The organism is Mesorhizobium loti CJ3sym (assembly GCF_000472785.1).
In the GTDB taxonomy this organism is placed as follows: domain Bacteria; phylum Pseudomonadota; class Alphaproteobacteria; order Rhizobiales; family Rhizobiaceae; genus Mesorhizobium; species Mesorhizobium loti_E.
In genome coordinates, this window is sequence record NZ_AXAL01000011.1 from 109,803 (window position 1) to 217,808 (window position 108,006).

At 63.6% G+C, this 108,006-nt stretch carries 122 protein-coding genes and 2 pseudogenes (2 of these 124 running past the window's edge); 67 read left to right on the plus strand and 57 right to left on the minus strand.

All coding sequences use genetic code 11. The features are described 5' to 3' along the window. The 4 genes from A3A9_RS0116720 to A3A9_RS0116735 form a co-directional block, all read right to left on the minus strand. Positions 1–465 carry the 5' portion of an amino acid ABC transporter permease gene (locus tag A3A9_RS0116720; protein WP_027059802.1) on the minus strand. It extends 207 nt beyond the left edge of the window, so only the first 465 of its 672 coding nucleotides appear in the window; its start codon is at positions 463–465; the stop codon falls past the left edge of the window. Positions 466–558: 93 nt separating this feature from the next. Then, complete coding sequence (locus tag A3A9_RS0116725) at positions 559–1,347, minus strand: ABC transporter substrate-binding protein (protein WP_027059803.1); 789 nt, start codon at positions 1,345–1,347, stop codon at positions 559–561. Positions 1,348–1,452: 105 nt separating this feature from the next. After that, the gene (locus A3A9_RS0116730) at positions 1,453–2,613 is read right to left on the minus strand and encodes a saccharopine dehydrogenase family protein (RefSeq protein ID WP_027059804.1); all 1,161 of its coding nucleotides are present in this window, start codon (positions 2,611–2,613) and stop codon (positions 1,453–1,455) included. Continuing rightward, on the minus strand, positions 2,610–3,110 hold the full coding sequence (locus A3A9_RS0116735) for an Lrp/AsnC family transcriptional regulator (protein WP_027059805.1): 501 nt from the start codon (positions 3,108–3,110) through the stop codon (positions 2,610–2,612). The genes A3A9_RS0116730 and A3A9_RS0116735 overlap by 4 nt, the downstream gene beginning before the upstream one ends. Positions 3,111–3,463: 353 nt before the next feature. Between A3A9_RS0116735 and A3A9_RS0116740 the strand changes: the two genes are divergently transcribed. Then, entirely contained in the window at positions 3,464–3,682 is a 219-nt protein-coding gene (locus A3A9_RS0116740; RefSeq protein WP_027059806.1) for a hypothetical protein, read from the plus strand. Between the two features lie 15 nt (positions 3,683–3,697). Next, the gene (locus A3A9_RS0116745; protein WP_027059807.1) at positions 3,698–4,447 is read left to right on the plus strand and encodes a sulfite exporter TauE/SafE family protein; all 750 of its coding nucleotides are present in this window, start codon (positions 3,698–3,700) and stop codon (positions 4,445–4,447) included. A 6-nt stretch (positions 4,448–4,453) separates the two neighbouring features. Here the strand turns inward: A3A9_RS0116745 and A3A9_RS0116750 are convergent, their stop codons facing one another. The 3 genes from A3A9_RS0116750 to A3A9_RS0116765 all read right to left on the minus strand — a co-directional run bounded on the left by A3A9_RS0116750 (position 4,454) and on the right by A3A9_RS0116765 (position 7,367). Beyond that, positions 4,454–5,014 (minus strand): sugar O-acetyltransferase, encoded by a 561-nt coding sequence (locus A3A9_RS0116750; protein ID WP_027059808.1) that lies wholly within the window; start codon positions 5,012–5,014, stop codon positions 4,454–4,456. 106 nt (positions 5,015–5,120) lie between these two features. Then, a complete protein-coding gene (locus A3A9_RS0116755) occupies positions 5,121–5,570 on the minus strand; it encodes a universal stress protein (RefSeq protein WP_027059809.1) in 450 nt (149 codons plus the stop codon). Between the two features lie 264 nt (positions 5,571–5,834). After that, positions 5,835–7,367 carry an alkaline phosphatase family protein gene (locus A3A9_RS0116765; protein ID WP_027059810.1) on the minus strand — a complete coding sequence of 511 codons (1,533 nt, stop codon included), beginning with the start codon at positions 7,365–7,367 and terminating at the stop codon, positions 5,835–5,837. Positions 7,368–7,565: 198 nt separating this feature from the next. Between A3A9_RS0116765 and A3A9_RS0116770 the strand changes: the two genes are divergently transcribed. The 3 genes from A3A9_RS0116770 to A3A9_RS0116780 are packed head-to-tail and all read left to right on the plus strand — an operon-like array spanning position 7,566 to position 9,002. Further along, the gene (locus A3A9_RS0116770) at positions 7,566–8,147 is read left to right on the plus strand and encodes a histidine phosphatase family protein (protein ID WP_027059811.1); all 582 of its coding nucleotides are present in this window, start codon (positions 7,566–7,568) and stop codon (positions 8,145–8,147) included. A gap of 10 nt (positions 8,148–8,157) precedes the next feature. Further along, positions 8,158–8,514 (plus strand): hypothetical protein, encoded by a 357-nt coding sequence (locus A3A9_RS41800; RefSeq protein ID WP_051370980.1) that lies wholly within the window; start codon positions 8,158–8,160, stop codon positions 8,512–8,514. Between the two features lie 56 nt (positions 8,515–8,570). Next, positions 8,571–9,002 (plus strand): nuclear transport factor 2 family protein, encoded by a 432-nt coding sequence (locus A3A9_RS0116780; RefSeq protein WP_027059812.1) that lies wholly within the window; start codon positions 8,571–8,573, stop codon positions 9,000–9,002. Positions 9,003–9,022: 20 nt separating this feature from the next. Here the strand turns inward: A3A9_RS0116780 and A3A9_RS0116785 are convergent, their stop codons facing one another. From A3A9_RS0116785 to A3A9_RS0116795, 3 genes are all read right to left on the minus strand, one after another. Beyond that, positions 9,023–9,424 (minus strand): VOC family protein, encoded by a 402-nt coding sequence (locus tag A3A9_RS0116785; protein ID WP_027059813.1) that lies wholly within the window; start codon positions 9,422–9,424, stop codon positions 9,023–9,025. Between the two features lie 98 nt (positions 9,425–9,522). Beyond that, positions 9,523–10,578, minus strand: a complete 1,056-nt coding sequence (locus A3A9_RS0116790; protein WP_027059814.1) for an RNA polymerase subunit sigma-70 — start codon at positions 10,576–10,578, stop codon at positions 9,523–9,525. Between the two features lie 72 nt (positions 10,579–10,650). Then, on the minus strand, positions 10,651–11,397 hold the full coding sequence (locus A3A9_RS0116795; RefSeq protein WP_027059815.1) for an SDR family oxidoreductase: 747 nt from the start codon (positions 11,395–11,397) through the stop codon (positions 10,651–10,653). A 226-nt stretch (positions 11,398–11,623) separates the two neighbouring features. Here A3A9_RS0116795 and A3A9_RS0116800 point away from each other — a divergent pair, with 226 nt between their 5' ends. Then, entirely contained in the window at positions 11,624–11,893 is a 270-nt protein-coding gene (locus A3A9_RS0116800) for a hypothetical protein (protein WP_027059816.1), read from the plus strand. Positions 11,894–12,034: 141 nt separating this feature from the next. Here the strand turns inward: A3A9_RS0116800 and A3A9_RS0116805 are convergent, their stop codons facing one another. Next, positions 12,035–12,796, minus strand: coding sequence for a pseudouridine synthase (locus tag A3A9_RS0116805; protein WP_027059817.1), 762 nt, complete (start codon positions 12,794–12,796; stop codon positions 12,035–12,037). 134 nt (positions 12,797–12,930) lie between these two features. Further along, positions 12,931–13,797 carry a class I SAM-dependent methyltransferase gene (locus A3A9_RS0116810; protein WP_027059818.1) on the minus strand — a complete coding sequence of 289 codons (867 nt, stop codon included), beginning with the start codon at positions 13,795–13,797 and terminating at the stop codon, positions 12,931–12,933. Between the two features lie 117 nt (positions 13,798–13,914). Between A3A9_RS0116810 and A3A9_RS0116815 the strand changes: the two genes are divergently transcribed. Next, complete coding sequence (locus tag A3A9_RS0116815) at positions 13,915–14,805, plus strand: LysR family transcriptional regulator (protein ID WP_027059819.1); 891 nt, start codon at positions 13,915–13,917, stop codon at positions 14,803–14,805. Positions 14,806–14,817: 12 nt separating this feature from the next. On the opposite strand, the gene A3A9_RS0116820 is transcribed toward A3A9_RS0116815, so the two are convergent. The 6 genes from A3A9_RS0116820 to A3A9_RS0116845 all read right to left on the minus strand — a co-directional run bounded on the left by A3A9_RS0116820 (position 14,818) and on the right by A3A9_RS0116845 (position 18,770). Next, entirely contained in the window at positions 14,818–15,513 is a 696-nt protein-coding gene (locus tag A3A9_RS0116820; RefSeq protein ID WP_027059820.1) for a VIT1/CCC1 transporter family protein, read from the minus strand. 160 nt (positions 15,514–15,673) lie between these two features. Further along, on the minus strand, positions 15,674–16,063 hold the full coding sequence (locus A3A9_RS0116825; protein ID WP_027059821.1) for a VOC family protein: 390 nt from the start codon (positions 16,061–16,063) through the stop codon (positions 15,674–15,676). Between the two features lie 41 nt (positions 16,064–16,104). Further along, complete coding sequence (locus A3A9_RS0116830; protein ID WP_051370982.1) at positions 16,105–16,929, minus strand: alpha/beta fold hydrolase; 825 nt, start codon at positions 16,927–16,929, stop codon at positions 16,105–16,107. Continuing rightward, complete coding sequence (locus A3A9_RS0116835) at positions 16,919–17,419, minus strand: SRPBCC family protein (RefSeq protein WP_027059823.1); 501 nt, start codon at positions 17,417–17,419, stop codon at positions 16,919–16,921. The genes A3A9_RS0116830 and A3A9_RS0116835 overlap by 11 nt, the downstream gene beginning before the upstream one ends. Continuing rightward, on the minus strand, positions 17,416–17,751 hold the full coding sequence (locus A3A9_RS0116840; RefSeq protein ID WP_027059824.1) for an ArsR/SmtB family transcription factor: 336 nt from the start codon (positions 17,749–17,751) through the stop codon (positions 17,416–17,418). Before A3A9_RS0116840 ends, A3A9_RS0116835 begins: the two co-directional genes overlap by 4 nt. Positions 17,752–17,888: 137 nt before the next feature. Continuing rightward, on the minus strand, positions 17,889–18,770 hold the full coding sequence (locus tag A3A9_RS0116845; protein WP_027059825.1) for an aldo/keto reductase family oxidoreductase: 882 nt from the start codon (positions 18,768–18,770) through the stop codon (positions 17,889–17,891). Positions 18,771–18,863: 93 nt separating this feature from the next. Here A3A9_RS0116845 and A3A9_RS0116850 point away from each other — a divergent pair, with 93 nt between their 5' ends. The 11 genes and pseudogenes from A3A9_RS0116850 to A3A9_RS39000 all read left to right on the plus strand — a co-directional run bounded on the left by A3A9_RS0116850 (position 18,864) and on the right by A3A9_RS39000 (position 27,600). After that, positions 18,864–19,769, plus strand: a complete 906-nt coding sequence (locus tag A3A9_RS0116850; protein ID WP_027059826.1) for a LysR family transcriptional regulator — start codon at positions 18,864–18,866, stop codon at positions 19,767–19,769. A 162-nt stretch (positions 19,770–19,931) separates the two neighbouring features. Beyond that, complete coding sequence (locus A3A9_RS0116855; RefSeq protein ID WP_027059827.1) at positions 19,932–21,845, plus strand: diguanylate cyclase; 1,914 nt, start codon at positions 19,932–19,934, stop codon at positions 21,843–21,845. Between the two features lie 66 nt (positions 21,846–21,911). Further along, a complete protein-coding gene (locus tag A3A9_RS0116860; protein ID WP_027059828.1) occupies positions 21,912–22,244 on the plus strand; it encodes an ArsR/SmtB family transcription factor in 333 nt (110 codons plus the stop codon). 7 nt (positions 22,245–22,251) lie between these two features. After that, positions 22,252–22,937: pseudogene (locus tag A3A9_RS41220) on the plus strand (aquaporin). Beyond that, positions 22,934–23,356: an arsenate reductase (glutaredoxin) gene (arsC, locus tag A3A9_RS0116870; protein WP_027059829.1), complete on the plus strand. Its 423-nt coding sequence runs from the start codon at positions 22,934–22,936 to the stop codon at positions 23,354–23,356. The pseudogene A3A9_RS41220 and the gene arsC overlap by 4 nt, the downstream one beginning before the upstream one ends. A 65-nt stretch (positions 23,357–23,421) precedes the next feature. Then, the gene (locus A3A9_RS0116875; protein ID WP_027059830.1) at positions 23,422–23,742 is read left to right on the plus strand and encodes an ArsR/SmtB family transcription factor; all 321 of its coding nucleotides are present in this window, start codon (positions 23,422–23,424) and stop codon (positions 23,740–23,742) included. Between the two features lie 42 nt (positions 23,743–23,784). Further along, positions 23,785–25,176: an NAD(P)-binding protein gene (locus tag A3A9_RS0116880; RefSeq protein ID WP_027059831.1), complete on the plus strand. Its 1,392-nt coding sequence runs from the start codon at positions 23,785–23,787 to the stop codon at positions 25,174–25,176. Continuing rightward, positions 25,173–26,453: an arsenite efflux MFS transporter ArsK gene (arsK, locus tag A3A9_RS38995; RefSeq protein ID WP_051370984.1), complete on the plus strand. Its 1,281-nt coding sequence runs from the start codon at positions 25,173–25,175 to the stop codon at positions 26,451–26,453. Before A3A9_RS0116880 ends, arsK begins: the two co-directional genes overlap by 4 nt. A gap of 8 nt (positions 26,454–26,461) precedes the next feature. Further along, positions 26,462–26,926 (plus strand): SRPBCC family protein, encoded by a 465-nt coding sequence (locus tag A3A9_RS0116890; protein WP_027059832.1) that lies wholly within the window; start codon positions 26,462–26,464, stop codon positions 26,924–26,926. 148 nt (positions 26,927–27,074) lie between these two features. Continuing rightward, a complete protein-coding gene (locus tag A3A9_RS44835; protein WP_161634509.1) occupies positions 27,075–27,215 on the plus strand; it encodes a hypothetical protein in 141 nt (46 codons plus the stop codon). After that, positions 27,205–27,600 carry a type II toxin-antitoxin system death-on-curing family toxin gene (locus tag A3A9_RS39000; protein ID WP_051370986.1) on the plus strand — a complete coding sequence of 132 codons (396 nt, stop codon included), beginning with the start codon at positions 27,205–27,207 and terminating at the stop codon, positions 27,598–27,600. The genes A3A9_RS44835 and A3A9_RS39000 overlap by 11 nt, the downstream gene beginning before the upstream one ends. Before the next feature lie 104 nt (positions 27,601–27,704). Here A3A9_RS39000 and A3A9_RS0116900 read toward each other — a convergent pair whose 3' ends face one another. After that, positions 27,705–28,535 (minus strand): helix-turn-helix transcriptional regulator, encoded by an 831-nt coding sequence (locus tag A3A9_RS0116900; RefSeq protein WP_027059833.1) that lies wholly within the window; start codon positions 28,533–28,535, stop codon positions 27,705–27,707. A 100-nt stretch (positions 28,536–28,635) separates the two neighbouring features. On the opposite strand from A3A9_RS0116900, the gene A3A9_RS0116905 reads away from it, so the two are divergent. Continuing rightward, on the plus strand, positions 28,636–29,526 hold the full coding sequence (locus A3A9_RS0116905; RefSeq protein ID WP_027059834.1) for an SDR family oxidoreductase: 891 nt from the start codon (positions 28,636–28,638) through the stop codon (positions 29,524–29,526). 15 nt (positions 29,527–29,541) lie between these two features. Here A3A9_RS0116905 and A3A9_RS0116910 read toward each other — a convergent pair whose 3' ends face one another. Then, positions 29,542–30,237, minus strand: a complete 696-nt coding sequence (locus tag A3A9_RS0116910) for a RibD family protein (RefSeq protein WP_027059835.1) — start codon at positions 30,235–30,237, stop codon at positions 29,542–29,544. A gap of 348 nt (positions 30,238–30,585) precedes the next feature. Here A3A9_RS0116910 and A3A9_RS0116915 point away from each other — a divergent pair, with 348 nt between their 5' ends. The 4 genes from A3A9_RS0116915 (at position 30,586) to A3A9_RS0116935 (ending at position 34,737) form a co-directional block, all read left to right on the plus strand. Next, positions 30,586–31,533, plus strand: coding sequence for a substrate-binding domain-containing protein (locus A3A9_RS0116915; protein WP_027059836.1), 948 nt, complete (start codon positions 30,586–30,588; stop codon positions 31,531–31,533). 235 nt (positions 31,534–31,768) lie between these two features. Next, a complete protein-coding gene (locus A3A9_RS39005) occupies positions 31,769–33,355 on the plus strand; it encodes a sugar ABC transporter ATP-binding protein (protein WP_033838612.1) in 1,587 nt (528 codons plus the stop codon). Further along, positions 33,352–34,365, plus strand: coding sequence for an ABC transporter permease (locus tag A3A9_RS0116930; protein WP_027059837.1), 1,014 nt, complete (start codon positions 33,352–33,354; stop codon positions 34,363–34,365). Before A3A9_RS39005 ends, A3A9_RS0116930 begins: the two co-directional genes overlap by 4 nt. Before the next feature lie 66 nt (positions 34,366–34,431). Then, complete coding sequence (locus A3A9_RS0116935; protein ID WP_027059838.1) at positions 34,432–34,737, plus strand: hypothetical protein; 306 nt, start codon at positions 34,432–34,434, stop codon at positions 34,735–34,737. Positions 34,738–34,770: 33 nt separating this feature from the next. On the opposite strand, the gene A3A9_RS0116940 is transcribed toward A3A9_RS0116935, so the two are convergent. Together A3A9_RS0116940 and A3A9_RS0116945 are read right to left on the minus strand one after the other, a co-directional pair. Beyond that, positions 34,771–35,349: a flagellar basal body-associated protein FliL gene (locus tag A3A9_RS0116940; protein WP_027059839.1), complete on the minus strand. Its 579-nt coding sequence runs from the start codon at positions 35,347–35,349 to the stop codon at positions 34,771–34,773. 105 nt (positions 35,350–35,454) lie between these two features. Beyond that, a complete protein-coding gene (locus A3A9_RS0116945) occupies positions 35,455–35,817 on the minus strand; it encodes a hypothetical protein (RefSeq protein ID WP_027059840.1) in 363 nt (120 codons plus the stop codon). A 173-nt stretch (positions 35,818–35,990) separates the two neighbouring features. On the opposite strand from A3A9_RS0116945, the gene A3A9_RS0116950 reads away from it, so the two are divergent. Then, positions 35,991–36,293, plus strand: a complete 303-nt coding sequence (locus A3A9_RS0116950; protein ID WP_027059841.1) for a hypothetical protein — start codon at positions 35,991–35,993, stop codon at positions 36,291–36,293. 276 nt (positions 36,294–36,569) lie between these two features. On the opposite strand, the gene A3A9_RS0116955 is transcribed toward A3A9_RS0116950, so the two are convergent. Further along, positions 36,570–37,274, minus strand: coding sequence for an XRE family transcriptional regulator (locus tag A3A9_RS0116955; protein WP_032925488.1), 705 nt, complete (start codon positions 37,272–37,274; stop codon positions 36,570–36,572). A 567-nt stretch (positions 37,275–37,841) separates the two neighbouring features. Here A3A9_RS0116955 and A3A9_RS0116965 point away from each other — a divergent pair. Next, positions 37,842–38,513, plus strand: coding sequence for a GcrA cell cycle regulator (locus A3A9_RS0116965; RefSeq protein ID WP_027059844.1), 672 nt, complete (start codon positions 37,842–37,844; stop codon positions 38,511–38,513). 197 nt (positions 38,514–38,710) lie between these two features. Here the strand turns inward: A3A9_RS0116965 and A3A9_RS0116970 are convergent, their stop codons facing one another. After that, positions 38,711–39,028 (minus strand): DUF982 domain-containing protein, encoded by a 318-nt coding sequence (locus tag A3A9_RS0116970; RefSeq protein WP_033838613.1) that lies wholly within the window; start codon positions 39,026–39,028, stop codon positions 38,711–38,713. Between the two features lie 90 nt (positions 39,029–39,118). Further along, a complete protein-coding gene (locus A3A9_RS0116975) occupies positions 39,119–39,400 on the minus strand; it encodes a DUF982 domain-containing protein (protein WP_027059846.1) in 282 nt (93 codons plus the stop codon). Positions 39,401–39,492: 92 nt separating this feature from the next. On the opposite strand from A3A9_RS0116975, the gene A3A9_RS0116980 reads away from it, so the two are divergent. The 4 genes from A3A9_RS0116980 (at position 39,493) to A3A9_RS0116995 (ending at position 41,870) form a co-directional block, all read left to right on the plus strand. Further along, positions 39,493–40,110 carry a YdaU family protein gene (locus A3A9_RS0116980; protein WP_027059847.1) on the plus strand — a complete coding sequence of 206 codons (618 nt, stop codon included), beginning with the start codon at positions 39,493–39,495 and terminating at the stop codon, positions 40,108–40,110. Continuing rightward, positions 40,031–40,336, plus strand: a complete 306-nt coding sequence (locus A3A9_RS0116985) for a hypothetical protein (RefSeq protein ID WP_152536118.1) — start codon at positions 40,031–40,033, stop codon at positions 40,334–40,336. Before A3A9_RS0116980 ends, A3A9_RS0116985 begins: the two co-directional genes overlap by 80 nt. 231 nt (positions 40,337–40,567) lie before the next feature. Next, positions 40,568–41,161 carry a DUF6456 domain-containing protein gene (locus A3A9_RS0116990; protein ID WP_027059849.1) on the plus strand — a complete coding sequence of 198 codons (594 nt, stop codon included), beginning with the start codon at positions 40,568–40,570 and terminating at the stop codon, positions 41,159–41,161. Between the two features lie 94 nt (positions 41,162–41,255). After that, positions 41,256–41,870, plus strand: coding sequence for a hypothetical protein (locus tag A3A9_RS0116995; protein ID WP_027059850.1), 615 nt, complete (start codon positions 41,256–41,258; stop codon positions 41,868–41,870). Between the two features lie 139 nt (positions 41,871–42,009). Here the strand turns inward: A3A9_RS0116995 and A3A9_RS0117000 are convergent, their stop codons facing one another. From A3A9_RS0117000 to A3A9_RS0117015, 3 genes are all read right to left on the minus strand, one after another. Further along, positions 42,010–43,983: an acyltransferase family protein gene (locus A3A9_RS0117000; RefSeq protein ID WP_027059851.1), complete on the minus strand. Its 1,974-nt coding sequence runs from the start codon at positions 43,981–43,983 to the stop codon at positions 42,010–42,012. A gap of 746 nt (positions 43,984–44,729) precedes the next feature. After that, positions 44,730–45,005 (minus strand): hypothetical protein, encoded by a 276-nt coding sequence (locus tag A3A9_RS0117010; RefSeq protein ID WP_027059852.1) that lies wholly within the window; start codon positions 45,003–45,005, stop codon positions 44,730–44,732. 339 nt (positions 45,006–45,344) lie between these two features. Next, complete coding sequence (locus A3A9_RS0117015) at positions 45,345–46,037, minus strand: GntR family transcriptional regulator (RefSeq protein ID WP_027059853.1); 693 nt, start codon at positions 46,035–46,037, stop codon at positions 45,345–45,347. Positions 46,038–46,320: 283 nt separating this feature from the next. On the opposite strand from A3A9_RS0117015, the gene A3A9_RS39015 reads away from it, so the two are divergent. Continuing rightward, entirely contained in the window at positions 46,321–46,758 is a 438-nt protein-coding gene (locus tag A3A9_RS39015) for a DUF2867 domain-containing protein (protein WP_245279054.1), read from the plus strand. A 147-nt stretch (positions 46,759–46,905) separates the two neighbouring features. Beyond that, positions 46,906–47,331 (plus strand): lipocalin-like domain-containing protein, encoded by a 426-nt coding sequence (locus tag A3A9_RS0117025; protein ID WP_027059854.1) that lies wholly within the window; start codon positions 46,906–46,908, stop codon positions 47,329–47,331. 6 nt (positions 47,332–47,337) lie between these two features. On the opposite strand, the gene A3A9_RS0117030 is transcribed toward A3A9_RS0117025, so the two are convergent. Continuing rightward, positions 47,338–48,093 carry a helix-turn-helix domain-containing protein gene (locus tag A3A9_RS0117030; protein ID WP_027059855.1) on the minus strand — a complete coding sequence of 252 codons (756 nt, stop codon included), beginning with the start codon at positions 48,091–48,093 and terminating at the stop codon, positions 47,338–47,340. A 400-nt stretch (positions 48,094–48,493) separates the two neighbouring features. Here A3A9_RS0117030 and A3A9_RS0117035 point away from each other — a divergent pair, with 400 nt between their 5' ends. After that, the gene (locus tag A3A9_RS0117035; RefSeq protein ID WP_152536119.1) at positions 48,494–48,847 is read left to right on the plus strand and encodes a hypothetical protein; all 354 of its coding nucleotides are present in this window, start codon (positions 48,494–48,496) and stop codon (positions 48,845–48,847) included. 21 nt (positions 48,848–48,868) lie between these two features. Here A3A9_RS0117035 and A3A9_RS0117040 read toward each other — a convergent pair whose 3' ends face one another. The 3 genes from A3A9_RS0117040 to A3A9_RS0117055 form a co-directional block, all read right to left on the minus strand. Continuing rightward, positions 48,869–49,618 carry a Crp/Fnr family transcriptional regulator gene (locus A3A9_RS0117040; protein ID WP_027059857.1) on the minus strand — a complete coding sequence of 250 codons (750 nt, stop codon included), beginning with the start codon at positions 49,616–49,618 and terminating at the stop codon, positions 48,869–48,871. Positions 49,619–49,988: 370 nt separating this feature from the next. Beyond that, entirely contained in the window at positions 49,989–50,180 is a 192-nt protein-coding gene (locus A3A9_RS0117045; protein WP_027059858.1) for a hypothetical protein, read from the minus strand. 366 nt (positions 50,181–50,546) lie between these two features. Beyond that, positions 50,547–50,891 carry a low affinity iron permease family protein gene (locus tag A3A9_RS0117055; RefSeq protein WP_027059859.1) on the minus strand — a complete coding sequence of 115 codons (345 nt, stop codon included), beginning with the start codon at positions 50,889–50,891 and terminating at the stop codon, positions 50,547–50,549. A 118-nt stretch (positions 50,892–51,009) separates the two neighbouring features. On the opposite strand from A3A9_RS0117055, the gene A3A9_RS0117060 reads away from it, so the two are divergent. Next, positions 51,010–51,222, plus strand: coding sequence for a hypothetical protein (locus A3A9_RS0117060; protein WP_027059860.1), 213 nt, complete (start codon positions 51,010–51,012; stop codon positions 51,220–51,222). Here A3A9_RS0117060 and A3A9_RS45215 read toward each other — a convergent pair. The 3 genes from A3A9_RS45215 to A3A9_RS0117075 form a co-directional block, all read right to left on the minus strand. Next, positions 51,206–51,541 (minus strand): hypothetical protein, encoded by a 336-nt coding sequence (locus A3A9_RS45215; RefSeq protein ID WP_152536120.1) that lies wholly within the window; start codon positions 51,539–51,541, stop codon positions 51,206–51,208. The genes A3A9_RS0117060 and A3A9_RS45215 overlap by 17 nt on opposite strands. Next, positions 51,538–51,822, minus strand: coding sequence for a hypothetical protein (locus tag A3A9_RS0117070; protein ID WP_152536121.1), 285 nt, complete (start codon positions 51,820–51,822; stop codon positions 51,538–51,540). The genes A3A9_RS45215 and A3A9_RS0117070 overlap by 4 nt, the downstream gene beginning before the upstream one ends. A gap of 133 nt (positions 51,823–51,955) precedes the next feature. Then, positions 51,956–52,555, minus strand: coding sequence for an SOS response-associated peptidase (locus tag A3A9_RS0117075; protein WP_027059863.1), 600 nt, complete (start codon positions 52,553–52,555; stop codon positions 51,956–51,958). Between the two features lie 264 nt (positions 52,556–52,819). Between A3A9_RS0117075 and A3A9_RS39020 the strand changes: the two genes are divergently transcribed. Next, positions 52,820–53,203 (plus strand): hypothetical protein, encoded by a 384-nt coding sequence (locus A3A9_RS39020; RefSeq protein ID WP_033838616.1) that lies wholly within the window; start codon positions 52,820–52,822, stop codon positions 53,201–53,203. 5 nt (positions 53,204–53,208) lie between these two features. Here A3A9_RS39020 and A3A9_RS0117085 read toward each other — a convergent pair whose 3' ends face one another. Beyond that, positions 53,209–53,454 carry a hypothetical protein gene (locus A3A9_RS0117085; protein WP_027059864.1) on the minus strand — a complete coding sequence of 82 codons (246 nt, stop codon included), beginning with the start codon at positions 53,452–53,454 and terminating at the stop codon, positions 53,209–53,211. 268 nt (positions 53,455–53,722) lie between these two features. On the opposite strand from A3A9_RS0117085, the gene A3A9_RS0117090 reads away from it, so the two are divergent. Continuing rightward, complete coding sequence (locus tag A3A9_RS0117090) at positions 53,723–54,016, plus strand: hypothetical protein (RefSeq protein ID WP_027059865.1); 294 nt, start codon at positions 53,723–53,725, stop codon at positions 54,014–54,016. Between the two features lie 89 nt (positions 54,017–54,105). Here A3A9_RS0117090 and A3A9_RS0117095 read toward each other — a convergent pair whose 3' ends face one another. Next, positions 54,106–54,294, minus strand: a complete 189-nt coding sequence (locus tag A3A9_RS0117095; protein WP_027059866.1) for a hypothetical protein — start codon at positions 54,292–54,294, stop codon at positions 54,106–54,108. A gap of 100 nt (positions 54,295–54,394) precedes the next feature. Next, positions 54,395–55,084 carry a Crp/Fnr family transcriptional regulator gene (locus A3A9_RS0117100; protein WP_051370998.1) on the minus strand — a complete coding sequence of 230 codons (690 nt, stop codon included), beginning with the start codon at positions 55,082–55,084 and terminating at the stop codon, positions 54,395–54,397. A gap of 962 nt (positions 55,085–56,046) precedes the next feature. Here A3A9_RS0117100 and A3A9_RS44840 point away from each other — a divergent pair. Together A3A9_RS44840 and A3A9_RS41225 are read left to right on the plus strand one after the other, a co-directional pair. Next, positions 56,047–56,220 carry a hypothetical protein gene (locus tag A3A9_RS44840; RefSeq protein WP_161634510.1) on the plus strand — a complete coding sequence of 58 codons (174 nt, stop codon included), beginning with the start codon at positions 56,047–56,049 and terminating at the stop codon, positions 56,218–56,220. A gap of 69 nt (positions 56,221–56,289) precedes the next feature. Beyond that, positions 56,290–56,613: pseudogene (locus A3A9_RS41225) on the plus strand (GNAT family N-acetyltransferase); the annotation flags it as partial. Positions 56,614–56,795: 182 nt separating this feature from the next. Here the strand turns inward: A3A9_RS41225 and A3A9_RS0117120 are convergent. From A3A9_RS0117120 to A3A9_RS44030, 4 genes are all read right to left on the minus strand, one after another. After that, complete coding sequence (locus A3A9_RS0117120) at positions 56,796–58,904, minus strand: catalase (RefSeq protein ID WP_027059868.1); 2,109 nt, start codon at positions 58,902–58,904, stop codon at positions 56,796–56,798. 150 nt (positions 58,905–59,054) lie between these two features. Further along, on the minus strand, positions 59,055–59,270 hold the full coding sequence (locus A3A9_RS0117130) for a CsbD family protein (protein WP_027030177.1): 216 nt from the start codon (positions 59,268–59,270) through the stop codon (positions 59,055–59,057). Positions 59,271–59,584: 314 nt separating this feature from the next. After that, the gene (locus tag A3A9_RS44025) at positions 59,585–59,674 is read right to left on the minus strand and encodes a putative RiPP precursor (protein ID WP_152536122.1); all 90 of its coding nucleotides are present in this window, start codon (positions 59,672–59,674) and stop codon (positions 59,585–59,587) included. Positions 59,675–59,814: 140 nt separating this feature from the next. Continuing rightward, entirely contained in the window at positions 59,815–59,907 is a 93-nt protein-coding gene (locus A3A9_RS44030) for a putative RiPP precursor (RefSeq protein WP_152536123.1), read from the minus strand. A gap of 400 nt (positions 59,908–60,307) precedes the next feature. Between A3A9_RS44030 and A3A9_RS41230 the strand changes: the two genes are divergently transcribed. Then, positions 60,308–61,228: a YoaK family protein gene (locus tag A3A9_RS41230; RefSeq protein WP_245279055.1), complete on the plus strand. Its 921-nt coding sequence runs from the start codon at positions 60,308–60,310 to the stop codon at positions 61,226–61,228. Between the two features lie 345 nt (positions 61,229–61,573). After that, positions 61,574–61,840, plus strand: coding sequence for a hypothetical protein (locus A3A9_RS0117150; RefSeq protein WP_027059870.1), 267 nt, complete (start codon positions 61,574–61,576; stop codon positions 61,838–61,840). A gap of 520 nt (positions 61,841–62,360) precedes the next feature. Here A3A9_RS0117150 and A3A9_RS0117155 read toward each other — a convergent pair. Beyond that, positions 62,361–63,392, minus strand: a complete 1,032-nt coding sequence (locus A3A9_RS0117155; RefSeq protein WP_027059871.1) for a hydroxyacid dehydrogenase — start codon at positions 63,390–63,392, stop codon at positions 62,361–62,363. 203 nt (positions 63,393–63,595) lie between these two features. Between A3A9_RS0117155 and A3A9_RS0117160 the strand changes: the two genes are divergently transcribed. Both A3A9_RS0117160 and A3A9_RS44035 read left to right on the plus strand, forming a co-directional pair. Next, positions 63,596–64,669, plus strand: a complete 1,074-nt coding sequence (locus A3A9_RS0117160) for a LacI family DNA-binding transcriptional regulator (protein ID WP_027059872.1) — start codon at positions 63,596–63,598, stop codon at positions 64,667–64,669. A 49-nt stretch (positions 64,670–64,718) separates the two neighbouring features. After that, complete coding sequence (locus tag A3A9_RS44035) at positions 64,719–64,895, plus strand: hypothetical protein (protein WP_245279056.1); 177 nt, start codon at positions 64,719–64,721, stop codon at positions 64,893–64,895. A 343-nt stretch (positions 64,896–65,238) separates the two neighbouring features. Here the strand turns inward: A3A9_RS44035 and A3A9_RS0117170 are convergent, their stop codons facing one another. Both A3A9_RS0117170 and A3A9_RS0117175 read right to left on the minus strand, forming a co-directional pair. Continuing rightward, complete coding sequence (locus tag A3A9_RS0117170) at positions 65,239–66,447, minus strand: FAD-dependent oxidoreductase (protein WP_027059874.1); 1,209 nt, start codon at positions 66,445–66,447, stop codon at positions 65,239–65,241. A 94-nt stretch (positions 66,448–66,541) separates the two neighbouring features. Beyond that, positions 66,542–68,065, minus strand: coding sequence for a glucosamine inositolphosphorylceramide transferase family protein (locus A3A9_RS0117175; RefSeq protein ID WP_027059875.1), 1,524 nt, complete (start codon positions 68,063–68,065; stop codon positions 66,542–66,544). Positions 68,066–68,433: 368 nt separating this feature from the next. On the opposite strand from A3A9_RS0117175, the gene A3A9_RS0117180 reads away from it, so the two are divergent. Together A3A9_RS0117180 and A3A9_RS39040 are read left to right on the plus strand one after the other, a co-directional pair. After that, positions 68,434–70,515, plus strand: coding sequence for a GumC family protein (locus A3A9_RS0117180; protein ID WP_051370988.1), 2,082 nt, complete (start codon positions 68,434–68,436; stop codon positions 70,513–70,515). Position 70,516: 1 nt separating this feature from the next. Next, a complete protein-coding gene (locus A3A9_RS39040) occupies positions 70,517–71,899 on the plus strand; it encodes a VpsF family polysaccharide biosynthesis protein (protein ID WP_051370990.1) in 1,383 nt (460 codons plus the stop codon). 199 nt (positions 71,900–72,098) lie between these two features. On the opposite strand, the gene A3A9_RS0117190 is transcribed toward A3A9_RS39040, so the two are convergent. Both A3A9_RS0117190 and A3A9_RS0117195 read right to left on the minus strand, forming a co-directional pair. Then, entirely contained in the window at positions 72,099–73,370 is a 1,272-nt protein-coding gene (locus A3A9_RS0117190; RefSeq protein ID WP_027059877.1) for a glycoside hydrolase family 5 protein, read from the minus strand. Continuing rightward, on the minus strand, positions 73,367–74,536 hold the full coding sequence (locus tag A3A9_RS0117195) for a DUF1972 domain-containing protein (protein WP_027059878.1): 1,170 nt from the start codon (positions 74,534–74,536) through the stop codon (positions 73,367–73,369). The genes A3A9_RS0117190 and A3A9_RS0117195 overlap by 4 nt, the downstream gene beginning before the upstream one ends. A 425-nt stretch (positions 74,537–74,961) precedes the next feature. Here A3A9_RS0117195 and A3A9_RS0117200 point away from each other — a divergent pair, with 425 nt between their 5' ends. The 6 genes from A3A9_RS0117200 (at position 74,962) to A3A9_RS0117230 (ending at position 80,978) form a co-directional block, all read left to right on the plus strand. Next, complete coding sequence (locus tag A3A9_RS0117200) at positions 74,962–76,131, plus strand: glycosyltransferase (protein ID WP_082222131.1); 1,170 nt, start codon at positions 74,962–74,964, stop codon at positions 76,129–76,131. Continuing rightward, complete coding sequence (locus tag A3A9_RS0117205) at positions 76,128–77,429, plus strand: hypothetical protein (RefSeq protein ID WP_027059880.1); 1,302 nt, start codon at positions 76,128–76,130, stop codon at positions 77,427–77,429. Before A3A9_RS0117200 ends, A3A9_RS0117205 begins: the two co-directional genes overlap by 4 nt. Positions 77,430–77,438: 9 nt before the next feature. Next, positions 77,439–78,683, plus strand: coding sequence for a GNAT family N-acetyltransferase (locus tag A3A9_RS0117210; RefSeq protein WP_027059881.1), 1,245 nt, complete (start codon positions 77,439–77,441; stop codon positions 78,681–78,683). A gap of 8 nt (positions 78,684–78,691) precedes the next feature. Further along, on the plus strand, positions 78,692–79,915 hold the full coding sequence (locus tag A3A9_RS0117215) for a GNAT family N-acetyltransferase (RefSeq protein ID WP_245279058.1): 1,224 nt from the start codon (positions 78,692–78,694) through the stop codon (positions 79,913–79,915). Positions 79,916–80,019: 104 nt separating this feature from the next. Then, positions 80,020–80,328, plus strand: coding sequence for an EthD family reductase (locus A3A9_RS0117220; RefSeq protein WP_027059883.1), 309 nt, complete (start codon positions 80,020–80,022; stop codon positions 80,326–80,328). Positions 80,329–80,630: 302 nt separating this feature from the next. Continuing rightward, the gene (locus A3A9_RS0117230) at positions 80,631–80,978 is read left to right on the plus strand and encodes a hypothetical protein (protein ID WP_027059884.1); all 348 of its coding nucleotides are present in this window, start codon (positions 80,631–80,633) and stop codon (positions 80,976–80,978) included. Between the two features lie 2 nt (positions 80,979–80,980). Here A3A9_RS0117230 and A3A9_RS0117235 read toward each other — a convergent pair whose 3' ends face one another. Beyond that, positions 80,981–81,292 carry an EthD family reductase gene (locus A3A9_RS0117235; RefSeq protein WP_027059885.1) on the minus strand — a complete coding sequence of 104 codons (312 nt, stop codon included), beginning with the start codon at positions 81,290–81,292 and terminating at the stop codon, positions 80,981–80,983. A gap of 447 nt (positions 81,293–81,739) precedes the next feature. Here A3A9_RS0117235 and A3A9_RS0117240 point away from each other — a divergent pair, with 447 nt between their 5' ends. From A3A9_RS0117240 to A3A9_RS0117285, 9 genes are all read left to right on the plus strand, one after another. After that, positions 81,740–81,916 carry a Flp family type IVb pilin gene (locus A3A9_RS0117240; RefSeq protein ID WP_027059886.1) on the plus strand — a complete coding sequence of 59 codons (177 nt, stop codon included), beginning with the start codon at positions 81,740–81,742 and terminating at the stop codon, positions 81,914–81,916. A 103-nt stretch (positions 81,917–82,019) separates the two neighbouring features. Next, a complete protein-coding gene (locus A3A9_RS0117245) occupies positions 82,020–82,244 on the plus strand; it encodes a hypothetical protein (RefSeq protein ID WP_027030151.1) in 225 nt (74 codons plus the stop codon). 54 nt (positions 82,245–82,298) lie between these two features. Then, positions 82,299–84,791 carry a DNA ligase D gene (gene ligD / locus A3A9_RS0117250; RefSeq protein WP_027059887.1) on the plus strand — a complete coding sequence of 831 codons (2,493 nt, stop codon included), beginning with the start codon at positions 82,299–82,301 and terminating at the stop codon, positions 84,789–84,791. 453 nt (positions 84,792–85,244) lie between these two features. Continuing rightward, a complete protein-coding gene (locus A3A9_RS0117255; RefSeq protein WP_027059888.1) occupies positions 85,245–86,153 on the plus strand; it encodes a Ku protein in 909 nt (302 codons plus the stop codon). Then, positions 86,150–87,274, plus strand: a complete 1,125-nt coding sequence (locus tag A3A9_RS0117260) for a tetratricopeptide repeat protein (protein ID WP_027059889.1) — start codon at positions 86,150–86,152, stop codon at positions 87,272–87,274. Before A3A9_RS0117255 ends, A3A9_RS0117260 begins: the two co-directional genes overlap by 4 nt. 9 nt (positions 87,275–87,283) lie before the next feature. Next, the gene (locus tag A3A9_RS0117265) at positions 87,284–87,967 is read left to right on the plus strand and encodes a hypothetical protein (RefSeq protein ID WP_027059890.1); all 684 of its coding nucleotides are present in this window, start codon (positions 87,284–87,286) and stop codon (positions 87,965–87,967) included. A 230-nt stretch (positions 87,968–88,197) separates the two neighbouring features. Further along, positions 88,198–88,842 (plus strand): alpha/beta hydrolase family protein, encoded by a 645-nt coding sequence (locus A3A9_RS0117270; protein ID WP_027059891.1) that lies wholly within the window; start codon positions 88,198–88,200, stop codon positions 88,840–88,842. A 488-nt stretch (positions 88,843–89,330) separates the two neighbouring features. Next, positions 89,331–90,101, plus strand: coding sequence for an exodeoxyribonuclease III (locus A3A9_RS0117280; RefSeq protein ID WP_027059893.1), 771 nt, complete (start codon positions 89,331–89,333; stop codon positions 90,099–90,101). Positions 90,102–90,170: 69 nt separating this feature from the next. Continuing rightward, complete coding sequence (locus tag A3A9_RS0117285) at positions 90,171–91,361, plus strand: hypothetical protein (RefSeq protein ID WP_027059894.1); 1,191 nt, start codon at positions 90,171–90,173, stop codon at positions 91,359–91,361. 2 nt (positions 91,362–91,363) lie between these two features. On the opposite strand, the gene A3A9_RS42675 is transcribed toward A3A9_RS0117285, so the two are convergent. Beyond that, positions 91,364–91,474: a hypothetical protein gene (locus tag A3A9_RS42675; protein ID WP_082222124.1), complete on the minus strand. Its 111-nt coding sequence runs from the start codon at positions 91,472–91,474 to the stop codon at positions 91,364–91,366. 619 nt (positions 91,475–92,093) lie between these two features. On the opposite strand from A3A9_RS42675, the gene A3A9_RS44845 reads away from it, so the two are divergent. The 4 genes from A3A9_RS44845 (at position 92,094) to A3A9_RS0117320 (ending at position 96,849) form a co-directional block, all read left to right on the plus strand. After that, a complete protein-coding gene (locus A3A9_RS44845; RefSeq protein ID WP_027059895.1) occupies positions 92,094–93,701 on the plus strand; it encodes a WD40 repeat domain-containing protein in 1,608 nt (535 codons plus the stop codon). Between the two features lie 308 nt (positions 93,702–94,009). Further along, positions 94,010–94,723, plus strand: a complete 714-nt coding sequence (locus A3A9_RS0117310) for a hypothetical protein (protein ID WP_027059896.1) — start codon at positions 94,010–94,012, stop codon at positions 94,721–94,723. Positions 94,724–94,857: 134 nt separating this feature from the next. Beyond that, positions 94,858–95,409 (plus strand): isochorismatase family protein, encoded by a 552-nt coding sequence (locus A3A9_RS0117315; RefSeq protein WP_027059897.1) that lies wholly within the window; start codon positions 94,858–94,860, stop codon positions 95,407–95,409. Positions 95,410–95,640: 231 nt separating this feature from the next. Beyond that, positions 95,641–96,849: an amidohydrolase family protein gene (locus tag A3A9_RS0117320; RefSeq protein ID WP_027059898.1), complete on the plus strand. Its 1,209-nt coding sequence runs from the start codon at positions 95,641–95,643 to the stop codon at positions 96,847–96,849. A gap of 331 nt (positions 96,850–97,180) precedes the next feature. Here A3A9_RS0117320 and A3A9_RS0117325 read toward each other — a convergent pair whose 3' ends face one another. From A3A9_RS0117325 to A3A9_RS0117335, 3 genes are all read right to left on the minus strand, one after another. Continuing rightward, positions 97,181–98,236, minus strand: a complete 1,056-nt coding sequence (locus A3A9_RS0117325) for a DUF535 family protein (protein WP_161634511.1) — start codon at positions 98,234–98,236, stop codon at positions 97,181–97,183. A gap of 73 nt (positions 98,237–98,309) precedes the next feature. Next, positions 98,310–98,594, minus strand: a complete 285-nt coding sequence (locus A3A9_RS0117330) for a hypothetical protein (RefSeq protein ID WP_027059900.1) — start codon at positions 98,592–98,594, stop codon at positions 98,310–98,312. A 108-nt stretch (positions 98,595–98,702) separates the two neighbouring features. Then, positions 98,703–99,443, minus strand: a complete 741-nt coding sequence (locus A3A9_RS0117335) for a sulfotransferase family protein (protein WP_027059901.1) — start codon at positions 99,441–99,443, stop codon at positions 98,703–98,705. 862 nt (positions 99,444–100,305) lie between these two features. Here A3A9_RS0117335 and A3A9_RS0117350 point away from each other — a divergent pair. Continuing rightward, positions 100,306–100,635: a DUF1236 domain-containing protein gene (locus A3A9_RS0117350; RefSeq protein ID WP_027059902.1), complete on the plus strand. Its 330-nt coding sequence runs from the start codon at positions 100,306–100,308 to the stop codon at positions 100,633–100,635. An 84-nt stretch (positions 100,636–100,719) separates the two neighbouring features. Here A3A9_RS0117350 and yghU read toward each other — a convergent pair whose 3' ends face one another. Then, positions 100,720–101,592 carry a glutathione-dependent disulfide-bond oxidoreductase gene (gene yghU, locus A3A9_RS0117355; RefSeq protein ID WP_027059903.1) on the minus strand — a complete coding sequence of 291 codons (873 nt, stop codon included), beginning with the start codon at positions 101,590–101,592 and terminating at the stop codon, positions 100,720–100,722. A gap of 271 nt (positions 101,593–101,863) precedes the next feature. On the opposite strand from yghU, the gene A3A9_RS0117360 reads away from it, so the two are divergent. Both A3A9_RS0117360 and A3A9_RS0117365 read left to right on the plus strand, forming a co-directional pair. Beyond that, on the plus strand, positions 101,864–102,769 hold the full coding sequence (locus A3A9_RS0117360; protein WP_027059904.1) for a S1C family serine protease: 906 nt from the start codon (positions 101,864–101,866) through the stop codon (positions 102,767–102,769). Between the two features lie 19 nt (positions 102,770–102,788). Next, entirely contained in the window at positions 102,789–103,763 is a 975-nt protein-coding gene (locus A3A9_RS0117365) for a LysR family transcriptional regulator (RefSeq protein WP_027059905.1), read from the plus strand. On the opposite strand, the gene A3A9_RS0117370 is transcribed toward A3A9_RS0117365, so the two are convergent. Further along, on the minus strand, positions 103,760–104,488 hold the full coding sequence (locus A3A9_RS0117370) for an SDR family oxidoreductase (RefSeq protein ID WP_027059906.1): 729 nt from the start codon (positions 104,486–104,488) through the stop codon (positions 103,760–103,762). The two genes, A3A9_RS0117365 and A3A9_RS0117370, sit on opposite strands and share 4 nt — an antisense overlap. A gap of 314 nt (positions 104,489–104,802) precedes the next feature. Beyond that, positions 104,803–105,147 carry a VOC family protein gene (locus A3A9_RS0117375; RefSeq protein WP_027059907.1) on the minus strand — a complete coding sequence of 115 codons (345 nt, stop codon included), beginning with the start codon at positions 105,145–105,147 and terminating at the stop codon, positions 104,803–104,805. Positions 105,148–105,353: 206 nt separating this feature from the next. Here A3A9_RS0117375 and A3A9_RS0117380 point away from each other — a divergent pair, with 206 nt between their 5' ends. Continuing rightward, positions 105,354–105,953: a YdeI/OmpD-associated family protein gene (locus A3A9_RS0117380; protein WP_027059908.1), complete on the plus strand. Its 600-nt coding sequence runs from the start codon at positions 105,354–105,356 to the stop codon at positions 105,951–105,953. A gap of 3 nt (positions 105,954–105,956) precedes the next feature. Here A3A9_RS0117380 and A3A9_RS0117385 read toward each other — a convergent pair whose 3' ends face one another. Then, complete coding sequence (locus A3A9_RS0117385; protein ID WP_027059909.1) at positions 105,957–106,586, minus strand: glutathione S-transferase family protein; 630 nt, start codon at positions 106,584–106,586, stop codon at positions 105,957–105,959. 425 nt (positions 106,587–107,011) lie between these two features. On the opposite strand from A3A9_RS0117385, the gene A3A9_RS0117390 reads away from it, so the two are divergent. After that, positions 107,012–107,710, plus strand: a complete 699-nt coding sequence (locus tag A3A9_RS0117390; protein ID WP_027059910.1) for an SDR family NAD(P)-dependent oxidoreductase — start codon at positions 107,012–107,014, stop codon at positions 107,708–107,710. 177 nt (positions 107,711–107,887) lie between these two features. Here A3A9_RS0117390 and A3A9_RS0117395 read toward each other — a convergent pair whose 3' ends face one another. Further along, positions 107,888–108,006, minus strand: the end of a protein-coding gene (locus A3A9_RS0117395) for a hypothetical protein (RefSeq protein WP_033838619.1). The gene runs 238 nt beyond the window's last position; only the last 119 of its 357 coding nucleotides appear in the window; the start codon falls outside the window, past its right edge — the gene reads right to left on this strand; its stop codon occupies positions 107,888–107,890.

A 108,006-nucleotide genomic window follows, 5' to 3' on the forward strand; every position in this document is an offset into this window, starting at 1 on the left:
CGCCTGGCCGAGCAGCGGCGGGATCGTCACCTTGAAGGCTTGCGGCAGGACGACCAGGCGCATGCGCTGGACATAGGTCATGCCTGAGGCGACGCTGGCTTCGACCTGGCCGCGCGGGATCGACAGGATGCCGGCGCGGATGATCTCGGCGATGTAGGCGCCGCTGTTCAGCGACAGCGCGATGATGCCGACGACGAGCTCGGGCAGGACGAAGCCGAGCCGGGGCAAGCCGAAATAGAGGAAATAGAGCTGCGCCAGCAGGGGCGTGGCGCGCACGGCATCGATATAGGCCTTGGCCGGGGCGCGAAACAGCCAGCCGCGCTGCAGGTTCATGGCGCAGAGCACGATGCCGACGATGAGCGCGCCGACAAAGGAGAGCGCCGACAGCCAGACGGTCGTGACCAGGCCCTGCCCAAACAGCGGCAGGTATTCGACGATGGTGCGGAAACTGAAATTCTCGAGCATCGTTGGGTGAAGTCCCCAGAGCGCGGGAAGCGAGGGTCCAAGCGGCTTCGCGGCGCTGAAGACGCGCGCGAAACCGCTTGGGTTCTCTGCTGCTTAGTGATCCTTCTTCCAGGCGTCGGAATTCACCCAGTAGTCGAGGTTCTTCTGCAGGCGGCCGTCGATGGTGACCTGGTTGAGGAACAGGTTCATCCAGACCAGCAGGTCCGGCTCGTCATAGCGCGTGGCGAAGGCAAGCGGCTCCTTCGACAGGAGGTCCGGCATGATGGTGAAGCTGCCGGCCGGATAGGCTGTCGACTGGCCCTTGACCGCCGAGACGTCGTTGACGCCGCAATCGGCCTGGCCGTTGTTGACGGCGTCGAGCAGCAGCGGACCGCCGCCCTTGTAGCTCTTGATGTCGGCATCGGGGAAGGCAGCCTTGGCTTCCTTCTCGCCTGTGGCGCCGAGCAGAACAGCGATCTTGGTGCCCTTGGCCTTGCAGTCCTCGGTGGTCTTGAACTTGCTGTCGGCCTTGGTGAAGACGGAGCTGCCCGTGTACATATAGGGCGTGGTGAAGGCGACCTTCATACCGCGCGCCAGCGTCGGCGTCATGTCGGCGACCAGCAGATCGGCCTTGCCCGACAACAGCGCCGGGATGAGGCCGTCCCAGTCGAAGTCGAGGAAGGTGATTTTAACGCCCATTTCCTTGGCCATCAGTTCGGCCAGTTCAACCGAGCTGCCGGTGCGTTCGCCATTGGCGCCGACCAGTGAGAAGGGCGGTCCCTGGGTCTGCACCGCGACACGCAGTTCGCCGCGCTTGGTGATCTCGTCCAGCGTTCCGGCGCTGGCTGCAGTGGTCAAGCCCGCGAGCGCAAGTCCGGCGATGAACAGTCTGGCAATCTTCATTTTGGTATTCCTCCCTGTTGTCGTTATTGTTTTGCCCGTGGATTTCCTTGGGCTCGTTTTTGAGCGGCGACGCCGTTGCCGGCGGCGGCCACCGTTCGAAAATCCTCAGTCCCAGGCCACCGTCTCGGTGACCTTGATGCCGCGTTTGGCCAGCGCCTCGAAGAAGGGTTCGTCCGGCACGTCGAGCAGCGGATTGAGTAGGCCGGGCTTCCCGATGTCGCCGCGCGCGAGCATCTGCGCCACGATGCTGGCAGGGTAGCCGACGCCGAGGCTCATTCCGAACAGGCCCGACGCCAGGTCGCGCTCGATGATCAAATCGGAAGTCACTGTCTTGACGCGGCCGCCTTCGAGGCCGGAAAAGACATTGCGCATCACGCAAAGATCCTTCTCGCCGGGGCCATATTGCAGTTGCGGGCCGAGCAGCCGGCCGAGGAATTCGCGCGGGCTGGCACCGGTGCCGGGCACCTTGTTCTCGGAGAGAAAGCCGAGCTCCTTCAGCGGCGCCCAGAAGGCCGACCATCCGGGCCAGCGCAGGGTGTAGCGGCCGGAGCGGCGCAGCCCTTTTGCCGCGGGAAGCATCTCGACATAGTGCAGTGCGTCGCCATTGGGGAAGGCTTCAAGCTGGCCCAGGCCAGCGACCTCGATCTCATGGATGAAATGACTGTCGTGCTGGCGGGCGGCCGGCACAGCGACGCGTTCGCCGTCCTCGATCATGACGCTGTCGCGGTTCTGGCTGACCAGCACCATGTCGAAATTCCAGCTCACCTTGTAGCAGAGGGGCTTGGCCATCGCCTTCGGCTCGGGGATACCGCCGCAATAGGAATCGATCGCGGTGATGGAGTCGAACTGGCGAGCGGCGCGGGCGTAGAGGACCAGATCGATGCCGGGGTCGAGCCCGCATTCGGTCATAACAGAGACACCGGCCTGTTCGGCAGCCTGTGCCAGATCGGCGATGGCCTTGCCGTAATTGGTGGTGACCAGCGGCGTGCGCGTTGCGATCGCGGCATGCGCCGCCTCGCGCATCAATGGCTGCGGCAACAAATCGATGACGGCGTCGACATCGCTCAGCACATTGACGAGTGCCGGACCGATCGCGCCTTCAGGCACGACGAACCGCACGCGAGCCAGGTCGGTCAGGCCGCCAAGCCGGGCCGCGCCGTCTGGTGTCGTGTCGACGCACACCACCTCCTCGACACCACTGGTGACGAGATCTGCGATAGCAGCCCGACCTTGCAGGCCGAGCCCGCCGAGAACCGCGATCTTCATGCCGGCTCCTTGCGGTCGTCAGACCAGCAGCCCTCGGGAAGGCTGACCCATTTGTTGCAGGACGCCATGACGACGAAGGTCTCGCTGCGCATGACTTCGCCCGGTTCGCCGGCGCCCGGGATCAGCTCGCTGGTGACGCGATAGAGATCGGCGACGTCACCGGCCACCGTCACGTCGACGATGATGTCGAAACGCCCGGTGACTACCGATGCCGAGTTGACGAAGGGCAGTTCCGAAATGCGCTGCGCCAGTTCGCGCGCCTTGCCGCGCCCCTGGGCGTTGATGCCGACAATGGCCGAGATCAGCTCGGGCCGCTCGGTCAGGTTCAACAGCCCGACGATCTTGAGCAGATTTCGGTCAAGCAGATTGCGCAGGCGCGAGCGCACCGTCGGCACCGAAATCGCCAATGTCTCGGCGAGGCGGTTGATGCCCGGCTGCGCATCCTGCGACAGCTGCTTGACCAGCCGCCGATCGGTCAGATCGAGATGTTCTCGCAAAATGGCAGTCTTTCACAAAGAGAAAAATTATAGGCGATTTATTTGCCTATATGCAAACAGGCTATGTTACTTATTTCTAGAAAGCAAGGTATTGTTTTGTGCGTCGACGGAGAGCGACCCACCGCGTGGGGCGCGGTTGTGTCTGTTTGCTGATCGGTTGTCGGGCTTAGATAAGTGCCGCCGCCAGCAGCTTTGCCTGCGGCGTCAGCTCGTCGAAGCTGCGAGCGCAAAGGTTGAGCTGGCGGGTCGTGTGGCGTCGGCTTCAGCCTTCGTGTGAGCCGAAGGCTGGCAGCGCAACTTCCACATTGTGCGCGGCCCTTATGTCAGTCAATCATCTGCAATGGAGATGTGCGATGGCCGAAAAGACATCAGGACGGAAGACACCAGGCCGGCAGGGGCTCGGCATTCTTGAGAGCATGGCGATCGTGCTGGCGGTGGCCGTTGCCTCGCTTGCCCTGGCGCAGGCGCAGCCTGGCCTGCCGGGATGTGCGATGACGGCGGCTTCGGTCAGCCGCGATGCCGCGTCGGCAAAACCCAGCCCGGACGCGACGGACATGCTGTTGCATGATTGATCCCGTGGTGCGGTCATGCTGAGCGTGGGTATCATTGCCTGGATCGGTGTCGTCTTCCTCGCAGCCGGCTTGGTCAAAGGCGTCGTCGGCATGGGGCTGCCGACGGTCGCGATGGGGCTGCTTGCGGTGACGATGCCGCCGGCTGAAGCCGCCGCCCTGCTGCTGATCCCGTCGCTGGTCACCAATCTCTGGCAATTGTTCACCGGCCCTTCCTTCGGCGGCCTCGTCAAGCGGCTATGGACGATGATGGCCGGCATCATGCTGGGCACTGTCGCCGGGGCAGGGGTGCTGACCGGCGCGCATGCCGGCGCGGCCTCGGCAGGGCTCGGTGCAGCGCTGGTGCTTTATGCCGTTCTCGGCCTGCTAAAACTCGGCTTCACCACGCCGGCGCGCCACGAAGCGTGGGCCTCACCACTGGTCGGCGTGGCGACCGGGCTGGTCACCGGCGCCACCGGCGTCTTCGTCATCCCGGCGGTGCCCTATCTGCAATCGCTGCGGCTGGAGAAGGAGGATTTGATCCAGGCGCTCGGCCTGTCCTTCACCGTCTCGACGGCAGCCCTTACCATCGGCCTGTTCAGGACGGGCGCGCTGGCGTCGCCGACGACGCAACTGGCGGGGTCAGCAGCAGTCCTCGTGCCGGCGCTGGCTGGCATGTTCATCGGCCAGGCGCTGCGCCAGAAGATGAGCGTCGAGACTTTTCGCAAAGTGTTCTTTGTCGGGTTGCTGGCGCTGGGGGTGTATCTGGTGGTTGAGGCGCTGTGGTGAGTCTGCTCACTCGGCAATCGACCTGATAACTCGCGCCGGGTTGCCGCCGACAAGCGTGTTCGGGGCAACGTCCCTCGTCACCACCGAGCCCGCCGCGACGACCGCGTTTTCGCCTATCGTCACGCCGCCGATGACCGTTGCGCCGGCGGCGATCCAGACGTTGCGCTCAATGACGATCGGCCTTGCGGTGATGAAGGAGCGGCGCCGCGACGGTTCGAGAGGATGGCCTGAGGTGATCAGGCTCACATTCGGCCCGATCAGCACATCGTCGGCAATGTCGAGCCCGCCAAGATCGTAAAAAGTGCAGTTCTGATTGATGAAAACATTGCGCCCGACGCGGATGTGGGGGCCGCCGGTCGTGTAGAAGGGTGGGATCAGCAAGAAGCTGTCATCGACTTGTCCGCCGATGAGTTCGCTGAACACGGCCCTGACTTGGTCGGCGTCGTTGAACGTCAAGCGGTTGAGACGGGCGGTGATCGCCATCGCCCGTTTGACGCTTGCCAGCATGGCCGCCGATTCCGGCGTTCTCCCGGGGATTATAATCCTGGTACGATCCGCATCCGCCATTCGTCGTTTTCCTCCAGGGCGAACAAATGTCCGGCGCATGACAGCCTGGCCGGAGCCCTAGCGGTTGTTTGAGCATGATTCCGAAAACGTGTTCCAGCTCTCGGCGTCAGCGAACCACCAGCACCGGAATTGCGGTATAGGACAGCACTTCCGCCGTCTGGCTGCCCAGCAGCAGCTTGCCCAGTCCGCGGCGGCCGTGCGAGGCCATGACGATCAGGTCGCAGCCGAGCGCCTGCGACAGCTCCAGAATCGCTTCGGCGGGCCGCTTGTCCTCGACATGGACCACTTCGGCGGAGACGCCGGCGGCGTCGGCTGAAGCCTTGCCCTTGTCGAGAACCTCCTTGCCGTATTTGCGGGATTCTTCCAGGTAAACGGCCAGTTCGTCGCCCGCCGCATAGCCGGCCATCGCGCCGCCCCAGGCGAAGATGGGATACGGTTCCGAGACCGTGACGAAGGTCACGGTGGCGCCGATGCCTTTTGCCAAGGTGAGGCCGTGGGCAACGCCCTTGTCGGCCAGTTCCGATCCGTCGGTGGCGATGAGCAGATGTTTGTACATGATGATCTGACCTGTTGTGCAAGGGCCGGTGCCCTTCGGGTGGCGGGAGCCCTTGAGGGCTGCCCCTGATATAAGTTCGCTACGGGCTTCATCACAGGGCCACCTTGATGCGGATCAAGGCCAGGGGTTGGAACTCAACCAATGTCAGGCCAGTCGCTGCCTGCCTTCAGCGATCCGGCCAACTGTCTGTAAACATTGCTGATCGCAAACGAATGGCCGCCGAGCATGCCCGGCGGCCAATTGTGAAACGGTGTGATGCTGGGCTTAGAACGGTGTCGCAGGCAGCTCCTGGGTGCCTTCGAGCTTCACAGCCTGGAGTTCGTTCGCGTTGTAGCCAAGAGCCCGCAGGATGGTGGGAGCGACCTGCGTCGTCTGCACCAGGGCTGGCACCGATCTGGGCTTGATCGAAGGACTGCTGATGAGAAGCGCCACGTTGCGATCGTTCGCATTGGCGCCGCCGTGCTCGGCAATCTTCGAACCGGATGTGTAGACCACACCCGGATTGACCGTGGCTATGAAGTCCGGCGTACGGCTGTCGGTGGCCGGATCCTGATAGGCGAGCGCGAGGGCATTCGGCGGCTGGATCTGGGCGATGCCTTCAGCCTTGCTCGATTTCTCGAGATAATCCTGCGCCGCCGCAAGGTTCTTGACCCGGTCTTGCGGTTTGAGCCAGATCAGCGCGGCGTCGTCGGCGATGTGGAAGGCGTAGCCCGGCGCCTTCGTGTATGGATCATCGTCCAGTGCCTGGAACGTCGCCGGGTCGATGGGCGACTGGCCATGCTTCGAGGCAAGGATGATCAGGGTCGAATTGGCGAGGTGGTTGTCCTTGAGTGCGACCATCAGTTCGCCGAGAGCGCCGTCCACATAGGCGAGCTGGCCGGCAAGACCATTGCTGGGCGCGCCGCTGGCATCCAGATAGCCGCCCACCAGACCGGCCTCGTCGCCGGGCCCGGACTTGGGGAGTTTCTGGCCCACGCTCACCGCCTGGAAATTCATGCCGAAAAGTGCGGGAACGGCCGCGGGATGCGAACCGGTGCTGTCGAGCCCCTTGATTTCGTTGATCACCGCCTTGACCCGCGCTTCATCGAAGTCACGCTCGGCCTTGAAGCTGCCGGTCGTCTTGACCTTCGTGCCCGGGATCAAGCTGTCCTGTTCCAGGGCGTAGAGGTCGTCGACGCCTTTGCCCGAAGGTCCGTTCAGCCATTCGTAGGCCGGATGCTTGTCGGACCAGGCCGTGCGGCCGCCATGCGCTTTCACGATCTCGAAAACGTTGTTGACCCGCACGAAATCATGCGGATAGACCACCGAGCACTTGCCGTTGATCAGCGTCATCGGCAGCTTAGCCGGGTCGATCTGGCTGCGGAAATCGCCCGGCTTGCCGCCACCATCAAGGCGCGTCGAATCGACGTCGATGTTCTCGGCGAAGGACACCTCGGCACCGGGCTCGCCCTTGCAATCCGAGGCCGGCGCGAAATAGGTGCGGTCGTAGCTGTCGTCATAGAACACGCCCGTCGATTTGGGCGTGCCGCCGGTTACCTGTGCCACAAGGCCAGGAAACGAGTCTGACGGAGCGCTGGTCAGCGCATTCGGATAGAAAATCCCGGTGCCGGCGAGCGTGGCGATCGTGCTTTTCGGATTCGCGGCGACATAGTTTGCCAGGTCGAGTGCATGGAGCCCGTCGATACTGATGAGCAGGACGTGCTTGTAGGGTGCGGCGTTAGCGCTGGAAACAGACAGCGCGCCCGCCAACGCCGTCGTGAGCATGCCGGCGGCCAGTGCCAGAGATAATCTTTTCATTGAAGTGTCCCTCGTCTCGCAATCCCTCGATGGATCAGGGTAGGCGAGCGGACATGACAGGTTCATGAAAACTTGGTGGCAGGGACCTTACGGATTTGTAAGCCAGCGGTGCAGAAGGGCTGCGATGGCAGCCGGGGTCTTTCGCTGTCTGGTGCCGACCGCTAAAGCTTGGCCTGACTTCAACGAAAGACCGAGCTTATGAGCAGCGCATATCCGCAAATCCATCTGGTCCGGCATGGCGAGACGGCGTGGAGCCTTTCGGGGCAGCATACCGGCCGCACCGACATGCCGCTGACACCGGCTGGCGAGGCGGCCGCGCGGGGCGTGGCGGAGCGGCTGAAAGGCCTGTCGTTCTCGGCCGTCTGGTCGAGCCCGTCGCAGCGCGCCTACAATACCAGCGTGCTCGCCGGCTTTGGCGCGACAAGCGTCAGAAACGACGATCTGCAGGAGTGGGACTACGGCGCCTATGAGGGGCGCACCACCAAGGAAATCCTGGCCGAGCGGCCGGGCTGGAACGTCTTTCGCGACGGCTGCCCGCAAGGCGAGATGGCAGCCGATGTCGGCGCTCGTGCCGACAGGATCATCGGACAGCTTCGCGAAGCCGGCGGCTCGATCCTGATCTTCTCCAGCGCGCATTTCCTGCGCGTGCTCGCCGCCCGCTGGCTCGGCCTGCCGCCGGAAGGCGGGGCGCTGTTCGTGCTCGACACGGCCAGCATCAGCGTGCTCGGCTACGAGCATGATCTCAGTGAGCCGGTGGTGCGCAAGTGGAACCAGGCATAGGGCGACGCCCATGCATGACATTCGGACGAAGCTGCTGCTATCCGTGCAACGCGCGCTGCTCGGTGCCGTTTCGCCGAGGCTTCGGGCGGTTACCTGCGGCTGGGAAGGGTTTGAGATCACGCTTCGCTTCGTGTTTGACGGCGAGCTCGCCGATCCCGATCTTGAAGATGCCGGGATCGTGGCATCAGAAGTGGCTGCCGACTTCCCGGAACCCTGGACCGTGGACGAGGAGATCGCTCGACTGGACTATCCCGCTGATCTGCGCCCAGGCGCGCTCGCGCTTTGGGCATACTGGCGCAAGGAGATCGTTGAGGACTCGGGCGACCCCGACAGCCGAGCTGACGTCCTGGTGCCTCCAGTCTCCTGACACAAATTCCGCGCCTCCGGTGTATGGTCGGCGGGGTGAGTCAGAAGGATTTGTCCATGTCAAAAGATCTGGTGCGCGACCTGTTCGACCGGTGGGAACGGGTGTGGGTGGATGGCCAATACGATCTGATCCCGGCTTGCGTCGGATCGCACTACATCAGGCATGACGAGAAGGGCGACCGCACGGTGACGCGCGAGGACTATGCGGCGGAACTCGCTTCCGTCCGGGATGGCCGGCCGGGCATCCGTGTCGTCGTCTATGATCACGCCTTCACCGATGACAGCGCATGGTTTCGCTTTTCCTTCGTGTGGCCCGATCCCGAGACCGGCGAGCCGCGCAGCCGGGCAGGCATGCAAAGCTACCGGATCGAGGGCGGCAAACTCGCGGAGACCTGGATTTCGATGCTGGCGCCGGACACGAGATGGACGGACACGACCGCCCAGGATTGTTGGACGAGCACCAGCCGATCTCCGCAGAAGTCGACCTGACGCCCGTCCGCGCCCGGCAATTACTTGTCGAATTTCCGGATCGCCTCCGCCGTCACCGGCGTGAAGAAATTCACCAGATTGCCGTCGGGGTCGCGAAACAGCAGCGAGCGGTTGCCCCAGGGCATGGTGGTCGGTTTTTGCACGGTCGTGTCCCGGATGAAGTCCGACAGCCTGATGAATTCGGCATCGACGTCGCCGACGCGGAATTCGAGGATGGCGGTGTGGTTGTCGGCGGGGCGGGCGATGTCGCCGCCAAACAGCATCAAGGTGCGCGTGCTGCCGATCGCCAGCGTGCATGACTGTGTCGCCAGTTCGGCGAAGTCTTCCGTGTAGACCGTCACCGGCATGCCGGTGATCTCGCCATAGAAGCGCACGAGGCGCTGAACATCTGAGGTGATGATGCGGATTGAGACGAAATTCATGGCTTGGGCTCCTTGATCGCTGAAGCCGCGATCCGGCTCCCGATCGCTCTATAGGCCAGGCCTCCTGACAGCTTTCTGTCAGGAGAGGGATGCGATGGCTACGCTTGCCTTTCGGACCAGCTCTCCTGCACCATTGGCGGCAGGCCGAAGGCGGCGAACAAATCGGCGCCGAGCGGGCCGACATAGACCGTCAGCGAGGCGATCCCACCCTCGGCCGGCTCGATGATATGCAGCGACTGGGCGCGCCACTCGGGATCCTGATAGCGCCGCGCGTAGATCGCGACCACGGGCTGGCCGTTGGCCCGTGTCGCCACCGCGCGGTAGCCAGCGAAATTGCTCCACACCGTCCTGAAGAAATCGTGGATCGCAGGGCGGCCCTGGTACCAGTCCAGCCATGGCGGCATGTGGTAAGTGGCGTCCTCACGCAGCAGCTCGATGAAGCTGTCGAGATTGGCCGCCTGCCAGGCCTTGATATAGCGTTCGAGCAGCAGGCTTTCGTCGCGGTTGGGCTGCGATCGCTGCAGGGGACGCCCGGTGGGATAACGCACCGCCAGCGTCGCGCGCGCCCGCTGCAGGGCGCTGTTGATCGAGGCGGTCGAGCCGCCAAGCAATTGCGCGGTCTCAGCCGCCGACCAGCCGAGCACGTCGCACAGCAAAAGTGCCGCGCGTTGTCTCGGTGGCAGCAACTGGATGGCGGCGACGAAGGCAAGCCGGATCGCTTCGCGGGTCTCGTAGCGCGCTTCAGGGCCGGGCTCGCCATCGACAGGGTCCGGCAGTTCGGCGTCGGGGTAGGGCTCCAGCCAGGAAAGCTCGGCGGCCGGCCCGGCGGTGGCGGGCCCCTCGGTCGGCGGCCGGCCGGGCGGCGCGAGAACGCGCCGCGCCGATGACCGCGCCTTGATGGCGTTGAGGCAGGTGTTGGTGGCGATCGCATAGAGCCAGCCGCGCGGCGAACCGCGCCCGTCGAACTGGGAGCGGCCGCGCCAAGCCTTGAGGAAGGTGTCCTGCACGAGGTCGTCGGCCTCATGCAGCGAGCCCATCATCCGGTAGCAATGCAGTTTCAGCTCGCGGCGGTGGGCCATCGTCAGCCGCTCGAAGGCCAGCCGGTCGAGGACCGGCAGGCCCGATGGCAGGGAGGCGCCAGGTGCGTCTGTCATATCGGGTCCACCATGCCGATTTCGGCCGTACTGATTTTGGTTATGCCGATTTTGGCGGACATCCTGCGCGCCTCATGTCGCTGCCGCAAGGCCGCTGCCGCTGACCATGAAGCCGGTGCCCGGCATGGTGCCGCCGGCGAGGGTGACCACGGCGTCAGCAACATCGGCGGGCGTCTGCACATCGTCCATGCTGGCCAGGAAATCCGCCGGGCTGATGCCGAGATAGGCCGCAACGCCGGTAATGCCGCGCTCGCCGACGCCGGTGCCGGCCATGATGCGCATCGGTGCCAGCGCCATGAAGCGCAGGCCGAGGCCAAGCCGGTCGGCTTCCTTCTGGCTGTGGGCGGCGAGCACCATCTGCATGCGCTTGGCGCCGGAATAGCCGCCTGAGTTCGGCGGCCCGCCGCTGAACGCGGCGCCGCTGGAGATCAGCACCACGCGGCTGCCCGGCTTCAGCCGTCCCTGCAGCGCTGCCCGGCAAAACAGGAACGACGCCTTGACGTCCATCTCCCAGTTGGCCGAGAAATCGTCCCAGCTCTGGTCCTGGATGGATGCCGACGGCGCGAAGGCACCGGCTGAGATCACCAGCACATCAGGCTGTATGGCGGCAAACACCGCGTCGGGCGCGGTATCCTGCGTGGCGTCGGCGGCAAGCGTCTTCACGCCTGACGCCTCCCAGGAGAGTTCTTTCAGATCGGCCGCGCCACGAGCGACGGCAAGCACCGTCGCGCCTTCGCTGAGTGCAGCTTCCACGATCGAGCGCCCGACACCCCGGCTGCCTCCGACGACGACGACATTTTGACCTTTCAACGATTGCATGGCTCACCTCGCTGTTCCGGCAGCCGGACCATTCCAGCGCCTGTAGATGAGGACAGCGCGGGTGGGCGGAAATCATCGGTGGGAGCAAAAAGAACTTTGGCGGGTCTGCCAGGCGCATCTCATTCGTTCCCCCGTTTGCCAAACATTAGCTTGAGGCGATATAACGGACGGCCCATCGCCGGCCTCTTGGGCGCACCAACAAACAACAGTCTGGGAGGAATGGACGATGACGACGCTGTTCGTGAGACATACCGTTTCCGACTACAAGGCCTGGCGCAAAGTCTATGACGGGTTCGCCCCGGCGCAAAAGACCGGCGGCGTGAAGGCACAGGCTGTCTATCAGGCGGCGGACAACCCCAACGACGTCACTGTGACGCATGATTTCGCCAGCGTCGCCGAGGCACAGGCGTTCATCAAGAATCCGGAGCTGAAAAAGGCGATGGGAAGTGCCGGCGTGATTGGCGCGCCGACCATGTGGATTACCAACAAGGCCTGATTGACCGCTCTCCTTGTTTGACGCAATTCCCGACGGAAGACCGTTGGACACTTTTCCTGGAATTGCTCTGCCTCGTCGGTCAGGCCGAGCGTTCCGCAGGAATAGCCAGGCCGCTTTCGGCCTGGCGGGCGGGGACGTTTTTCAGTCCGCCAGCAGCACCAACTCCTCCACCGTCAAATGCCGCGCCGTGCCCTTGGCGAGGTCGCCGAGCGGCAAGCGGCCGATGGCGATGCGGATGAGGCGCTTGACCTCGATGCCGTGGGCGGCGAGCAGACGGCGGATGTGGCGGTTGCGGCCCTCGTCGAGCACGATCTCCAGCCAGGCGGTGCGGCCGCCGTTGCGCAAAAGCGCGATCGAGCTTGCCGTCAGGGTCTCCCCGTCGACGGTGACGCCCGCGCGGAGTTTGTCCAGCATCGCCGCGTCGGGCACGGTTGCGACCTGCACGTGATAGGTCTTGGGCAGATGCGAAGCCGGGTCCATCAGCCGGTTGGCGAAGCGTGTGTCGTTGGTCATCAGCAGCAGGCCTTCGCTCGCCTTGTCGAGGCGGCCGACCGGCGAGAGGAAGGGCAGATCGAGCCCTTCGAGGCAGGCATAGACGGTGTCGCGCTGTTGTGGGTCGTCGCGCGTGGTGACCAGCCCGCGCGGCTTGTTGAGCATGACATAGACCTTGCGCTCGGCAACCACCTTTTCGCCATCGACGACGATGCGGTCGCGGTTCAAATCGACGCGCAGCGAGGCATCGCGTACCACCTTGCCGCCAACGCGCACGCGGCCCTCGGCGATCAACACCTCGGCCTGCGTGCGCGAGCACAGGCCGAGTTTCGACAGCGCGCGGTTCAGGCTGACGCCGGGGGGCTTGGCTGTGGGACGACGGCCGAGGGTTGGTGGCTGGCGTGGTGTCATGTCCTGCTTTGTCGTCGCGGATTGCGTGTCCGGCGGACGATCCGCCGCCGGCACCGTCGTTTGGTAAGCGGCCGCCGCCGCACCTTGGCTATCACGCGCATCCGGTGCTGCTCAAGCACCTGGCAGAGGTCCACCTATCTGGTGGCGGCTGCGACCAGCATTTCGCATGGGCCTTCGAACTGTCCGTCCTGTTCGAACCGGCCAAGCGCGGTTTCGATTTCGGCCCAGGCGTCGTCCTGCTCGCGAGGGGACAGGCCGGCCAGCATCTGGTGAAGCGCGCCAAACGATTCCTGCTCGAACTGCAGGCATTCGAGCGCCGATTGCAGCCGCACCGGCGCGTTGACCTTCTCGATGCGCACATCGTGGAAACCCGCATCGGTCAGGCGCTTGGCCAGCACCGTCGGGTCGCCCAGGCTGAACGGCCCGGGCTGGCCGGGCAGGGGTGCAGGCAGCGCGGCACGACGGCGGATGATGCCGACCGGGATCGAGAAGAACGGGTTCCTGTCGGCGGTGGAATAGACGATGGCGCCGACCTTGCCGCCTGGCTTCAGATGATCGCGCATGCCGCCCAGCGCCCGGTTCTGGTCGGGAAAATAGATCAGCCCGACGCGTGAGATCACCGCGTCGAACGGTTCGGCCGAAATGGCATCCAGCTTTTCGCCATCGGCGACGGCGATGTTGACATTGGCGTAGCCGGCCAGCTTCGCATTGTCGGCGGCAAAGTTCAGAATGCCTGCCGAGATGTCGGTGGCCAGCACATAGCCAGTCGGCCCGACACGCCGCGCGGCCGTCAGCGTCTGTTCGCCGGCACCGGCGGCGACGTCGAGGACCCGGCTGCCCTTGCCTACATCGGTCATGTCAAGCATCAGTTCGGTGGCGGGTCCGAGCCAGCGGGTCAACAGCGGACCCCAGCGGTTCCAGGCTTCGGCGGCACTATCCCATTGCTTGCGGGTGGTTTCCTTGAACTTTGCCGGATCGAAAATCGGTTGCTGCATGGTCATGGCATCCTCCTCGAAGGCACTATTGCCTTGCCGGAAAGCCTAGGGGTGGCGTAATTCTGGTACCATTCTCGAAATCTCGACGCCCATTTTGCAAAATTGCACGGATCGGGGTCCAGGATGCATTGGGATGACTTGCGGATTTTCCTGGCCGTCGCGCGCGACGGCTCGATAAGCGGCGCCGCAAAACGCATGAACATCCAGCACTCCACCGTGTCGCGCCGCATCAGGCTCCTGGAGACGCAGCTTGGCACGCGGCTGATAGAGCGCAAGAAATCCGGCTATGAGCTGACGCCGGCAGGCGACGAACTGAGAATGGCGGCCGGCAAGATGGAGATGGAGGTGCTCGAGGTCGAGGGCGCGCTCGGCGGGCAGGAAGACCGTGTCGCCGGCGAGCTCAGGGTGTCGGCGATCAACAACATGGCTTCATCCGTGCTGATGCCGATCTTCGCCGGCTTCAGCGAGGCCTACCCGGACATCCGGCTGCATGTGCAGGTCTCCAACAAATATGTCAGTCTCGCCGAACGCCATGCCGACATTGCCATCCGGCTGACCAACACGCCGCTCGACACGCTGGTGGGCACGCGGCTCACCAATGTGGCGTCGGCCGTCTACGGAGAGCGGCGCTATCTCAGGGGGTTGCGCGCCAGCGGCGCCAAACCGCTCTGGATAGGGGTGGAGTGCTGCGCCTTCCACCAATCCTGGACCCATGCGGCCTGTCCGGATCACCGCCATAGTTTCTTCGTCGACGACACGCTGCTGACGCTCGCCGCCCTGAAACAGGGGCTGGGCCTTGCCTATCTGCCCTGCTTCATGGGCGATAGCGCCGAGGAGCTGGAGCGCTTTCGAGAGCCGGACCCCGTCCATGATCTCGGGCTGTGGCTGCTCTACCATCCAGACCTCAGGCGAACCCAGCGTGTGAGGGTGTTTCGCGAGCACATGGTGGCGCGCATCCGCGACCAGAGTGCGTTGTTCGAAGGCCACCTGCCGCAGCCGGCCACCAGCGGGTAGGGAGCGCGCGGCTCACACCGCAGCGCCAACCAGCGCGCCGATGCCGGCGGTGAGCGCCATGGCGAAGGCGCCCCAGAAGGTGACGCGCAGCGTTGCGCGCGGGATATTGGCGCCGCCGGCCCTGGCGCCGATGGCGCCGAGAAAGCCAAGGAAAAGCAGGGAGGCCACCGAAACCGCCAGCACCAGCATTGAAGCCGGCGATACCAGCACCATGATGAGCGGCATCGCCGCGCCGACGCTGAAGGTCGCCGCCGAGGTCAGCGCCGCCTGGATCGGCCGCGCCGTGGTCATTTCCGAAATGCCGAGTTCGTCATGGGCATGCGCGGCCAGCGCATCCCTGGCCATCAGCTGATCGGCGACCTGGCGCGCCAGGCCCGGCTCCAGCCCGCGCTTGACGTAGATCTGCGCCAGCTCCTCGCGCTCGAATTCCGGCTGAGTCCTGAGTTCCTCGCGTTCGCGGGCGAGGTCGGCGTTCTCGGTGTCAGATTGGGAGCTGACCGAGACATACTCGCCGGCCGCCATCGACATGGCGCCCGCGACCAGCCCTGCTATGCCGGCGACCAGGACCTGTGAAGTCGGCGCTGCGGCCGACGCCACGCCGACGATCAGGCTCGCGGTCGAGACGATGCCGTCATTGGCCCCCAGAACGGCGGCGCGGAGCCAGCCGATGCGCGACACCAGATGGTTTTCGACATGCAGGCGGCTCATGCTTTTCTCCTGATCGTGCCTTCGAGGTTCGAGGCCGCCGCGACTGTAGCCGCTTTTCAGCAAGCCGAGTTTGATCCAGGTCAGAATCGGGCCGCACAGTTCCGTTCAAATACTTAGCCCCTGCTGGTTGCGGTAGGGCGTCACCGGAGGCGATCGCGCGTCAACCGGCCTGCTGAGCCATCACGATGACGTTGCCGCAGGTGTCGTCGAAGAAAGCGGCGGTGACCGGACCCATGCGTTGGGGCGGTCCGAGAAATTTCACGCCGCGCCCGGCGAGGCGGTCGTAGTCGGCCTGGATGTCGCGGCTGGTGATCAGGGCCGCCGGGAAGTGGGCGTCATGGAGCGCTTTCTGCGCGGCGCGCGCTGGCGCATCGCGGTTGGGCTCGAGCACCAGTTCAGCGCCGTCGGCTTGATCGGGAGACACCACCGTCAGCCAGCGGGCCCGGCCGCCATCGTAGTCATGCTTTTTCACGAAACCGAGGACCGAGGTGTAGAAGGCCAGCGCCTTGTCCTGGTCGTCGACCTTGATGAGGATATGGCGAAGCTGCATGGTCGGATTTCCTTCTGCTCGCATGGAGCTGGCGTCCGCGCCTAATCCCGCCCGTTGAAGAACGCCGTCAGCACAGGCGCATGCGCGGCCGGTTTAAGCATGTGGTTCTGGCCTGCCAGCGTCTGGTAGCGGGCATTGGGCAGAGCCTGAGCCAACGCCTTGTTGCCATGGCGCATCCAAAGCGGGCTTTTTCCCCCGTCGGTCACCAGTATCGGCAGGCTGAGCGCGGTCCAGCGGGAGGGCTCGAGCGGCTTGCCGAGTTGATCGCCGGCGACGATGGCGCCGTCATAAGGCAACGTGTGCGCCGCTGCCTTGAGCTTCCGCCAGATCGGCGTCAGCTTCATGAAGGCGATGAGCAGGCTGGGCATGCCGACCGATTTGAGGAAGGCGCTCACGGCGTCGCCGCGCCGGTCGTCCGCGATGGCTCGCCTTATCGTCGCCCAGTCGCCTTGCGTGGTTGCGCGGCTGTCGTCGACGATCAGCGGCGCTTCGTAGAGCGTGAGTTTCTTGATGCCGGGCAGGCGGACTGCCGCCATCAGCGCCAGCATGGCGCCGGAAGACATGCCCCAGACATAGGCTTCGCCGCCGGCTGCCTGCAACACGGCCTCGATGTCATCGACCTCGCGCTCGACCTGATAAGGCAAGGTGTCGCCGCTGTCGCCACGGCCACGGCGGTCGTAGCGAAACACGGTGAAATCGCTCTCCAGCGCCTTGGCCAGCGGGCCGCTCGGACCCATGGCGCGCGAGCAGAGCGCGCCGTCGACGAGGATGAGCGGATGGCCCTGGCCCCGGCGCTCGCAAGCGATCGGCGTTCCATCCCGCGACGTCAAGGCTTGCGTGGTCGGCCTGGCGTTTTCAGCCAGCATGGTTGGCTCCGGTGGCTATCAGCTGTTCCAGCCGGTCGAAGCTCTGCGTCCAACCACCACGCATGCCAAGCGCCAGCAGGCGTTCGCGGTCGGCGGCACTGGCAAGGGTCACCTCGAAATGGACATGGGTGCGCGCGCCTTGGGCCGTGAAGGTGACCATGTGACGGCTCTGGCCCGGCGGCTTGCCGGCCCATTCCTGGATTTCAGGATCGGGTTCGTCGCAGTAGCTCAGCCTGGAATTCTCGACGACTTCGAGATAGCTGCCCTGGTTGCGGTAGAGCGCACCGCTGGCGGTCAGCATGTCGATGCGCCAGCGGCCGCCGACGCGCACATCGAGCGCGCAATGCGGGATGGTGCAGTCCCTGATGCCCCACCATTGCGCCACCAGAAGCGGATCGGTCCACAGTTTGAAGACACGCTCGACCGGGGCATTGAAAATCCGCTCGACGGCAAAGCTGCGGTCGGCCGCTGCGGCTGCGAGCGCGCTCATTCTTTTTTGTCCGCGCCGCGCCGCAGGAGGTCTTCCATGCGGTCGAAACGGTCTTCCCAGAGTTTTCTGTAGTCGTCGAGCCAGCGGTCGATGTCGCGCAGCGGTTTGAGTTCGATGCGGCTGAGATGTTTTTGCGCCGCCCGGCTGCGCGTAACGAGACCGGCCTGCTCCAGCACGCCGACATGTTTGGAAATGGCACGCACGGTGAGCGCGAAAGGCTGCGCCAACTCGGCGACCGAAGCTTCGCCGTCAAGCAAGCGGGCCAGGATCGCCCTGCGTGTCGGGTCGGCGAGGGCTGCGAAGGTATCGTCGAGGGAGATTTGAGTGGCCATTATGGAACCATATAGTTCTGGAACTAAATGGTTCTATAATGTGGTTGGCCGGCTAAGTCAACCAGCCTTGGAGCGTGAAGCGGGTTGGCAGGCGAGAGGGCCTGCCGGGGCGGATCCGGCAGGCAGTATTCAAGGCCTCAGGCGGCTGCCTTCTCGTCGGCGATGCCGTTCAGCACCGCGATCATTTCGGCCGGCAGCTTCAGTTCAGCCGCGGCCAGGTTTTCCCTGAGATGGCCGACCGACGAGGTGCCGGGGATGAGCAGGATGTTGGGCGCGCGCTGCAACAGCCAGGCGAGTGCCACCTGCATGGGGGTCGCGCCAAGTTTGCGGGCGACATTGGCCAGCGTGTCCGACTGCAGCGGCGTGAAGCCGCCGAGCGGGAAGAAGGGCACATAGGCAATGCCAGCGGCGGCCAGTTCGTCGATCAGCGCGTCATCCTCGCGATGCGCGATGTTGTACTGGTTCTGCACGCAGACGATGTCGGCGATGCTGCGTCCCTGGGCGAGCTGCTTTGACGTGACGTTGCTCAGGCCGATATGGCGAATGAGGCCCTGGCGCTGCAATTCGGCGAGCGTATCGAGCTGCGGCTCCAGCGATCCTTCGGCGGGGCCGTGGATGCCATGCATGGAGCGCAGATTGACGACGTCGATGATATCGAGCCCGAGATTGCGCAGATTGTCGTGCACGGCCTGCGTCAGCTCTTCCGGCGACATTGCGGGGATCCACGACGCATCGGCGCCGCGCTTGGCGCTGACCTTGGTGACGATGGTGAGATCGGCGGGGTAGGGGTTCAGCGCCTCCCGGATGATCTGGTTGGTGATGTGCGGGCCGTAGAAATCCGATGTGTCGATGTGGTCGACACCGCTGGCGATCGCCTCGCGTAGCACGGCAAGGGCAGCGCCGCGATCCTTCGGCGGGCCGAAGACCCCCGGTCCCGCCAGTTGCATGGCCCCGTAGCCGAGGCGCTTCACGGTGCGGTCGCCGAGTTTGTAGGTTCCGGCCTTGCTGATATCGGTCATCGTCTCATCTCCTTTGGATCGGCCGGATATAGACAACGCGCGCCTGCGCGATAATATGGAGCAATCGGCACAGCCTGTGCGGAAAGGCGAACAATGGCAGCGAATCTGGGAGACCTCCAGGCGTTCATGGCGGTGGCGCGTGCCGGCGGCTTTCGCGAGGCGGCGCGGGTGGGCAGCGTCAGCGCTTCCAGCCTGTCGGAGACGGTGCGGCGGCTGGAGACCGGGCTTGGCGTGCGGCTGCTCAACCGCACCACGCGCAGCGTGGCGCCGACAGAGGCCGGCGCACGGCTGCTCGAACGGCTCGGCCCCGCGCTCGGCGAAGTCGAGGCGGCGCTGGACGTGGTCAACGGCTTTCGCGGCCGTCCGGCCGGCACGCTGCGGCTCAACGTGCCGGTGGTCGCGGCGAAACTGGTGCTGCCGCGCCTGTTGCCGCCTTTCCTCGCCGCCTATCCCGATATCCGCATGGAAGTGACCGCCGAGGACAGTTTCGTCGACATACTGGCGAGCGGCTGCGACGCCGGCATCCGCTATGACGAGCGGCTGGAGCAGGACATGATCGCCGTGCCGATCGGCCCGCGCCGGCAGCGCTTCGCCACCGCCGCCGCACCGGCCTATCTCGACCGCCACGGCCGGCCCGACCATCCGCGCGACCTGCTGGATCACGCCTGCCTGCGCGGCCGCTTCGCCAGCGGCTTCACGCCGGCCTGGGAGTTCGAGCGCGACGGCGAGGTCGTGAGCGTCGAACCGACCGGCCCGCTTTTGGTCAGCACCGGCACGGCAATGGCCCTTGCTGTCGAGGTGGCGGTCGCCGGCGGCGGCATCGTCTCGCTGTTCGAGGACTGGCTGCGTCCCTATTTCGACGATGGCCGGCTGGAGCCGGTGCTCGAGCCCTGGTGGCAGGAATTCTCAGGCCCGTTCCTCTACTATCCCGGCCGCCGCCTGACGCCGGCGCCGCTGCGCGCCTTCATCGATTTTGTCGGCGGCATGCGCTGGAGGTGATCCCGGGCTGATGCCGTGCTGCAAGTTGCGCCGGCCTTTTCGGACCTGCCGGCACGGGCGCCTTAGACGAAAGGTCAAAGACCTGACGTAACACTTTGTTGTCATCGAGAGCTTATCAAAGAGGCGGTTACAGCGGAAGCCCGGTGACAGGAAAGGTGCGCAATGGGTTCGCCCTGGTCTGAATTGCTGGCCAATCTCGCGGTCGTCGCTATGTTCGTTTCGGTCTGGATCCACACGCATGTGTGGCTGGACCGCAGGCCGGCCGTTGTGAAGGCCGCGGCCTTCGGCCTGCTGATGGGCGCCGGCGCCATCATCCTGATGTTGACGCCGATGCAACTCCAGCCAGGGGTCTTTGTCGATCTGAGAGCGACGATGATTGCCGTTGCCGGCTTCTTCGGCGGTCCCGTCGCCGGCATCGTCGCCGGCGTCATGGCCGGTGCTTTCCGGGTTTTCGAGGGCGGCATCGGCGCCTTGGCCGGCGCGGTCGGGATCGCGGCCACCATGCTGGTCGGTATTGCCGGCAATCTTGCGCTCAGGGGCCGCGCCCTCACCACGCGCGATATCATGATCCTGGGTGCCGCAACCGCATGCGGATCTCTGCTTGGCCTCAGCGTCCTGCCACGGTCCGTTATCGAGACGGTGCTGCCAGAGGTGGTGTTTCCCTCGACATTGCTAATCTTCGTCTCCGTGGCGATGTCGGGACTGGCGCTCTACCAGGAGCGGCGGCGTATCGAGGCGCTGCAGTCGAGGCGCATCTTCAAGGCCGTGGTCGAGACCTTGCCCGACTGCCTCAACGTCAAGGATCTCGACGGGCGGTTCATCGCCGCTAATCCGGCAACCGCCGAGCTGATGCAGGCGGCTGATGCCAAGGCGCTGATCGGCAAGACGGATTTCGATTTCTATCCCAGCGAAACGGCGCAGCAATTCCGCGCCGACGAGCTTGCCGTGCTGGCGTCCGGCGTCTCCTCCACCATCGAGCAGCACGTGAACCACGAGGACGGCACCGATGCCTGGCTGGCGACGCTGAAGGCGCCGTTTCGCGACAGGGCCGGGACGATCGTCGGCCTGATCACGCACAATCGCGACATCACCGAACGCAAGCAACTGCAGACCGAACTGGCGGAAAGCCAAGCCAGGCTCGGCGACGCGCTGACGCATATGGCCGATGGCCTGGTGATGTTCGACCCCGACGGCAGGCTGCTGCTGTGCAACGCCCAGTACCGCGCGCTGTTTCCGAAGACGGCCGACATCAGGGTGCCTGGCGCCAACCACCACGACATACTGCGCGCCTCGGCGGCGCGCGGCGAGAGCATCACACCGCCGGACGCGGTCGAGGACTGGATCGCCGGCATCATGGCCTTGCAGACGCATGCCAGCCACCGCCAGGTCCGGCTCGCCGACGGGCGCTGGCTCGATGTGCGGACCCGGCCGACCGGTGATGGTGGCAGTCTCAGCGTGTTCTCCGACATCACCGAGGCCAAACAGATCGAGGCCGAACTGATGGCGGCCAACGAGAAGCTGAACCTGCTGGCGCATCGCGACGGGCTGACCGAACTGTTGACGCGGCGGGCCTTCGACGAGGCGCTGGCGCGCGAATTCGCGCGCGGCCGGCGCAACACGACGCCGCTCAGCCTGCTCATCATCGATGTCGACTGGTTCAAGCGCTTCAACGACCACTATGGCCACCCGGCGGGCGATGAATGCCTGCGCAATGTGAGCCGCTGCATCGAGGCGACGGCGCGCCGGCCGGCCGACGCGGCGGCCCGCTACGGTGGCGAGGAGTTCGCGATCGTCCTGCCCGAAACCGACGCGCGAGGCGCCTTCGTCATCGCCGAAACGCTGCGGGGCAAGGTGCGCGACCTCGGGCTTGCGCATGCCGGCAGCGAAAAGGGCATCGTCACCGTCAGCATCGGGGTCGGCACTTTCGACGGTGGCGCTGACATCGAGATCGCCGATCTCTTGCGGCGCGCCGACGAGGCGCTCTACGGCGCCAAGGCCGCGGGGCGCGACCGCGTGCATGGCTGGCGCCCGCATCTCAGCGAACCACGCGCGACGGGTTCCCGGCGCAAAGCGTAAGCCCTGGCTGTCACAGCATTGTCATGGCCGGCTGCCATTAATCCATGAATCTGGATAGATGGGTTGATGGACAAGGCAACAGCATTGCTGGCGCTCTCAGCACTCGGCCAGGAAACCAGGCTGGAGGTGTTCCGGCTTTTGGTTCGGGCCGGAGCCGAGGGTGTGCCGGCAGGCGAGGTCGCGACGCGGCTGGGCGCGGTTCAGAACACCATGTCCGCGCATTTGAAGATCCTCGGTCAGGCCGGGCTGGTGCATGCCGTGCGCGACGGCCGCAGCATCCGCTACACGGCCGACATGACCGGCTTTCGCGATCTCCTGGCCTATCTGATGGAGGATTGCTGCAACGGCGCGCCGGAGCTTTGCCAGCCGATCATCCAGGCGGTGACCTGCAAATGTTGAGGTTGACATGACCGACCTTCGACGCCGTCTCGCCGCCGAAGCGCTGGGCACCGCCATGCTGGTCGCCACGGTGGTCGGCTCGGGCATCATGGCCAGTCGGCTGACCGGCGATGCAGCACTTTCGCTGCTCGGCAACACCATTCCAACCGGCGCCATGCTGGTGGTGCTGATCACTACGCTGGGGCCGGTCTCCGGCGCCCATTTCAACCCGGCCGTCACGCTGGTTTTCGGACTGCGGCGCGACATCGGCTGGTTGGCCGTGCTGGGCTACATCACTGTCCAGATTGTTGGCGGCCTCGCCGGCACGCTGGTCGCGCATGCCATGTTCGAGCTGCCCTTGCTGGAGGTGGCGGCGACGGTGCGCAGCGGGCAGGGGCAGTGGCTGGCCGAACTGGTCGCGAGTTTCGGCCTGGTCTTCACTATCCTTGCCGGCTTGCGCTTCAGGGGCGATGCCATTCCCTGGCTGGTCGGGCTCTACATCACATCAGCCTACTGGTTCACGGCCTCGACCTGCTTCGCCAATCCGGCGGTAGCGATCGCCCGAGCTTCTCGAATACGTTCGCCGGCATCCGGCCCTCCGATGTTCCGGCCTTCATCGCCGCGGAGCTGGCGGGTGCGCTGCTTTCGCTGGCGCTGGCCGGCTGGCTGCTGGCGGATCCCAAGACCCTCACTGAGATGAAGGCTGCGCAATGACCATCACCATCTATCACAACCCCGCCTGCGGCACGTCGCGCAACACGCTGGCGATCATCCGCCAGTCGGGCGAGGAGCCGGAGGTGATCGAATATCTGAAGACGCCGCCGTCGCGCGACAGGCTCATCGAATTGCTCGAGGCGATGGCGATGACGCCGCGCCAATTGCTGCGCGAGAAGGGCACGCCCTATGCCGAACTCGGCCTTGGCGATCCCAAATGGAGCGACGACGAGATCCTCGATTTCATGCTGGCGCATCCGATCCTGATCAACCGGCCGATCGTGGTGAGCCCGCTCGGCGTCGTGCTGGCCCGGCCGTCGGAAGCGGTGCTCGATGTCCTGCCCGATCCCGACATCGGCCCGTTCGCCAAGGAGGATGGCGAGGTCGTCGTCGATGCAAGTGGCAAGCGGATTGTCTGAACCCTATTTCGATATTTTTCGAAATAGAGCTTGACGGTTCCTGTCGCTGGCCTCATGCTATTTCTATGAAACTCGAACAAGCAGCGAAGCAGTTGGAAGCGCTCGGCAATCCGACGCGACTGAACCTCTATCGTATCCTGGTCCGGGCCGGCGAGGCGGGCCGGCCGGTCGGCACTTTGCAGGAAGGCCTCGGCATCGCTGCCTCGACGCTGTCGCACCATCTGCACCGCCTCATCTTGACCGGGCTGGTCAGCCAGGAGCGGCAGGCGACGACGCTGATCTGCCGCGCCAACTATCCCATGATGAACGATCTCATCGGCTTCCTGGCCGACGAATGCTGTGCGGACGCGGCTTGCAATCCGGCAGCGGGTGAGGCGGCCGCATAATTTTTTGTCTGTTATTTCGATAATACCGGAAGGATAGAAGCTATGGCCACGCAAAACGATCTGCCCATCGCCGTCATCGGCGCCGGCCCGGTTGGCCTGGCGGCCGCCGTCCATCTCATGTCCCGGGGCCTGCCGGTGAAGCTCTATGAGGCCGGCAACGGCGTCGCGGCCAGCCTACGCGATTGGGGCCATGTCCGCGTCTTCACGCCCTGGCGCTATTGCGTCGACCAGGCGGCCGGCAGGCTGCTCGAAAGCCAGGGATGGCGGATGCCGGACGCGGAAGCGTTTCCCACCGCCGATGAACTCGTCACGCACTATCTCGAGCCGCTGGCCAGCCTGCCGGAACTTGCGCCGGCAATCGAAACCAATGCGCGTGTCGTGGCCATATCGCGCTGGGGCGCCGACAAGGTGCGCGGCAGTGAGCGCGGGACGCGGCCGTTCATGCTCGTCGTCGAGACCGCTAATGGCACAAGGCGCGACAGCGCCCGCGCGGTCATCGATGCCTCGGGGACATGGCGCACGCCCAACCCGCTCGGCGCCGGCGGCATCGCGGCGCAGGGCGAGGCGGAATTCGCCGACCGCATCGCCTACGGCATCCCCGATATTCTGGGCCGCGACCGCGCGCTTTATGCCGGCCGCACGACGCTGGTTGCCGGTTCCGGCCACTCGGCGGCCAACGCCTTGCTCGACCTTGCCAGGCTGGCGAATGTCGCGCCCGGCACGGCTCTCCTCTGGGCGATGCGTGGAACCGACCTCGTGCGCATCTATGGCGGCGGCGACGCCGATCAGTTGCCGGCACGCGGTGAACTCGGCGCCGATGTGCGCGACCTCGCCGAAAGCGGCCGTGTCCGGCTGGCGACGGGCTTTGCAACGGTTGCGATCCGCGAGCATGACGGCCGGCTGATCGTCGAAGGGCAAAGCGAGGAGGGGTTGCTGCAACTCGGCCCGATCGACCGCATCATCGCCGCGACCGGGCAACGGCCGGACCTGTCGCTGACCAGGGAGCTCAGGCTCGATCTCGATCCGTGGCTGGAAAGCGTCAAGGCGCTCGGTCCGCTCATCGATCCCAATGAGCATTCCTGCGGCGACGTACCGCCGCACGGCCATCGCGAGCTCAGCCATCCGGAGCCCGGCTTCTTCACGGTTGGCATCAAGAGCTATGGTCGTGCACCGACCTTCCTGCTGTTGACCGGCTACGAGCAGGTCCGCTCGGTCGCGGCGGCGATCGCCGGCGACATGGCGGCGGCCGACGCGGTGCAACTGGTGCTGCCCGAAACCGGCGTCTGCACGGTGCCGGCGGGCCGCGCTTCGCAGGGCTGTTGCGGCGGGCCGGCACCGGTTGAGGTCGATGCCTGCTGCGTGGCGGATGTGGACGCGAAAGCGGCCGGTAAAAGCGGCTGCGGCTGTGCCAGCAAGATGGAAGCCGCCGAGTGAGCGACGCCAAGATCCCTGCCTCGGCCATCTGGGCGCTGGGCACCACACAGATCATCGGCTATGGCACGCTCTATTACAGCTACAGCATCCTGGCGCCGGCGGTGGCGGTGGAACTCGCCTGGTCGCAGCAATGGGTGTTCGCCGTGCTGTCGGTGTCGCTGCTGGCAAGCGCTGTCTTGGCGCCGTTCGCTGGCAGCCTCGCGGACCGGGTCGGGGCAGGGCGCCTGATGGTGCCGGGATCGCTGGCGGCCGCGGGCGCGTTGCTTGTGTGCGCGCTGGCGCCGGGGCGCGCCGGCTTTGCCATCGGCGTGCTGGCCATGGAACTGGCCTCGTGCTTCGTGCTTTACAGCACGGCCTTTGTCGCCATCGTGCAACTTGGCGGCGCGCGTCGCGGCATCATCCATCTCACCTTGATCGCCGGCTTCGCCTCGACCCTGTTCTGGCCATTGACGACGCTGCTGCACCAGCATCTCGGCTGGCGCGAGGTTCTCGTTTTCTTTGCTGCACTCAATGCCTTTGTCTGCCTGCCGATCCATTGGTGGCTGGCCCGGCTTTCCAGTCATACCCGCAAGGTGGGCGAGAGGATTATCCCGGTCACATCAGGTATGTCAGGCCCCGCGCTCGACCGGCGATGGTCGCCCCTGTTCGTCCTGGTGCTGACCGGCTTTGCCATAGAAGGCTTCATGCTTTCAGCCGTTCTCGTGCAGATGGTACCCCTGCTCACCCTGGTCGGTCTCGGTGGAGCCTCGGTGCTGGTTGCAAGCCTGTTTGGCCCTTCGCAAGTGGCGAGCCGATTGGTGAACATGCTGTTTGGCCGTGGCTTGACGCAGACATCGCTGGCGCTCGGCGCGACCGCTGCGCTGGCTGGTGGGCTCGCGGTGCTGCTGCTGGTGGCGCCCTCCGTTCCCGGCGCCATGCTGTTTGCCGTGCTTTTCGGCTTCGGCTCGGGCCTGATGAGCATCGTCGGCGGCACGCTGCCGCTCGAATTGTTCGGCGGGGAACGCTACGGTTCTTATGTCGGCTGGATCACGGCGGCGCGCCAGTTCAGTTCCGCCTTCGCCCCCTTCGGCCTTACCCTGATGATATCAGGCCTCGGTGTTTTCCCAGCCTTGTGGCTCAATGTGATGGTCGGCCTGTTGGGCATCGCGACCTTTGCCGCCGTTGCGTTGATCAGCCGGCAATCGCGCAAGGCTGGAAGGGGCGGTACGGCCGATCCGGCCGTACCGGATGCGGTGCCGCTGGGAGCGGCGATGGCCTCACGTCCGCATTCGCGGTAATTGCAGGGATGACCGACCTTTCCGCGCCGATCGTCAAGACCATCGCCATCGCCGCCGCGCCGGCTGATGTCTGGCAGGTGCTGACGACGCCTGGGATGATCCCGCAATGGATGTCCGACGAAGCGCTGACCGTCAGCCTCGAGGGCCATGCCGGCGGTGCGATCGTGATCCGCGGGCTGCTGCATGGCATCCCGTTCGAGAACCACGGCACGGTCCGGGCCTTCGAGCCGGAGCAACTGTTCGCCTACAGCTACTGGAGCACGCTGTCGGCCTCGCGGCTTGCGGACGTACCGGAGAACCACACGCTGGTCAGCTTCGCCCTGGCCCCAGTGAATCAGGGAACGCTGCTGACGCTGACGCTCAGCGACTTCGCCGAACCGTCGATCCGCCCGCATGCCAATCTCTACTGGGGGCCGACCTTGCAGATTTTGAAGGCGGTGTGCGAGAAGAATTCGCTGGCGACTCATGGGTAGAATCATGCGCGAGTTACCTTTCGCTGCGATTCCTGCCGATGAGCAAAGAGCCTCCTCGTTCATTGACATTTAACCGCCGTAGGCTCACTTAATAAGGAACCAGATCGGTCTAGGCCGGTTTTTTAAAGTTGTTAGAAAGGAGGCACCTATGCGCTATGCTGTTTCCGCGCCCGCAACGCAGGCGCCTCAGATTTTGGAAGCTCGGCCCCAGAAGAACGTGGATTTTTCTTCCTTGCGTGCTTCTGCTATCAAGCGCTTCCCCAAAATCTTGGCAAAGCTTGCCGAATGAGCCCGTCTGGCTATCACGCCAGGTCATCATAGACACCAACAAAGAAGTCGTCGCTACTACAGGCGAACCCTTTGCAGTTCTTGATGATGGTAAGCTTCAAGCTGCGGCCGCTAGGCCGCAGCAAATCTATGGGTATGAAAGTGAAGATATCCTGGACCTTGCAACAGCCTTGCTGTTTGGGATAGCCAGGGCTCACGCTTTCTTGCAAGGCAACAAAAGAACCGCGTTTCTAGCGGCCGAAACGTTCCTGAACGCCAATGGCTTCACCATGGAAGTTGACTCTGTAAGCTTGGCTGAACTGATAATTGAGATCATTGAGGGCAAGAGACCGGAGAGCGATTTCACCAAGGAGCTTTACTACTATCTCCAGCCGATAGAAGAGTAAAAGCGGAACTTTCTCTTCAGGGTGTTGGGCCAGCGTGGCCGCGTGTCGGCGTTGATCACTTAAGGTCCGTTGTAGGCGGTTTTCAGCGTCGACGTCGTGACAATTCAGCGCGCGGGAGCGCCCTTGGCCAGCGCGCGGATGCGGTCGGCGACATCGCTGTCGATCGGGTTGTAGACGGTCAGGTTCAGATCCGGCCTGCCGTCGACCGCGAAGGACGAGTATTCCATCTCGATGTCGCCCAGCTCCGGGTGCTTCAGGCGCTTTGTGCCGTCGCCATGGGCGAGCACGTCGTTCTCTTGCCACAACTTGGCGAATTCGGCGCTGCCGCTGCACAGTTCTCCCACCAGTTGGGTGACCTCGGAGACCGCGCCGGCGCGTGCCGCATCGGCCCGGAAAGCGCCGACCACGAAACGGGCGAGGTTTTGCCAATCGTGCTGCTTGGCGCGGATATGGGGCGTGAGGAACATGAAGCGCAGGACGTTGCGCTGACCTGCGGGGATGGCGCCATAGTCGGTCAGCACGATCTCGGCGGCGCGGTTCCAGGCAACGACGTCCCAGGTCGCGGTCTTGATCAAAGCAGGGCTGGCATCGAGCGTGTCGATGAGGCGCTGCAGCCGGGGGCTGACGCCCTCGTCGCCCCGGTAGCGGACTTCCGGCGGGCGCCCGAGCCCGAGCATGAAGAGATGTTCGCGTTCGGCCTCGGTCAGCAGCAGCCCTTTGGCGATGCGGTTCAGCACGTCGGCCGAAGGCGCGCCGCCGCGGCCCTGTTCCAGCCATGTGTACCAGGTCGGGCTGATGTTGGCGCGCTGGGCGACCTCTTCGCGGCGCAGCCCCGGCGTGCGGCGGCGCCCCGAAAAGCCGAACGAGGCCGGGTCGAGCCGGGTGCGCCGGTCCTTCAGGAAGGCGGCGAGCGTGCCGGCGGAGTTGGTGGGCATCCTTTTAGCCATCCTGTTAAAGATTATACCATGATAAAGTCACTACTTTAATGGAATAATAGACCTTCGATATTACGCAGGCAACCACAGGAGATTTTGCATGCGTATCTTTGTCACCGGCGCGACCGGTTTCATCGGCTCGGCCATCGTTCCCGAACTTCTCAAGGCGGGCCATCAGGTGGTTGGCGTCACCCGCTCCGACGCCGGCGCCGAGGCTCTCGCTGCCGCCGGCGCCGAGGTGCATCGCGGAACCCTGGAAGAGCCGGAAGGCCTGCGCGCCGGCGCGGCCAAGGCGGACGCCGTGATCCACACGGCATTCGACCATGATTTCTCGCGCTTTGCCGCGAACTGCGAAAAGGACAAGCGCGTCATCGCGGCGCTTGGCGCGGCGCTCGCCGGCTCGGACCGGCCGCTGGTCATCACCTCGGGCGTCGGCGTGGGCAGCCCCGGACATGGCGAGCTTGCGAGCGAGGACATCTTCAATGCCAGCCATCCCAACCCACGCATCGCCTCGGAACTGGCCGGCAATGCGTTGCTGGAGGCCGGCATCAATGTCTCGGTGATGCGCCTGCCGCAGGTCCACAATCCGCTCAAGCAGGGCCTGATCTCGCCGCTCATCGAGATCGCGCGCCAGAAAGGCGTCTCGGCCTATGTCGGCGAAGGCCGCAATCGTTTTGCTGCCGGCCATCTGCTCGACGTGGCACGGCTCTACCGGCTCGCCGTAGAAAAGCGGCAGCCCGGCGCGCGTTATCACGCCGTCGGCGAGGAAGGTGTCGAGGTGCGCGCCATCGCCGAGGCGCTTGGCCGGGGCCTCAACGTGCCGGTCGTTTCGATCGCGCCCGAAAAGGCCGCCGAGCATTTCGGCTGGATGGCCATGTTCGCGCCCATGGATATCCCGGCCTCCAGCGCGCTGACCCAGGCACGGCTCGGCTGGCATCCGACCGGCCCGACGCTGATCGCCGACCTGGATGCAATGCGATACCCCGATTGAGGAGGGTGGCGCGCGTCAGCGCGTGACGGCATAGCGCAGATGGATCAACCCATGCGCCAGGGTTTCGCAGCTTGTCAGCGACAACTGCATCTTGCCGGCGAGGCCGTTTTCGCCGAACTCGACAAAACCCTGATTTGCAGCCCGCGCATCGAGCGCGGGCGCGATGATCAGGCTGAGTTCGTCGACAAGCCCTGCCGCGAAGAAGGAGCCGTTGATGCCGGCGCCGCCTTCGAGCAGCAGCCGGCTTATGCCGAGTTCACGCCCAAGCACGTCGAGCATGGCGGCAAGATCGATATCGGTCGTTTCCGAGACGATGTAGGATACGCCGTCGGCGGCGAGCTCGGCCAGATGGCTGTCGGCGACGTCATGCCCAAGCAGCACCACGACATGGTCGCCGCCGATGTCTGGTTTGGAGAAATGCACCTTGCCCGAGGCATCGAGCGCCACGGCATAGCTGTCCGCGTCGCGTTGGGCGAAATGATGCGGCCGGTCGACCTTGCCGGTCTGCGCCGGCGGGTGCGCAGCGGCCTTGCTCATCTCGGCCATGGTGACACGGCCGACGATCCAGCCGTCGCCTTCGAGATCGCCGTGGATCCGCTCATAGAGGCCTGACCATTCGGCCCGGGTTCCGTCCGGGCTCGTCGTATAGCGGCTCGGATGAAGGCTGCCGTCGAGCGAGGCGAGCATATGGCAGATGATGCGCGGCTTCATGCGGGTTCTCCGGGGACAAGCTCGTCTTCAGGGGTGGGTTCGGGCGCGGTTCAAACTAGTGCCGTGGCCGAAGAATGGAAGCGGGGGCGTCGGCTCGGTCAAAATTCCGATAATTCCGATAATTGGCCGCCCAACACTGTTATATCGATGTTGCACAAATGGTTGACCCTGGGTTAGCATCCGCGGGCTGATGCCGATGGGAGGCAGTTTTTGCAACGGATATCAGCTGGAGCGGCATGCGCCGTCTTGCGCAAGGAGGATGCTCCAACACTTTGAACCGACGCATTATCCTTCCCAAGACCGATCCCGGTCCTGGGGATCATGCGTCTCTGTGGAGGAGGATCAACCATGAACAGACGTGAATTCCTGCTGTCGTCCGCGGCCTTCGGCGCCATGATGCTGGCTGCGCCCTCGGTGTTTGCCGAAGACAAGCTCACCATATTGGGCTCGGTGCCCAATCTCGGCTTTCCGTTCTTCGTGCACATGCTGAACGAGATCAAGGCGGAAGCCGCCGCCCAAGGCGTCAATTTGACCGAAAGCGACGGCCAGAACTCGGCCACCAAGCAGACCGCCGACATCGAGGCCGCACTGGTGCAGAAGGTCAACGCCATCGTGATTTCGCCGCTCGACGTCAACGCGCTGGCGCCGGCCATCGAGGAAGCGGTCAAGGCCGGCGTTCCCGTGGTGACGATCGACCGCCGCGTCGATGGCGTCCAGGGCATCCTGGCCCATGTCGGCGCCGATAACGTCAAGGGTGGCGAGGCGGAAGCCAGTGCCATGGTTGCGGCATTCCCCAACGGCGCCAAGCTGTTCCATCTGCAGGGCCAGCCGGGTGCCGGCCCCGCGATCGACCGCAACAAGGGCGTCCACAATGTGCTCGATCCCTTGAAGGACAAGTACCAGATCATCTTCGAGCAGACCGCCAATTTCGCGCGGGCCGAAGCGCTGTCGGTGACGGAAGCCGGCCTTGCCGCCAACGGCAAGCCGGACGCCATCATCTGCGCCAATGACGACATGGCGCTGGGCGCGCTGGAAGCCTGCGTCGCGCGCAACTTCACCGACGTCAAGATCTACGGTTTCGACGCGCTGCCCGAGGCACTGGTCGCGGTCCGTGACGGCAAGCTCGCCGGCACGGTGGAACAGTTCCCCGGCCTGCAGTCGCGCACCGCCGTGCAGATCGCGGTCGCCTACGCCAAGAACAAGACCGAGCCGAAAGAGAAGCTGGTGCTGTTGACGCCAATCGTTATCGGCAAGGACAATCTGGATAAGGCGGAGAGGTTGAGCGAGACGAAGTAGGGCTTGCCAGATTGGTGAGGTCGGCGGGGCAGCGCCCCCCTCTGGCCTGCCGGCCATCTCCCCCTCAAGGGGGGAGATTGGCTGTTTGCTCTGCTTTCGCCAATGACAAGCGTTGCAGGAAAAGTGCCATCGGAGATGCTGCTGATCTCCCCCCTTGAGGGGGAGATGTCCGGCAGGACAGAGGGGGGTGCGCGCGCCGACAGGGCCAGCATGAACCGCATAGAGGAAGCAATCATTGGCTGAAGCCGCATCGCCCGTCCTGCTCGCCGTCGAGGGCGTCACCAAGCATTTCGCTGGCGTGACCGCGCTGAGCGATGTCTCGCTCGACATCCGCGCCGGCGAAATCCTCGGCCTGCTCGGCGAAAACGGTGCCGGCAAATCGACGCTTCTGAAAATCCTGTCCGGCGTCATGCCGCCGTCCAGCGGCCGCATCAGCTTCGACGGAGCCGACTACGCGCCATCCAGCCCGCAGGATGCCAAGCGGGCGGGCATCGTCACCATCTACCAGGAGCTCAGCCTGATCCCGACGCTGACCGTGGCCGAAAACATTTTCATCGGCCGTGCGCCGGTCGGTCCGCTCGGGTTGATCAGTTGGAAGCGCATGGAGGCGGCGTCGCGCGACATCATCGCCCGTGTCGGCCTGTCCATCGATCCGATGACGCCGGTTTCGGCGCTGTCGGTGGCCGAGCAGCAGCTGGTCGAGATCGCGCGTGCCCTGTCGCTGAAGAGCCGGCTGATCATCATGGACGAGCCGACCTCGGCGCTGACCGAGACCGAAGTGCAGCGGCTGTTGTCGATCATGGACCGGCTGCGCCAGGACAAGGTCGCCATCATGTTCGTCACACACCGGCTGGAGGAGGCGTCGGCCATCTGCGACCGCATGACGGTGCTGCGCGACGGCAGGCTGGCCGGGCATCTCGATCGTGAGGGTGGTCCGATCCAGTTGCCGCGGATCATCGAGAAGATGGTCGGTCGCGCCGCTTCTGAACTCTATGCGCGGCCGGCGCAGCGCGCGGTCGCCGGCGATGTGGTGCTGTCGGTGCGCGGCCTGCGCACCGTGCGCGATCCCGAAGCGCCGCACGCCATCGTGCTCGACGGTGTCGACATCGACCTCAAGGCGGGCGAAATCCTCGGCGTCGCCGGCCTTGTCGGCTCCGGCCGCACGGAGCTGGCGCGCGCCATTTTCGGCGCCGACCGGATCGCGGCAGGCACCGTCACGCTCAACGGCAAACAGATCGCGCCGGCCTCACCGGCGGATGCCATCGCGCTCGGCATCGGCCTGGTACCGGAGGACCGCAAGCACCAGGCGATCTTTGCCGCGCTCGGCATCCTGCCCAATTTCTCCGTCGCTTCGCTCGGCCGCTTCAGCAATGGTTTTGGCTTCATGGCCGAGCGGCGCGAGCGCGATGCGCTGTCGGGTTTCAGAAAGATGCTGTCGATCCGCATGGCCTCGGCCGAGCAGGCGATCGAGGGCCTGTCGGGCGGCAACCAGCAGAAGGTGATCCTGGCGCGCTGGCTGGCGCGCGATCCCAAAGTGCTGATCGTCGACGAGCCGACGCGCGGCGTCGATGTCGGCGCCAAGGCGGAGGTGCATCAGATCCTGGTGCAGCTTGCGGCACGCGGCATCGCGGTGATGATGATTTCGTCCGAACTGCCCGAGGTGCTGGCGGTGTCGGACCGCATCGTCACCATGCGCCGGGGGCGCATCACCGGTGAGATGCCGGGCGTCGAGGCAAACGAGGAACGATTGATGGAACTGATGGCGCTCGACAGGAAGCCACGGGACGAGAGGATGCCACAGGACGAAGGGCGGGCACGATGAGCGTGAGCGAACAGAATGAGCGCGGCGGCATCAATTTCGCGCGGCTGTTGATGAGCTTCGGGCCGCTGCTGTTCCTGGTGGCGCTGATCGTCGTCTTCACCGTCTTGAAGCCGAGCTTCATCGACCCGATCAATCTGTTCAACATCACGCGGCAGATCTCGATCACCGGGCTGATCGCGCTCGGCATGACCTTCGTCATCCTCACCGCCGGCATCGACCTCTCGGTCGGCTCGCTGCTTGCCTTTTGCGGCATGGTCGCCGCCGTTGTCGCCAAGGGCGGCACCGCCAACACGCTATCGCTGTCGACCACGGGCACGCAAGGCTATGGCTGGTTCGCGGCCCTGCTGGCGGCCGTCTTGGTGGGGGCTGCCGCCGGCGGCGTGCAGGGGCTTGCCATCACAAGGCTGAAAGTACCGCCCTTCGTCGTCACGCTGGGCGGGCTGACGGTGTTTCGCGGGCTGACGTTGACCATCTCCAATGGCGGCCCGATCTCGGGCTTCGACGCCTCGATGCGCTGGTTCGGCACCGGCCTGATCGGCCCGGTGCCGGTGCCGGCGATCATCTTCGCCATCGCCGCGATCCTCTGTCACATCGTGCTGCGCTACACACGCTACGGACGCGCCGTCTATGCCGTTGGCGGCAATGCCGAGGCGGCACGGCTGTCCGGCCTGCGCGTCGACCGCATCCTGGTCTCAGTCTATGTCATCGTCGGCTTCTTCGCCGGGCTCGCCGCCTTCGTTTTGTCGGCACGGCTCAACTCCTCGGAAGCGGTCGCCGGCATCGGCTACGAGCTGACGGTCATCTCGGCGGTGGTCATCGGCGGCACCTCGCTGTTCGGCGGCATCGGCTCGGTCGGCGGCACCGTGGTGGGCGCGGCGCTGATCGGCGTGCTGCAGAATGGGCTGCAGTTCAACAATGTGTCGTCCTACACGCAAAGCATTGTTATCGGGCTGATCCTGATCCTGGCGGTGGCGTTCGACCGGTTGCTGAAGTCGCGGGTTAGGCGGTAGGGGCCGGTTGCGCCGCTTCGCCGCTGGGCGAACCATCAGGATTGCCACCAAAAGGGACATGAAGCCATGCGGCTCTTAGCAGAGAGGTTGGTTGGAAAGTCGATCAAGAGCATTGACATCCGCGAGCCCGGATATGGCATTGGCATAAGCCTTTCCGACGGTGCAGGGATCACTGTAAATACCGAAGTGACCGCACTTCTGGCGGAACCGCATGCCAGAATGGTTGAACGTGTGACGCTCACGAAGGAGCACATTACCTTGCATCTCACGGGCAACGGTTTTGTAGCTATTTCCCTGGATCGTGAATGTTTCTTCGACGTGGTTGAGTTGTTCGTCTATTCCGACGAAGAGGGTTTCGTTGTCGAAAACTGAACAACGCTATGGGGACTGGCGCCGGTGCCACGTCTACCCCGCCAGCTTCTCCTCAATCACCTTTGCCGACCCCGGCACCAACTGCCCGGTATGGTCAAATCGCAGCACCACCACCCAGTTGAAGATATCGCCTGGCCATTTGCCGTCCGGCAGCAGAGCCTTCGGGTCGGCGCCGAAGGCCTTGATCAGCTTGGCCAGCTGGCCGTGATGCCAGGCGATCAGGATCGACTTGCCATGGCTTTCGGTCGACAGGGCCGCGACGAGGTTCTGGACTTCGTGGTCGGCGAAGCGCTGGTCGATGGGCAGTTTCAGGGCCTCGCTGAGGGGCGTCAGCGTCAGCCGTTCGCGCGCGCTATTCTTGGAATCAGCACTGGCCACCAGCATATCGGGCCGGAACGGCGCGCCGTCGAGCATGAAGGGCTGGAAATAGGCGGCATAGGCTTGCGCACGGGCTTCGCCGGCGGGCGACAGGCCGGGGCCGCTGTCGGGCTTTTCGCCATGACGCACGATCAGCACGGTGGCGTCGGCAAGCCCTGTCGTGCTGTCGCCGGCGGCGTGGGCGGACAGGGCAAGCGCCATTATCCACAGGGCGGCGAGAACAAGGCGTTTCATGGTGGGGTCCTTCCCTGGTTTTCGAGGCCACCAATCAGCGCAGCATTCCGACGGAATCAGGGCCGGCCTGGGGGCAGGCCAGCCGGGAGCAAGATGCCCGGCGCCTCAGGCGGCTTTGAGCGCCCACAGGTGGTGGCCGTAGCGGCGGAAGAAGCGCGCCACGAGACGCTGCTGCCTCGCCCTGGCGAGATCGGGCAAGCGCCGCTCCTGGCGCCAGCGCGGCATGTTGCGCCAGCAAGCGATGAAGCGGGCGGTATCCTCGATGGCTTCCTGCGCCGACAGCGCCGGGCCGATCGCGGCCAGGAAGAGCGGTTCCGATTGTTTCAGTTCGTCGATGACGGCCTTGCGCCTGAAATGGTCGTGGCGGGCCTGCGCGATGCCGTTGCGGCGGATCGCCTCGAAGGCTTCGAGCAAAGCAGGGCTGTCGCCGGTGTAACCGCAGGCGCGGGCGAAATCGGCGGCATCCATCATTGCTCCCGGGTCTGATGCTACAGCGACTCACATTTGCGAGTTTATAAAAGTATAACTCAAAAATCCGTGGAAGGGAAACTTTTGGGAAAGTGTTAAAACTGCGACTCGACTCTGCGTGCAAAACACACGAATATGTGAACAAATCAGGAACAAAAGGCGAGGGAGGGGCGATGGCATTGCCAGGCAAGGAACCGGTGGTTGCGCAAGTCGCCTCGATCTCGGTCGAATGCGCCGATTGCGGCCGCAACAGATGGTGGCGGCCCGATCAGCTGAAGCGGTTCGGGGTGAATGGCAACACGCCACTTTCGGCCCTGTCGGGCCGCATCGTGTGCTCGGCCTGCCGCGCCGACGGGCTGCCGGGTACGACGATTTCGATCCAGGCAGCGTTCATCGACGAGCGCCAGCGCGTGCGCAGCGAAGCGCAGATGCTGAGCGACCGGGAGGTGCCGGTGGAGGGGGCGGGGCGGGGTTGAGTTTTCGGAGAGGCGCCAGCGCTGAATCTTCCTTCTCCCCTTGTGGGGTGAGCGGCCGGTTCGCGAAGCGAATTCATCGTGCCAGTGGCACGATGAAAGGCTGGCGAACGCCGGGACGCTGCGCAGCAGCGGGGACCCGGCAGGTGGATCGGCCACCACCCGGCCCTTCGCAGGCCCAGGGCGTTCGAAGCTCGAAAAGCCAAGCAATTGGCTTTTCGTCCGCTAACGCGGACCGCTTCTCACCCCACAAGGGGAGAAGGAAAGGCGCGCCCAGCCTCAATACCCCAGCAATTCCTTCAACGGTATCACCCGCCAGACGTGCTTGATGGCGTAGCGGTTGAAGGTGATCGTTTTCGGCGGATTGTATTGCTCGACCACCAGTTCGCCCGCCGTGCGCTTGACCAGCTTCTTGACGAAGGCCTTGCCGTTCTTTTCGTTTTCCTCCGGAAACGTCTCGATCACCACGTGGTCGCCGGGCACCGCGTCGCGGCCGCCGCAATAGATCAGGTCGCCGGGTTCGTAACGCGGTACCATGGAATCCGACAGCACATGCAGCGCGAACACCTTTGGCAGGTTGCGCACGCCCGGCGGGCGCTGGACGTAGCCGGCCGGCTCGCCGTTGAAGGTGAAGTCGCCGTCGTCGCCGCCGACCGCGGCGCCCAGCACCTCGATATCCATTGATCCGGCGGGCAGGGGGCCGGCATCGGTGACGATCTCGGCATCGGCCACCGGGCCGGCATCGTCGAGGAAGACGACCTGCCCTTGGCCGAGCGCCACCGGGTCGACGCGCAGGAAAGCGGCGGTCTTGAACAGGTTCTCGGTCTTGGGCAGATTGCGGCCGGTTTCCCAATTGCCGACGGCAGCGACATCGGTGTCGTTGTGCTCGGCAATGTGGCGCATGACCAGGCCGCGCTGCTTGCGCGCCTGGCGTATCGCCGCCCCGACCTTGATCGACAGTTCCGTTTTGGCCATGGCGCCCATCTGAGCGATGAAAGCAACTCCCGTCTATGAAAGAATGGCTTGCATATATTTTTGAGTTATGCTTATATCTGGCCATGCAGAACCTGTCCAGCTTTCAAGGCGCCGTGGCGCCGGCCTCTTGTGAGGCGCATCCGGTGACCGAAGTCGCCAGCCATTCCCTTCCGCCCCGGCCGTCCTCCTCCCCGGCCGCGGCGAAGCCCGAGCGCTTTGACGCCTCGGGTCCGGTCCGCCCGTCACCGGCGGCCGGAACGGCCGGAGCCGCCGCTCCCCGCGGCTCCGGCCCCCATTCGACCGGCCAGCTGCCGGTCCCTATGCGCGCTCCTGCATCCACACCCAGGACGGCACCGTCATCCTGTTCGAGCCGATGACGGGCAGGGCGGTTTCCGCCCCCGACAGAAAGACGGCCGAGGCCCGGCTTCTGCGCCTCCGCGCCGGGTTCCGCTCCGGCTGACCGGCTCTCTCACCGAACACTTCCTGACCCTGGCCCCCACCGGGCCTGAACCCTGACGCATGGCCGACGGCGCGCTCACGCGTGGCGGAAGGCCGACCCATGGATGGAGCCTGGACATGGCAAGCTACAGCGACGCCGAATTGCAAGAGATCGCCCGCTGGCTGAAGGACGGGCTTTCCGCCTCGAGGATTGCAACGGCGTTCAGCGCGCTGCGCGGCAGCGCTGTGTCACGCAACGCCATCATCGGCCTCGTCCACCGCAACGCCATGCTTAGCGCCATCGGCTTTGCCAAGGGCAAGGGGATGCCGGCCAGCGCCAGACGTGTTGCGGGCGAACGGGCTGCGGGCAAGCGGGCGGAGGAAAGGGTCGGCGACAAGACCGGGAAGCTGGTCGAGAAGCCTGCCGCCAAGAGCGCCGGGGTGCGGAAGAACAAGGCCCGGGCCAGGCGTGATGCGCCGCCGGCCTGGCTGCCGCCGCGCCTGTTCGTGCGCGAGGTGGGGGTGCTGATCGCCGATGGCGAAGCCTACCGTTTCAAGGCGCCGGCGCCACAGCGCGGCCCGATCGGCCGCCAGCCGCACGGCGTGGCGATGCGCTTCATCGACTGCCTGTTTTCCCGCTGCCGCGCGCCGCTCGACCTGACGCTGGAAGAGGATCCGGGGAACGATGCATCGGGCCGCCGGCCCGGCGCCGAAATGCTGTGCTGCGGCATGCGCACCAGGGCGCTGAAAAGCTATTGCAGCTACCACCAGGCACGGTTTCAGAGGCGGGTCTGCGAGCTGGGTAAGTGAAAGGCGCTAATGTCAATCGCGCGGCTCTGCGCCAGCCCCCCATCCGGCCGCTGCGCGGCCACTTTCTCCCCGGGGGGAGAAGAGGGGAGGCGCTGGCGCTCGTAGTCTCCTCTCCCCTGGGTGAGGGGTCTGCGCGTGCCGGCGGATTTAGCGCTGAGGATTTTGAGATGAAGCAAGCTCGACACCTACGAAACGCCCTATTTCGGCGCCTGCCGGCCCTGCTTGGGCATGCGGCTCTGCACGCTGCGCGGCTCCAGCATCATGGCCGGGCCGCTGGCTTCGACCAATATGCCGGCAACGCGGGCAAAGCCGGTGAACACTTTCATGGCGTCGGATTGCGACATCTGCGCCGCGATCGCGGCGCTGCAGGCATTGAGCGCGCTGCGGTAGACGTGGCCGCGCCGTTCGATCGGCCAGCGCTGCAGGAAATCGGCGGCGTCGCTGACGCTGTCGATTTCCTCGACATGCCCGTCGAGAGACACTTTGAGCGGCACTCCGGTTTTCATCGTACCCATGGCGTTCACCCTGGCCTTTCGTGCGGTGTAAAAGCCCGCTTGTATAAACGCACAAGCCAGGCGGGCGGTTGCATCACGGTTGGCGCCGGCTCATGGATTGGCGGCTGCGTCCAGCCAGTCATGGGCGCGGCTTCTCGGCTTGGCCACCAGAATGCCTTGCTGCCTTGCCGCCTTTGTGAAGGCTTCGAAAGCAATGCGCGGGCAGCAGCTGCCGTCGACGGCAAGTCCGATCAACCGCGCGGCATCAAGATAGGCCGGCTTTGCCTTGTCGGGCCATTGCTGACGCAGCGCTTTGTCCGCTTCGGCCACCGAGCCGACCAGCATGGTTTTGTTTTCGCTAAAACGCAGCGTAAGCGGCATGAAAGCCGTCATTGGCAAACCTCCCCTTGGCACGATCGCCACACAACGCCCGGGCCGGCGGCTGGTTCCATCGCCCTGATGGTGGGCGCGGCACGGAGGGCTGTATGAGCGAGCGGCCCTTCATGCAGCTCTACGTCTCCGATTTCGTCGGCGACACGTTGCAGCTCTCCACCGAACAGATCGGCGCCTACATGCTGCTTTTGATGGCGATGTGGAACGCCGGGGGCAGCCTGCCCGACGACGATGCCAAGCTCGCCCGCGTGGCGCGCCTGTCGCTTAAGAGATGGCGTGCCATCAGCGCCGATCTCATGACCTTCTTCGAGCGCGAGGGGGGCGAGATCGGCCACAAGCGGCTGACCAGGGAGCTGCACAAGGCGCTGGTCAAAAGCGAGGCGAGGGCCGCCGCCGGTGCACGCGGCGGTGCCGCCACCGCCTTGAAAACAAAGGCGCGTGTCCCAGCAAATGCCGATGGTTTGCCTCGGCATTCTCCAGACTCCAGAAACCAGAGTGAAAAAGCTTCCGCTTTTTCCCGCGCAGGTCAAAACACAACAGCTCCCGCACCTTCGGGAAAGAAATCCGGCTGGCAGCGGCCGAAGACCCACACCGACGCCGCCAATGCCATCATCGAGGAGATCGAGACCCATGACCGCAGCCGAATTGCAGCAGGCGACGAAGGCGCTGGCGGCGATGTTCTCATGCTTCCCGCAATCCGCCCTGACTGACGTCGAGATGCAGCTGCGCGGCTATCTCGCTGCCGTGCGCGACGCCGAGCTTGCCGATCTGCAGGCCGCCATCCAGCGTTTCGTGCGCGGCGAGGTGAAGAGCGGCAACGCCCAGTTCTGCCCGTCCAGCGCGCAGCTCTGCATTGAGGTGCGGGAAAGGCGGACGATGCGCGAGCTGATGGCGAGAAGGGTGGCCGCGGTTCCCGCGAAGCTGGCGGCGGGATGATCAGACAGGCCGGCGGGACAGGGCCCCCCTCTGCCCTGCCGGGCATCTCCCCCTCAAGGGGGGAGATTGGCAGCGTCGCAGGCGGCGCCTTTTCAGTAACCCTGACGATTGGCGAAACCCGTCGCAACATTCGATCTCCCCCCTCGAGGGGGAGATGCCCGGCAGGGCAGAGGGGGGCGCTGTCCCGCCGACCTCTCCAACCAACCACCCACAAACCCCAGGAGCCGCCCCATGCCCAAAAAAACCAAAGCCGCCAAGCCGCAGGCCCCCAAACTGCCGAAGGGCGAGGCCGAGCAGGTGCGCATTCGCCGCGAGGTCGGCCATGATTTCGCGCTGAACGACGACGCCTTCGGCCGCAAGCGGCTCGCCGCCGGCACGGCTGAAGCGCGGCGCGTCTACGAGGTGTCGAATGACGGCTACACCTCCACCGGCGGCATCGTGCGGGTGCGCACGGTCGATCCGCTCATCGGCATCACCTCGCTGTCGCGCCAGCAGCGCGAGGCCGGCCAGCGCTACCGCGAGGACTTTCAGTGCAGCCAGCAGGCCAGCGTCAAACCGATGCGCTGGAGCGAGCGCATCGACGGCGGCCGCCACGGCGGCGGCATCGCCGACAACGTGCTCGACGCCGGCCGCGCGTATGCCGCCGCCACCAGGGCGCTCGGGCATTGGGATGTGGTGGCCGTGGTGCGACAAGTCTGTTGCGCGGGGGAGTCGGTCAAAGGTGTGGCGGAGCAGACGGGCGAGGGCAGGGATGTGGTAACGAAGATGCTGAAGGTCGGGCTGGACCTGCTGGCGGTGCACTATGGGATGATGATGGGGCGGTGAGAAAGATTTTTGACATATGTTATTATTGATAGGTTGCAATAATGCAAAATAGTGCTACATATCTCCTTATTGACAGCTATCAAGGAGAAGCACCATGCCTACGAACGACGTACCCGACTTAGCCGGCCTTGAGTATGAAGCGCAGAATTTCAAAGACCTTGCCGACACCGAGTTTGGTGCAGAGCTCTGGAAGTTCATGAAACGATCCGACAACCTGGTTCGCATGGAAACTGCAACCTATCTTGATCGCGCCGCTGTCGAACCTTTGGCGCCAGGACTTTTGCGCATTTTCGGACCCGAAGTCGCTCAGGATCGCATAAAGCAGATGATCGGCCATATGGCGCGACAGGTCATGGGGGCGATGGGGTTTACTATCGATCGGCAGGGGCTTCGGATTACTCGTGAAAGCATGTTCACGACCGCAACGCGCTACACCAGCGAAGATTTGAAGCGCGATCGTTCGATGGCGATTTCTCCCGAGCAACGAAAGGCGTGGTTGGAAAAGACGGCAGACAGTTCCTTCAACCGCTGGATAGCCGCGCAGGTCAATCGAGTTGACGGCACCCTCGACCTTGATCGGCTCTACGCCGTTGCCAAGAAGTATGGTGTGGCCAAGGAATATCGTCACCTGAATCCCGGACAGCAACGTATGACGATTGGTTTGGCTCTTAGAGCAAGGGTGCCATCGACGGAATATGACAATGTCTGAACAGCCGCCGCAAACCCACACGTAGACCTGACTAGATAAGTGCCGCTGCGTCTAAGTCTGAGGCGATTGGCGGAATCATGGATTCGGCCGGGCTTGGCAAGCCTTATGGGCCACACGGAAAACGCTAGCGTGTAAGAACCTAAAACAGCGCCTTCTCCAACGGCCCCTCCAGCGTCTCCGCAAAGGCCGTCGTCAGATGGTGCCTATCTCGAAATGCCAGTTTGCCTTCGATGAAGACGTGGCACTCCGTCGGGCCGCAGAAGTGGTCGGTGAGGTCGACGTAGAGCGTGTCCGGCACGCTTTGGACCACGGCGCGCTCTTGCGCGGCGGCGCTGTCATTGGCGGCTTGCGCCCTCGGTGTGTCGCAGCGCGAGGGGGCTTCGCGCCACCAGAGCGCGCGGGCGACGCAGGAATCGGCGAAGCTGTCGCCGATCGGGGTGTCGCGGATCACCGCCGTCTCGACGCCGGCCTGGCTGAAGGCCTGCAGTGTGGAGCGCAGGCCTTCCTGCCAGCGCGCGGTCTCTTCTCCGCGCTCGGCGGCGGGCATGTCGCGGGTCAGGTTGCCGATCGAGAATTCGGAGATCACCACCAGGCGTGGCCTGGCCTGGATGATGTCCGCGATCGCCTGTTCGCGCCAAGCGTCGCATTCGGTGTAGTCGCGCTTCAGCACCGCGCTGAAGGTTGGCAGCCGCGAGGCGCGGCATGAGGACTTGAGGTAGGTGACCACCTTGGTGTCGTTGCGGTTCGCCGCCTCGACCAGCGGCGTCGACCAGTGGTCGGCGTGCGAATCGCCAAACAGCACGATGGTGTGGGCGGCGTCCGCCTTGCCGAATGTGCAGGGTTTGGGCGTCACCGTGTGGAAGTCGAGCAGGCAGTTTTCGTCAGTGGCGCGCGCGGTGGAGGGCTGTTGGGCGACCTGTTCGATGCCGCGTTGGGCCGGGTCGATATTGCGCGTGGCGAAATGCGCGCTGGCATAGGCCGCCATCACGCCCACGCCGGTCAGCGCCAAAGCGGGGGCCAGCGCCCATTTGCCCGCTGCCAGCCAGGTACCGCGCCGCGCCGGGTTCTCGATCAAATGATAGGTCAGGAACGCCAGCACCAGGGACAGCGCGCCGCAGCCGAGGCGCTGCGGGATGGTGAGATCCGGCACCAGCATGCCGGCATAGACGATGATAGGCCAGTGCCAGAGATAGAGCGAATAGGAGAGCGTGCCGATCCATTGCAGAGGCGGCAGCGACAGAACGGAAGCTGGCGCCAGGGCTCGCCAGCCGGTCGGGCTGGCTGTCTCCGTGTCGTGTTCTTCACCGGCGCCGCTCAACAGCACCAGCACCGTGCCTATAACCGGCAACAGCGCGTACCAGCCGGGGAAGGGCAGGTCTTCGCTCAAGCGGAGATAGGCCGTCGCGATCAGCGCCAGGCCGAGCCAGCCCTGCACCGCGCGCAGGCCGGGCCGGCGTTGCCACAGGGTCGTCGGCGCCAGCGTCGCCAGGCCGCCGGCGGCGAACTCCCAGGCGCGCAGCGGCGAGAAGTAGAAGGCCCAGGCCGGCGAGAGGCTGGTGAGCCACAGGCACGTGACGAAGGAGGCGAGGCCGGCGACGCCGATCACCATCACCGCCATGCGCCGGCCCTGATGCAGCCAGGCGGCGAACAGCAGCAGCGCCGGCCAGACGAGATAAAACTGCTCCTCCACCGACAGCGACCAGAAGTGGATAAAGGGGTTGCTGAACGCATCGGCGGCGAAATAGTCGAACGACCAGCGCAGCAGCCACAGATTGATGGCATAGGCCGAGGCATACATGGCGCCGTGCGAATAGAGCGCCTGCTCCTGCGGCGCGAGGATGAAATAGCCCGTGCCAAGCGTCGCCAGGATGACGAAGACGGCGGCCGGCAGAAGGCGCCGGGCGCGCCGGGCATAGAAGCGCCAGAGGTCGAGCCTGCCGGTTTCGGTGATCTCGCGCATCAGATGCGTTGATATCAGCCAGCCGGAAATGACGAAGAAGATGTCGACGCCGGCAAAGCCGCCGGGCAGCGCCGTGAGGCCGAAATGATAGGCAACGACCCCGCCGACCGCCAGCGCGCGCAACCCCTGTATGTCAGGCCGGAATGCCGCCACGAAAGCTCCTTCACTCAGCCGGCCTCGCAAGTCGGCCTAGCCCGATAATATTGCAGTGCAGCAAACTTTTCGCAATGCAACATGGCTGGAAAAAGAAAAATGGCCGAAATCTACGTCCATGACAGTGTGAGGACCGGTTTGAATTTTAGCTACCGCTTGACAAATGGCGACGCTGCATTCCTATTTCCGGTTGAGGGACTGGGCAGGGGATCAACCAATGAAAAAAACCTATACGAAGCCGGTGCTTGTAAAGCGTGAGAGACTGTCGACCGTCGTGGCGGAATGCCCGCTCTCGAACTGCATGTGACATGAAGAAAGCGTGGGAAAGGCCGACCCTGGTTCGGCGTGAAAAGCTCTCTGCCGCCGATTGCACGCCTTCGACCTGCCCATAGCCAGGTGGACGTTACAGCGGCATGGCTGGCGGCCATGCCGCCCATGCCATCAACATTTCGCGATTTTCGCGGGCGTCGTTCAGCTCTGGCTTGACAAGGGCTGGGCGGCTCGCTCCACTCGCCACCTTTCCTTGGGCATGGGGATTCTTATGAAGAAGACGTACCAAAAGCCGACGCTCGACAAGCGCCAGCAGCTTTCCAGCATCACCGCGGCCGCGGTCAGCTCGAAACCCTCATAGAGGTTTGGGGCCCGAGGGCTTCTTCGCATATGCCATCGCCGGCTCCTTGAAGACAACCAGCTTTATCGCTGACGATCTGGCGGTGGCGCTCCCAAACCTGCGAGAAGCCGTCGGCCTATCGAGCCGGCTCGACTACCTTGCGGCCGCGCGTCAGATAGGCCAGCAGGCCCAGCAGCAGGAACCCCACCACCCAGCACACGACAAAGGCGGCAACGCCGATGGCGGCGCCCAGGTCGACGCCGAGGCTGAACACATTGGTGCTCAGGCCCGGCAGCTTGTCCGACGCGCCCATGCCGGCATCGGCGGCCCACAGCATCAGCAGGTTGAAGCCGATGAACAAGAGCAGGAAAAACCAGCCGAAGAAGCCGCGCTTGCGCCTGACCACTTCCATGCCCCGTGCCTCCACCGACGTCCCCAATGGCAGGACAATCGCCGATCGGTCTTTGCGGCGCAAGTCAGGATCGTTCCGCGCCGGTCGCCAAAAAAAGGCCCCACCGACAGGGCCGGCGGGGCATTGATCGGAGGTCTGCGATCGCCTTGGGAAGGCGATGCCAAAAGCAACGAGTGCGCCGCGCGAAAAGTTTCACTGGGCGCCAGCCGTTGCCGGTGGCTTCAACCTTTGGTCGGTAAGCCCTGGTGCGCACATCTGCGGTCTCAGAAGAGATTGCCGCGTCGGCGCACATCCAGGCGGCCGAACCTTCAATCCCTCCCACAATGAGTGTCATCGCTGCTACCTCTGGCCTTCTTCAATTCCACCCGCGCCACCCGCCACCGTCTCGATCTCCTGGAGATAAAACACCTTGCTTGGCTGCAGATGGTCGACGCAGAGCTGCGCCAGCACCCAGTTGTCGCGGCGCTTCAGCGCCTCGATCATCATCGAGTGGTGTTGGCGCGAGACGTCGAGCTTCTCCCGGTCGGCCAGCGAATTGGCGCGCACCGGCAGGCTGAGGCGCATGTAGTGTTCGATCGAGGACACCAGATAGGCGTTGCCGCAGGCCGAGAACATAGTCAGGTGGAAGCGGTCATTGGCCTCGTGGATGCCTCTGAGATAGCCCTTGTCGACATGGCCGCTGTAGATGTCGTGGATCTCGATCAATTCCGCGATCAGCGCGTCGCTGACCGGCAGGGGGATCATCAGCGCCGCCTGGCGCTGCAGCATTTCGCGCACATCGTAGATCTGCCGCACCTCCTCGGGCGAGAGCCGGCGCACCATGGCGCCCTTGTTGCGCTCGCGCGTGACGATGCCGAGTTTTTCCAGCTGGTAGAGCGCCTGGCGGATGGTGTGGCGCGAGACCGGGAAGCGGGCGAGCAGCACATCCTCGACCAGGCGCGTGCCGGGTGCCAGCCGGCCGAAGATGATGTCCTCCTCCAGCGCGTGCACGGTGTCGGCTTCCTTGCCGCCATAGTCGAAGCTGTTGAGCATCGCGAACCCTTGTTGTTCCCAGAACAACGCTTGTTGTTTCCCCGGGCAGCACTCTAAAGCGGTTCATCGCTTCACGGAAACGCCGAGCCGCTCTATTTCGTTGTCTGACGCAATTCCCAATTCCTTGTCTGACGCAATTCTCAATTCCTTTCTGACGCAATTCCGGTTGGGAAAGCGCTATGCGCTTTCCCTGGGATACGGTACCTAATCGCATGACCAAAGCGCGCGCCGTGCCTATGCCTAGCAACAGCTTGCTTGCGCCGCTTACGCGGGCGCGGACCTTTTGGACGCCTTTGCAATTCGGCTACCGGCGGGCGCCAGCGATGATCTGGAGGTGCTGGCACGCGCCGCGTTCGAGCGACAGGCGGGATGGATTCGCGCGCTCACTCGTATCCGCGATGTGGTGATGGCGGCAGTCGCCGTCAAATCGTCGCGCGCCATCGGTCTTGCCGCAGCGGCGCATGGGCCGGTTATCGGCTTTTTCCCGGTGCTGTCAAAGAGCGCGACGGAGTTGGTCGTGGGCGAGGACGACCGGCATCTCGACTTCCGCGCCACAATCCAACTTCGCGCCGATGCGGCCAATGGGCGCGAGCTGGTCGTGGGTACCGTGGTGCATTGCCATAACCGGCTGGGGCGTATTTATCTCACGACGATAGCACCGTTTCATCGCGCGATTGTGCGGGCGAGTTTAGAACAGGCGGCAAAAGCAATGACGATTTAAGCTTGCTTCGATGGGATCGGCTGGCTGTGGCCGGACCTTAGCGCTCCGTGGCGCATCCCGCGAATTCGATGGTGTTTTGCATCTGCATGGCAACATGCCCTACCTTCGACGGTGGGTACATCTGGGCAAACGAGGACAGGAGCGAATTTGTCTGAGCGCGACACCAAGCTCCACGGTTGCTGGCGGCTGGTTTCCTTCGATACCGAGCTTCAGGAATCAAAGCAGCGCAGTCAACCTTGGGGCGCCGACCCCAATGGGTACCTCATTTTCGGCTCTGATGGGCGAATGATGGTGCTGGTCACCGCACAGACGCGGGAGCCGGGGAATACAGATGAGAAACTGCTGGCACTTTTCCGTACCGTGATGGCCTATACCGGGCGGTATCGGATAGATGGCGACAGGTTCATCGTCAGGATTGACGCATCCTGGAATGAAGCCTGGAACGGCAGCGAGCAGGAACGGTTCTACAAGCTTGATGGAGACACGCTCGACGTGTTTACGGCCTGGATGCCGAATCCGTTGGTAGCAGGAAATCCAATAGGAAGGGGTATTCTCAGCTTCAGACGCGAGTGATTTTCCCTATGCTGAGTTCGCAGCCCCCTCGCGGATCAGACTGACCACAAGTTGATCCAGGCCGGGGTCATCGAGGCTGACGATATGGGCCATTTCCATCGCTCGTTTCTTGCCGATCCGGGTGACTTCCTGGCGCATGATCACCGAGACGAAGGCCGGGCCTGATCCGGTCAGGACAATGGCCTTGCCGACCAGCACGGGCTCGGAAATGGAAGCCCATTGCAGGGCCAGGATCGATGGCTCGCTGGTCTGGCGGCTGTTGACGCCATTGAAGTAGATCCAGTTCAGGCGCGAGATCACCACGCCGTAATGGTTGCCCGGCACGCGGGCTCCGCCCTGGCCGTCGCCCGGAGCCCACCGCGTCACCCGCCGAAAGGTGACCAGCTCCGCCTCGCGCCGCACGAAAGTGACCGAGCGCATCAGAAGTTCGGGACGGCCGGGCACCGAAAAATAGGTGAAATAAGTACCGCCGGCGATGGCTGGGCTCGGCGGCCGCATCATGTTCTCGTACAGCCTCTGGCGCAGCGATGCGTATTCGTCAGCCTGGCCTTCGACCTCGGGTTCGCGATAGAGTTCGTTCTCGTCTATCTTGAAGTAATCGCATATGAGCTGGGCAGTGGCCTTGTTGGGAACAGCCTGACCCTGCAGATAGCGTTCGAACTGGGTACGGTTTATGCCAAGCGCCCGGCACACCGCACTGACCGAGGCATGCCCCCGGATCAGACGCCTGAGATTGATGGCGAGATTCTGGCGAATTGGCACGACATCATCCCCGCGATTGACGTACGGACCAGTTATTTTAGTAACGGCTTATATCATATTGATCATACCAATAACATATGCTGCGGCCGCTTTCGAATTGGACCTTTGACCTATCGAACGGTTGGAAATGTACCTATTGTACGTATTCGTACAGTGTTCCTATGCAAGCCCCAAAAATCGGCGTAAATGCATCATCAAGAGCGACCTTATCGGCCACTCGACATCGTCTGATGGAGGGTAGTTTGGATACTGCCGGCCTGGTCGACTACACACAAGCCCGATTGAAAATTGTCGGCAACACGATCGCCTCGGCGCGTGCGGGGTTGCTGCCTTGAGCCTTTTCGCCAGACTTCGCGCTGGCAGCCGGTCGGCGGCCTTGATCCCTTACAGATATGTCAAATTGCGCTCAGGTCTTCCCGACGACCTCGACGACCTTCAGAACGCCAGGGATGTCGTCGCCGAAAATCCAGGCTTCCGAATGATTCAGGGGTGGCTGGTGTCCCAGGACGGCATTCTCGACAAGCATGTCATCGTCGAGGACACGGCGACTGGAGAACGCTTCGACGTCACGCCGCTCGAGCGCCGCGTGCCCTTCTTCGAACACCCCGGCACATCCGAAGAGTTCGAGGCACTCTGGCATCAGATCAGCATGCCTGCCTATGCGCCGCCGGTACGGCTCGTCGTGCGGGAGGTTGGCGACGAGGATAGCAAGCCACCGAGGCGGCTTGGCTCCGGATACCGGGCCGCAGAGTGAGAGAGCCGACGCTTGATCCTGTTAGCGAGTGCCGGGCATGATCGTGCCGATCAGCCTGGCATATTCAGCCTCGGGTTCACCGTAACCCCCATTGGCGAGTTCCAGCAGCCCGGCGCGGTCGCGAATGACGATTTCGCCACGGCGCGAGCGGATAAGCGCGCGGCCTTCCAGCAGTTGCAGCGCGACCGTGACGCCCGGCCGCCGCACGCCAAGCATGATGGCCAGGAATTCGTGCGTGATGGCGAGGCTTTCGCCGGGCACCCGATCGTCGCACATCAGCAGCCAGCGTGCCAGCCGTTCTTCCAGCTTCAGCCTGGCGTTGACGAGCGCGGTGCAGCCGGTCTGGGTCTGAAGCGCGTTGACGAAGCGCAGCAGGAACAGGCGCAAGCTCGGGCTCTCCGTAAGGGCCGCGTTGAAAGGCGCGGCATCGATGCGGATGGCTTGCCCTTCGAGCTGCACGTAACAAGCATGGGCGGAGCGGTCGTCGCCCATCACCAGGGGAGCGCCCGTCATGCCTTCGAAGCCGACGAAGCCGACCTCCGCCTCGTGGCCGCTCGGCGTGCTGGCGACGATCGAACCAATGCCCTGTTCGATGAAGTAGACGGCTTCGATAGGAACATTGGGGATGACCAGCATCATGCGTAAAGGCAATTCGCAGCGCTGCATATGCGGCTCCAGCAAAGCGAGGTCATCCGCGCTCATGTGCAGCAACAGCTGGTTTCGATAGTTCTGGTTTCTGCCGGGATCAGATCTTTTGTCGGGATTGGTCATGGCGCGGCCCCAATGCAGGGCAAGAGCCATTCGAACTCCCAGCCGTCCGCGCCCGTATCAACGTGCCGACGATCGCCTTCACATAGGGGCTTTGAACGAAGAAACCTAGGAATGCGGTCTGGAATTCGATGCACGGCGTCCCCCACTGTCGCCCGCATACGAGAAGATCGACCTGAAGGTTAGTGTTGGAAGCGTACCAATTCACAATTGGTACAAAACCGACATATTTCATGTCAGCGCCATGTTTCGGCGACCCCCGAAAATTCCGCCGGCTAATCATGAAGCAACATGGGTTCGGCTGGCCCTGCAAACTGTCCAGGACCATGCCAGATGATGCGCGTCATTGTGCAATTTGGAATTGCTCGCGGGCCTATCTCTTTGACAAAATGGCTCGTTCGAGGATGGCAATCCGCCTATCCGTCTCCACCAGTGCGACCTGCATCAGCGTATCGATCTCGATCGTCGCCTCGAGATGACGCGCATCGATGACCGCTTTTCGCGCGTGGCGCAGATGTTCCCTGACAACGCGCAGGGTCTCGACAACGCTGGGTTGGTCCGACACGGCTAGCCCTCCGTTCCGGCTACAACCCTGAGGCGGGGGTAACGTTCCACCGCGAATTGACTCGCTATTACTGTACGAAAGCGTACAGTTTCCAAGTCGTCCGCCTTTCAGGGCAAACGGGCGCTTGGTAGCCAACTCAGGTGCTCCCGCCATCGACGCGGAGACTGAAATGGCACAAGACCATTCAGGCAAAAGGGTTACAGTTCTGGACTGCGAAATCCTTCGCGGCGCCTTCAGACTATGGAAAATCGCATTGCCGAACGGGAATGGCGCATGCGCGCCCGGGTGCTGGCGCGCGAATTGACAGAGCTCGACCAGATCGATCCGGACATTGTGGAGCGGATCGTGCGCAAATAGGCTTGCCGGCTACGCCTGCTCCATGCCGGTTTGCGCCGCCTCTTCCTCGAGCTTGACAAGCTTTGCCTTGATCTCCTTGGGGTCGGCATGTTCCAGCCCGACGACATCGTTTCTGGTGTCGGCGAGAGCGACGATTATCTCGTCGAGCTTGGCGTGGATGGCGGCGGTGTCGCGATAGCCCTGGATCAGGACGACCCCGGTGATGACGATGGCCGCGACCGACAGCGCGTAGGTGACGGCATTTGTCAGGCCGAAAGGCACCAAGGCGGTACACACCACCATGGCGATGATCATGACGTAGAAACCCGGCGGACGGGACAGGAAATCAGCGGCGACGAAAAGGATCTTGTTCATGCTCCCGCCCACCCTTCCGATATTCGCCAAGCGCCCATGATGCCTGCAAGTTCGTGAAAGGGGTTTTGTTCCAGCAACTTAGGCAACCTCGCGAAGTTCTGCAGAGGAGAAGGAGGCCATGCCGAAATACCAGATCGACGAGATGGATGGAGATGCGCTTTCGGCTTCGCATGTCGCCAGCGGCGCCACCGCTCTCGACGCGTTGCGCAAAATCACCGGCAAGACCGTTTCGATGCGCGCCTTGCAGAACCACTGGTTCAGGGTGGTCGACGAAAGCGAGGGCAGCATCTTCGAGTACAGCGTGGAGCACACGCTCACCGCGCGTCGCTAGTCTTTCGCGCCGTTTTGCGGCCGATGGGCTTGTGTCTAGCGATGGCCTTGGCGGGGGCGGGCGCCTCCGCCGACAGCCGCTGCTCGCGCAGCCGAGCGGTCTTGGCTTCACGCGCCTGACGTTCAAGGTCAATGATCGTCTGGGACTCGCGGGTGGCGCGTTCAATCCGGTCCTTGTCCTGGGGCAGTCGGGCCACGGCATTCTCCTCATATGCTTCGGTGGCACTGAAAATGCAGGCCGGCGAAAAATGTTCCGGCGGCCAGGCCTCAGTACGAAAACGACACCACATTTGTTGTTTGCGCGCCCGCTTATGGCTCATTCGTCCCTCCAGATGACCCGCTTTTCCCACCGGATTTCGACCAGACGCCTGAACCGGATGGTTACATGTTCCTGCCCCACGGGGTGGAACAGTTCGGCGTTCATCGATTCCTTGCGTCCGCATTTTTCGCAGCGGACTTTTGCCCTGACCTCGTCGATGCTCACATTGCCGATGACCTCCCGGAGCTCCTTGGGCTTGTAGAAGCGCTTGATGTTGCAATGGCCGCAACGGATGCGCGCGACCTGCCCTGCGTCATGGGCATGCATCAGGGTCCACGGCATCCCCTTCGGCCATTTTTCTGGTTGATCAGGCATGGCTGAAATGAGGAAAATATTCCTCTTCCGTCAAGAGCCTGTCAGCCATGCACCCCTGATTTCGGTCGAAGCGGGCAAGATAGCCACAGGGCAGGGCCGGTTACGCGTTTTCGGGGCGTACGGTCTCCACCAGAAGCGAGCCAGCTGGAAGGGGACGCAACAATTCGCTCTCGGGCTTGGTCAGGTCGACCCACGCTGCCCAATTCTCTGGTTGGAGAACCACGACCTGACGGTTGTGATAGGGCGCGATGTCAGGCCCGGGCTCGGTCGTCAGCATGGTGAAAGTGGGCGGTTTGTTGCCGGCCGCCTCACGCCAAAGCCCGGCGATGGCCAGGAACGAGGAGCCATTGAGCGTAAAGCGATGTTTCGCCTTCGGATATTTCGCGCCGGTGAATTCGAAGAATCCGGATGCCGGCACCAGACAACGTTTGCTGTTTACGAATTGCCGGCCTTCGGATCGGAAGTTGAAGACAGGCCCGCCTTTGGGACCGGCCGGTGGAAAGCCGAATGTCATTGAAGCCAGTTCGATGGCGTCGCCGTCGGCGGCGCGGCGCATGATGGGCGGTGGATCGTTGATGTGAATGTCGCCAGCCTGGGGCAGGTCGAGTTCGGTCTGATGGCTGGGTATTCGAAGCGCCAGAGACGCCATCATCCGGCAATATTCGGCCCAGGCTACATATTGTTCGTAATCATTGCACATGTGTCTCAATCCCATTTGCAGCGATCGAGTTCCAAAACCCTTGTCACTTGGTGAAGCGGACAAGGAAGAACGCCATGCCAGGATACCAGATTGACTGATATCGCCACGGAAAGCCTTAGCCGCGGCTGGGACTCCGTACGAAAACGACACCACATTTGTTGTTGTGCGCCCGCGCAATCGCCCTAGAAATCAGATGTCACCACCCACGAAACGGCGCTGGTGCTTGAGAGTGTCGTGTACTGCCGCCCTGCCGGGAGATCCGTGATGGAAGACGAACACGAGCCGGGCGGCACGGTATCCGCTCACGATTCCCACATTTTGAAGAACGCCTTCAAGGCGTCGGTCGCAGAGCTGCAGCTGCCGGAAGCGCAATGGGCCGAGCATGCCACGGCGATGCTGTGCGATCTCACCGGCAGTCTCCACGTCGATACCAGCTTCATCGATTGGATTTATCCGCAAGTGAAGAATCCATCAGCCGCCAAGCTGGCCAACGACAATGTCACACCTGAAGATCACCTTGCTGCTGTGACGTTGGCCATCCATGCCACGTTGAGGGGCCTGGCCGCGCCTGTCGACATGCTGATCGAGGCTTTAAGCTTCGAAGCTCCGGCGGACGCAACCGCGCGGCCGTCGGCGCGAAAGCCGTGAGATTCTCACGCATCCGAAGGCTTGGTCTTGCCGGCGCCCTTTCCGCCGCTCAGGAGACCGAAATCTGCTGAACGGGTGCCGCTGCTGGCGTGCAGAAAGCCCTCGGCGGCCAGGCCGCGGCGCAGCAGTTCACGCACGGCAGCCGCGCGGCTCGGCATGCGCTTGTCGAAGCGCCATGTGTCGAGCGCGGCGAATTCCTCTTCGTTCAGCATGACCTGCAGCCGTTCGGGGCGTTCAAGATTGTCGGTCATCATGGCCTCCTTCTCCGGCAATCCAGCCGGTGAGCCGAATGAGTAAGTGACTTATGTGCCTCACAATCTGCCAATGGCCTATTTGGTTCCAAGACAGTCAAACACATTTGTTGCACCGCGTACTCATAGTGCTTAGCTTGCCACACTGGCTTAACATACTAACTAATTGATTGTATTAATGTTTTGTTGAGATTTGTCTTGCTTTGACGAAGACGGCGGCGCATGGTGAAAGGGAGGGAAAACCCAGTCCCCAGGACAGGAGTTTGCCATGTACACCTACCCGATCGAGCTGCGCGACGACCTGAATTACACGCTGGTCAAAACAATCTACGAGTTTGGGATCGTCAATGTTCCGGTGTTGGCGGCGCAACTGGCCAGTCGCCACGGCGACCTCTCGTACGCTGACTCCGAACGATTGGTGCTTGGCTTCGCCCAGCTCTATTCGGCACCGATCGTGTTCGACCGCTCGGGCTGCGATTGGCGCCTGAAGGAGCCTGTCGGCCTGGACAATGACGGCCTGCTGCTCGACATCGTCCAGCACGAGTTTGGCCGCGCTGCTTGAGCTGCAATAGACTGTCCGTTTCCGACACCATCCTTGGCGAATCTTGGTGCGAAACCGACAATCAATCAGGGCGGCGTCGCCTACGTGCATTATGTGCGCGAAGCGAACCGGGTCACCCCTACGCGCATGCGCTGGCTATCGGCAAAGGACCGGGCGTAGGATTCCACATCAAACGTGCTCCAGTGCACGGTGCCGTTGATGACGACGCGAACATGCCATTCGCCCATGGTCTCGGTGACTTCGACGCCATCCGGAATAGGTTGGTCCGCGTCGGCCATGGCTTTCCTCCCGAAGGGCGAAAGCACCTGATTTGGCTCCCAAGCGTCCGTGTGCCGCAGACGGCGGACGACCTGGGAATTATACGCTTCAGATAATCCATTAGCCAATCAATTCAGTGTCCGACCCGATCGCTCCAAAAAGCCTGGCATATTCAGCTTCCGGCATTCCATATCCGCCACTGGCAAGTGCAATCAGTCCAGGCCGGTCGAGGATGACGACCTCACTCCGGCGCGACTGGATCAGGGCAAGACCTTCCAGTTCCTGCAGGGCCACGGTGACGCCTGGCCGCCTGACGCCCAGCATCGTGGCGAGGAATTCGTGGGTAATGGAAAATCGCACGCCCACGACGCGGTCGTCGCACATCAGCAACCACCGCGCCAACCGGACCGTCAATCTCAGCCGCGCGTTGACGAGTGCGGTGCACCCGGTCTGGATTTGCAGGGAATTGACAAAGCGCAGCAGGAACAGCCGCAAGGTGGGGCTGCTCGTCAGAGCCTCAGTAAAGCTGCCCGCGTCGATGCGCATCGCCTCGCCTTCGAGCTGCACGAAGCAGGCTTGCGGCGAGCGGTCGTCGGCCATCACCAGCGGATATCCAGCCATTCCCTCAAAGCCGATGAACCCGATCTCCGCCTCCTGGCCGCCGGACGTGCGCGCGACCACCGACGCAATACCGCGCTCGATGAAATAGACGGCTTCAATCGGCACGTCGGGCATCACAAGGAGCATTCTCAGCGGCAGTGCCACAGGGTGCAAATTCGGCTCAAGCAGTGCAAGATCATCCGCGCTCATCCTGCGCAACAGTTCATTTCTGAATGTTGATGCAGACGAGGCATCGCCAACCAGTGCCTGGCCGGTGACATCAGATTTTTGAATTTCGTAATTCATCGCGTACCTCCCGCAGGGGCGGGAGTACGATCGACACTCTCAAGCGCCAGCGCCCGTTCAGTGGCTGGCGACAGGAGAAGTGTATGCTTTCGACATTTCGATAGCGAGTCATTCCGGGCATAGCCAAGGAGACCGCAAGCGGACCCGCAGCGATACGCTGCTTACTTACAAATCTGCCGGAGAGGGGTGTGGCGACGAAATAGCGGAGTGATCCGCCTCATCAGCTTGAGGGAAGCGCAATGCTCCGCCGCCACCTCAATCAACCGTCTCGGCGCAGGATGGTTCCGTGATTGCAGGGCCGATCGCCCATGCTTTCAAACACCAGCGACCGTTCAATGGCCGGCGACAGGGCGACGGTACGCTTCCGACAATAGGTTAGAGCCAGTGCCACGAATTGTCCGGAACCGTACGCAACGGCCGCCTTCATTGTTCGGCCGCCGGCAACTCGCTAGCTTTCGAGACGCGGCGGACCTCAAATGCCGCCCTGGCTGATACGGGACACGGCCAAGCCGGCATCGCCATCGGTGAAATGCCTCGGTTGCGGGGCCTGCGAATGGAGACGCTGATGCCGAGAGACAGATCCGCCTGATGCCAGGGGACAGATTCGAGTGCGTGAAGGAAGATTCCGGCAGCTGGATGGTGTGGGACCACAAGGGCGGCGCACCCGCAAGGCTGGGTGGGGTTGAGCTGCGCGGCCAGGACAGGCATCGGGCCGAGATCGCGCGTGACATTCTCAGACGGATTTTCCGGACCGGCCCGGACACTACGCGGAGCGACCCTTCGGACGCGTAAGGCGCGGTCCACACGCCCGGCGAGGAACCGCACGCCTCCAGAACGGTTTATCCGCGAAGCGGAGGATTGCATCCATGGTGGTGAATATCGAACAGGCGCTGGCGGACGCGATCCTGGCAATGCGGATGCTGCGAAAATCAATCGACGACCACGGCCATTTGGAAGCGATGATCGACTTCGACAGGCTGATGGCAAATGCGGTCGAGGAAGCCGAGAAGCAATTGGTCAGGCTGCAGGCTTCCGGGTAGCCCTGAATCGCACCAGGGAGGGCGCTTCCTGACATTGGAACGGCCACAAGCCACCCGCGTTGTGGAGCCATGAACTACACCATTCGGAAGGGCACACCCGCCGACGACCCGACCTTGATCCGTCACTATCGGGCGCTGTGGGAAAGCTATGGCGTCGACCCGGTCAACATCAAGGGCGATGCCGAGGACGTCACCCTCGACTTCATCCTGTCAGGGCGCAGGGACTACGAGCTGGCGAGCTTCCTTGCCGAGACAGACGGCGTTGCCGTGGGATCGCTGGCGTGCCAGGTCGAACATCTTCCCTATCCGGATGTCACAGTGCCGTCATTTCGCAAGCACGGCTATATCTGGAGCGTCTATGTCGACCCTGCCGCGCGGCGAAACGGGATAGCGCTTGCTCTGGTGCAGGCCGGGATCGCCTATCTCAGGTCGATCGGCTGCACGAAAGCATGCTTCACGCATCGGATGCCGGTGAGGGCGTCTATCTCGCCGCCGGCTTCACGATCGCCGAGGAGATGCGGCTGGACCTGGCCGCGCCGGCAGTGCCGTGAGCGCAGCCAGATCCGGTTCGAAGTTCAGCCCAGCTTCACCTTCGGCTCGCGTGCCCAGAAGCGCAGCTCGCCGAGGCTTTCGACGAAGCCTGCGGAGTCCTTGGCGGATGCCAGCGCAATGACCGCCTCATCCCTTGCAATGCCCGCCTTGTCCAACAACGGGGCCGCCGCTTCGACGAAGCCGATGAACTTGCAGTGCGCGAAGGCATCGGCGACGAAGTCGCGGGCGGTGGATTCCTTCAAGAGATCGGCCATCGCCGGCTTTGCCGGCAGCAGCGCGACGGCGTCGTAGAGAACCGATGGCGCGCCTGCGATCATCTGCTGCGCGTCGATCCAGCTGCCGTCGCTGGCCTTGGCGCCGCCGACTTTCGGCGCGATGATCTCGAACTTGGCGCCGGCCTTGGTCAGCGCCTGCTTCAGGGCATTGAGCACCGCTGCATCCGTGCCGTCGGTGACCAGTATGCCGAGCTTGCGGCCCTCGAAACGGCCGGGGCCGTTCTTGAGGATGCTGAGCGCATCCGACGGGGCAAGATCCCGGCGTGTCGGCACCGCCGCATCGGCGGGCTTGGGCATGGTCTTCAGGCCAAGCGCATCCGCCACCTTGGCCGCAAGCCCATCATCGATGTTGAGCAGGTGGGACACGATGCGCTCGCGGATGACCGGGGTTTGCACCTTGCTCAGCTCGAAGGTCAGCGCGGCCGCGATGTGGCCTTGTTCCACCGGCTGCTGGCTGATGTAGAACTGGCGCGCCTGGCTGTAGTGGTCGGCAAAGGTTTCCGACCGCAGCCGCGCCTTCGGTCCGGCCTCGACCTCGGCAAAGGAGCGGAACCCCTTGGCCGGGGATTCGCGCGGACCTTCATCCCATGAATTGGGCTGGTAGTTGGCGCGCCCGACCGGGTTGCGCATCGCCATGTGCCCATCCTGCTGGAAATTGTGGAAGGGGCATTTCGGCGCGTTGATCGGGATGTGGGTGAAATTGGTGCTGCCCAGCCTTTTGATCTGCGTGTCGAGATAGGAGAAATTGCGGCCCTGCAGCAGCGGGTCGTTGGAGAAGTCGACGCCCGGCGGCACGTTCTGCGTCATGAACGCGACCTGCTCGGTCTCGGCGAAGAAATTGTCGGGCATGCGATCGAGCACCAGGAGACCGACCGCGATCGGCCGCAGCACCTCCTCGGGGATGAGTTTGGTCGGATCGAGGATGTCGAAGTCGAAACTGTCGGCGAAGGCCTGGTCGAACAGCTGCAGCTGCAGCTCCCATTCGGGGAAATTGCCGGCGTGGATCGCGTCCCAGAGGTCGCGGCGGTGAAAATCGGGGTCGGCGCCGTTGATCTTGACGGCCTCGTTCCAGGCAACCGACTGAAGGCCGAGCTTCGGCTTCCAGAGGAATTTGACGAAGGTCGATTCATCCTTGGCGTTGAGCAGCCGGAAGGTGTGGACGCCGAACCCTTCCATGAAGCGCAAGGAGCGCGGGATGGCGCGGTCGGACATCGCCCACATGATCATGTGCATGCTTTCGGGCGTCAGCGAAATGAAGTCCCAGAAATTGTCGTGCGCGGTCTGCGCCTGCGGGAAGTCGCTGTTCGGCTCGGCCTTCGCGGCATGGATCAGGTCGGGAAACTTGATCGCATCCTGGATGAAGAACACCGGTATGTTGTTGCCGACAATGTCCCAATTGCCCTCCTGCGTGTAGAGCTTCACGGCAAAGCCGCGCACGTCGCGCGCGAGGTCGGCGGAGCCCTTGTTGCCGGCCACCGTGGAGAAGCGCACGAAGGCGGGCGTCTTTTCGCCGGCGCGCTGGAAGATATCGGCACGGGTGAATTTGGCCAGCGATTCATAGGTTTCGAAATAGCCATGGGCGCCATAGCCGCGAGCATGGACGACGCGTTCGGGAATGCGCTCGTGATCGAAATGGAAGATCTTTTCACGGAAGTGGAAGTCTTCGAGCACGGTCGGACCACGGGCGCCGATCCTCAGCGAGTTTTGGTCGTCGGACACAGGGCCGCCTTGCGCGGTGGTCAGCAGCGGCGTCGAACCCGAGGCGGTCTGATGCAGTTCGCCGCCTTCGCCGCGCTTCAGCTTCTGGTCGTGGATGGTCGCGGACGTTCCAGCCGGTTTCGATGCTTGCTTGGCCATGCCTGAAATCCTTGAGGGGTCGATGCGCGGGCTGCGCTGGTTCCTCAATCTCCCTGGCGGCAATGCGTTCCCTGCCGAATTCTGATTCGGAAATGAAGAAGGCCGCCGGTTCGCCCGGCGGCCTTGATTTGCTTTAAAGACCTGGGAACCTCAGAGGTTCTTGTTGATCTTGGCTGCGGTCTTGTTCGTTGCATCCTTGACGGCCGACTTCGCGTCGCCAACCGCCTTCTGGACCTTGCCCTTGGCTTCCTGCGCGGCGCCTTCGGCGCGCAGGCGATCATTGCCGACGGCCTTGCCGACGCCTTCCTTGGCTTTGCCTACGGCCTGATTGGCGAGACCCGAGGCCTTGTCGCTGGTGCTTCCCATGAGATTTTCCTTTTTGCGAAATTGCTTGCCTGACCGGCGAGGACCAACGTCGCTTTGTTTGGAAAGTTCCGATGCGTTTGAGAGCCAGCAAAACGAAAAGGCCCGCCACCGACGCGAATCGTGACGGGCCTTCTGGAGTACACCGGGCGTCCCACCGCCCGGCTGTATGGAAAACTTCACGGCGCGAGGATCGTTCCATCACAGCAAGAAGCCGGCCACCTCAGGGGAGCGGGCTTTCGGGCGTTGCGGGTCGTGCAGGTCCTCCTCCCGGTGCGAGGCCGCGACCTCGCTCATGTCTCAAGCTTCGACGCGCTTCAGATGCAAACCGAGGTGTGGCAGACGGCGGTAACCGCCGAGAGTTTCTGACGCTTTAGAAGCGTCGGTTTGGCGTAGATTTTCTTCATGGGCCTGTCCCCTGTGCAAAGATCAGGATTCGCAAGGATTCGAAGGGGTGCAGAAGGCGGTTACCGCCGAAAGTCTTTCGCGCTTCAAAAGCGTCGGCTTGGCGTAGGGTTTCTTCATGGCCTGTCCCCCAGGGTAAAAATCAGCGTGGGCAAATCGAAGCGGGGCAGTTGGCGGTCACCATCGACAGCCTGTCGCGCTTCACCAAAAGCGGCTTCTGGTAGGTCTTTTTCATGTTGAGTCCCCATTCCCCTATATGCATGAGGAAAGCCCTGCGTCTGTCTTTTGTCAAGCTTCCGCTAAAGTAGGCAGCCCAGCCGGCTGCTCTGCTCAAGGCTCACATTGAGCCACGATCGCCGTCGGCCTTTATCAGGCCGATACTGGATCGACCAAATGCCAATCAGCCGCAAATTTCCGAAGTGGGGCAGGCGGCGGTTACGGCCGAAAGCCTGTCCCGTTTTACCAAAAGCGGCTTCTGGTAGGTCTTTTTCATGGAATCCCCATCCCTATTGACGCCTGAGGTAAGCGCATGCGTGCGACCTTTGTCAAGCAATCGCTAAAATAGAGAAACCCGCCGGCCGGAGCCTGACGGGGTTTGACTGGAGGAGTTCGGGATCGAATGGGAGACGATCCGAGTGAAGCACGCAGATACCGCGCGAAAGTTCCACGCCTTTGCGCCAACAGAAACCTTTGACGGTCCCGAGCTCTTTAGCCGGCTCCCGCTTTCAGTCCTTGCACTGGGAAAGACACTGAACCGCAGCTTGACGTTCGCGATGCCTGCTATTTTAGCTTCTACTGATGCTAAAATCACGCATAGTCGGCGCAACAGGCCGCACGGGGCTTTCAGCGTTCATATTCGCGGTGGTCATCGCGATGGCCACCGCGTCCCGCTCCCGCTACAAGAGGGCGAGAGGGTTTGGGAAATGCTGGTTCGCGAAGGCGATCAAAGGACAATCGATATCGACGTTCGCCTCGCGGCGCTGCTCGCGGCCGTGGCTGGCGCCCTCAACGCGGCGGGTTTTCAGGCCACCGGTTTCTTCTCCGCCAACATGACAGGCAATGTCTCCGCGCTGTCGGATCACCTTGGCCTGGCGCAGTTCGGCCTGGCCGGGCTTTTCCTGTCCCTGGTGATCGCTTTCATCGCCGGCGCCTTCGTTTCTGGCCTGCTGATCGAAGCGGGCCGAAACAGAGGCGTGAGGGCGATCTATGCCTACAGCATTACGCTCGAGGCCGGGATGCTGCTTGCCCTGGGTGTGGTCGACCTCTGGCTGCCGAGTGCCCAAAGCGGGTCGGCACTCGTGCTTGGCCTCAGCTTCGTGATGGGCCTGCAGAATGCGGCCACGACGCGCATATCCAATGCCCGCATCCGCATCACGCATGTCTCGGGAATGGCCACCGATATCGGTCTCGGGCTTGCGGTTCTGGCCAGCACCCAACCCAGCGCGCCGATGCCAGGGCCCGCCTTCGGTTGCATCTCATCACCATCCTGTCGTTCTTCATCGGCGGCGTCGGTGGTGTCATCGTCTACCTGGCGATCGGCGGATGGCTGCTGCTGATCTGTGCCGGTCTGCTCTTCGCCATCGCCTTGCCCGAGGCCCGCCGGGCACGGCGGGCGGCCTGAGTCTCCGGGCTTCGCAAAGCCTTACTGTCATCGGACACCACCTCCGAAGAAGTGGACATATAGTTCCGAATGGCCTTGCTTCGCTCAGGACATGACAGAGCTTATCGAGGGCTGCCAGCCTGTTGAAAATCATTACGGCAGCTAGTCTGACGAAAGTCAGTTCTGGTTCCATGGATAAATCGATTTTAATTTCTGGCTGGACTGTAACGGACCGAAATCTCGCGACGTACTCCTAACGGGGAGCTTTTTCCCCCGACACCTGAAAGGTGAGGAGACCAACATGATTAAGTCAATACTTGCAGCCTCTGCCCTCGGCATCTGCCTGATCCAGCCTGCTTTCGCCGACGACGCAATGATGAAGTGCGACGACGCTTCCATGATGAAGATACAGACCGACATGGACGCCATGACAGGTGACGCCATGAAGCCGCAGAAGGAAATGGCCATGAAGGAAATGGACATGGCCAAGGATTCGATGAAGGCAAACAAGACCGACGATTGCATGATGCACATGGATAACGCCATGAAGGCGATGAAGAAGGGCTGAGTGTTTCCTGGGATCGGCGGGGCCATCTTGGCCTCGCCTTTTCGCTCGGCACTCCCTGATCTCAGAAGGCCAAGGCAGCATCTTCGAAGTCATATGCGAGGCGATGCCGTACGAAGCGCCATCAAGGAGCGGTTTGCAACCCACTGCCACGACAGTCTGGACAGACGCGCGTTTGGCCCTTGCACCCCGCGCGGTAAACACCGTGGGGACAGCATGCGCCACTGGAGGCCAACCATTTTTCGCAATCGAAAACCTTGCCGGCGCCCAGACATTGCCGGCACTGAAACTTCCTGAACGCTGTCAAATTCACCTGCCGTACCCCAAGACCGGCAATAACGTAGCAGGTGTTATTTTAGTTTCAGCTAAAATGGCCGGCGCCCGTTCGGTTGGGGCCGATGGGTAAGGGAGGGCGCCGGCCAAAGCGGAGATGAGATCACCGCCGCAGGACTAAATTAGCACTCTCTAAATCTCTTCCGATATGGTGTGATCGCGGACTGGGCCTTTGTCTGCTGCCATCCGCCTAATTCCTGTCCGCCGGCTTCGAGCGCATCCTCGACACCGTCTCGCGCTCGGCGCGCTTGGAGCGCAGCGGGGGCAGGCCGCGGTCGATCAGGTCCATGTCTTCCAGCACCATGTCGCCCATGCGCTTGAAGGCGATGTCGAGCGCGCCGGCGCGGTGGGCGGAGCGCAGGAAGCCAGGGATGGTACGGACGGGATGATCCGGCGCCAGCGGCTCTTCGGGGAAGACGTCGCTGGCGGCGACGATGTGGCCGCTCTTGACCGCTGCCATCAGCGCGGGGAAGTCGACCACGCCGGCGCGGCTGAGCAGGATGAAGGCGGCGCCCTTGCGCATCGAGGCAAAGGCCGGGCTGCCCAGAAAACCCTGGTTCTCTGATGTCACCGAGGCGACGACGAAGACAAAGTCGCTCGATGTCAGCACATCGTCGAGCGAGGCCGGCTCGACGCCGTTGTCGATGAGGATCGATGGCGGCAGCCAAGGGTCGAAAACCCTGGTGCGGGTGCGAAAGCCCGACAGCAGGCGGTTCAGCGCGCGGCCGAGATCGCCGAAGCCGATGATGCCGACATCGGCGCCAGACAAAAGCCGCGCTGTCAGATTGCCGTCGCCGCCCCACAGCTCCTCGCCCTTGCGGAAGGCGAGGTCAGCATCGACGATGTTGCGGGCGATGTTGAGCGCCATGGCGAGGCCAAGCTCTGCCACCGGCTCGGCGAAGACGAGACCCGTGGTGACGACATGGATGCCGCGCGCAAACAGCGTCTCGTAGGGCATGTTGTTGATGAGATTGGTCTCGACATTGAAGACGCAGCGCAGCGCCGTCATGCTTGCCAGTGTCTCAGGCGAGATCGGCGGCTGGCCGATGATATAGCGGGCTTCACCGAGCACATCGGCCGGCAGTTTGGCGACGCCCTCGGCGGTCGTCTCGACGATGCGGTAATGCGCCTTGAGGCGCGCCAGCTGCGGCGGCGTGAAGATCAGCTCGAGCGTGCGTGGTTCCGGCGCGCTGATGACCAGCGGCAAATCCTTGTTTGGCATGACGATTCCTCCCGGCGCGATGCTACAAGCGCGCTTTTGCTTTGCACATGTCGTTATCCCAAAATCGCTGTATGCTTTTTGGGCGGCATGTGGCTCGGCGGCTAAAATACCGCCGATGAATCGATTTACAACTGCGAAAAATCGATTTACTCATTTCACCAGCGGACCAAAGTGCTGATGTCCGCGCCTCGGGAGGAGGATCCATGGCGCATAGGCAGGACCAGCAGCGGCGTGCGTCGATCCATGACGTGGCAAGCCGCGCCGGCGTGTCGGCCGCCACCGTCTCCAAGGTCATGGCCGGCGTCACCACGGTAAAGCCCGAAAATGCGCAACGCGTCCTCGATGCCATTGAGCAGCTGGGCTACCGCGTCGATCCGCTGGCCTCCGACATGCGGAGGGCCAAGCGCCGCATCATCGGTGCCATCATGCCGGAATTCGAAAGCGAATTCTTCGGCCAGATGGTCACTCAGCTCGAAAGCCTGGCCGAGCAGCGCGGCTACACGCTGGTGGCGGCGTCGAGCCGTGAATCGGAAGCGCGCGAAACGGAAATCCTGGCCCGCATGCATGACTGGCGGGTTGCCGGCGTCGTGCTGGCGCCGGTGCGCAACGAGCATGGCCCGGCGGCCGATTTCATGAAAGCCAATGGCATGACCGGCGTGCTGATCGACCGCGTGCTGTCGGACGACGCCTTCGACACCGTGTCGGCCGACAGTGCGGCCGCCAGCGCCGAAGTGGCGCGCGAACTGATCGGCAAGGGGCACCGCCATATACTGGTGGTCGGCCTCGGCGAGCAGGCGGCCACCGTGCGCGCGCGCCTCGACGGATTTCGTACCACGGCGCTGAAACTGGCGCCGGATGTGCGCATCGATGTCGTGCTTGCGGAAACCGATGTCGAGCCGCTGCGGGCGCAACTGCGCGACTATTTCGACAGGGTTGAAGGCAAGGGTAGGGGAGCGCGCCCGACGGCGGTCTATTCGCTGTTCCTCAAGGGTACGCTGGTGGCGCTGTCGGAATTCCGCCGCCGCTTCTGGCATTGCCCCAACGATATCTCGCTGGTCGGCTTCGACGATGCCGAATGGATGCAGGTGACATGGCCGGCCATCGCCGCCGTGGTGCAGCCGGTGCGCCAGATCGCCGGCCACGCCATGGAGGCATTGTTTGCCAGGATTGAAGGCGGGGAGGGGCCGCCAGTCGCGCGGCTCGAACCTTGCCAGGTTTTGATGCGGGAATCCGTTGGCTCGCCAGGCAACGGCCCGCATCCCGGAAACCGACAATAGCCGGCAGCGCCGCGGCCGCGGTGGCGCGCCAACAGAAAGGCTAGAGTCGATGAACGTTTTTGGACCGCACACGTTTGCAATTGCGCCGGTCTGGGACCTCGACCTGATCGAGCCGCAGATGGAACGGCTGAAGGGGCTGGGCATCGGCCTGCTGGAAATCCCGCTGCTGCGCCCCGAGGAGATCGACACCAAGCGATCGTTGCTCACACCGATCACGCCGATATAGATGATGCCGCGCTTCTGGCTCGCGGTCATGTAAACATAGCCGGTCATGCATCAACCGTAGCGGGCCTTCGCCGCGGCGACTATCCTGATCCGCCGCACTCGTCGTCTGATGTCACGGCATGGATCCCAGGGTCTGCGCCGCGTCGCTTCGCTCCTTGCTTCGCCCAGGGATGACGAAGGGAGAGATGTTTCAGCTAATCCCAGAGGTCAGCGATTGCCGTCGATGCCAGGTGCAATCCAGAGACAAGACTGGCCAGAGAAAAGGCGAGCGCTTCCCTTCTCCCCGGGGAAAGGAGAAGGGAAGACGCCTCTGCCTTCGACAGCGAGAGAGAGTGGGAGGACCCTCACGCCATTCCGGGCTCCCGCCGCAGTCCCAGATGGCGCACCTTGCGGCCGATGATCATCAGCTGCCGCGCCGTGTTGTTGCGCAGGCGCCGCACGCGCCATTCCAGTCCGGTTTCGGTGGTGATCTGCTTGGCGTAGATGCTCACGCGCATGCCTTCCTCATCCGAAGCGACCTTGATCGGATCGTCGTAGAAGGCGTTGATCTTGTCTGCCGCCATCCCTGGCGTTTCGAGCCATTGCGGGATGTGGACCGTGCTGAGTTGATCGATATCGGTCATCACCCGGCCGATGCCGATGCCCGGCGTCGGGCATGTCGTCCAGAACGCGTCACCGACGAAGACGACGCCGTCGCGGCGATGGCCTTGGGTTTTGGCCAGGCTGACCTGCCTGACGTCGACGGGACCTGATATCTCGAAGTTGCCGCACTGCGCCGCGATCTCGGGCATCAGTTCACAAAGCATCTTCTGTGGGGCCTCGCGAAACGCCTTCGTCCAGGACTCGGCCAGGTTGCGATAGAGGAATACGTTCGCCCGCATCTTGTTGCCGATGGGAAAGACGCTGATGTAGGCGATGCGGTCAGCGGCCCGCTTGCCGTAGGAGGTGACGGCCTGATAGGGGCATTCCTCCCGCGATATCGCGAGGTCGAACCCCATTGCCATCGAATGCGCCTTGGACAGTTCGATGCGCTCGACGCCGATGGCGCGCCTTATCGCTTCACTGTAGCCGGTGGCCACCACCAGCAGGCGGGCATCGATGACGGCGCCGTCGACCAGCACCAGGCGCTGCCGGTCCGGTCCGGTCGTCACCTCGGCGACCTTGCCGACCGTCAACGGCACTTGCGGCGGCAAGGCATCGCGCAGGCCGTTGATCAGCGCACCATAGGAAAAGGCGTATTCCCACTTGTGTTCCCGTGCGAACAGCTGGCCGAGACGGAAGACATGGATGTCGTTCATCGGGGTGACGAGAGGCATGATCGTCTTGTCGAGACCGAGTTTCTCGAACTGCCGCATCTGGCTCATGCCGATCTTCTCGGCCCGGAACTCCTCGTGGTGGATGCGGTGCGGATCGATCAGCGCCACCTTGCGGCCGGCGTTTCCCAACACCATTGCCAGGGTGGTGCCGGCCATTCCGGCCCCAATGATGGCCACGTCCACTTCGGCCGGGCCAGCCGCGGCGGTAGTCATGTCTTTACCCTTTCTGCTGGTCATTGTTTCTCTCCACAATCTGTAGTGGAAATATCTTCCAGCCCTTTATCAACCTCAAGCAACCCATACGCGCACCCGGTAGTAACACTTGTTTACCTTAATGGCGGGCCTGTTGTTTCCAGCGCGGCGCGATCGCCGAGCCGTCGATGAATTCCAGGCCGCCCGCCTCGTTGAGCGTGTGCAGCTTGCGACCGCTCCATAGCTTACCAGGCGTTAAGATGGTCTCGACAACCTGCTCCATGCCGTTCAAATCAAGGTGAGCGACGCGTGCGATGCCAAGCGCGGCGCCGTAACTGCGGCGGCAATCCTGCACCGGACGCAGCAACTGGCCGTTGCGTTCGACCATGCGGCCGGCAGGCCGCGCCGAGGCAATGTCGATCAATACGGGATTCCTGGGATGCGGCGTCCACGGCCCGCGAAAGTCAGGCGCCGACCACAGATGCAGCGCGTCCGAGAAGGCGCCGCCGCCATCCCGGATGGTGCCTTCACCATCCCGGACAGTGGCGAACAGCCACCAGCGCCCGCCATGCTCGACCAGGGTGGCGTCGCTGGCCACGACATCGGACAAGAGCGTCGCTTCCTTGACCCATCCGCCGGGGAAGGCGGTGGCGCGGTACAGGTCGACCGTGCGGTTGGCGCAGCTTTCCGGCACCATCCAGACTTCGCCATCGCGTTCGAAGACGAAGGGATAGGAGAGGTGGTAGGGCAGGTCGAGCACCGGCTCGGGCCGGCCGATCGGCCCCGACGGGCCGAAGGGCACGGCGGAGATGATGGCCTTGCCGAGGCGATGGATGTAGTCCTCGACGAACAGGGTCACCTTGCCCTGGTAGAGGATCGGGAAGGGATCAGCGTAGAAGCGGCTGCCGTCGTCGGGCAGATCCTGCCAGCCGGATGCCGGATGCGCGCGCAGGTTGAACAGGTCCTGCCCCTTGGTCTCGCGCCAGCCGACCTTCCAGTGCGGTGCGTTGTAGCAGAGATGATAGATCTTCTGGACGATGCGCCGCGCTAGCGCCTTGCCCACCCTGATGCCAAGCTTGGCGGTGGAGGGGATCGCCGGTGGAGCACCGGCGTGCGCCGGCTCGGGCAGCACTGGCAGGGCGGCATGGGCAGCACCCGTCACTGCAGCGAGGATCAGGCTTGCGGTGCGCGCCAGCATGTCCTGGAAGGAGGCCAGCGCGATGCCGCCATATTCGGTGCCCAGGCGTCCTTCGGCCACAGTGGTGCCATTCTCCTCGATGCGGGCAATCGGTGTGCGGCCGGCCAGGATCAGCGCCAGCAAGGCGGCTTCGCCGGCGGCGCCGTCATAGGTGACGCGCCAGACCCGCGTCCCTTCCAGATGGACGTCGCCGCAGAGGTCGAGCACCAGGTCAGGAGAGGCGGGCGGCTGCGTCCGGTAGGGCGCCAGCGCCGAAGGCGGCAGGCGCTTGGCCAGCCCGTTCGCGGGCAGGCCATGGATGACCGTTTCAAGCTGGAACAGCGCGGCGGCGCTGCCTGGAATGCCACCCCCCGCCGGGCGGGCGTCGACGGAAACCTCGACCTGCGGCAATGCCGCCAGGCGCTGCAGCAGCGTCAGGTGGAAAGCACGGACGCATTCGCTGTCCAGGCGCAGGCTCACTTGCATGTCGCACCCCTGGCGTTGTGATGTCTGGCATTGCGATGTCTGGCATCTGGCCGGTGTTCGATATCAGGGCAGGGGCGATGGCGGCACGGCGGGGCCGGATTGAAGTGCTGCCCCATTTCCATGCGTCTCCTGTTCGCCCGCGCCCGTATCAGCGCCTGTGCCTAATATTACGCAAACTCCGTGCCAAAAATGCGTAAACCCGGGACCAAAAATCAGAAGAGCTCCCAACATAATTAACAGTGTTTTAACAGTTGAAGGCATAGCTAGGTTGAGGCTGCAATTTAAACTTGCAGGCACATGGAGTGTTGTCGGAGCGACCTTTGCAATCATCCCTGCTCTCGTTGCCGCAACAAAACGCTCCGGAGGTGATGCAATACGCCCCGGAGCCAGTGCCGACGGCGTCCTACGCATCCTCGACCGTCGAGCTGGGTGACCTGAAGCGCATCCTGGTGCGCCGTCGCTTCCTGATCTTGCTGACCGCCGCGCTGCTGACGCTGGGCACGCTGCTCTACGCACTGCTGACGCCGGCGCTCTACAGCTCGGTGGCGGAAATCCTTGTCGATCCGCAAGACCTGCAGGTGGTCACCAACGACGTCAATCCGAGCCGCGTGCCCCCCGATGGCGGCATCACCATGGTGGAAAGCCAGGTCAGCGTCGTCCAGTCGACGGGCGTGCTGCTGAAAGCCATCCAGGCAACCAACCTGACCGACGATCCGGAATTCAACGGGCAGGGCGGGCTGGTGAACCGTCTGCTTGGCGGCTTGCTCGGCTCGGGGTCGGCCGAAACCGACAGGACGGGCAAGACGCTCGATGCGCTGCGCCGGCGGCTGGCGGTGAAGCGTGCCGACAAGGTGCTGGTGCTCGATGTGATCGTCACCGCCAAGAGCGCCGACAAGGCAGCAACGCTCGCCAATGCCATCGCGCAGGCCTATCTGGCCGACCAGGCAAGCGCGCGCGCCAAGATGGCCACGGACGCTTCCGATTCCATCACCGCGCGGCTGGACGAGCAACGCAAGCGTGTGCAGCAGGCCGAGAACGCGGTCGAGGCCTACAAATCCGCCAACAACATGGTGATGGCGGCGGGCAATCTGGTCAGCGACCAGGAACTGACCGAGATCAACACGCAGCTCTCCGCCGCGCAGAGCCGCACCGCGACGCTGAAGGCGCAGGTCGACCAGTTGCGCCGCTCCGGCGGCGCGCCGGACGCGACCTCGGAAGCCATGCGCTCGTCGGTGATATCAAGTCTTAGGGCGCAGGAGGCGACGCTTGTCGACCAGGTCTCGCAGCTCGGCACCGAACTTGGGCCGCGCCACCCCTCGATGATCGCCGCACAGCAGCAGCTGCGCGACACGCGCGCGCTCATCGCGCGCGAACTCGGCCGCATCGGCGCCGCCGCCGAGACCGATTACGAGCGGGCGCTGGCCAACCAGCAGGCGCTGGAGGCCAAGGTCGCCGGCATGAAGAGCAAGTCACTCGACACCGACCAGGCCTCGGTCAGGCTGCGCGAATTGCAGCGTGACCTCGAGGCGGTGCGCTCCGTCTACGCCACCTATCTGCAGCGGGCGCAGGAAACGCGCGAACAGATCAATGTCGACAGCACCAATGCGCGCATCATCTCCAACGCCATGCCGGCCTTGAAGAAGAGCTGGCCGCCTCTGCCGCTGCTGGTTTTCGGCGCGCTCTTCGGCGGGCTGGGGCTGGGCACCGCGCTGGCACTGATCGCGGAATATTCCTCGCCGACCGTGCTTTCCAGCGCGCAGATGCAATCGGCCATCGACGCGCCGGTGTTTGGCGTGCTGCCGGCAAAATCGGGCGGCGGCCGCCGCTGGTGGCCTTTTGGCAGTACGGCGCCGGCCGGGCAGAAGACAGATGCGGTCGCGGGGCTGGCGCTGAGGCGCCTGTTCGCCTCCAGCCGGCGTCCGCCGAACTGGCCACTGGTGCCATCCATACTTTTGACCTCGCCACCCGAGGACGCCGTTCACCGGGGCCGGGTGGCGCGGCTGCTGGCCAATGCCGCGGCTGCCAGGGGCAGCCGTGTCCTGTTCATCGACACCAATGCCGGCAGCGGCAAGAAGGAGCCGCAGCCCGGTCTCCTCGACGTGCTGCGCGGCGAATACGCCTTCGAGGCGCTGAGCCACTACACGGCCGGCAGCAATGTCGCGGTCATGGGCAGGGGCCGGCAAAAGGCTGTCTTCTCCGAAGCGCAGGGCGTCTATTTCACGCAGCACATGCTGGCCCAGGCGGGCCGCAATTTCGACCTCGTCGTCGTCGACGGCGGCGCGCTGGCCGACAACCTCAACGCCTCGCCGCTGGTCGCCATGGTCGACGAGATCGTGATGGTCGCCACGCTCAACTCGACGCCGATGCGCGATGTCACGGCGGCCTCGCAGGCCATCTCCGTCATGGGGCGGTTGCCGACCGGCGCCTTGCTGGTCGACGAGGCGGCGTGACATGGCCACCGCTTGGCCCGCCACCGGGACCGGCGCCCGAGGGGCAGGCGCCCGGGGGGCCGCCAACCCTGCAGCCGGCTGGGCCGGTCCGGGGCAAGCAAGTTCGGGTCAGGCCACTGCGCGCGCCGGTGGCTCGGTCGACTGGCTGACCAGCTATGGCCTGGTCGCGGTTGTGGCGCTGCTGTTCGCCATCTCCGGCGGCATGCTGTGGCTGGTGGGCTATAATTACGACGGCCTGACCGGCAACCCCGCCACCAAGATCCACCCGTCCACCTATCTGCTCGTGCTGGTGTTTGCCTGGCGCGCCTGCACCTTCGGCAATCCGGTCGGCTACATGGTTTCCATAGCCGACCGGCGGCCGGCCAGCACGCTGATGGCGGTCATCTCGATCGTGCTGCTGGTCGTCGTCATCGCGCGCCAACGCCCCGGCATGGCGGGCATGATCGACACTTTCGTGGCGCCGGCGCTGCTGGTGATGATGCTGGCCGAGAACGACGACAAGACATTTGCCCGGATGCAGACCGTCGTTCACGCCGTCATGACCGCGAACGCGCTGCTCGCTTTGTTCGAGTTCGCCACCAAGACGCTGATCTTTCCCTATCGCCTCGACGGCGAGGTGTTCATGAGCGACCTGCGCTCGACGGCGCTTCAGGGCCATCCGCTGTCCAATGCCACGGTCACCTCGATCTATGTGCTGGCGCTGCTCTCCGGTTCGAAATCGCTGTCCATGCCGGTGCGGCTCGGGCTGATCGGCCTGCAATGCGCGGCGCTCGTCGCCTTCGGCGGCCGCTCGGCGATGGTGCTGACGATCGTGCTCGGCGGTTGCTACATGCCCCTCCAGGGCCTGCGCGGCTTGCGCACCGGGCGCGTCAACCTGCTTGGCGCGGCACTCGGCCTCATCCTTGCCGCGCTGGTCCCGGTGGTCATCGCGGTCGCCGCGTCCTACGGCTTTTTCGACGCGCTGCTCGAACGCTTCGTGTCGGACAGCGGCAGCGCCAATGCTCGCGTCGAGATGTTCGACCTGTTCAATCATCTGGAACTGCGCGACGTGATCGTGGGGCCAGACATCGACCTCATCGACAGCCTGCGCCGCATCAGCGGCCTCGAGCAAGGCATCGAGAACCCGGTCGTCCGCATGGTCCTCTATCAGGGCGCTTTCTTCACCTTGCTGTTGTTCGTCGGCTTCGCCCTGTTCATGCACGAAGTGGCGCGCCACTGCCGCCCCGGCATCTGGCTTTTGATGCTGGGCTGGCTGATCCTTCTCAACACCTCCGAAAGCCTGGCGTCGAAGACGACGCTGATGACGAAGTTTGTGGTGATCGCGCTGGTGCTTTATAGGCCGGTGGGGAAGGTGGGGCGAGGGACGCAAGCGGGGCGAAGGTAGCGCTCTACGACGCCCCCCTCTGTCCTGCCGGACATCTCCCCCTCAAGGGGGGAGATCGGATGTCGTAACGGCTTTCGCCAATCGCCTATGCTGCAAGAAACGAGCCGGCGTCAAAACTGCCAATCTTCCCACTTGAGGGGGAGATGTCCGGCAGGACAGAGGGGGGCGACATGGAACTCGACCGCATTTGGAAGACGCCCTACTGCGCCATCCTCAACCCGAGCGCCTCAACCATCGCTGGATCCAGTACCCGCGTGGTGTCGTCCATCATGCCCATGCCGTCGAAGAGGTCCCAGAAGGCCCAGGGGAAGCCGGCAGCCTCGGCGCTTTGGCGGACATCGGAAATGTAGCGGGCGCGGTCTGGGTTGGGGGCTGCCACATACCGCGCGTCGGTGCGCAGCGCGCCGAACTCGCCCATGATGACGCGCTCCGGCGCAATGCCGTGGGCATCGGCCCAGGCGCGCGCCTGGCTGAGATATTTGTCGATGAACCAGCGGTCGGGCTTGGCGTCGAAATAGACCTTCAGCACGCGCTCGGTTTCGGCATAGGCGGCTTGTTTGTCGGCTTCGGAGGTCTCGGTATCCCCGGCCATGCGCGCCCGGACGGAGGCCAGTGTCTGTTCGAGCGAGCCGGCCGAGGCCGGCCACGGTACGTTGTTCAGCGCGCGGTAGACGGGCTCGCGCATCCACGGCGCGCCCTGGTGGCTGAACAGATAGGGCTCGTAGAAGTGGAAGGTGAACAGGATCGGCTCGGCGCCGGCCAGCGGCCCCGGGTCGAGTGCTGCCAGCCCGCTCACCATCGAGCCGCAGCCGCCGGTGACGACCAGAGGCAAGGTCCGGGACGACGCCCTGGCCGCCGTCAGCAGGGATGCCTGGACCTGCGACCAGACGTTGGACTCGCAGGATTGCGGCGGTTCGTTGACCGGCTCGAGCGCCACCATGCCCGGCCTGAACCGGTCTAGCCTGCCGGCAAGTTCGCCGACCAGCCCGCGATAGGCCGCGAATTCGGGTGCGGCGGTGCTGGAGACCATGCGGTCGGGGTTCCAGTAATGGGTGGCGCCGTTGGCCTGGACGTTGACGATGATGCCGAGGTCGGCGTCGATTGTGGCGGTGACGGCCGCGTCCAGCATGTCCAGCAATTTTGCACGCGTGGCGGCGTCGGCGGCCAGGAACGGGCCGGGATCGACCGGCAGGCGGATGAAATCGATCCCGGTCGCACGCAGCCGGCGCAGGTCGTCTGGTGTCGGCACCGGCCGCTGCGACTGGAAGGGCGGCCAGTCATAGTCGGTGCGCGGGGCGGGAAACTCACGCGTCAGCGCAAACCAGGGCCAGGCGTTGACGCCGCGGCGGAACGGCCATGCGCCGGTCGCCGTGGCGGCTTGCGATGGAGCGGCGAGCGGTGCCAGCGCGGCAGGCACCAGCGCCGTCGACAGCGCGGTGGTGAGAAGCCGCCGGCGCGACCAGCCCGTCATACCGCGCCGGGCGAGGGACGGTCGATCGCGGCCCTTCGTGCCGATGTGACGCCGAGAAGCCGGTAGGCTTCATTCTCATAGGCCAGCAGCACATCGTCCCAGCGAAAGGCTTCACGGGCGCGCACCCTGGCGGCTTCGCTGCAGGCCTCGACCAGCGCGTCATCCTCCATCGCTTGTTGCATCCGCTCGGCGCAGCTCTGCGTGTCGGTGAAGTGGATGGCGGCAGCACCCGCGACCCATCTGTTGTAGGGATTGTCGTGCGCGATCACCATGTTGCCGGCGGCCAGCGCCTCGACCAGCGACGGGTTGGTGCCGCCGACGGTGTGGCCATGCATATAGGCGCGCGCGTGGTAGCGAAGCGCCTTCACTGCCGCCTGGTCGTAGATGGCGCCGGGCAGGACCACCGAGGCGTTCGCCGCCTTGCGGACCGCGACGTGATAAGGGATCTGGTCGGACAGCGTGCCCAGCACCACCAGTTTCATGTAGCGCTTCTGGCTGCAGAAGGCTTCGACGATGGGCAGGATGTTGTTGTCGGGCTCGATGCGCGCGATCGAGATCAGGTATTTTCCGGGTTCGAGGCCGAGCGCGCGCACCGGTGCCTCGGGTGCCGATGTCACCGGGTCGGCGCCATAGGTGATGGTGGTGATGGCGCTGCGCGGCCGGCGCGTCGCCAGGTGATCGGCGATGACCGGATGGTCGGCGACCAGGCGGTGCGAGGCCCAGGCGCCGATCCATTCATTGAGCCAGAACCATGTCTTCGCCGCCGTCCCCCATTTGGGGCGGCGCCACTCGATGCCGTCCATATTGGTGATGATCTTGCGCCGCATCAGCCTGAGCCAGGTCAGGAAGACCGCGCCATTGTAGCCGAGCACGAGGCAGACGCCCGGCCGGCGCGCGGCGTCGAGCACGCATTGCCAGTCGAATTCCAGCGTCGCGCGCGGGCCTTTCGAGGCGACCTGGATGTGGATGAGGTCGATGCCGCGCCAAGTATCCAGGCGCACCCTCTGGTCGATCCGCTCGACCTCGTCCTGGCAATAGACGCCGACCTTCCAGCCGCGTCCGACCAGAAAAAGCGCCAGTCTCTCGGCGAAGGTTTCAAAGCCGCCATGAGCGGCGGGAATGCCGCGCGTTCCCAGGATGAGGATGGCAGGCTGCTCCAGTGTCATGGTTGTTGGCGCTTTCAGGTCCGGTCGATCCACGATGCTCATCTCAAAACCGGAGCCTTGCGAGATGCGTGCCAGGTCCGATCCCAGCCATTATCGCATTAGGGTTGTAAAATATTTCTTCCAAACGCTGGAGTTGTTTCACTATCGGTCAACTTTCCGGACGTATGTGTATCGAAACGAGGCGATGCCGGGGCTTGTCGACCCGCAAATGGATATATTAGCCCGGCACAATCCTTGCAAATGGACTTCTGCGCGCCAGAATTGGCGGAGGGCGTGCAGCATTGGCGTTACGATCCGGGCCTACGTCCGTGTCATGACCATACTGGAAACCAGTGAAGTCCAAAGGGGTGTTGGACTTGAAGTTGTCCGTCGCTGATATCTTCAGGCGGCGGAATCGTCAAACCACCCCTGGCAGAAAGATGAAGATGCGGATTGCCTGCATCCACCAGGGCTACGAACTCTACGGCTCCGACCGCAGCTTCGCGGAGAGCGTGGCAGCGTTGCGCGCCGCGTTTCCGTCGGCCGACATCGAAGTGGTGTTGCCGCGCAGCGGACCGATCGTCGAAATCCTGGAACCCCATGCCAGCCGCATCGTCTTCGAGCCGCTCTGGGTGCTGCGGCGCCAGGCGATGCTGCGGCTGGCGACCATCGAGATGGCACGGCTGCCGGTGGCGTTGTGGCGGGCGTGGCGGCGGCTCGGCGATTGCGACCTCGTCTATGTCAACACCTCGATCGTCGCCGACTATGCGCTGGCCTCGCGCCTGCTGCCCTCGAAGGCCCTGCTGCACATCCACGAAATTCCCGAAGGCGTGCTGCGCCGGATCCTCGTCGGCCTGATGCATTGGAGCCATGCCGATCTCATCTTCAACTCGAAAGCGACGCGCGCCACATTCGGCGAGCCCCGATCCGCGCGCTCCTACGTCGTCTACAATGGCGTTGCCGGTCCGGCGGCCGCGGAAGCGATGACCTATGACGGCAAGCGCCCGCTGCGGGTGCTGCTGCTTGGCCGCATCAACCGGATCAAGGGCCAGGAAGTGCTGCTGGAGGCGATCGCCTCGCTGCCGGCGGAACTCAAGTCGAGGATCGAGGTGCGGCTGGTCGGCGGCGCCTTCGAAAGCACCGAGCGCGAGCGCGCTCTGGCCGAACTGGTCGAGACGATGGGCCTGGCCGGCCAGGTCAGCGCCTTGCCCTTCATCTCGGACCCTTCGGAGCATTACCGCTGGGCCGACATCGTCACCGTGCCGTCGCGGCGTCCGGAATCGCTGGGCCGCGTCGCCATCGAGGCGATGGCCTATGGCCGCCCGCCGCTGGTGTCGGCGATCGGCGGGCTGGTCGAGGTGGTCGCTGACGGTGAGACCGGCTGGCACGTGCCGCCGGGCGACGCATCAGCCCTTGCCGCGAAACTGCGAGAGATCATCCTCGCCCCTGAGGCCTGGCGCGGTTTTGTCGCCGCCGGGCGCAAGCGCTACGAGACGATCTTCAGCGAGCCGGTCGCTGCCGCCGCGATAGCCGCGATCGCCACTGAGAAGCTGAAGGCGGCCATGGCGCGGCCGGGCAGGGCGGCAAGCACCCGCCAGGCGGAGACACGGTCGTGAAGCTCCCGATCCATCTCGTGCGCCGCCTCGTGCTGATGATCGGCGGCGAGGCGATGCAGAGCGGCTTCCACTTTGCCCTCAACATCATGCTGCTGCACATGCTGTCGGCGCAAGGCTACGGCCTTTTCGCCATCGCCATGGTGATGGGCGGCGTCGGCCTTTCCTACATCAGGTCGCTTACCGCCGTTCCTGCTTCGATTTGGATGAGCAAGAGCACCAACAGCGCCGGCGTCGACGCCCATGACGTGGCCTTTGGAACGGCGGCGGTGGTGGTGGCGCTGCTGATGGCGCTCGGCACGACCGTTCTGATGCATCTGCTGGGCGACCCGAACGGCATTGCCGCCGGCTGCTTCGTCGGCGCATGGTCGCTGCGCAGCCATATGCGCACCGCATTCTTCGCACGCCGCCAGCAGGTGATCGTTTCCATCAGCGATGCCGCTTTCACGATCGCCGGCACCGTGCTGGCGGGGCTGGCGATCTGGTTTGCAAAGGACGCACTGCAGAGCGTGTTCTATGCCCTTGCCGCGGCAAATGTGATCGGCATCTTCGCGCTTGTCCGGCTGGCGCGCCGCACCATTCGCATCAGCTTCCGCATGCCGACGCGCCGCCGCTATGCCAAGCTCTGGCGCCAGCTGTGCTGGTCGGCCTTCAGCGCCACCACCACCAACATCCAGGGCCAATGCCTGGCGCTGCTGGTCGCCGGCATTGCCGGGCCCGCGGCTTACGCACCGCTGGCGGCTGTTATCGTGTTTTTTGCGCCGCTGCGCATCATCAGCCTTGCCTTCGTCAACATGACGCAGCCGGAGCTGGCGAAGCTGATGCGGCAAAACGAAACACGTCGTGTCTGGACGCAGGCGAAGATCTGGGCGCTGGTCATGGGGCTCGGCGGCCTGGCCTATGGATGCGCCATCCTGTTCATCCTGCCGATGATAAAATCCCAGGCTCTCCAGGGTGCCTCTGTCGAGTTCATCGGGCTGTTGGCGATCGTGAATTTTGTCCCGGTCATGCTCTATGTCATGCCCCGCATCGTCCTTGAGATCATGGGCGATTTCCGCATCGTCGCCTTCATCACCATGGGCGGCGCGATCGTCGGGCTGGCGCTGATCGCCATCGTACTTTCAGTCGCGTCGCCAACGTGGGCGCTGCTGGGGTCCGCGGTCTCCGAGGTCTTCGTGCTCGTGGCATCCTGGTATTTCGCGCATCACCGCATGTGGAACATCGAACATCCGGACCAGTCGCGTAACAGCCGCCTGGGCTCGTGGCGACGGGCGGTCACGTTCGCTTCGGCGAAAAGATAGGAGGCGGATGTGACAAGTCATGCGGTTCAAATTGCTGACGTGACCGGCTTTCCCGGCGGGCAGGTCTCCCATCCGGTTACCGTTGCCGCGAACGACGCTTTCACCGCGCGGTTGCACACCAGCCTCGAAACGGCCAAGCCGCTCTGGCTGCGCTTCCAGGAAAGCGGGGTGTGCACCGGCCACCAGAATTATGCGTGGGCCGAGGGCATCGTCGCGCGGCTGATGCCGGACGGTGCCGACCTGTTGATCGTCGAGGTGAATGACGCCGCGACTGGCGCGCCCCGGATGCTGGTGCCGCTGATCCGGCGGCAGGCCTTCCACCACCGGGTGATCGAATGGCTGAACTGCGGCGTGTGCGACTACGCAGCGCCGTTGCTGGCCGATGCGAGGCCGTGGACCACGCAATCCGCGCTGGCCGCATGGACGGCGGTGCGCTCTGTGCTACCGCCGGCGGACCGCTTTCACATCACAGGGATACCGACGAGGATCAACGGCGTCGCCAATCCGCTGGCCTCGCTCCCGGAGATACGCGATTCCATCTACACCACCTTTGGCCTGGCCATAGACGGCGAACCGGAGACTGTCCTCAAGCGCCTGTGCAAGCCATCCTTCGCCAAGGAATTCGGCAAAGACTGGCGCCGGCTCGAGCGGCTCGGCAGCGTGGAACTGGTCGAGGCCGGTACGCCGGCCGAGGTGGAGCAAACTTTTGGCGAACTGGTTCGGATGCGGCTCAGCCGCTTTCGCGAGCTTGGCCGCTTCGACCTGCTGACGCGGGAACCGGTCGTCGATTTCTACCGCAACGCCGCTCTCAAGGGCTTGTCGGACGGGTCGGTGCGGCTGTTCGGCCTGCGCGTTGGCGAGGCTCTGATCGCGGTCCAATATCTTCTGGTTCATCAAGGCACTGTTCATGCTCTCCTGATAGCAATGGACCAGAGCGTCGTGCCCAATGTCTCGCCGGGCATCATGATCATGGGCAGGCTGATGAGCTGGGCGCGCGAGCAGGGATGTGGATATTTCGACCTGTCGGTCGGCAACCAGAGCTACAAGGAACGCATGGGCGCGATGGGGTCGGTCCTGGTCGAACTCTGCTACGGGTTCACGGTACGGGGCAGTGCGGCGAGCACCGCCATCAATCTGCGCAGCCGGAGCGAGGCTTTCGTGCGTTCCAGGCCGGGCCTGTTCAAGACGGTCCAGGGAGCAATGCGGGGTGTGAGGCGCTTGCGTGGAGGATGCCAAGGGAAGCCTGAGCAATAGGAGAGCATGTGCCAAGCCAGGCAGTGAGAATGGCCCCGGTGACGGAGGCACCCGACGTGCCGGTCCTGCCGCGCACCGGCGGCACCGGCACCGCTGTGGGCTATTCGGCGCGGTTGCACACCAGCTTCGACAGCGTAAAGCCGCTCTGGCTGCGCCTTGAGGAAACCGGTCTGTGCACCGGCCACCAGGCTTTCGCGTGGGTGGAAGGGATCGCCAAACGGCTGATGCCCAAAGGCGCCGAGCTGCTCGTCGTAGAGGTCAACGACGCCGCCACGGGTGCGCCTATCATGCTTTTGCCGCTGATGCGGCGTCGGGCGCTTGGCCATTACGTGATCGAATGGCTGAGCTGCGGCGTGTGCGATTACTCCGCGCCGCTGCTGGCCGATGCCAGGCCCTGGACCCGGCAGAGCGCCGACGCCGCCTGGGCGGCGGCCCGCGCTGTGCTGCCGCCTACGGACCGCTTCCATGTGGCGGGGATTCCCCAACAGGTCCATGGCGTCGCCAATCCGCTGGCGCTGCTTTCGGTGGCGCGCGACTCCATCCAGATCGCCTCGGGCCTGGCTATGGATGGCGATCCGGAGACGCTGATCAAGCGCATCTGCAAATCGTCTTTCTCCAAGAATTTCCACAAGCACTGCCGGCGCTTCGAGCAGTTGGGCGGCCTTGCCCTGGTCCAGGCCGACACGCCTGACATGGTCGAGAAGCAGTTCGCGACGCTTTTGGAGCTCAGGCTCAACCGCTTCCGCGAGCTCGGGCGTTTCGATCTCCTGACGCAGGCGCCGGTCGTCGAGTTCTACCGCAACGCCGCCCTTGACGGCCTGTCCGACGGCTCGGTACGGCTGTTCGGGCTGCGGGTCGGTCAAAACTATCTCGCCGTCATCTATGTGCTGGTCATGAAGGGCACCTTGCACGCCCTTCTGCTCGGCATCGACCAGGACGCGGTGGCCAACGCCTCGCCGGGCCTGACGACGGTCGGCAAGCTGATGATGTGGGCGCGGGCGCAAGGGCTCGACTATTTCGACCTGTCGGTCGGCAGCCAAGGCTACAAGCAGCATATCGGCGCTTCAAGCTCGGTGCTGGCCGAGTTGTGCCACGCGATGACGCTGAAGGGCAGGGGTTCGACCGCCTATATCAAGCTGCGCGGCAAGACCGAGCTTTTCATTCGCTCCAAGCCGGGGCTGTACAAGGCCGCGCATGGTGTGATGCGCCGGTTGCGGCGATTGAAGAGCTGAGACGGCCGTCGAGGTTTCTTCGTCCTTGCGGGGGACGGTCGGATTGACAAGCACCCGGCAAAGCCATCACGTTTCCGAAAGAGCAATGATTGCGGGAGGCAATGATGGCAAGCCTGGTGGTGATGTACGGCACGCCTGTGGATCCGGCGGCGTTCGATGCCTATTATCGCGAAAAACACATTCCGCTGGCCAAGACTATCCCGGGGCTGCGGCGCTACGAAATCAACCGCGGCCCGGTGATGACGCCGGCGGGACCAGCGAAGGTGCACCTTGTCGCCATCCTGCATTTCGACGACCTGACCGCCATCCAGAATGCTTTTGCCAGCGCCGAAGGGCAGGCCGCCGGCGCCGATCTCCAGGTCTTCGCGACCGGCGGCGCCGAGATGCTGATCTTCGACAGCGAGGATGTGTGAGCCGCTCGGCGATGGCCTTCTAGCCGGGTATTTCAGCTCCGGCTTGGCAAAGAGACCGCACGGGGCTCACCTCCCGATGGCCATTGGGGCTTTTGGGGACATAGATGAAAAAGACTTATGAAAACCCGACGCTCAGCAAGCGCCAGCAGCTCTCCCGCGTGACGGCCCTCATAGTCTCGTCCCCGAGCTGACACGCGACAGCCTTCGACGCGACCATCAAACCCGCCGTCGCAAGATGGCGGGTTTTTTTGCCCCTGATCCCGATACAGGCATATGATCCGACAACAGCTTCGGAGCATCGCATGTCGATCGGTTCCAGCACCCGGATTCTACTGCTGCCGGTATTGGCGGTCGTGATGCTTGCGCCACCTGCGGCGGTGCTTGCCGATGAGCCGGAGACGGCGGGACAATTCCTGGCTCGATGCGATCGCCCGAACCCTGCCTGCCGCAGCGAATTCGAGGCCGGCCTGCAAGCCGTCTACGAGGGCCAGCTGGCGTGTCCGCCACGCATTGACGTCAACGCGCCGATCACGCCCTGGCTCGACTATATGCATCGGCTGGTCGCCAAAACCCCGAGCCTGGCCGATGACGACAAGAACAAGCTGCAGCTGGAAGCGTTCATGCGCCTGTGGCCTTGCCCGGGGAAATGACCTCACATCGCCTCGGAATCGAAAAGCAGCATCGTCACATCGTGGTCAGGCGCGTATTTGCGCCGGTCGATGGCGCAGGCCTTGCCGACCTCGGTGGCAAAGGCCGCACGAATGGCCTCCAGGCTGTCGAAATAGAGGGTCGCGACGAGGTAGGGCGTCTCGCCCTGCAAGAGGTTCACGATCGGCCGCTTGCTGACGTCATAGCGCAGCAGCCCGGGAAGCTGTTTTGCGAGCGGCAGGTGGATGTCGAAGTAGTGCCGGTCGAAGGCGGCGGGATCGGCGGGGGTTTTGTAGATGACAAGCATCTTGGCCATGGTTGGGTTCCTTGTGGTTTGATGTAATCGCGCCTCGTCGGCGCCGCACCAAATGTCGTTCGGCGGGAACGGATTTCGACAGGGATGCGGGGTTTTTCGCGAACCAATGACATGGCGCCATTGCCCGAAGATATTTCGCGTCCGCCAAAGGCAAAACCCACGGGCGCATCTGGCGTTTGATCCATGTCAAAGCGGATCGGCGACGATGCCTTTATCTGGTCTACTGTCTTGGGAAGGACACAAGGGGGTTGGGCGGTCCCAGGCCGGCAAGCTGAAAACAGCTCCGGTCTGGACCGCTTGCAACCAGGCCGTGTCCGACGGCCGGATGCTTCATGTTTTGATTCAGGTCCGCGCGCAAGCACCTTCAAAAGCCTGGCAAAACTTAACCGAACCGCAACCTGCAGTCTCTATAGGGTTGTGCGAGGGATAAGAAACCAGGGGCTTAGAATGCCAAGAATAGTTTCTCGCTTCATGCGGGACGAATCCGGCGCGACCGCCATCGAGTATGGCCTGATCGCCGCCCTCATCGCGCTCGCCATCATCACCGGCGCCGGTGCGCTCGGCAATGCGATCAATGCCAAGTTCACGAAAATCGGCACGACGCTGAACAGCAGCGGGTCGTAGGCCGCAAAGGGCAGCCACCACGCGAAATTGACAGGACACGGCGTCTCCGTCATCCTTAAGGCACGTCGCCAGATGTTGCGTGTGGGCGACCGAGGGCAGCGTCATGATCAGTCCCGTCATCGGCCAGAATGCCAAGCGCGCCGCGGTGCGCAAGGCGCTCGACCAGCACAAGGTCTACATCACCGCGCAGAGTTTTTCGGACGGCACCTACCAGGCACGTGTGCTGGTCGACGGCGAGGCCTATTGGGTCGACGAATTCCGGCTGAGCCAACTGCGGCAGGGATTGACCCCGGCCGAGCTTGAGCTGACGCCGGCTGCCGACGATTGAGGGCGTGATCTCCACGCCTTCCGGAACGCTGGCTGCCGTGGCTTGGTCGGTGCCATGACCACTCCGCCCAAACTCAAAACCTATCGCGCCAAGCGTGAGTTCTCGAAAACGCCGGAGCCCGCCGGCGGCCTGATCTCCGCCGACGGCAACCGTTTCGTCGTCCACAAGCATCACGCCACCGCGGACCACTACGATCTGCGTCTCCAGGTCGGCGATGTGCTGAAGAGCTGGGCGGTGCCGCGCGGGCCTTCGCTCAAACCGGCCGACAAGAGGCTGGCGGTCGAGACCGAGGACCATCCGCTCGAATATATCGACTTCGAGGGCGTCATCCCCGAAGGTGAGTATGGCGGCGGGCCTATGATCGTCTGGGACACCGGGACGTGGGCGCCGATGGACGATGTCGAGAAGAGCCTTCGCACCGGGGCCTTCAAGTTTCGGCTGGCCGGCGAAAAGCTCAATGGCGGCTGGATGCTGACCCGCCTGAAGCCCAAGCCCGGCGAGGACGAGAACAAGAAGAACTGGCTGCTGTTCAAGGAGCGCGACCTCGCCGCCGACACGGCTTTGAACATCCTGGAAGCGCGGCCGGAAAGTGTGAAATCCGGCCTGCGCATCGAGGAACTGGCGGCGGCCGCCAAGCCGGCGACGAAGTCCGCGCCCAGGCCGGGTTCGTTGAAGCCAGGCGAACTGCCGGGCGCCGTCAAGGCTTCGGCACTCAGCCGTATCGAGCCGCAACTGGCGACGCAGGTGCCGAAGCCGCCCGATGGCGAGGACACAAACGAGCTCTGGCTGCACGAGATCAAGTTCGACGGCTACCGCACCATGGCGCATCTGGCTGATGGCGTGGTCAGGCTGATCACCCGTGGCGGCATCGACTGGACGAAGCGCTATGGCGACCTGCCGCATGCGTTTGCCAAACTGCCGTGCCGCGAGGCCATCATCGACGGCGAGATCATGGTGCTCGACGGCCGGGGCATCAGCCGCTTCGCGCTGCTGCAGGACGCGCTGGCCGAGGGCGCCGGCAGCAAGCTGCATTTCTACGCCTTCGACCTGCTGCATCTTGACGGCTGGGACCTGCTGAAGGCGCCGCTCATCCGGCGCAAGGCGCTGCTGGCCGAGCTGCTGGCCGGCCTCGGCGCCAACTCCGCCATCCAGTTCTCCGACCATGTCGAGGGCTCGGGGCAGGGACTTTTTGATCAAGCTTCTGACATGGGGCTAGAAGGCGTCGTCTCAAAGCGGGCGACCGCCATCTACCAGAGCGGCCGCACCAAGAGCTGGACCAAGACCAAGGCGCTGAAGAGCGAAGACTTCGTCATCGCCGGGTATACCGTGTCTGACGCTGCGGAAGGGCTGGCAGCGCTTGGCATGGCCGAGTGGGTGGATGGCGAGCTGCACTATCGCGGCAAGGTCGGCACCGGCTTCGACCGCGATACGGCGGAGGATCTGCTCGCCCGGCTGGAGCCGCTGATATCGGGCGCGACGCCGCCCGAAGGCGTGCCGCGCGAAATCATGCGCGAGATGCACTGGGTCAAGCCGCTGTTTTCGGCGCGCATCCACTATGCCAACCGCACGGCGGACAATTCATTGCGCCATGGCGTGTTTCGCGGGCTCAGGGATGTCGGCCTGTCGACGCCGGTGTCGGCGAAGCGCAAGCGGCTGATCTCGGAGGCCGACCTTGCCACCATCTGGGTGACCAATCCGGAGCGGCGGTTGTTCGGCAAGACCGGCCCGACCAAGCTCGACATCGCCGTCTACTACGCGCTGGTCGGCGACTTCATGCTGCCGCACATTCTCGGCCGCCCGGTGTCGCTGGTGCGCTGCCCGACCGGCCTGCCGAAAGACTGCTTCTTCCAGCGTCACGCCTTCACCGGCATGCCACCTTCCGTGGTGACCTTCGAGACGATGAATTCCGAGGGCGAGACAAAATCCTTCCTGTCGGTCGAAGGCGCCAAGGGTTTTCTGGCGCTGGCGCAGTTCGGCGTCGTCGAGTTCCACACCTGGGGCACGCACCGCACCAGTCTCGACAAACCGGACCAGGTCGTCTTCGACCTCGACCCGGGCGAGGGGATTTCCTGGCGCGAGGTGGTGGAGGCTGCGGTGCACATCAAGGGCGAGCTGGAGGGGCTCGGGCTGGTGCCGTTCGCCAAGACGTCCGGGGGGAATGGCATCCATATCACCGTGCCGGTGACATCAAAGCAGAACTGGAAGAAGCTGCATCAGGCAACCAGCGCCATCTCCACGCATCTGGCGGCCACCGCGCCCGACACGTTCACCACCACCATGGGCAAGGACAATCGCAAGAAGCGCATCTTCATCGACTATCACCGCAACGCACGCGGCCACACATCGGCGGCGCCCTATTCGCTGCGGGCGCGTACCAATCTGCCGGCCTCGACGCCGGTGAGCTGGAGCGATCTGGAGGCGATCGATGCGCCGCAGGACCTGAATTATTCGTCGCTGCCGGGGTTGCTGGAGACGTCTGGTGATCCGTGGGCGGATATCGAGGAGTTCGCGCGGGATTTGCCGGTGATTGGGGGGGCGAGGAGGTAGTCGCGTAGAGAGGACTGCCGGGATCTGTGTCGCCCCCCTCTGTCCTGCCGGACATCTCCCCCTCAAGGGGGGAGATTGGCCATCACCCGGGCTTTCGCCAATTTACACCGTTGCTGAAGAGGGCGAGGCGCTGAGGCTGCTGATCTCCCCCCCTTGAGGGGGAGATGCCCGCCAGGGCAGAGGGGGGTGCTGTCCCTCCAGCGTTTCAAATTCCACTCCATCGACGCTTCCGACAATTTGAATTATTCTCTCCCCACGACCTAGAAGACGTCACGGAACATTTCGTCAGGGATTTGCCTGTATCTTTCGGGGTTGGTGTAGGATTTCCACGGCGCCAATCGTCCTTCGGACGAAAAGCGCTGCAGAGAGCATGATCCCGAAAAGTGGGAACCGGTTTTTGGACAAGACCATGCTCCAACATAATGTCAGTGCATGGCCGCGTAGGAGTGTATCATGGCGCCAAGGGCAAGTTGGAAGGGTTACCTCAAGCTCAGCCTCGTCAGCTGTCCGGTCCGGCTTTATCCGGCGACGACGACTAGCGAGCGCATTTCGTTCAACCAGCTGCACAAGAAGACCCACAACCGCATCAACATGAAGCCGGTCGACCCCGAACTGGGGCTCGTCGAGCGCTCGGATCTGGTCAAGGGTTATGAGTACGAGGACAAGCAGTACATCATCATTGATGATGCCGACCTCGACGCGGTGCGCATCGAATCCAACCATACGATGAACATCGAGGCCTTCGTCGACGAGGGCGAGGTCGATGTCATCTACCAGGATGCGCCCTATTACATGGCGCCGGATGGAGCTATGGCCGAAGAGACCTTCGCTGTGTTGCGTGAAGCCATGCGCAAATCCGGCAAGCTCGCCATCGCGCGGCTGGTGCTGTCCAGCCGCGAGCGCATCGTGACGATCGGCGCGCGCGAGAACGGCATGTTCGTGTGCACGTTGAGGAACCCGAACGAAGTGCGCGGCACGGTTGAGTATTTCGGCAACATCCCCGCCGGCAAGCCTGACCAGGAAATGCTTGAGCTCGCCGAAGCGCTGATCAAGCAGAAGGAAACCACCTTCGATCCGAAGAATTACGAGGACCGCTACGAGATCGCGCTGATGGCGATGATCCGCGAGAAGCTCAAGGGCCACAAGCCGATCATCGCCGCCGCACCCGAGCGTGGCAATGTCATCAATTTGATGGATGCGCTGAAAGCCAGCCTGTCGCAGTCGAAGCCGCCGGCCAAGTCGAAGAGCAAGGCCGACGAGGTGGCGGCAAAACCGGCGGCCAAGAAGGCGGCAGCGGGTGGGGCACCTGAAAATCCGCTGAAGGCCAATTTGCTGAAGGCGGTCGGCAAGAGCAAGAAATGACGGCAGGCGCCGTCACGGTCGCGGGCGCCGTCTTCGGCTCCATCGGCGCCATGGCGGCGTTTCCGCTCAGGCTGGCCGCGCGCGAGGTGGAGCGCCAGCACGGCCAGTTGCAGCGCGGCATCACCAGGCGCACCACGCATGTCGTGTTCGGCCGCACACTTCTCGCCAGCGCCGGATCGACGAAAAACGGTGATGCCGGCATCGAGCGCCGCGTCGCCGCCGAGCGCGCCGCCGGGCGCACGCTCATCAGCGAGAACGGGTTTTTGCGCCGGCTCGGGCTGATGAAGGCGCCGGAAGCGTCATCCCTGTCGCGGCAATCGCTGATCGAGCAAGCGCGGCTGTCGGGCGCCGACCTCGACATGCTCTCGCTGTTCGATGCCTTCGAGCATGACATTGAACCCTATTCGTTTCGCGACCTGATCCTGGCACGCAAATATGCCGGGCTGGTGGCCGGCGGCGCGACATGGGGGGCGATTGCGCGCTCCGTGCATCGCTCCGGCCCGGTCGCCTCGCTGACCGCCAAGTCGCTCAATGTCGGCTCCCAGCATGGCCGGCCCGACGCCATCTACCTCGAGGGTGGCCAGAGCGAACTCGACGGGCAGTTGCTGTTCGATCTGGGCAGCGCGGCGCATGGCGACGACACGCTGGAAGAGCTGTTCGCCGAGGCCGAAGCGGCGGAGGAGGGCGGCGACCATGACGCTGCCGCCGCGCTCTACCAGCGCTGCCTCGCCATCGACCCCAGCGACGCCATCGCCGCCTTCAACCGCGCCAACTGCCTTCGCGCCGGCGCGCATGCGGCGGAGGCGGCCCATGACTATGCCAGGGCCATAAAACTCGATCCGGCCTTCGTCGAGGCGTGGTTCAATCTCGCCGGGCTGATGAGCGAGCAAGGCCGCGACGCCTCGGCGCGAAAGCACCTGCAGAAGGCGATCGCGCTCGACAGGAATTATGCCGACCCGATGTTCAACCTGGCCCGGCTGGAGTTCGATGCGGGTAATCTGGTCGAGGCACGGCGACTGTGGGTGCGGTATCTCGAATTGGACGCGGATTCGGAATGGGCCCGCGTGGCGGCCAAGGGCGTGCAGTTCGTGGATATGCAGCTGGCACGGACGGCGGGGTGAGGGAAAGACGTGCAGCTAGACGCAAAGACCATCCGAAAGCGGGTTGCCGAAGAACTCCATGCGCGCCTTGGCGAGAGATGGTTCAAGCCGGGCAGCCCCAAGTTGATAATCTCATCGACGGACAACCTGACCGACTTCAGCATCGAGTTGGATTGTGACACGGACTACCGCTACGGCGAGTGTGAATGCGAACTAACCGCTGTCTTCAAGTGGAAGAAATTCGCTAAGATGTGGAAGGACTTCGATGCCTGGTATGAAGTCAAAGATCCGAGCTCGGCTCAGTACAAAACCCGCGGCTCTCGAACGCTAAACCAACAATTCCTCCGGAAAGGCTTCAATGCCATCGACGCTGACTTTGAGCGCCCCAGCCGAGATTTCTTCTGGGTCGCCAGCGAAAAAGACCTGGATGCGTTCATGACTCAGTGCATTGCCGATCTCGACGGCAATGTCGGCGCATGGATTAGGCGATGGTTCACTTGGGCGTCGGCACTGGATGTAATGGACGGCAATTTGCAATTATGCGGCGCTTGGCGAGACACCGCCTATTTCTGCTTGCTTGAGCAGGTTCACGGGCGTCCAGCAGCGTGCAGATGGATAAACGGCATTGATGCGACCGGGTGGCCTAGATTGCTGGCAGCTCAGGTGGAATATCTTCAGTCGAATATTTGCGGTGAACTGGCGACGCGGCCATAGCTCGCCGCTCAAGGGAGGAACGCAATGGTCGTGCTTGAACGCCCCCCTCTGTCCTGCCGGACATCTCCCCCTCAAGGGGGGAGATCGGAAGCTTTAATGTCTCACCCGCCTTCCAATCTTGGCGATTGGCGAAATCGACAACGCCATTCGATCTCCCCCCTTGAGGGGGAGATGCCCGGCAGGGCAGAGGGGGGCGACACGGAACGCGACCTCTCCTGCGAGGCCACCCCATGACCACCTTCCTCCTCGACGGCGACGACACCGCCCCTGTCACCATCCTGCTCGCGCATGGCGCCGGCGCGTCGATGGATTCTCCCTCGATGACCGCCACCGCCAAGACGCTGGCTGTCGCCGGCTTCCAGGTCGCTCGGTTCGAGTTCCACTATATGGCTGCGCGCCGCTACGGCCAGCGCAAGCCGCCGCCGCGCGCCGAGACGGTGAACCCGGAATATGTGAAGGCGATCGCCGACCTCAGGGCTAAGGGCGTTACCGGAAAGCTCATCATCGGCGGCAAATCGATGGGCGGGCGCGTTGCCTCGATGGTGGCCGACGAGATGTTCGCCAAGGGCGAGATTTCAGGGCTGGTCTGCCTCGGCTATCCCTTCCACCCGCCGGGAAAGCCCGAGCAATTGCGGACAAAACATCTCACCGGACTGAAGACGCCGACGCTGATTTTCCAGGGCACGCGCGACGAGTTCGGCACGCCCGACGAGGTTGCCGGCTATGGGCTGTCCGATGCGATCGAGGTGGTGTGGCTGGAGGATGGCGACCACGACCTCAAGCCGCGCAAGAGCATTTCGGGATTTTCCACGGCGGATCATTTGAAGACGCTGGCGGAGACGGTGAAGGTTTGGGCGATACGTGCAGTTCGATGAAAATGGCGCAACACGGCGGCCAACTGAGCGAATTTTCGCATAGGAAAATCTAGAGAGGCGATTTTGCTCTACATAATATGTGGGAAAAACAGATCTAAAATAGCTGCAGCCTTCTTTATAGCAACTCTGTTGACTTTGTTCTTCGTCATCTCTGTGTTAATATCCAATTTGGAAGTATGGTACTTATTGTATATAGACTACGCTATTTTCATATCATCTATGATCTATATTTATACGGTTATGTCAAATTCAGATGAGTATCAAAATTATTTCTGGTTTATGTCGGATCCGCATCAGATCTCGCGATTCAAGCGCTTTTCTATCGTGATTTATTTCCTGTCGGCGGCATCGATATTTGTTATGTTTGATAAAGTTTACAGAGTTTCTGAGTATGCAGTTTATTCAATAGTTCTCCTTTTTGACGTTCTCATTTTTCCCGACATCATTCTTTTTCTGAAGGGTTCTCACCGACTTCGTTTAGAACCCAAATGAAAATCGCCACCTTCAACATCAACAACATCAACAGCCGGCTGGAAAACCTGCTGGCGTGGCTGGCGGCGGCAAAACCCGATGTCGTCTGCCTGCAGGAGCTGAAGGCGCGCGACATGCAGTTTCCGCGCAGCGTGCTGGCGGACGCCGGCTATGGCGCGGTGTGGAAGGGCGAGCCGACCTGGAATGGCGTCGCCATCCTCGCGCGCGGTGCCGAGCCGGTGCTGACCCGCGATGCGCTGCCCGGCGACGATGCCGACAAGCAGAGCCGCTATATCGAGGCAGCGGTCAATGGCATCGTCATCGCGTGCCTCTACGCGCCGAACGGCAACCCGCGGCCGGGGCCGAAATTCCAGTACAAGCTCGCCTGGCATGCGCGGCTGGAAGCGCATGCCGAACAGCTTTTCGACACCGGCCTGCCGGTGGTGCTGGCCGGCGACTACAACATCGTGCCCAAACCGCGCGACATCTACGCCACCCGCTCCTATGACGACAATGCGCTGGCGCAGCCGGAAAGCCGGGCTGCCTTCGCCGCCCTCATCGAGCAGGGCTGGACCGATGGCTTGCGGAAGAAGCACCCCAAGGAGACGCTCTACACCTTCTGGGACTACCGCCGGAACCGCTGGCCGCGCGATGCGGGCTTGCGGCTGGATCACATATTGCTGTCGAAGACGCTCGCTCGCCGGCTGAAAGGTGCCGGCATCGATCGCGAAGTGCGCGGACAGGATGGCGCCAGCGACCATGCGCCGGTGTGGGTGGAGTTGAAATGAGGGACGGCGGGCCGCAAGCTGCCAAGAGGCATTGCGGCCCCGGCGGCCGGCATGATGGATCGAGGCACCATGGCTGAGTTCTACTTCTTGTGGATCCTGCTTGCCGCGCTGGCGGTTATTGCGGCGGTGGCCGCTTTCTGGTTGCTGCTTCGGGCGCGTGCCGGCCGCAAGGCGCGGCGCTGGAAAGACCCCGGCAACGACTATGCCGTCCGGACCGATTGGAACGGCGGCGGGGGCATGCTCAACTATTCGTCCTTCGTCTATTTCGATGTCGACCGCGACGGCAGATATGGCGTCGGCGACCGGCCGATGGCGGGGATCATGGTGCGGCTCTATGACGAGGCCGGCGCGTTCGCGGCCTCGGTGCGCACCAACAATGCGGGTTTCGCCAATTTTCCGATGTCGGTGAAGCGCAGGAAGGCCGTCTTACGCGCGCCGGGCAACTGGCGTTTCGTGGTTTCAGTACCGCCCGGCTGGCGGGCCGAAAGCGCCAATGACAGCCAGTCCCAGGTCCTCTTGCCGGCGCCTGGTTCGCCGGCGGGACTTGCTTCACAGGAGATGCTGCAGCCTGTCGGTCTCGCGCCGCCCCGCCGCCTGCGTGGTCGAATTGCCGATACGGGTTCGGCAACGCTTTCGGTCATCGGCAATGGAAACGTGCTGGAGACGCGGCTGCTGGCGCCGGGCGCGGCCTTCAGTTTCGACCTTGACGATGGCGCCGACAGCATCAGCATCAGCGGCAGTGGCCTTGACCGGCAGCTGGTGCTGTCGCCCTATCCGGCCGATCTCGGCCTGCTGTCCTTGCCCGGCCTTGCCGGCAATGCCGTGCTGGAGACGATCGGTTTCGACGATGTGACGACGCGCACCTTCCTGAAAATTCCCTCAGGCCATGCCGGGCTGGAATGGCGCAACCTGAACGCAATGGCACGCGACTACACCAAGGACAGCCATGGCTATGTCAATGGCAACGTGTCCGGCAACCACGTCGCCTATACCAGCAGTGGCCTGCCTGCCGAATTCAGCTGTGAACGGCCGTTCGGCTTCCACTCGATCATGCTCAGCGCTGCCTGGCTGAATTCTGAGGGTGAGGTGGCGCTCATCGAAAGCTGGCTTGGCGACAGGCTGATATCGAGCGACGAGGTCACTCTGTCGGCGCTGACACCGCTGCATTACGCCCCCATGCTCAGCCAGGTCACGCGTGTCCGGCTGTCAACGAAACACTATTGGCAGATGGTGCTGGACGATCTGGTGCTGGCGCGCTGAGCTCAACCGGGATTCGAATTGCCGTTTGTCGGGTTCGAATTGCCGTTTGCCGCCGTGACCGCTGACAGACGCCCCTTCTTGAGGAACACCGGTTTCCTGTAGGTTTTCTTCATGTCTGTATTCCCCTTGAGGCGGCTCATCGTTTTTACAAGGAACCCGCGCTAGATGATCGTGCTGGTTGCCGTCACGGCGAAACGTTTGCCATTCCTGACCAGAGTGAGCCGTTCACAAACCTTCTTCATCGTCCAATGCTCTCCGCTACGCGATAGTGCGCCCTGCTGTCGATATCGCACAGCTGGTGTTGGAAAATCACGCGATGAATTATTGCGGTATGGGCGAAGCTGCGGCGACGACCGACTTCAGATTGCCCTTCTTTACCAGGATGGGCCGTTCATAAATCTTCTTCATGATCAAAAGCTCTCCACTATATCCCATGGGAATAGTGCCACATCGCGGTTCTCTGTCAATGTTGCGCTGGGGATAGTCGAGCTTGTCTCAATCAAAGCATCGGAATATCTGGCGCCAATATGCCGATTGCCGAGGTTCGATCAGGCATGGATCGGGGCTCTCAACTGCGACACAATGTGCTTAAGTCTTTGTTTCCATGCATGTCCCTGGCCTAAGCGAGGGATAGTTCCGGCGACATACTTCGTGGCAGCAGGCGAGGGGCGGCGTTTTGCGGTATTCAACCGGCGCTGGTAACCTTATCCATATCCGCGGGCGGAGGGCGCAATGAACAGATTGGCTGACAGGGTGCTAGCGCTTGCCTTGGCCGTGGTTGCCTTCGGCTGCCTTGCGCGGGTCTATCCGCTCGTCGTTACTGGTGCCGTTGGCTGGCAAGACTTTTTCGTACTGCCCTCGGATGCGGCCTCCTTGCGGTTGACCGGGCTCGTGCTAGCAGCACTTGCCTGCCTGACCGGTGCCTTGCTGTTCTGGGCCGGGCTGTTGCCGGGGCGGCCGGCGCATGCTGCTGGAGCGCCGCTGTTTGGCCGCGCGGCGGAGGTGCAGGAGACCGGCAGGCCCGGCCTGCGCAAGCTCTTTCTCGCTCTGCCACTGGTTGTTGTCGCGGGGCTGGCCGCCGACCGGTTCGGCCCGTGGGGCGGCGGCGAGATGGCCAACCTGCCCAAGGCGGCCGAGCCCAAGCCCGACGAACCCAAGCTTGCCGAACCCAAGCTTGCCGAACCCAGGCCCAGCGAGCCGAAGGGCCAGGATGTCGCCAGCGCGCCGCCGGCTCCGGAGCCGGCAACGCCGCCAGCCCCGCCAGCTCTGCCACCCGCGCCGCCGCCGGTAGCCGCCAGCCCGCCCGCCGCACCGGTGCCGCCAGCGCCGCCCGTGCCTGCGCCGGTCCCCGCCCCCCCGTCACCGCCGGAGGTCGCCGTCATCCCGCCGCCCACGGTGGCGCCATTGCCGCCCCCGGCGCCGGCCGCGCCAACGCAGCCCGATGGCCATCGCGACGCGGTCGTCTGGCTTTCGGTGGCGCCCGACGGCCACTCGATCATGAGCGCCAGCACCGACCATGTGATCAAGCTGTGGGACATTGGCGGCAAGCACCTGATCCGCAATCTCGGCGTCCACAAGGACATGGCGCGCACCGCGCTCTATATGCCCGATGGCGTCAGCGCGCTGACAGCGGGCGACGACGGCGAGATCGTGCTGCGCAAAATTGCCGACGGCGCCGTGCTGCATGTCTTCCAGTCCGGCCAGAATGGCGGCGTCAGGCAACTGGCGATCAGCCCGGACGGCAAGCGCGCCGTCAGCGGGCACGAGACCGGCAACGTCATCGTCTGGGATCTCGTCAACAATTCCGTGCTGCATGTACTGACCGGGCACGACTGGTCGGTCAGCGCGGTCGCCGTCTCGCCCGATGGCAAGCAGGCGCTGAGCGGCAGCATCGATGGCACGCTGAAACTCTGGGACATCGAAAGCGGCAAGCAGCTGCGCAGCTGGCACGGCCACGACCAGGGCACCTATGGCGCCGTGTTCACCGCCGACGGGCACCATGTGATCACCGGCAGCGGCGATTTGACGATCAAGGTCTGGGATCTCGACAGCGGCCGCGAGGTGAAGCGCTTCGAAGGCCATGAAGGCACGGTCTACACGCTGGCGCTGTCGGCCGACGGCAAGCGCCTGCTGTCGGGCTCGCTCGACGGCACCGCACGGTTGTGGGACATGGCAACCGGCAACCAGATCGCCCTATTCGACAGCCAGACCGGCCCGATCTACGCCGTGGCCTTCGCCCCCGACGGCACGGTGCTGACCGGCGGCAACGACCGCACCATCAGGGATTGGCCAGCGGGGGGTGGCGATGGTGTGGTGCTGTTTGCTGGGGCGCCGGGATGAGGCGCGAAGCGGTCGATGGAAGCGATCGTCGCGGCGGGCTGGAGATCGTGGTGAACGGTTGTTGCGCCAGGTCTGAAGTTTCACCAGGAAGTAAAGACGACATCATCGTGATCTTCCGGCTGAAAACACCAACGGCGCCTTTACCGTAACCGGCAGCTTTGGGTGACAGGCAGATACCGATCTGCCACGTTAGGGCCAACAAAAGCCGTGCAGGTCGGGGCCAGCCTCGAACAACGCGCGGGTGGGGGGTGTTTGTGTACGCGTCAGCTCCGCTGATTACTTATTTGCGCTTGAGGTTGCTGCGGGGAATGGCGGTTTCCGGTGTCCTGGCGTGCCTGGTCGAGGGCTGCGCGAACCCGCGCATCATTGACAGCGCAGTACCGGCGGCTCCTCCGAACGAGGCCCGGCAATCCTGCACGGCGCAATGGCGTGCCCGGGGCCATACGACCCAGCCGGAAGCACAGGCGTTCGCCCGGAAATGCCTCGATGCGCAAGGCGCGCGGGAACAGCAGTTGGACAGCAAGACTGTGACCCGCAAGGTGACCGCGCTGATCGACGCGGAGCAGAAGCTGACCGCCCTTGAGCCCGCCGACATCGCGGTTTTTTGTCCCGGCTACGCGTTGCAGGACAGACAGGGGCGGGCAGTGTTCTGGCGCACAATGATTGTAGCCTTGGCTGGCGCGGAATCCGTGAACAACAGCACGGCGGCCTATTGGGAAGAGGACCAGGGCCAGTATTCCATCGGGCTGCTGCAGCTTTCTCTGGCCGACGAGGGGCGATACAGATGCGGTTTCAGCTCGGAGGTCGACATTACCGATCCCGACCGCAACCTCGCCTGCGGCATCAAGGTCGTGACGATGCTTGTCGGCGCGGATGGCATGATCGGCGGTGGTGCCGGCCATGAAATGAAGGGCGCCGGTGCCTACTGGCAAAACCTTCGACAGCCCTCCCAGGTGCGCACCGGATTGATCAATGCCACCAAGGCGATCGCGCAGTGCAGGGCGGATGCCCGGAATTCCTAGACCGAGGCGATCCATGGTCACGTGGCAACGCCGAAGTCCTTGACTGTGCTTTGCATCCGCGCAGACGGCCTTGGTTCGACAGCTTTGCTTCAGCCTTTCTTGACGCGAAAACGCCCAGCGTTATCATCGCCGCCATGTCAGCACACAGCCTCACGGACAAAGCGCCGCTCATCGTCATCGACCTCCAGACCGGCATGTTCGACGGTGTGCACGAGCCGCCGATCCGTGACGCGCCGGCCATTGCCGAGCGTGCCCGGGCAGTGATCGACTGGGCAAGGCGCGGTGGGCACAAGGTCGCGTTCGTCAGGCATGACGGACCCCAAGGCGATCCGCTGGCGCCGGGTGAACCGGGTTGGCCGGTGTGGCCGGCGCTTGGCCAGGCAGGGGACGAGCCGACCTTCGCCAAATCCGTGCGCGACGCGTTCAGCAATCCGGCTTTGGGCGAATGGGTGGCCGGGCAGGGCGCGGCTGCCGTCGTGATCCTTGGTGCGCAGACCGATTTTTGCGTGGCGGCGACTGTGCGCAGCGCGATCGCCAAGGGGCTTGGCGTCACCGTGGTGTCGGATGCGCACAGCACGCTCGACAATGCCGAGGAGACAGCAAGCCAGATCATCGCCCGGCACAACAGCGAATTCATTGGTGATGGCGCAACCTTGGTGACGACGAAGGTGCTGACGGGAGGCTGAAACACGGAAGTTCTGCAGCCCCGATTTTGCTCGCCTAGGCGGGTGAGGCTTCCACAAGTCGTTTCGTCCTCCATCTTGATTCATCGTTCTGCCGTATCCCGCTGTTCGATCTGCTGTTTTCAGCGCCGGACACCGGCATGTCACGAAACAGTTTCCACCATTTGTGGTGTTGACCGTCGCTTGGCACGCATGGTCTAGCCCTATGGCGACGACCCCAGCGATGGTGATGCCATGACCGCCCAAACCTCGAATATCCACTTCACCAACGCCAGGCTGGCCGACGGTTCGCTGGTCGATTTCACCGTCACCGACGGCCGCTTTGGCGCCATCACGCCGGCTGGCAGCGGGCCGGCAATGCCTGACGCTGTCGATCTTGCCGGCCAGCTTGTCGTGCCGGCCTTCGTCGAGGGGCATATCCATCTCGACACGTCGTTTTATGGCGACGCCTGGCGCCCGCACATTCCCTGCACCAATGGGTTCGACGTGCGCGAGCGCGTGGCTTTCCAGGCACAGAACCTTGCCGCCGCGGCGCCGATGGCGGAGCGGGCCAAAAACCAGCTCGAGCTCTGCATCGGCAATGGCAGCCTCTCCATGCGCAGCCATGTCATGGTCGACGCCTCGGTCGGGCTCAGCCATGTCGAGACCATCCTGGCCGTGCGCGAGAAGTACCGGGACCTCATCGACATCCAGCTCGTCGCCTTCCCGCAAAGCGGTATTCTTTCGTCCCCCGGTACGGCTGAGCTGCTCGACGAAGCGCTGAAGCTCGGCTGCGATCTCGTCGGCGGGCTCGACCCGGCGAGCTTCGACCGCGACGTGAACGGCCATCTCGATGTGGTGTTCGCCCTGGCGGGCAAGCACGGCGCCGGTGTCGACATCCATCTGCATGATGGCGGCACGCTCGGCCTGTTCCAGGTCGAGGAGATCGCCGCGCGGACAAAGGCGCTCGGCATGCAGGGCCATGTCGTGGTCAGCCACGCCTATGGGCTTGGCGACATCCCGGCCGATGCCCTGGCGAAGGCCGGCGCGATGCTGGCGGCAACAGGGGTGGCGATCATGACCAACGCGCCCGGCAACCACGCCTTCCCGCCGGTGGCGGCCCTGCGGCAGGCCGGCGTCACCGTGTTCAGCGGTTCCGACAACATCCGCGATTCCTGGTGGCCCTATGGCGATGGCGACATGCTTTCGCGAGCCAACATGATCGGCTATCGCTCCGGCTTCTACGAGGATCACGAGCTGGAAGCCGCCTTCGATGTGGTGAGCCATGCCGGCGCCAAAGCGCTGAGGCTGAAGGACTATGGCCTGTCGGTTGGAGCCAGGGTCGACTTCGTCGCCATGCGGGCGCAGCACGTGCCGGAGGCGGTGGTCGCGTTGCCGAAGGAGCGCACGGTCTATCGCCGGGGCAAGGCGGTGGCGAAGAATGGAACGATACTGGCGAGCTGACGCTGGGGATATACGCTGGCGCGCTCAAACTTCAAAAGGTCGACCGCTCCCGCCGCGACAGACGACAGGGGGAGCCGATTCCCTTGGCCGGCCTTCAAACCGGGCAAGATCGGCCTTTTTCGTTTGTTGCAGGACCAAGGTCTTAGGTGCCAGGCGCAAAGGTCCGAGGGGGCCTGTTCGGTTCCGGCAATGTCCATTGGACGTTCCTATATTTTAGTCAATACTAATATAATAGCTAAGCAAAGAACTTAGCCGGCCAATCGTCTTCGCCGACGATCCGGGCATGAAAAATGTGGCTTTGACAATATCCGAAGGGATCAACGGCACACAGTCACATCCTTGCTGGCGAGGGGGCAGTTCGCGGGCTCACCCCCATCCCGGGCAGAGCATCCTGCGAAGCAAGCAGGCACTTGCCGATCTCCAGGAATTTAAACTTGTGGACCTCGCGCCGGTTGAGCGGCTCTGCCATGTCGCGGCTCCGTACCGGTATGGCGAAGCCGAATTCGCCGCCTTCCTGCCCGCCGCGGTCGATCCAGTACTGGTCCATGTCGGCGCGCTTGCCGGCGCGTTTGCCGGACGGGAGGAAATTGATGGTGTGCCTGGCATCGCAGACGCCAAGGACATGATCGGCGCCGCCGCCAATCGCTATGCCTTCCATGACCAGCAGTGCCGCATCCTTGGGCCTGAGTCCGCACAGATCGCGCGTGGCGTCGATGACGGCGCGCTTGGCCTCCGGCTTCTTGCTGCCCTGGAGCCCGCCGATCGCCACCGTGTAGTGGCCTGTATCCAAAGGGCTGGCGCCCAGGCGGCTGACGCCCAGGCGGCTGACGCCCAGGGGATTGGCATCCAAGGGATTGGCATCCAAGGGATTGGCATCCAGGGGATAGAGGATGAAGCTCAACCTGACCAGATCGAGCCGGTCGCTCTGCCGTGTCAGCTTGATCGAGAAGGCGCCTTCGTGGCTGGTGCCGGAATGAACGGACAGGTGCATGGTCAGCGCATAGGCGTCACGCCGTCCCGTCACCTGGCCGATGTCGATGACCCGCCCGCGCCAGGCGGCCTCGAGCAGGTGCCGCGGCAGGCGCGCCGCCGCCAGACTGAAATGGTCGACCAGAAGCTCGAAGCCGCGATGGCCCGGCAGCCCAAGGGCGAAGAATTTGTATGGCTTCTTGCGCAAGAGATCGTCATGCGGGCAGCCCAGCCCATGCCGCCGCCGGAAGCTCGACAGGAAGCGAAACCATTTGAAGAAGCTCACCGGCTTGCAGGCGAAGCGGGTGAGGAAAACCCTGGACTGCCCCAGCCCCAGCCGCCCGCAAAGGCCCAGAATCTGGCTGAAGACGCCGGCGGCCTCCCGCAGCCAGGCGCGCTCGCTCGTTTCGAAAATCAAGATCCATCCCACATGGCTGTTGTAGGAGCGGGGTTAGCCCGGGGGGATTACACGGACATTGCGGGAGCGCCGCTCACGTCTCGTCGAACCGGCCCTCGCGGGTGGGATGGCGCTTGATCGCGGCTTCTTCCTCGTCGTCGGGCAAAGCGTCGTCGCTGTCCTGATCGGCATTGTCGTCGTCTTCGTCCGGCAGGTCGCCGTCCTTTTCCGTGCCGTAGCGCATGTCGCCGTTTTCCGGCAACGAATCCGGCACGATCTGGCCGCCCTTGACCGCGTCCCAGTCCAGCTGCGCGATGGTCGGACCCTCGACCTCAGGGCTGTCGTCATCGTCGGTGCGTGGTTTGCCGCGCGGTGCCATGTTGGCCTCCAATCCTTGGAAAAGACTGGAAGCGAAACTCGGGGGTACTGCTGTTTGTTCCCTCGGCAAAGGGTGCGGGGCGTACTTTCCGGTTGCCGGTGCAGGCAGCTAGCCCAGCCACCACCACAGCGCCGCAAGCACCGCCAGCGCGGCCGCCACCACCAGCCCCAGCATGATGTACGACCCCTTGATGATGTCGCGGATGATCTTCTTGATCGTCTCGCGGTCGTTGAGGTTGGGGAAGGGATCGTTGGGCAGTGCAACGCCGAGGAACTCACAGAGCGGCGCCCAGCCCTCGGTCACCTTGTAGACCAGCAGCTTGTGCGGCGGCACCGCTGCCTTCACCTCCTCGATATAGGCGTTGTATCGCGCCACCGCCTTGGCACGGTCGTCCATCACACCGTCCAGCGTGCGGCCCCACACCAGCTTGCTGGACATGTCGCCGAACTTCCGGCCGAACGGCGTCAGCCATTCCAGGATCTTGAACTGCCAGACATTCTTGGTGAAGTAGATCGTGTCGATGGTGCTTTCGTACCAGGCTTCGGCGCCGCGCGGGTGCAAGGTCAGCAGCACCTTGGCGTCGGGATAGGTGGCCAGCAATTCCTTCCACACGCAGCAGCCGGGATTGTCGACGGTCGCCGTATAATTGGCGAAGACGCGGTTCCAGTCGTGCTGGCTGCCGGGCGGACTGTTGGCCACTGTGCGCCAGAAGTCCAGATGGCCCTTGTTGGCCTTGTTCATGATCACTTCCTGCATGTGATAGCAGGGCAGGCCGAGCCTGTTCAGCGCGGCAAAAGTCGACCACGTGCCTGTGCGGCCAAAACCGGCCCCGATCAGTTTGAGCGTCATTCCCCCATCCCCCGATGAACGGATATTCTCTGGTATCTCAGTCCATGGGGCTCAGATTGCGCTCACTTGGACAATGGCGCAATAAAATTCTCACGTGGGGTGAATGCGCCGAAACACCGCCAGCGGAGAGCCGACGTTGAAAATCGGATGCTGTCTGTCTCGGGCTAAGGGGCCAAGGTCGTGGTGCTGCGACTGACAGGTCTACCAACCCAGCCATTCGCGGGTGCGCCAGGCAAGGCCCGCAAAGGGCGCCATCAGCGCGATCACCACAAACATCAGGGTGAAGGGATGCTTGGTCACGGAGGGTCGGGGAGCCATGTCGCGATCATCCTTGCTGGAAGATTTCATCCGGGAAATTTTGTGCACAACGTCGCCATGGCGACATGGTTGCATCTGATCCAGGCCGCCTTGCACACTGATTGGAACCGGACCCCGGCACCGGCGTTTCCCGGATGTGACCGGTGAGGCTGCCACCTCCGCCGGCACCGTCCAAGGCTCGCTCTGCTCCCGGCAGGGCGAGCCTTTTTCGTGCGCCGGACGAGCACTCGGGAACGACACGGCGCGCTCTTCGTTGGCTGTTGCTAGCGACGGCGGATCGAGTTCCCCGGGGAAAGAAGCATCCGGCGTGCCTCTCCAAGGCAAATTGACTTTGCGGCCTATTCCCAAGTGGCTTCGCAGTTGTCGGCAATTAATTGCAGATCCCAAAAGCATTATGTGGGCGTGACCGCTCGATCTGGCAGGAAATCGAAATCGTATTTATCGATCAATCCGCATATTTATTCCAGAAATTGAGATGGAACCTCGCGATGGCGACGGCGTTTTTGCTGCAGGCGGAATTTCAGATAACAAAATGGAGGTTACTATGAAATATTATCTTTCGGGTGCGGCAGCCGCACTGGTCTTGATGAGCGGCATTGGTGTAGCGGCGGCCGAAGACGTCGTTGTTGTCCAGCAGCCGGCGCAGCAGATCGTGGTCCAGCCAGAGCAGGAGACAGTCGTTCGTCAATACATCAAGAAGGAGCCGCTGGCATCGGTCAACCTTCTGGGCGTCGAGCTGAAGCTCGGCTCGCCGGTGCCGGATACGGTGGTGTTGCGCGAAGTGCCTGATGTGAAGTACCGCGTGGCCGTCATCAATGATCAGACGGTCCTGGTCGACCCGGAAACGCATCAGATCGTCGAAGTCCTGCACTAAATTTTCGCGCTAACCTGCATGAAAAACCCGCCACCAACGCGACGTTAGTGACGGGTTTTTTATTAGAACCAACCTTGCCTTTCCCTATTCGGCTGCCGCCGCCAGCTTGTCCTGCGTCTTGGTGTCGAAATCGCTGGCGTCGTGGCGTTCGTGCAGCTGCATGGAAGGCTCGCCGAAGGCGCGGTTGACCATGCGGCCGCGCTTGACCGCCGGGCGCTCGTCGATCGCCTTGGCCCAGCGCTGCACATGGCTGTATTCCTGCACCGACAGGAAGTCGGCGGAATCATTGTACATGCGGCCGAGCGCCAGCCCGCCATACCAGGGCCAGACCGCCATGTCGGCGATCGAGTAATCCTTGCCGCCGAGATATTCCGCTTCCGCCAGACGGCGGTCGAGCACGTCCATCTGGCGCTTGGTTTCCATGGCGAAGCGGTCGATGGCGTATTCGAATTTTTGCGGCGCATAGGCGTAGAAATGGCCGAAGCCACCGCCCAGATACGGCGCCGAGCCCATCTGCCAGAACAGCCATGACAACACCTCCGCACGGGCCGGCTGCTCGGTGGGCAGGAATTCGCCGAATTTTTCCGCGAGATAGACCAGGATCGAGCCGGATTCGAAGATGCGGACCGGGGTCTTGCCGCTGCGGTCCATCAGCGCCGGGATCTTGGAGTTGGGATTGACCTCGACGAAGCCGCTGCCGAACTGGTCGCCATCATTGATCTTGATCAGCCAGGCATCGTATTCGGCGCCCTTGTGGCCGCGCGCTAGGAGCTCCTCCAGCATCACAGTCACCTTGACGCCGTTCGGCGTCGCCAGCGAGTAGAGCTGCAGCGGATGCTTGCCGACGGGCAGTTCCTTGTCATGCGTCGGCCCGGCGATCGGCCGGTTGATGCTGGCAAAGGCGCCGCCATTTGCCTTGTTCCAGGTCCATACTTTCGGCGGGGTGTAGTCGGTCATGTCGGGCCTCGTCTTGTGGGGCGGGAAGGGTGGGGTTGGTTGATGTGAAGTTAGGGCTGCGGAGGGGAAAGTTCAACTTGCGTTGAACTATTGTCAATGTCAGCGAAGCGTCTGCGCCCCGGCCCTTCGCAAGACTCAGGGCGTTCGAAGCTCGAAAAGCCAAGCAATTGGCTTTTCGTCCGCTGCGCGGACCGCTTCTCACCCCTTGCACCATCCACCCCAGCGCATACCTATAGAGAAACCGCCAAGTGCCGCATCGCAGGACAAAATCATGACCGTCAATCCCAATCCGCGCTCCGTCGTTGCCGTGCGCGCGACCGTTCCCGACGATGCCTTCACAGCCGGCGCTCTGGGCACGCTCAGGGAAGGCAGCGGCGTCGTCATCCGTGACGACGGGCTGGTGCTGACCATCGGCTATCTCATCACCGAGGCAGAAGAAGTCTGGCTGACCGCGCATGACGGCCGCGTCATCCCCGCACACGCGCTGGCCTATGACCAGGAATCGGGCTTCGGCCTGGTCCAGGCGCTGGCGCCGACCGGGCTGCCGGCCGTGGCGCTGGGCGATGCCGGCAAGGCTAGGATCGGCGACGCGGTGGTGCTTGCCGATGGCATCGGCCGCGCGGTCGAGGCCAAGATCGTCACCAAGCAGGAATTCGCCGGCTATTGGGAGTATCTGCTCGACGAGGCGATCTTCATCGCGCCGGCGCATCCGTCCTGGGGCGGCGCGCCGCTGTTCAGCGCCGATGGCGCGCTGCTCGGCATCGGCTCGCTGCGCCTGCAGATGAGCCGCGCCGGCGAAGTCGCCGATATCAATATGGTCGTGCCGATCGATCTGTTGCCGCCGATCCTCGACGATCTCCTGACGCGCGGCCAGGTCGCCAGGCCGCCGCGCCCATGGCTTGGCGCGCTGTCGGCCGAAAGCGACGGCAAGGTGGTGGTGATGAGCGTGACCGCGGGCGGCCCGGCCGCCAAGGCCGGCTTGCGCGAAGGCGACGTGATCTCCGAGGTCCGCGACGGTGCCGTCGACGGGCTCGCCGATTTCTATCGCAAGCTGTGGGACAGCGGCTCGGCCGGCGCCGAGATCCCGATGCGCGTGGTGCGCGACGGCCGCGAGACCTGGCTGCGGGTGAAATCCGCCGACCGTGGCAGCTTCTTGAAGAAGCCGCAGCTGCAGTAGGCCTGATTTCGGCCAGGCGATGCATCCAAGACTGCTCAGGACTTTTCTCGCGGTGGCGCGCAGCCGAAACATCACGCGTGCCGCCGAGGCGGTTCACCTCGCGCAATCGAGTGTCAGCGACCAGATCCAGACCCTCGAAGCCGAGTTGGGTGCCGCCTTGTTCACGCGCTCGAAATCCGGCCTGGAACTGGCCCCGGCGGGGCTGGCGCTGAAACCGATCGCCGAAGAGCTGTTGCGGCTCGATGGTGAGGCACGCGCGGCCGTGCTGGCGGCGGCCAGCCAGACGAGCGGGGCGCTGACCATCGGTGCGCTGGAAACGATCGCCTCGGTCCGGCTGGCGCCCTGGCTGCCGGGGTTCCAAGCCAGTCATCCCGATATCACCGTGCGGATGAAGGTGACCGACAGCGGCACGCTGCGGCAGCTGCTCAGGGATGGCGACATCGATGTCGCCTTCTGCTTCGAGCTGCGCGACGGTGCGAAGGGCAGCGTCGACGAACGCCTGGCCAGGCGCACGATAGGCGCCGAACCGCTGGTGCTGGTCGCGGCGCCGGGGCAGGATATCGTGCCACGCGACCTGGCCGCCCTCGCCGCGCTGCGTTTCGTGGCGACGGAGCCCGGATGCGTCTACCGGCACATGTTCGACACCGCTTTTGCCGGAATGGCGGCGCCAAAGCTTGCCGCCGAGGTCGGAAGCATCGGTGCCATTGCCCGGCTGGTGGCAGCCGGCGCCGGCCTGGGCCTCGTTCCGCGTCTCGCCGTCAGCGACGCCCTTGAGCGTGGTGAGCTTGTCGAACTGCCGTGGCCCGGCCCGGCACAGGCGGCACCGCTGACGATGATCTGGCGCCGCCGGCGCGTCCAGCCGCCGGCACTCCGGCAACTGCTCGCCGCCGCGCGTGATACGCTGGCGGGTCCCAAGGCGAGTTCAGGAGTTGAATCGGCTGATAGCTCCAAGCCCTTGTTTCCAAATAAGCTAACGGAAGACGTCGCCAGCTAAATCAGCCGGTGTCCGCCCTCGACATGCAACGTGGTTCCTGTGGTAAAGCCATTGCCGATGAGGAACAAAAGAGCGTCGGCAATGTCTGCGGGCTGGCCGACCCTGCCGACCGGCAGCCGCTCGGCCATCGCGGCAAGCGTTTCGGCTTTGCGGTCGCCAGCGACCTGCGCCCAGATATCGGTGTCGACCCAGCCGGGCGAAACGGCGTTGACGCGGATTGGCGCCAGCTCGACGGCTAGCGCCCGCACCAGGCCTTCGAGCGCCGCATTGACAGCAGCGACGACAGAGCCGCGCGCGGCCGGCCGATAGGCGGCGATGCCGGAGACGAAGGTCATCGAGCCCGTCGCGTCAAGCCGTGGCGCACCATGCTTGGCGAGCAGCAATGGGCCAAAGAGCTTGCTGTCGACCACGCGTTGCGCCGCCTTGAGATCAAGCTCCGGCAGCAGCCTGTAGGCGCCTTCGATGTCGGCCGCCGTGCTGACGATGTGGTCGAGGCTGCCGATCCCGGCAAACAACGCTGCGACCTGGTCTTCCCGCCCGATGTCGACAGCGGCGACGTCAAGACTGGCGGGATTGCCCAGCGCCTGTCGCGCTTCTTTCAACTTCTGTTCGCCGCGCCCGGCTATGATGACTTCGGCACCGGCCTCGACGCAACGTCTGGCCAGGGCTAGGCCCATGCCGGAACCGCCGCCGAAGATCAGGATTTTCTGGTTTGAAAGGTTCATTTCGCTCTGCCTTTGCTGATTGAGACAGGGGATTGGCAGGTCAGGGCGCCATTGGAAAACGGAAGAAACCGATGGTGCCATCGGAGAGTCCGATGGTGGTGCGGTGAGGGATGGAAACTGGCCAGATTGCGCCTGAGCGCCCCCCTCTGTCCTGCCGGACATCTCCCACACATGGGGGAGATTGGCAGCCTCAGCCTCAGCGCCCTTTTGAATACGTTGGTGATTGGCGAAAGCCGGGGCGACATCCAATCTCCCCCTCGTGGGGGAGATGTCCGGCAGGACAGAGGGGGGGGCGCCGACGAACGCCTGCTTTTCTATTCTCTCTCCGCACTGGCAAACACAACCAGGTTTCCGTCGGGATCGCGCATGCGCATGATCCAGAAATGCGTCGCTTGCTCGATCGGGCCGGGATCGAGGCCCGCATCCACCAGCCTGTGCCTTTCCGGCGCCAGCGTCAGCACGCCAAGCGTCAGTGTCGAGGTACCGGCTTTCTCCGTGTCCTCGAAGAGCTGCACCTCGGCGCTGTCGGTGAATTGCCATTCGGCGAGCCCCGGCATCGGCCGGCGCAGCGGCGGCTTGCCGAAGAGTTTTTCGTACCAGCCAATGCTGTCCTCGAGGTCGGAGCAACTGACATGAGCGAAAATGGTCTGGATCGCCATCGGGAACCTCCATCCAACGGTTGCACTGAAGCCGCAACGCAGCGATGCATGGTGCGTTCCGTTGGCTGCCGTGGCGTGGCACGATGCTGACGGAAACTGACAGTTGGCCGTGTCATTGTATTGGCCGGTGTCGATGGCGCGGGGACGACGGTGATTGCAGGAGATATGATGGCGCGAGCCGCAACACAGAACCGGCAGGCCGCCTGATGGCGCCGGTCAAGGTCGATCCCGACAGGGTGCGGGAGTTTCCGGACCCAGCGAGTTTCTACGCCTGGCTCGGCCAGCACCACGCCTCCGAAACCGAACTGTGGATCAAGGTCCACAAGGTGGGCTCAGGCCTGAAGTCGATCACGCCCAAGGAAGCCATCGACGTCGTGCTGTGCTTCGGCTGGATAGATGCAGTGCGCAAGGGGCTGGACGAGAACAGTTTTCTCCAGCGCTACACGCCGCGCGGCAAGAAGAGCATCTGGAGCAAGATCAACATCGACAATGTCGCGCGGCTCATCGAGGAGGGCCGCATGACCGGGCATGGGCTGAAACAGGTCGAGGCAGCCAAGGCCGACGGGCGCTGGGCGCGCGCCTATGGCAGCGGCAAGGAGATGAAAATCCCCGATGATCTGCAGGCCGCGATCGACGCCGAACCGGCGGCAAAAGCGATGCTGGAAAAACTCAGCGCGCAGAACCGCTTCTCGCTCGCCTTCCGCACCCACAACATGAAGACCGAGGCCGGACGCAAGAAGAAGATCGAGACCTTCGTCGCGATGCTGAAGCGCGGCGAGACGATCTATCCGCAGGGGAAGAAGTAGCCCTCAGGCACCGGAATGTGGGTCGATGCTGTAGGGGTGGACGGGGTAGCCCTGGCCGATGGCGTCGTGTACGCGGCCGGTCCAGGCGAGGAATGCCGGTTGGTCCGCAAGAGAGAATCCGCAATCCTCGGCGCGGTGGCTGTAGGCATAGATGGCGATGTCGGCAATGGTCAGGTCATTACCAGTGAGGAACGGCGTGTCGGCAAGGCTGCGGTTCAGCGCGGCGAGCGTGCGCGCGCCGGCCTCGCGCTTGCCGGCAACCATGGCCTGGTTGCGCTCGAGCCGTCCGGTCAAGGTCCAGAAGCGCAGCGAACCGATGACGGGCTCGACATTGTATTGCTCGAAGAACAGCCACTGCATGATCTTGGCGCGCCGATAGCGGTCGGCCGGCAGGAACGGTGTTCCTTCGGCGAGGTAGGTGAGGATCGCATTGGATTCGGCGATGGCGCTGCCGTCTTCGAGCAGCAGCACGGGAACGGCCCCGGCCGGGTTGAGGGCGAGGAAAGCGTCGGTGTGGCTCTCGCCTTCGAAAATCGAGACGATGTTGGTCTCGTAAGGGATCTTCAGCAGGCCGAGCAGGACCCGGACTTTCCAGCCATTTTGCGATGGCAGATAATCGTGAAGCGTGAGCATGGCCGATCCCTTTTGATGGGCGACGATCGCATGGTGAGATGTCGGGCGACACCCGATTCATGCGGTGGAGCGTTCGAGATGCCAATGCGCGGTGCAGTTGAGCGGAATGGGATATGTCGGTGCTTGAACGCCCCCCTCTGGCCTGCCGGCCATCTCCCCCTCAAGGGGGGAGATCAGAAGCTTCTATATTGCCGCTTATCCTGCAACGTTGGCGATTGGCGAAGGCCGCAGCGACGTCCAATCTCCCCACTTGAGGGGGAAATGGCCGGCAGGACAGAGGGGGGCGCCACGGAATGCAACGTTGGAAACTAGCCCGCAATCAACTCATGCACCCACTCGCACAATGATTGCACCCTCGGCCACCTAATCAATCAATTCCGCCCGTGCCATTTTCTCTTCAAGCAATCGAAATCCAGGAGCGGCCCATGACCACCCACCCCAACAAAGTCGCCCTCATCACCGGTGCCAATCGCGGCATCGGCCTGGAAACCGGCCGCCAGCTGGCGAAACTTGGCTTCACCGTTCTGCTCGGCGTGCGCGATCTCGCCAAGGGCGAGGCGGCGGTGAGAGGGCTCGATGGCCATGTCGAGGCCATCGCGCTCGATGTCGCCGCACCAGAAGCAGCAATGCAGGCGGCCGCCGAAGTCGAGCGCCGCTTCGGCCGGCTCGACGTGCTGATCAACAATGCCGCCATCCACTATGACAGCGGCGCGCGCGCCTTGCGGCCGGACTGGACCGTGATCCGCGAGGCGTTCGAGACCAATGTTTTTGGCGTCTGGCGGACGGCGTCCGCCTTCGCGCCTCTGCTCGTGGCGGGCGGTCATGGCAGGCTGGTCAATGTGTCCTCGGAAGGCGGCTCGCTGGCCTCGATGGGGGCGGGGGCGCCGGCCTATTCGACCTCGAAAGCGACGCTCAATGCGCTGACCTGCGTGCTGGCGGGCGAACTGCGCGGCTCCGGCGTGCTGGTCAACGCCATCTGCCCAGGCTGGGTCGCCACCGACATGGGCGGGGCGGGCGGACGCCCGGTGGCGCAAGGTGCCGCCGGCATCGTGTGGGCCGCGACCTTGCCGGATGACGGCCCGACCGGTGGCTTTTTTCGCGATGGCAAGAGGCTGCCGTGGTGAAAACCCAGCGTCGCGTCAAGCAGCTCATCATCTGAATCGCTGAATTGCTGCAAGTGTCTGTTTTTACACTTGTCCGGCGGACTGCCTCGCCTCAATCGCGCACAAGAAAAAGCCGCCCTCGCTTTCTGCGAGTGGCGGCCTTTTCCCGGGAGGAAGTCAGAGAGAAGTCAGAGCAGCTTAAGCAGCCTTGGCGTGCTTGTGGCTGTGCTTCTTGTGGTGGTGCTTGCGGGCGACGTGCTTGTGGCCGTGCCTCTTGTGCGCGTGCCGGTGAGCGTGCTTGTGCCCATGCCGGTGGT

Coding starts and splice junctions, on each gene's coding strand:
- A3A9_RS0116725 (WP_027059803.1), bottom strand. CDS start 1,347: ATGAAGATTGCCAGACTGTTCATCGCCGGACTTGCGCTCGCGGGCTTG.
- A3A9_RS0116730 (WP_027059804.1), bottom strand. CDS start 2,613: ATGAAGATCGCGGTTCTCGGCGGGCTCGGCCTGCAAGGTCGGGCTGCT.
- A3A9_RS0116740 (WP_027059806.1), top strand. CDS start 3,464: ATGGCCGAAAAGACATCAGGACGGAAGACACCAGGCCGGCAGGGGCTC.
- A3A9_RS0116745 (WP_027059807.1), top strand. CDS start 3,698: ATGCTGAGCGTGGGTATCATTGCCTGGATCGGTGTCGTCTTCCTCGCA.
- A3A9_RS0116750 (WP_027059808.1), bottom strand. CDS start 5,014: ATGGCGGATGCGGATCGTACCAGGATTATAATCCCCGGGAGAACGCCG.
- A3A9_RS0116755 (WP_027059809.1), bottom strand. CDS start 5,570: ATGTACAAACATCTGCTCATCGCCACCGACGGATCGGAACTGGCCGAC.
- A3A9_RS0116765 (WP_027059810.1), bottom strand. CDS start 7,367: ATGAAAAGATTATCTCTGGCACTGGCCGCCGGCATGCTCACGACGGCG.
- A3A9_RS0116770 (WP_027059811.1), top strand. CDS start 7,566: ATGAGCAGCGCATATCCGCAAATCCATCTGGTCCGGCATGGCGAGACG.
- A3A9_RS41800 (WP_051370980.1), top strand. CDS start 8,158: ATGCATGACATTCGGACGAAGCTGCTGCTATCCGTGCAACGCGCGCTG.
- A3A9_RS0116780 (WP_027059812.1), top strand. CDS start 8,571: ATGTCAAAAGATCTGGTGCGCGACCTGTTCGACCGGTGGGAACGGGTG.
- A3A9_RS0116785 (WP_027059813.1), bottom strand. CDS start 9,424: ATGAATTTCGTCTCAATCCGCATCATCACCTCAGATGTTCAGCGCCTC.
- A3A9_RS0116790 (WP_027059814.1), bottom strand. CDS start 10,578: ATGACAGACGCACCTGGCGCCTCCCTGCCATCGGGCCTGCCGGTCCTC.
- A3A9_RS0116795 (WP_027059815.1), bottom strand. CDS start 11,397: ATGCAATCGTTGAAAGGTCAAAATGTCGTCGTCGTCGGAGGCAGCCGG.
- A3A9_RS0116800 (WP_027059816.1), top strand. CDS start 11,624: ATGACGACGCTGTTCGTGAGACATACCGTTTCCGACTACAAGGCCTGG.
- A3A9_RS0116805 (WP_027059817.1), bottom strand. CDS start 12,796: ATGACACCACGCCAGCCACCAACCCTCGGCCGTCGTCCCACAGCCAAG.
- A3A9_RS0116810 (WP_027059818.1), bottom strand. CDS start 13,797: ATGACCATGCAGCAACCGATTTTCGATCCGGCAAAGTTCAAGGAAACC.
- A3A9_RS0116815 (WP_027059819.1), top strand. CDS start 13,915: ATGCATTGGGATGACTTGCGGATTTTCCTGGCCGTCGCGCGCGACGGC.
- A3A9_RS0116820 (WP_027059820.1), bottom strand. CDS start 15,513: ATGAGCCGCCTGCATGTCGAAAACCATCTGGTGTCGCGCATCGGCTGG.
- A3A9_RS0116825 (WP_027059821.1), bottom strand. CDS start 16,063: ATGCAGCTTCGCCATATCCTCATCAAGGTCGACGACCAGGACAAGGCG.
- A3A9_RS0116830 (WP_051370982.1), bottom strand. CDS start 16,929: ATGCTGGCTGAAAACGCCAGGCCGACCACGCAAGCCTTGACGTCGCGG.
- A3A9_RS0116835 (WP_027059823.1), bottom strand. CDS start 17,419: ATGAGCGCGCTCGCAGCCGCAGCGGCCGACCGCAGCTTTGCCGTCGAG.
- A3A9_RS0116840 (WP_027059824.1), bottom strand. CDS start 17,751: ATGGCCACTCAAATCTCCCTCGACGATACCTTCGCAGCCCTCGCCGAC.
- A3A9_RS0116845 (WP_027059825.1), bottom strand. CDS start 18,770: ATGACCGATATCAGCAAGGCCGGAACCTACAAACTCGGCGACCGCACC.
- A3A9_RS0116850 (WP_027059826.1), top strand. CDS start 18,864: ATGGCAGCGAATCTGGGAGACCTCCAGGCGTTCATGGCGGTGGCGCGT.
- A3A9_RS0116855 (WP_027059827.1), top strand. CDS start 19,932: ATGGGTTCGCCCTGGTCTGAATTGCTGGCCAATCTCGCGGTCGTCGCT.
- A3A9_RS0116860 (WP_027059828.1), top strand. CDS start 21,912: ATGGACAAGGCAACAGCATTGCTGGCGCTCTCAGCACTCGGCCAGGAA.
- arsC (WP_027059829.1), top strand. CDS start 22,934: ATGACCATCACCATCTATCACAACCCCGCCTGCGGCACGTCGCGCAAC.
- A3A9_RS0116875 (WP_027059830.1), top strand. CDS start 23,422: ATGAAACTCGAACAAGCAGCGAAGCAGTTGGAAGCGCTCGGCAATCCG.
- A3A9_RS0116880 (WP_027059831.1), top strand. CDS start 23,785: ATGGCCACGCAAAACGATCTGCCCATCGCCGTCATCGGCGCCGGCCCG.
- A3A9_RS0116890 (WP_027059832.1), top strand. CDS start 26,462: ATGACCGACCTTTCCGCGCCGATCGTCAAGACCATCGCCATCGCCGCC.
- A3A9_RS44835 (WP_161634509.1), top strand. CDS start 27,075: ATGCGCTATGCTGTTTCCGCGCCCGCAACGCAGGCGCCTCAGATTTTG.
- A3A9_RS0116900 (WP_027059833.1), bottom strand. CDS start 28,535: ATGCCCACCAACTCCGCCGGCACGCTCGCCGCCTTCCTGAAGGACCGG.
- A3A9_RS0116905 (WP_027059834.1), top strand. CDS start 28,636: ATGCGTATCTTTGTCACCGGCGCGACCGGTTTCATCGGCTCGGCCATC.
- A3A9_RS0116910 (WP_027059835.1), bottom strand. CDS start 30,237: ATGAAGCCGCGCATCATCTGCCATATGCTCGCCTCGCTCGACGGCAGC.
- A3A9_RS0116915 (WP_027059836.1), top strand. CDS start 30,586: ATGAACAGACGTGAATTCCTGCTGTCGTCCGCGGCCTTCGGCGCCATG.
- A3A9_RS0116930 (WP_027059837.1), top strand. CDS start 33,352: ATGAGCGTGAGCGAACAGAATGAGCGCGGCGGCATCAATTTCGCGCGG.
- A3A9_RS0116935 (WP_027059838.1), top strand. CDS start 34,432: ATGCGGCTCTTAGCAGAGAGGTTGGTTGGAAAGTCGATCAAGAGCATT.
- A3A9_RS0116940 (WP_027059839.1), bottom strand. CDS start 35,349: ATGAAACGCCTTGTTCTCGCCGCCCTGTGGATAATGGCGCTTGCCCTG.
- A3A9_RS0116945 (WP_027059840.1), bottom strand. CDS start 35,817: ATGGATGCCGCCGATTTCGCCCGCGCCTGCGGTTACACCGGCGACAGC.
- A3A9_RS0116950 (WP_027059841.1), top strand. CDS start 35,991: ATGGCATTGCCAGGCAAGGAACCGGTGGTTGCGCAAGTCGCCTCGATC.
- A3A9_RS0116955 (WP_032925488.1), bottom strand. CDS start 37,274: ATGGGCGCCATGGCCAAAACGGAACTGTCGATCAAGGTCGGGGCGGCG.
- A3A9_RS0116965 (WP_027059844.1), top strand. CDS start 37,842: ATGGCAAGCTACAGCGACGCCGAATTGCAAGAGATCGCCCGCTGGCTG.
- A3A9_RS0116970 (WP_033838613.1), bottom strand. CDS start 39,028: ATGGGTACGATGAAAACCGGAGTGCCGCTCAAAGTGTCTCTCGACGGG.
- A3A9_RS0116975 (WP_027059846.1), bottom strand. CDS start 39,400: ATGACGGCTTTCATGCCGCTTACGCTGCGTTTTAGCGAAAACAAAACC.
- A3A9_RS0116980 (WP_027059847.1), top strand. CDS start 39,493: ATGAGCGAGCGGCCCTTCATGCAGCTCTACGTCTCCGATTTCGTCGGC.
- A3A9_RS0116985 (WP_152536118.1), top strand. CDS start 40,031: ATGACCGCAGCCGAATTGCAGCAGGCGACGAAGGCGCTGGCGGCGATG.
- A3A9_RS0116990 (WP_027059849.1), top strand. CDS start 40,568: ATGCCCAAAAAAACCAAAGCCGCCAAGCCGCAGGCCCCCAAACTGCCG.
- A3A9_RS0116995 (WP_027059850.1), top strand. CDS start 41,256: ATGCCTACGAACGACGTACCCGACTTAGCCGGCCTTGAGTATGAAGCG.
- A3A9_RS0117010 (WP_027059852.1), bottom strand. CDS start 45,005: ATGGAAGTGGTCAGGCGCAAGCGCGGCTTCTTCGGCTGGTTTTTCCTG.
- A3A9_RS0117015 (WP_027059853.1), bottom strand. CDS start 46,037: ATGCTCAACAGCTTCGACTATGGCGGCAAGGAAGCCGACACCGTGCAC.
- A3A9_RS0117040 (WP_027059857.1), bottom strand. CDS start 49,618: ATGACCAATCCCGACAAAAGATCTGATCCCGGCAGAAACCAGAACTAT.
- A3A9_RS0117055 (WP_027059859.1), bottom strand. CDS start 50,891: ATGAACAAGATCCTTTTCGTCGCCGCTGATTTCCTGTCCCGTCCGCCG.
- A3A9_RS0117060 (WP_027059860.1), top strand. CDS start 51,010: ATGCCGAAATACCAGATCGACGAGATGGATGGAGATGCGCTTTCGGCT.
- A3A9_RS45215 (WP_152536120.1), bottom strand. CDS start 51,541: ATGAGCCATAAGCGGGCGCGCAAACAACAAATGTGGTGTCGTTTTCGT.
- A3A9_RS0117070 (WP_152536121.1), bottom strand. CDS start 51,822: ATGCCGTGGACCCTGATGCATGCCCATGACGCAGGGCAGGTCGCGCGC.
- A3A9_RS0117075 (WP_027059863.1), bottom strand. CDS start 52,555: ATGTGCAATGATTACGAACAATATGTAGCCTGGGCCGAATATTGCCGG.
- A3A9_RS39020 (WP_033838616.1), top strand. CDS start 52,820: ATGGAAGACGAACACGAGCCGGGCGGCACGGTATCCGCTCACGATTCC.
- A3A9_RS0117085 (WP_027059864.1), bottom strand. CDS start 53,454: ATGACCGACAATCTTGAACGCCCCGAACGGCTGCAGGTCATGCTGAAC.
- A3A9_RS0117090 (WP_027059865.1), top strand. CDS start 53,723: ATGTACACCTACCCGATCGAGCTGCGCGACGACCTGAATTACACGCTG.
- A3A9_RS0117095 (WP_027059866.1), bottom strand. CDS start 54,294: ATGGCCGACGCGGACCAACCTATTCCGGATGGCGTCGAAGTCACCGAG.
- A3A9_RS0117100 (WP_051370998.1), bottom strand. CDS start 55,084: ATGAGCGCGGATGATCTTGCACTGCTTGAGCCGAATTTGCACCCTGTG.
- A3A9_RS44840 (WP_161634510.1), top strand. CDS start 56,047: ATGGTGGTGAATATCGAACAGGCGCTGGCGGACGCGATCCTGGCAATG.
- A3A9_RS0117120 (WP_027059868.1), bottom strand. CDS start 58,904: ATGGCCAAGCAAGCATCGAAACCGGCTGGAACGTCCGCGACCATCCAC.
- A3A9_RS0117130 (WP_027030177.1), bottom strand. CDS start 59,270: ATGGGAAGCACCAGCGACAAGGCCTCGGGTCTCGCCAATCAGGCCGTA.
- A3A9_RS44025 (WP_152536122.1), bottom strand. CDS start 59,674: ATGAAGAAAATCTACGCCAAACCGACGCTTCTAAAGCGTCAGAAACTC.
- A3A9_RS44030 (WP_152536123.1), bottom strand. CDS start 59,907: ATGAAAAAGACCTACCAGAAGCCGCTTTTGGTGAAGCGCGACAGGCTG.
- A3A9_RS0117150 (WP_027059870.1), top strand. CDS start 61,574: ATGATTAAGTCAATACTTGCAGCCTCTGCCCTCGGCATCTGCCTGATC.
- A3A9_RS0117155 (WP_027059871.1), bottom strand. CDS start 63,392: ATGCCAAACAAGGATTTGCCGCTGGTCATCAGCGCGCCGGAACCACGC.
- A3A9_RS0117160 (WP_027059872.1), top strand. CDS start 63,596: ATGGCGCATAGGCAGGACCAGCAGCGGCGTGCGTCGATCCATGACGTG.
- A3A9_RS44035 (WP_245279056.1), top strand. CDS start 64,719: ATGAACGTTTTTGGACCGCACACGTTTGCAATTGCGCCGGTCTGGGAC.
- A3A9_RS0117170 (WP_027059874.1), bottom strand. CDS start 66,447: ATGACCAGCAGAAAGGGTAAAGACATGACTACCGCCGCGGCTGGCCCG.
- A3A9_RS0117175 (WP_027059875.1), bottom strand. CDS start 68,065: ATGCAAGTGAGCCTGCGCCTGGACAGCGAATGCGTCCGTGCTTTCCAC.
- A3A9_RS0117180 (WP_051370988.1), top strand. CDS start 68,434: ATGCAATACGCCCCGGAGCCAGTGCCGACGGCGTCCTACGCATCCTCG.
- A3A9_RS39040 (WP_051370990.1), top strand. CDS start 70,517: ATGGCCACCGCTTGGCCCGCCACCGGGACCGGCGCCCGAGGGGCAGGC.
- A3A9_RS0117190 (WP_027059877.1), bottom strand. CDS start 73,370: ATGACGGGCTGGTCGCGCCGGCGGCTTCTCACCACCGCGCTGTCGACG.
- A3A9_RS0117195 (WP_027059878.1), bottom strand. CDS start 74,536: ATGACACTGGAGCAGCCTGCCATCCTCATCCTGGGAACGCGCGGCATT.
- A3A9_RS0117200 (WP_082222131.1), top strand. CDS start 74,962: ATGCGGATTGCCTGCATCCACCAGGGCTACGAACTCTACGGCTCCGAC.
- A3A9_RS0117220 (WP_027059883.1), top strand. CDS start 80,020: ATGGCAAGCCTGGTGGTGATGTACGGCACGCCTGTGGATCCGGCGGCG.
- A3A9_RS0117230 (WP_027059884.1), top strand. CDS start 80,631: ATGTCGATCGGTTCCAGCACCCGGATTCTACTGCTGCCGGTATTGGCG.
- A3A9_RS0117235 (WP_027059885.1), bottom strand. CDS start 81,292: ATGGCCAAGATGCTTGTCATCTACAAAACCCCCGCCGATCCCGCCGCC.
- A3A9_RS0117240 (WP_027059886.1), top strand. CDS start 81,740: ATGCCAAGAATAGTTTCTCGCTTCATGCGGGACGAATCCGGCGCGACC.
- A3A9_RS0117245 (WP_027030151.1), top strand. CDS start 82,020: ATGATCAGTCCCGTCATCGGCCAGAATGCCAAGCGCGCCGCGGTGCGC.
- ligD (WP_027059887.1), top strand. CDS start 82,299: ATGACCACTCCGCCCAAACTCAAAACCTATCGCGCCAAGCGTGAGTTC.
- A3A9_RS0117255 (WP_027059888.1), top strand. CDS start 85,245: ATGGCGCCAAGGGCAAGTTGGAAGGGTTACCTCAAGCTCAGCCTCGTC.
- A3A9_RS0117260 (WP_027059889.1), top strand. CDS start 86,150: ATGACGGCAGGCGCCGTCACGGTCGCGGGCGCCGTCTTCGGCTCCATC.
- A3A9_RS0117270 (WP_027059891.1), top strand. CDS start 88,198: ATGACCACCTTCCTCCTCGACGGCGACGACACCGCCCCTGTCACCATC.
- A3A9_RS0117280 (WP_027059893.1), top strand. CDS start 89,331: ATGAAAATCGCCACCTTCAACATCAACAACATCAACAGCCGGCTGGAA.
- A3A9_RS0117285 (WP_027059894.1), top strand. CDS start 90,171: ATGGCTGAGTTCTACTTCTTGTGGATCCTGCTTGCCGCGCTGGCGGTT.
- A3A9_RS42675 (WP_082222124.1), bottom strand. CDS start 91,474: ATGAAGAAAACCTACAGGAAACCGGTGTTCCTCAAGAAGGGGCGTCTG.
- A3A9_RS44845 (WP_027059895.1), top strand. CDS start 92,094: ATGAACAGATTGGCTGACAGGGTGCTAGCGCTTGCCTTGGCCGTGGTT.
- A3A9_RS0117310 (WP_027059896.1), top strand. CDS start 94,010: ATGGCGGTTTCCGGTGTCCTGGCGTGCCTGGTCGAGGGCTGCGCGAAC.
- A3A9_RS0117315 (WP_027059897.1), top strand. CDS start 94,858: ATGTCAGCACACAGCCTCACGGACAAAGCGCCGCTCATCGTCATCGAC.
- A3A9_RS0117320 (WP_027059898.1), top strand. CDS start 95,641: ATGACCGCCCAAACCTCGAATATCCACTTCACCAACGCCAGGCTGGCC.
- A3A9_RS0117330 (WP_027059900.1), bottom strand. CDS start 98,594: ATGGCACCGCGCGGCAAACCACGCACCGACGATGACGACAGCCCTGAG.
- A3A9_RS0117335 (WP_027059901.1), bottom strand. CDS start 99,443: ATGACGCTCAAACTGATCGGGGCCGGTTTTGGCCGCACAGGCACGTGG.
- A3A9_RS0117350 (WP_027059902.1), top strand. CDS start 100,306: ATGAAATATTATCTTTCGGGTGCGGCAGCCGCACTGGTCTTGATGAGC.
- yghU (WP_027059903.1), bottom strand. CDS start 101,592: ATGACCGACTACACCCCGCCGAAAGTATGGACCTGGAACAAGGCAAAT.
- A3A9_RS0117360 (WP_027059904.1), top strand. CDS start 101,864: ATGACCGTCAATCCCAATCCGCGCTCCGTCGTTGCCGTGCGCGCGACC.
- A3A9_RS0117365 (WP_027059905.1), top strand. CDS start 102,789: ATGCATCCAAGACTGCTCAGGACTTTTCTCGCGGTGGCGCGCAGCCGA.
- A3A9_RS0117370 (WP_027059906.1), bottom strand. CDS start 104,488: ATGAACCTTTCAAACCAGAAAATCCTGATCTTCGGCGGCGGTTCCGGC.
- A3A9_RS0117375 (WP_027059907.1), bottom strand. CDS start 105,147: ATGGCGATCCAGACCATTTTCGCTCATGTCAGTTGCTCCGACCTCGAG.
- A3A9_RS0117380 (WP_027059908.1), top strand. CDS start 105,354: ATGGCGCCGGTCAAGGTCGATCCCGACAGGGTGCGGGAGTTTCCGGAC.
- A3A9_RS0117385 (WP_027059909.1), bottom strand. CDS start 106,586: ATGCTCACGCTTCACGATTATCTGCCATCGCAAAATGGCTGGAAAGTC.
- A3A9_RS0117390 (WP_027059910.1), top strand. CDS start 107,012: ATGACCACCCACCCCAACAAAGTCGCCCTCATCACCGGTGCCAATCGC.